Annotated in this window: 105 protein-coding genes, 7 pseudogenes and 1 other annotated feature (1 of these 113 running past the window's edge); of the genes and pseudogenes, 53 read left to right on the top strand and 59 right to left on the bottom strand. The window is 68.3% G+C overall.

Annotated elements, in window-relative coordinates:
• Positions 1-439: 439 nt before the first annotated feature.
• Both ACH34W_RS47475 and ACH34W_RS47480 read left to right on the top strand, forming a co-directional pair.
• Entirely contained in the window at positions 440-997 is a 558-nt protein-coding gene (locus tag ACH34W_RS47475) for a hypothetical protein (RefSeq protein WP_395967855.1), read from the top strand.
• A gap of 416 nt (positions 998-1,413) precedes the next feature.
• Entirely contained in the window at positions 1,414-1,776 is a 363-nt protein-coding gene (locus ACH34W_RS47480; protein ID WP_395967856.1) for a hypothetical protein, read from the top strand.
• A 520-nt stretch (positions 1,777-2,296) separates the two neighbouring features.
• On the opposite strand, the gene ACH34W_RS47485 is transcribed toward ACH34W_RS47480, so the two are convergent.
• The 6 genes from ACH34W_RS47485 to ACH34W_RS47510 form a co-directional block, all read right to left on the bottom strand.
• A complete protein-coding gene (locus tag ACH34W_RS47485) occupies positions 2,297-2,590 on the bottom strand; it encodes a hypothetical protein (RefSeq protein WP_395967857.1) in 294 nt (97 codons plus the stop codon).
• A 25-nt stretch (positions 2,591-2,615) separates the two neighbouring features.
• Positions 2,616-3,911 (bottom strand): tyrosine-type recombinase/integrase, encoded by a 1,296-nt coding sequence (locus tag ACH34W_RS47490; protein ID WP_395967858.1) that lies wholly within the window; start codon positions 3,909-3,911, stop codon positions 2,616-2,618.
• Between the two features lie 183 nt (positions 3,912-4,094).
• The gene (locus ACH34W_RS47495; RefSeq protein ID WP_395967859.1) at positions 4,095-4,355 is read right to left on the bottom strand and encodes a DNA-binding protein; all 261 of its coding nucleotides are present in this window, start codon (positions 4,353-4,355) and stop codon (positions 4,095-4,097) included.
• Between the two features lie 8 nt (positions 4,356-4,363).
• Positions 4,364-5,224: a DNA-methyltransferase gene (locus ACH34W_RS47500; RefSeq protein ID WP_395967860.1), complete on the bottom strand. Its 861-nt coding sequence runs from the start codon at positions 5,222-5,224 to the stop codon at positions 4,364-4,366.
• A gap of 274 nt (positions 5,225-5,498) precedes the next feature.
• Entirely contained in the window at positions 5,499-6,311 is an 813-nt protein-coding gene (locus tag ACH34W_RS47505; protein ID WP_395967861.1) for a trypco2 family protein, read from the bottom strand.
• 108 nt (positions 6,312-6,419) lie between these two features.
• Entirely contained in the window at positions 6,420-6,614 is a 195-nt protein-coding gene (locus ACH34W_RS47510; protein WP_395967862.1) for a transposase, read from the bottom strand.
• A 37-nt stretch (positions 6,615-6,651) separates the two neighbouring features.
• Between ACH34W_RS47510 and ACH34W_RS47515 the strand changes: the two genes are divergently transcribed.
• The 5 genes from ACH34W_RS47515 to ACH34W_RS47535 all read left to right on the top strand — a co-directional run bounded on the left by ACH34W_RS47515 (position 6,652) and on the right by ACH34W_RS47535 (position 11,853).
• Positions 6,652-8,586, top strand: a complete 1,935-nt coding sequence (locus ACH34W_RS47515; RefSeq protein WP_395967863.1) for a protein kinase — start codon at positions 6,652-6,654, stop codon at positions 8,584-8,586.
• 1,101 nt (positions 8,587-9,687) lie between these two features.
• Positions 9,688-9,978 (top strand): transposase, encoded by a 291-nt coding sequence (locus ACH34W_RS47520; protein WP_395967864.1) that lies wholly within the window; start codon positions 9,688-9,690, stop codon positions 9,976-9,978.
• A gap of 29 nt (positions 9,979-10,007) precedes the next feature.
• Positions 10,008-10,340 (top strand): transposase, encoded by a 333-nt coding sequence (locus ACH34W_RS47525; protein WP_395967951.1) that lies wholly within the window; start codon positions 10,008-10,010, stop codon positions 10,338-10,340.
• A protein-coding gene (locus ACH34W_RS47530) for an IS3 family transposase (RefSeq protein WP_395967865.1) occupies positions 10,312-11,552 on the top strand; the annotation gives its coding sequence in 2 pieces (ribosomal slippage) (positions 10,312-10,594 and positions 10,594-11,552; 1,242 coding nt in all). Before ACH34W_RS47525 ends, ACH34W_RS47530 begins: the two co-directional genes overlap by 29 nt.
• Positions 10,590-10,721 (top strand) — a sequence feature (AL1L pseudoknot). Its footprint overlaps the gene before it by 132 nt.
• On the top strand, positions 11,467-11,853 hold the full coding sequence (locus ACH34W_RS47535; RefSeq protein ID WP_395967866.1) for a transposase: 387 nt from the start codon (positions 11,467-11,469) through the stop codon (positions 11,851-11,853). Before ACH34W_RS47530 ends, ACH34W_RS47535 begins: the two co-directional genes overlap by 86 nt.
• Before the next feature lie 112 nt (positions 11,854-11,965).
• On the opposite strand, the gene ACH34W_RS47540 is transcribed toward ACH34W_RS47535, so the two are convergent.
• Positions 11,966-12,304 carry a VOC family protein gene (locus ACH34W_RS47540; protein WP_395967867.1) on the bottom strand — a complete coding sequence of 113 codons (339 nt, stop codon included), beginning with the start codon at positions 12,302-12,304 and terminating at the stop codon, positions 11,966-11,968.
• 193 nt (positions 12,305-12,497) lie between these two features.
• Between ACH34W_RS47540 and ACH34W_RS47545 the strand changes: the two genes are divergently transcribed.
• Positions 12,498-12,998, top strand: coding sequence for a hypothetical protein (locus ACH34W_RS47545; RefSeq protein WP_395967868.1), 501 nt, complete (start codon positions 12,498-12,500; stop codon positions 12,996-12,998).
• A gap of 170 nt (positions 12,999-13,168) precedes the next feature.
• The gene (locus ACH34W_RS47550) at positions 13,169-13,603 is read left to right on the top strand and encodes a hypothetical protein (protein WP_395967869.1); all 435 of its coding nucleotides are present in this window, start codon (positions 13,169-13,171) and stop codon (positions 13,601-13,603) included.
• A 40-nt stretch (positions 13,604-13,643) separates the two neighbouring features.
• On the opposite strand, the gene ACH34W_RS47555 is transcribed toward ACH34W_RS47550, so the two are convergent.
• Complete coding sequence (locus tag ACH34W_RS47555; protein WP_395967870.1) at positions 13,644-13,940, bottom strand: helix-turn-helix transcriptional regulator; 297 nt, start codon at positions 13,938-13,940, stop codon at positions 13,644-13,646.
• Positions 13,941-14,031: 91 nt separating this feature from the next.
• Here ACH34W_RS47555 and ACH34W_RS47560 point away from each other — a divergent pair, with 91 nt between their 5' ends.
• Positions 14,032-14,826 carry an SAM-dependent methyltransferase gene (locus ACH34W_RS47560; protein ID WP_395967871.1) on the top strand — a complete coding sequence of 265 codons (795 nt, stop codon included), beginning with the start codon at positions 14,032-14,034 and terminating at the stop codon, positions 14,824-14,826.
• 355 nt (positions 14,827-15,181) lie between these two features.
• Here ACH34W_RS47560 and ACH34W_RS47565 read toward each other — a convergent pair whose 3' ends face one another.
• The gene (locus tag ACH34W_RS47565; RefSeq protein ID WP_395967872.1) at positions 15,182-15,451 is read right to left on the bottom strand and encodes a hypothetical protein; all 270 of its coding nucleotides are present in this window, start codon (positions 15,449-15,451) and stop codon (positions 15,182-15,184) included.
• 302 nt (positions 15,452-15,753) lie between these two features.
• Between ACH34W_RS47565 and ACH34W_RS47570 the strand changes: the two are divergent.
• Positions 15,754-16,750 (top strand): annotated as a pseudogene (locus ACH34W_RS47570) (IS5 family transposase).
• Between the two features lie 47 nt (positions 16,751-16,797).
• On the opposite strand, the pseudogene ACH34W_RS47575 reads toward ACH34W_RS47570, so the two are convergent.
• Positions 16,798-17,043: pseudogene (locus ACH34W_RS47575) on the bottom strand (IS701 family transposase); the annotation flags it as partial.
• Between ACH34W_RS47575 and ACH34W_RS47580 the strand changes: the two are divergent.
• Both ACH34W_RS47580 and ACH34W_RS47585 read left to right on the top strand, forming a co-directional pair.
• On the top strand, positions 17,014-17,430 hold the full coding sequence (locus ACH34W_RS47580) for a trypsin-like serine protease (protein ID WP_395967873.1): 417 nt from the start codon (positions 17,014-17,016) through the stop codon (positions 17,428-17,430). The pseudogene ACH34W_RS47575 and the gene ACH34W_RS47580 overlap by 30 nt on opposite strands.
• Positions 17,431-17,469: 39 nt before the next feature.
• Positions 17,470-19,458: a hypothetical protein gene (locus tag ACH34W_RS47585; protein WP_395967874.1), complete on the top strand. Its 1,989-nt coding sequence runs from the start codon at positions 17,470-17,472 to the stop codon at positions 19,456-19,458.
• A 47-nt stretch (positions 19,459-19,505) separates the two neighbouring features.
• Here ACH34W_RS47585 and ACH34W_RS47590 read toward each other — a convergent pair whose 3' ends face one another.
• A complete protein-coding gene (locus ACH34W_RS47590) occupies positions 19,506-19,679 on the bottom strand; it encodes a hypothetical protein (protein WP_395967954.1) in 174 nt (57 codons plus the stop codon).
• 18 nt (positions 19,680-19,697) lie between these two features.
• On the opposite strand from ACH34W_RS47590, the pseudogene ACH34W_RS47595 reads away from it, so the two are divergent.
• Both ACH34W_RS47595 and ACH34W_RS47600 read left to right on the top strand, forming a co-directional pair.
• Positions 19,698-20,852: pseudogene (locus ACH34W_RS47595) on the top strand (IS701 family transposase); the annotation flags it as partial.
• A gap of 291 nt (positions 20,853-21,143) precedes the next feature.
• Positions 21,144-21,488, top strand: a complete 345-nt coding sequence (locus tag ACH34W_RS47600; RefSeq protein WP_395967875.1) for a hypothetical protein — start codon at positions 21,144-21,146, stop codon at positions 21,486-21,488.
• Between the two features lie 178 nt (positions 21,489-21,666).
• Here the strand turns inward: ACH34W_RS47600 and ACH34W_RS47605 are convergent, their stop codons facing one another.
• From ACH34W_RS47605 to ACH34W_RS47670, 14 genes are all read right to left on the bottom strand, one after another.
• Entirely contained in the window at positions 21,667-22,653 is a 987-nt protein-coding gene (locus tag ACH34W_RS47605; protein WP_395967876.1) for an NlpC/P60 family protein, read from the bottom strand.
• On the bottom strand, positions 22,650-23,234 hold the full coding sequence (locus ACH34W_RS47610) for a hypothetical protein (RefSeq protein WP_395967877.1): 585 nt from the start codon (positions 23,232-23,234) through the stop codon (positions 22,650-22,652). The genes ACH34W_RS47605 and ACH34W_RS47610 overlap by 4 nt, the downstream gene beginning before the upstream one ends.
• Positions 23,231-24,235: a replication-relaxation family protein gene (locus tag ACH34W_RS47615; protein ID WP_395967878.1), complete on the bottom strand. Its 1,005-nt coding sequence runs from the start codon at positions 24,233-24,235 to the stop codon at positions 23,231-23,233. Before ACH34W_RS47615 ends, ACH34W_RS47610 begins: the two co-directional genes overlap by 4 nt.
• The gene (locus ACH34W_RS47620; RefSeq protein ID WP_395967879.1) at positions 24,232-24,669 is read right to left on the bottom strand and encodes a hypothetical protein; all 438 of its coding nucleotides are present in this window, start codon (positions 24,667-24,669) and stop codon (positions 24,232-24,234) included. The genes ACH34W_RS47615 and ACH34W_RS47620 overlap by 4 nt, the downstream gene beginning before the upstream one ends.
• 53 nt (positions 24,670-24,722) lie before the next feature.
• Positions 24,723-25,343: a hypothetical protein gene (locus tag ACH34W_RS47625; RefSeq protein ID WP_395967880.1), complete on the bottom strand. Its 621-nt coding sequence runs from the start codon at positions 25,341-25,343 to the stop codon at positions 24,723-24,725.
• The gene (locus tag ACH34W_RS47630) at positions 25,340-27,175 is read right to left on the bottom strand and encodes a VirB4 family type IV secretion system protein (RefSeq protein ID WP_395967881.1); all 1,836 of its coding nucleotides are present in this window, start codon (positions 27,173-27,175) and stop codon (positions 25,340-25,342) included. Before ACH34W_RS47630 ends, ACH34W_RS47625 begins: the two co-directional genes overlap by 4 nt.
• Positions 27,172-28,164 carry a PrgI family protein gene (locus ACH34W_RS47635; RefSeq protein WP_395967882.1) on the bottom strand — a complete coding sequence of 331 codons (993 nt, stop codon included), beginning with the start codon at positions 28,162-28,164 and terminating at the stop codon, positions 27,172-27,174. The genes ACH34W_RS47630 and ACH34W_RS47635 overlap by 4 nt, the downstream gene beginning before the upstream one ends.
• A gap of 6 nt (positions 28,165-28,170) precedes the next feature.
• Positions 28,171-29,628, bottom strand: coding sequence for a hypothetical protein (locus tag ACH34W_RS47640; protein ID WP_395967883.1), 1,458 nt, complete (start codon positions 29,626-29,628; stop codon positions 28,171-28,173).
• 427 nt (positions 29,629-30,055) lie between these two features.
• Positions 30,056-30,397 carry a pilin gene (locus ACH34W_RS47645; protein ID WP_395967884.1) on the bottom strand — a complete coding sequence of 114 codons (342 nt, stop codon included), beginning with the start codon at positions 30,395-30,397 and terminating at the stop codon, positions 30,056-30,058.
• A gap of 151 nt (positions 30,398-30,548) precedes the next feature.
• On the bottom strand, positions 30,549-31,124 hold the full coding sequence (locus tag ACH34W_RS47650; RefSeq protein WP_395967885.1) for a hypothetical protein: 576 nt from the start codon (positions 31,122-31,124) through the stop codon (positions 30,549-30,551).
• A gap of 398 nt (positions 31,125-31,522) precedes the next feature.
• Complete coding sequence (locus ACH34W_RS47655) at positions 31,523-31,825, bottom strand: hypothetical protein (protein WP_395967886.1); 303 nt, start codon at positions 31,823-31,825, stop codon at positions 31,523-31,525.
• A 34-nt stretch (positions 31,826-31,859) separates the two neighbouring features.
• Positions 31,860-33,968, bottom strand: a complete 2,109-nt coding sequence (locus tag ACH34W_RS47660) for a hypothetical protein (protein WP_395967887.1) — start codon at positions 33,966-33,968, stop codon at positions 31,860-31,862.
• Between the two features lie 348 nt (positions 33,969-34,316).
• Complete coding sequence (locus ACH34W_RS47665) at positions 34,317-34,817, bottom strand: cupin domain-containing protein (protein WP_395967888.1); 501 nt, start codon at positions 34,815-34,817, stop codon at positions 34,317-34,319.
• A 701-nt stretch (positions 34,818-35,518) separates the two neighbouring features.
• Positions 35,519-36,022 (bottom strand): MarR family winged helix-turn-helix transcriptional regulator, encoded by a 504-nt coding sequence (locus tag ACH34W_RS47670; protein WP_395967889.1) that lies wholly within the window; start codon positions 36,020-36,022, stop codon positions 35,519-35,521.
• Between the two features lie 285 nt (positions 36,023-36,307).
• Here ACH34W_RS47670 and ACH34W_RS47675 point away from each other — a divergent pair, with 285 nt between their 5' ends.
• From ACH34W_RS47675 to ACH34W_RS47690, 4 genes are all read left to right on the top strand, one after another.
• Entirely contained in the window at positions 36,308-36,769 is a 462-nt protein-coding gene (locus tag ACH34W_RS47675) for a cupin domain-containing protein (protein ID WP_395967890.1), read from the top strand.
• Positions 36,770-36,818: 49 nt separating this feature from the next.
• The gene (locus ACH34W_RS47680; protein WP_395967891.1) at positions 36,819-37,394 is read left to right on the top strand and encodes an NAD(P)H-dependent oxidoreductase; all 576 of its coding nucleotides are present in this window, start codon (positions 36,819-36,821) and stop codon (positions 37,392-37,394) included.
• Between the two features lie 98 nt (positions 37,395-37,492).
• A complete protein-coding gene (locus tag ACH34W_RS47685; protein ID WP_395967892.1) occupies positions 37,493-38,437 on the top strand; it encodes an NADP-dependent oxidoreductase in 945 nt (314 codons plus the stop codon).
• Positions 38,438-38,469: 32 nt separating this feature from the next.
• The gene (locus ACH34W_RS47690) at positions 38,470-39,420 is read left to right on the top strand and encodes an alpha/beta hydrolase (protein ID WP_395967893.1); all 951 of its coding nucleotides are present in this window, start codon (positions 38,470-38,472) and stop codon (positions 39,418-39,420) included.
• A 142-nt stretch (positions 39,421-39,562) separates the two neighbouring features.
• On the opposite strand, the gene ACH34W_RS47695 is transcribed toward ACH34W_RS47690, so the two are convergent.
• Positions 39,563-39,799, bottom strand: a complete 237-nt coding sequence (locus ACH34W_RS47695) for a hypothetical protein (protein ID WP_395967894.1) — start codon at positions 39,797-39,799, stop codon at positions 39,563-39,565.
• Positions 39,800-39,888: 89 nt separating this feature from the next.
• Here ACH34W_RS47695 and ACH34W_RS47700 point away from each other — a divergent pair, with 89 nt between their 5' ends.
• From ACH34W_RS47700 to ACH34W_RS47710, 3 genes and pseudogenes are all read left to right on the top strand, one after another.
• A complete protein-coding gene (locus ACH34W_RS47700; RefSeq protein ID WP_395967895.1) occupies positions 39,889-40,464 on the top strand; it encodes an SRPBCC family protein in 576 nt (191 codons plus the stop codon).
• 82 nt (positions 40,465-40,546) lie between these two features.
• Positions 40,547-40,857 (top strand): annotated as a pseudogene (locus ACH34W_RS47705) (IS110 family transposase); the annotation flags it as partial.
• Positions 40,858-41,024: 167 nt separating this feature from the next.
• Entirely contained in the window at positions 41,025-41,900 is an 876-nt protein-coding gene (locus ACH34W_RS47710; RefSeq protein ID WP_395967896.1) for an aldo/keto reductase family oxidoreductase, read from the top strand.
• Here ACH34W_RS47710 and ACH34W_RS47715 read toward each other — a convergent pair.
• On the bottom strand, positions 41,808-42,233 hold the full coding sequence (locus tag ACH34W_RS47715; RefSeq protein WP_395967952.1) for a TetR family transcriptional regulator: 426 nt from the start codon (positions 42,231-42,233) through the stop codon (positions 41,808-41,810). The two genes, ACH34W_RS47710 and ACH34W_RS47715, sit on opposite strands and share 93 nt — an antisense overlap.
• Here ACH34W_RS47715 and ACH34W_RS47720 point away from each other — a divergent pair.
• Positions 42,142-42,708, top strand: coding sequence for a TetR/AcrR family transcriptional regulator (locus tag ACH34W_RS47720; protein ID WP_395967897.1), 567 nt, complete (start codon positions 42,142-42,144; stop codon positions 42,706-42,708). The two genes, ACH34W_RS47715 and ACH34W_RS47720, sit on opposite strands and share 92 nt — an antisense overlap.
• A gap of 458 nt (positions 42,709-43,166) precedes the next feature.
• On the opposite strand, the gene ACH34W_RS47725 is transcribed toward ACH34W_RS47720, so the two are convergent.
• From ACH34W_RS47725 to ACH34W_RS47735, 3 genes and pseudogenes are all read right to left on the bottom strand, one after another.
• Complete coding sequence (locus ACH34W_RS47725) at positions 43,167-44,153, bottom strand: helix-turn-helix domain-containing protein (RefSeq protein ID WP_395967898.1); 987 nt, start codon at positions 44,151-44,153, stop codon at positions 43,167-43,169.
• 271 nt (positions 44,154-44,424) lie between these two features.
• Complete coding sequence (locus ACH34W_RS47730; RefSeq protein ID WP_395967899.1) at positions 44,425-44,811, bottom strand: IS30 family transposase; 387 nt, start codon at positions 44,809-44,811, stop codon at positions 44,425-44,427.
• Between the two features lie 55 nt (positions 44,812-44,866).
• A pseudogene (locus ACH34W_RS47735) lies at positions 44,867-45,499 on the bottom strand (IS30 family transposase); the annotation flags it as partial.
• Positions 45,500-45,741: 242 nt separating this feature from the next.
• Between ACH34W_RS47735 and ACH34W_RS47740 the strand changes: the two are divergent.
• Positions 45,742-45,900, top strand: coding sequence for a hypothetical protein (locus ACH34W_RS47740; protein WP_395967900.1), 159 nt, complete (start codon positions 45,742-45,744; stop codon positions 45,898-45,900).
• A gap of 1,148 nt (positions 45,901-47,048) precedes the next feature.
• The gene (locus tag ACH34W_RS47745; RefSeq protein WP_395967901.1) at positions 47,049-47,315 is read left to right on the top strand and encodes a hypothetical protein; all 267 of its coding nucleotides are present in this window, start codon (positions 47,049-47,051) and stop codon (positions 47,313-47,315) included.
• Positions 47,316-47,616: 301 nt separating this feature from the next.
• Here ACH34W_RS47745 and ACH34W_RS47750 read toward each other — a convergent pair whose 3' ends face one another.
• The gene (locus ACH34W_RS47750; protein ID WP_395967902.1) at positions 47,617-47,955 is read right to left on the bottom strand and encodes a HEAT repeat domain-containing protein; all 339 of its coding nucleotides are present in this window, start codon (positions 47,953-47,955) and stop codon (positions 47,617-47,619) included.
• Positions 47,956-48,094: 139 nt separating this feature from the next.
• On the opposite strand from ACH34W_RS47750, the gene ACH34W_RS47755 reads away from it, so the two are divergent.
• Positions 48,095-48,247, top strand: coding sequence for a hypothetical protein (locus tag ACH34W_RS47755; protein WP_395967903.1), 153 nt, complete (start codon positions 48,095-48,097; stop codon positions 48,245-48,247).
• 245 nt (positions 48,248-48,492) lie between these two features.
• On the opposite strand, the gene ACH34W_RS47760 is transcribed toward ACH34W_RS47755, so the two are convergent.
• Positions 48,493-48,852, bottom strand: coding sequence for a hypothetical protein (locus ACH34W_RS47760; protein WP_395967904.1), 360 nt, complete (start codon positions 48,850-48,852; stop codon positions 48,493-48,495).
• Between the two features lie 156 nt (positions 48,853-49,008).
• Here ACH34W_RS47760 and ACH34W_RS47765 point away from each other — a divergent pair, with 156 nt between their 5' ends.
• Together ACH34W_RS47765 and ACH34W_RS47770 are read left to right on the top strand one after the other, a co-directional pair.
• Positions 49,009-49,707, top strand: coding sequence for a hypothetical protein (locus tag ACH34W_RS47765; RefSeq protein ID WP_395967905.1), 699 nt, complete (start codon positions 49,009-49,011; stop codon positions 49,705-49,707).
• 369 nt (positions 49,708-50,076) lie between these two features.
• A complete protein-coding gene (locus ACH34W_RS47770) occupies positions 50,077-50,208 on the top strand; it encodes a hypothetical protein (protein ID WP_395967906.1) in 132 nt (43 codons plus the stop codon).
• Positions 50,209-50,674: 466 nt separating this feature from the next.
• On the opposite strand, the gene ACH34W_RS47775 is transcribed toward ACH34W_RS47770, so the two are convergent.
• A complete protein-coding gene (locus ACH34W_RS47775) occupies positions 50,675-52,834 on the bottom strand; it encodes an iron-containing redox enzyme family protein (RefSeq protein WP_395967907.1) in 2,160 nt (719 codons plus the stop codon).
• A 394-nt stretch (positions 52,835-53,228) separates the two neighbouring features.
• Between ACH34W_RS47775 and ACH34W_RS47780 the strand changes: the two genes are divergently transcribed.
• The 8 genes from ACH34W_RS47780 (at position 53,229) to ACH34W_RS47815 (ending at position 69,033) form a co-directional block, all read left to right on the top strand.
• Positions 53,229-54,203, top strand: coding sequence for a fatty acid desaturase family protein (locus tag ACH34W_RS47780; protein WP_395967908.1), 975 nt, complete (start codon positions 53,229-53,231; stop codon positions 54,201-54,203).
• A 35-nt stretch (positions 54,204-54,238) separates the two neighbouring features.
• Positions 54,239-56,041 carry a SidA/IucD/PvdA family monooxygenase gene (locus ACH34W_RS47785; protein ID WP_395967909.1) on the top strand — a complete coding sequence of 601 codons (1,803 nt, stop codon included), beginning with the start codon at positions 54,239-54,241 and terminating at the stop codon, positions 56,039-56,041.
• Positions 56,038-56,265 carry an MbtH family protein gene (locus tag ACH34W_RS47790; protein ID WP_395967910.1) on the top strand — a complete coding sequence of 76 codons (228 nt, stop codon included), beginning with the start codon at positions 56,038-56,040 and terminating at the stop codon, positions 56,263-56,265. The genes ACH34W_RS47785 and ACH34W_RS47790 overlap by 4 nt, the downstream gene beginning before the upstream one ends.
• Before the next feature lie 119 nt (positions 56,266-56,384).
• Positions 56,385-58,187 (top strand): ABC transporter ATP-binding protein, encoded by a 1,803-nt coding sequence (locus tag ACH34W_RS47795; RefSeq protein WP_395967911.1) that lies wholly within the window; start codon positions 56,385-56,387, stop codon positions 58,185-58,187.
• On the top strand, positions 58,184-59,977 hold the full coding sequence (locus tag ACH34W_RS47800) for an ABC transporter ATP-binding protein (protein WP_395967912.1): 1,794 nt from the start codon (positions 58,184-58,186) through the stop codon (positions 59,975-59,977). The genes ACH34W_RS47795 and ACH34W_RS47800 overlap by 4 nt, the downstream gene beginning before the upstream one ends.
• Positions 59,978-60,023: 46 nt before the next feature.
• The gene (locus ACH34W_RS47805) at positions 60,024-65,018 is read left to right on the top strand and encodes an amino acid adenylation domain-containing protein (RefSeq protein ID WP_395967913.1); all 4,995 of its coding nucleotides are present in this window, start codon (positions 60,024-60,026) and stop codon (positions 65,016-65,018) included.
• Positions 65,015-68,803, top strand: coding sequence for a condensation domain-containing protein (locus ACH34W_RS47810; protein ID WP_395967914.1), 3,789 nt, complete (start codon positions 65,015-65,017; stop codon positions 68,801-68,803). The genes ACH34W_RS47805 and ACH34W_RS47810 overlap by 4 nt, the downstream gene beginning before the upstream one ends.
• Positions 68,804-68,826: 23 nt before the next feature.
• A complete protein-coding gene (locus tag ACH34W_RS47815; protein ID WP_395967915.1) occupies positions 68,827-69,033 on the top strand; it encodes a hypothetical protein in 207 nt (68 codons plus the stop codon).
• A 116-nt stretch (positions 69,034-69,149) separates the two neighbouring features.
• On the opposite strand, the gene ACH34W_RS47820 is transcribed toward ACH34W_RS47815, so the two are convergent.
• Positions 69,150-69,389: a hypothetical protein gene (locus ACH34W_RS47820; RefSeq protein ID WP_395967916.1), complete on the bottom strand. Its 240-nt coding sequence runs from the start codon at positions 69,387-69,389 to the stop codon at positions 69,150-69,152.
• 120 nt (positions 69,390-69,509) lie between these two features.
• Complete coding sequence (locus ACH34W_RS47825; protein WP_395967917.1) at positions 69,510-70,406, bottom strand: phytanoyl-CoA dioxygenase family protein; 897 nt, start codon at positions 70,404-70,406, stop codon at positions 69,510-69,512.
• Positions 70,407-70,595: 189 nt separating this feature from the next.
• Between ACH34W_RS47825 and ACH34W_RS47830 the strand changes: the two genes are divergently transcribed.
• A complete protein-coding gene (locus tag ACH34W_RS47830; protein WP_395967918.1) occupies positions 70,596-71,012 on the top strand; it encodes a hypothetical protein in 417 nt (138 codons plus the stop codon).
• 333 nt (positions 71,013-71,345) lie between these two features.
• On the opposite strand, the gene ACH34W_RS47835 is transcribed toward ACH34W_RS47830, so the two are convergent.
• The 13 genes from ACH34W_RS47835 to ACH34W_RS47895 form a co-directional block, all read right to left on the bottom strand.
• Positions 71,346-72,029, bottom strand: a complete 684-nt coding sequence (locus ACH34W_RS47835) for an FMN-binding negative transcriptional regulator (protein ID WP_151565992.1) — start codon at positions 72,027-72,029, stop codon at positions 71,346-71,348.
• 2 nt (positions 72,030-72,031) lie between these two features.
• Positions 72,032-73,837, bottom strand: coding sequence for a gamma-glutamyltransferase family protein (locus ACH34W_RS47840; RefSeq protein WP_151565993.1), 1,806 nt, complete (start codon positions 73,835-73,837; stop codon positions 72,032-72,034).
• On the bottom strand, positions 73,834-74,190 hold the full coding sequence (locus ACH34W_RS47845) for a cupin domain-containing protein (RefSeq protein ID WP_395967919.1): 357 nt from the start codon (positions 74,188-74,190) through the stop codon (positions 73,834-73,836). The genes ACH34W_RS47840 and ACH34W_RS47845 overlap by 4 nt, the downstream gene beginning before the upstream one ends.
• Before the next feature lie 100 nt (positions 74,191-74,290).
• Positions 74,291-75,304 carry a class I SAM-dependent methyltransferase gene (locus ACH34W_RS47850; RefSeq protein WP_151565995.1) on the bottom strand — a complete coding sequence of 338 codons (1,014 nt, stop codon included), beginning with the start codon at positions 75,302-75,304 and terminating at the stop codon, positions 74,291-74,293.
• A complete protein-coding gene (locus tag ACH34W_RS47855) occupies positions 75,305-76,297 on the bottom strand; it encodes a hypothetical protein (protein ID WP_395967920.1) in 993 nt (330 codons plus the stop codon).
• Positions 76,284-76,829 (bottom strand): VOC family protein, encoded by a 546-nt coding sequence (locus tag ACH34W_RS47860; protein ID WP_225993752.1) that lies wholly within the window; start codon positions 76,827-76,829, stop codon positions 76,284-76,286. Before ACH34W_RS47860 ends, ACH34W_RS47855 begins: the two co-directional genes overlap by 14 nt.
• Positions 76,830-76,888: 59 nt before the next feature.
• Entirely contained in the window at positions 76,889-77,620 is a 732-nt protein-coding gene (locus ACH34W_RS47865) for an aspartyl/asparaginyl beta-hydroxylase domain-containing protein (protein WP_395967921.1), read from the bottom strand.
• A 207-nt stretch (positions 77,621-77,827) separates the two neighbouring features.
• On the bottom strand, positions 77,828-78,718 hold the full coding sequence (locus ACH34W_RS47870; RefSeq protein WP_395967922.1) for an LLM class flavin-dependent oxidoreductase: 891 nt from the start codon (positions 78,716-78,718) through the stop codon (positions 77,828-77,830).
• Between the two features lie 94 nt (positions 78,719-78,812).
• Positions 78,813-81,224 (bottom strand): amino acid adenylation domain-containing protein, encoded by a 2,412-nt coding sequence (locus tag ACH34W_RS47875; protein ID WP_395967923.1) that lies wholly within the window; start codon positions 81,222-81,224, stop codon positions 78,813-78,815.
• Positions 81,221-82,150 (bottom strand): hypothetical protein, encoded by a 930-nt coding sequence (locus tag ACH34W_RS47880; protein WP_395967924.1) that lies wholly within the window; start codon positions 82,148-82,150, stop codon positions 81,221-81,223. The genes ACH34W_RS47875 and ACH34W_RS47880 overlap by 4 nt, the downstream gene beginning before the upstream one ends.
• Before the next feature lie 56 nt (positions 82,151-82,206).
• Positions 82,207-82,488 (bottom strand): hypothetical protein, encoded by a 282-nt coding sequence (locus ACH34W_RS47885; RefSeq protein WP_395967925.1) that lies wholly within the window; start codon positions 82,486-82,488, stop codon positions 82,207-82,209.
• Entirely contained in the window at positions 82,478-83,407 is a 930-nt protein-coding gene (locus tag ACH34W_RS47890; RefSeq protein ID WP_395967926.1) for a chlorinating enzyme, read from the bottom strand. Before ACH34W_RS47890 ends, ACH34W_RS47885 begins: the two co-directional genes overlap by 11 nt.
• A 165-nt stretch (positions 83,408-83,572) precedes the next feature.
• Complete coding sequence (locus tag ACH34W_RS47895) at positions 83,573-84,232, bottom strand: DNA-binding response regulator (protein WP_395967927.1); 660 nt, start codon at positions 84,230-84,232, stop codon at positions 83,573-83,575.
• A 347-nt stretch (positions 84,233-84,579) separates the two neighbouring features.
• On the opposite strand from ACH34W_RS47895, the gene ACH34W_RS47900 reads away from it, so the two are divergent.
• Entirely contained in the window at positions 84,580-85,665 is a 1,086-nt protein-coding gene (locus ACH34W_RS47900) for a branched-chain amino acid aminotransferase (protein WP_395967928.1), read from the top strand.
• Positions 85,666-85,685: 20 nt separating this feature from the next.
• Here the strand turns inward: ACH34W_RS47900 and ACH34W_RS47905 are convergent, their stop codons facing one another.
• From ACH34W_RS47905 to ACH34W_RS47920, 4 genes are all read right to left on the bottom strand, one after another.
• Positions 85,686-86,243 carry a hypothetical protein gene (locus ACH34W_RS47905; protein WP_395967929.1) on the bottom strand — a complete coding sequence of 186 codons (558 nt, stop codon included), beginning with the start codon at positions 86,241-86,243 and terminating at the stop codon, positions 85,686-85,688.
• Between the two features lie 533 nt (positions 86,244-86,776).
• Entirely contained in the window at positions 86,777-87,013 is a 237-nt protein-coding gene (locus ACH34W_RS47910; RefSeq protein ID WP_395967930.1) for a hypothetical protein, read from the bottom strand.
• Positions 87,010-88,020 carry a fatty acid desaturase gene (locus tag ACH34W_RS47915; RefSeq protein ID WP_395967931.1) on the bottom strand — a complete coding sequence of 337 codons (1,011 nt, stop codon included), beginning with the start codon at positions 88,018-88,020 and terminating at the stop codon, positions 87,010-87,012. Before ACH34W_RS47915 ends, ACH34W_RS47910 begins: the two co-directional genes overlap by 4 nt.
• Positions 88,021-88,037: 17 nt before the next feature.
• Positions 88,038-88,829 carry a thioesterase II family protein gene (locus tag ACH34W_RS47920; protein WP_395967932.1) on the bottom strand — a complete coding sequence of 264 codons (792 nt, stop codon included), beginning with the start codon at positions 88,827-88,829 and terminating at the stop codon, positions 88,038-88,040.
• An 81-nt stretch (positions 88,830-88,910) separates the two neighbouring features.
• On the opposite strand from ACH34W_RS47920, the gene ACH34W_RS47925 reads away from it, so the two are divergent.
• Both ACH34W_RS47925 and ACH34W_RS47930 read left to right on the top strand, forming a co-directional pair.
• On the top strand, positions 88,911-89,666 hold the full coding sequence (locus tag ACH34W_RS47925; protein WP_395967933.1) for a leucyl/phenylalanyl-tRNA--protein transferase: 756 nt from the start codon (positions 88,911-88,913) through the stop codon (positions 89,664-89,666).
• A gap of 119 nt (positions 89,667-89,785) precedes the next feature.
• A complete protein-coding gene (locus ACH34W_RS47930) occupies positions 89,786-90,814 on the top strand; it encodes a ParB N-terminal domain-containing protein (RefSeq protein WP_395967934.1) in 1,029 nt (342 codons plus the stop codon).
• A 44-nt stretch (positions 90,815-90,858) separates the two neighbouring features.
• Here the strand turns inward: ACH34W_RS47930 and ACH34W_RS47935 are convergent, their stop codons facing one another.
• Genes ACH34W_RS47935 through ACH34W_RS47950 form a run of 4 tightly spaced genes read right to left on the bottom strand, consistent with a single transcriptional unit; the run spans position 90,859 to position 95,968 of the window.
• Positions 90,859-91,083 (bottom strand): hypothetical protein, encoded by a 225-nt coding sequence (locus ACH34W_RS47935; protein WP_395967935.1) that lies wholly within the window; start codon positions 91,081-91,083, stop codon positions 90,859-90,861.
• A 47-nt stretch (positions 91,084-91,130) separates the two neighbouring features.
• Entirely contained in the window at positions 91,131-94,457 is a 3,327-nt protein-coding gene (locus ACH34W_RS47940; protein WP_395967936.1) for an amino acid adenylation domain-containing protein, read from the bottom strand.
• A 36-nt stretch (positions 94,458-94,493) separates the two neighbouring features.
• On the bottom strand, positions 94,494-94,685 hold the full coding sequence (locus ACH34W_RS47945; RefSeq protein WP_395967937.1) for an MbtH family protein: 192 nt from the start codon (positions 94,683-94,685) through the stop codon (positions 94,494-94,496).
• On the bottom strand, positions 94,682-95,968 hold the full coding sequence (locus tag ACH34W_RS47950; RefSeq protein ID WP_395967938.1) for a cation:proton antiporter: 1,287 nt from the start codon (positions 95,966-95,968) through the stop codon (positions 94,682-94,684). The genes ACH34W_RS47945 and ACH34W_RS47950 overlap by 4 nt, the downstream gene beginning before the upstream one ends.
• A 177-nt stretch (positions 95,969-96,145) precedes the next feature.
• Here ACH34W_RS47950 and ACH34W_RS47955 point away from each other — a divergent pair, with 177 nt between their 5' ends.
• The 7 genes from ACH34W_RS47955 (at position 96,146) to ACH34W_RS47985 (ending at position 106,016) form a co-directional block, all read left to right on the top strand.
• Positions 96,146-97,963 (top strand): hypothetical protein, encoded by a 1,818-nt coding sequence (locus tag ACH34W_RS47955; protein WP_395967939.1) that lies wholly within the window; start codon positions 96,146-96,148, stop codon positions 97,961-97,963.
• A gap of 41 nt (positions 97,964-98,004) precedes the next feature.
• Positions 98,005-99,546 (top strand): NAD(P)/FAD-dependent oxidoreductase, encoded by a 1,542-nt coding sequence (locus ACH34W_RS47960; protein ID WP_395967940.1) that lies wholly within the window; start codon positions 98,005-98,007, stop codon positions 99,544-99,546.
• A 2-nt stretch (positions 99,547-99,548) separates the two neighbouring features.
• Positions 99,549-99,806, top strand: coding sequence for a phosphopantetheine-binding protein (locus ACH34W_RS47965; RefSeq protein ID WP_395967941.1), 258 nt, complete (start codon positions 99,549-99,551; stop codon positions 99,804-99,806).
• A gap of 92 nt (positions 99,807-99,898) precedes the next feature.
• Positions 99,899-103,684 (top strand): amino acid adenylation domain-containing protein, encoded by a 3,786-nt coding sequence (locus ACH34W_RS47970; protein WP_395967942.1) that lies wholly within the window; start codon positions 99,899-99,901, stop codon positions 103,682-103,684.
• Positions 103,685-103,691: 7 nt separating this feature from the next.
• Complete coding sequence (locus ACH34W_RS47975; RefSeq protein WP_395967943.1) at positions 103,692-105,305, top strand: amino acid adenylation domain-containing protein; 1,614 nt, start codon at positions 103,692-103,694, stop codon at positions 105,303-105,305.
• Positions 105,295-105,711 carry a hypothetical protein gene (locus ACH34W_RS47980; protein WP_395967944.1) on the top strand — a complete coding sequence of 139 codons (417 nt, stop codon included), beginning with the start codon at positions 105,295-105,297 and terminating at the stop codon, positions 105,709-105,711. The genes ACH34W_RS47975 and ACH34W_RS47980 overlap by 11 nt, the downstream gene beginning before the upstream one ends.
• Before the next feature lie 56 nt (positions 105,712-105,767).
• Entirely contained in the window at positions 105,768-106,016 is a 249-nt protein-coding gene (locus ACH34W_RS47985; RefSeq protein WP_395967945.1) for a hypothetical protein, read from the top strand.
• A gap of 129 nt (positions 106,017-106,145) precedes the next feature.
• Here the strand turns inward: ACH34W_RS47985 and ACH34W_RS47990 are convergent, their stop codons facing one another.
• Positions 106,146-106,544 (bottom strand): MmcQ/YjbR family DNA-binding protein, encoded by a 399-nt coding sequence (locus ACH34W_RS47990; RefSeq protein WP_151568182.1) that lies wholly within the window; start codon positions 106,542-106,544, stop codon positions 106,146-106,148.
• A 1,007-nt stretch (positions 106,545-107,551) separates the two neighbouring features.
• Between ACH34W_RS47990 and ACH34W_RS47995 the strand changes: the two are divergent.
• A pseudogene (locus tag ACH34W_RS47995) lies at positions 107,552-108,806 on the top strand (acyl-CoA carboxylase subunit beta); the annotation flags it as partial.
• A gap of 206 nt (positions 108,807-109,012) precedes the next feature.
• Here the strand turns inward: ACH34W_RS47995 and ACH34W_RS48000 are convergent.
• Entirely contained in the window at positions 109,013-109,645 is a 633-nt protein-coding gene (locus tag ACH34W_RS48000; protein ID WP_395967946.1) for a 4'-phosphopantetheinyl transferase, read from the bottom strand.
• A gap of 150 nt (positions 109,646-109,795) precedes the next feature.
• On the opposite strand from ACH34W_RS48000, the gene ACH34W_RS48005 reads away from it, so the two are divergent.
• The 5 genes and pseudogenes from ACH34W_RS48005 to ACH34W_RS48025 all read left to right on the top strand — a co-directional run.
• Positions 109,796-110,719 carry an AAA family ATPase gene (locus tag ACH34W_RS48005; RefSeq protein WP_395967953.1) on the top strand — a complete coding sequence of 308 codons (924 nt, stop codon included), beginning with the start codon at positions 109,796-109,798 and terminating at the stop codon, positions 110,717-110,719.
• A gap of 63 nt (positions 110,720-110,782) precedes the next feature.
• Positions 110,783-111,199 (top strand): hypothetical protein, encoded by a 417-nt coding sequence (locus ACH34W_RS48010; RefSeq protein ID WP_395967947.1) that lies wholly within the window; start codon positions 110,783-110,785, stop codon positions 111,197-111,199.
• Positions 111,200-111,201: 2 nt separating this feature from the next.
• The gene (locus ACH34W_RS48015) at positions 111,202-111,540 is read left to right on the top strand and encodes a helix-turn-helix domain-containing protein (RefSeq protein WP_395967948.1); all 339 of its coding nucleotides are present in this window, start codon (positions 111,202-111,204) and stop codon (positions 111,538-111,540) included.
• 11 nt (positions 111,541-111,551) lie between these two features.
• Positions 111,552-112,934, top strand: a complete 1,383-nt coding sequence (locus ACH34W_RS48020; protein ID WP_395967949.1) for a hypothetical protein — start codon at positions 111,552-111,554, stop codon at positions 112,932-112,934.
• Between the two features lie 686 nt (positions 112,935-113,620).
• A pseudogene (locus ACH34W_RS48025) lies at positions 113,621-114,112 on the top strand (IS3 family transposase); the annotation flags it as partial.
• A gap of 170 nt (positions 114,113-114,282) precedes the next feature.
• Here the strand turns inward: ACH34W_RS48025 and ACH34W_RS48030 are convergent.
• Positions 114,283-114,332: part of a MarR family winged helix-turn-helix transcriptional regulator coding region (locus tag ACH34W_RS48030; RefSeq protein WP_395967950.1), annotated on the bottom strand (this coding region is incomplete at its 5' end). Its footprint extends 330 nt past the window's final position; the window shows 50 of its 380 annotated nt.

The following is a 114,332-nucleotide window of genomic DNA, read 5'->3' on the forward strand; positions in this document are numbered from 1 at the left end:
CACCAGCGCCAATCCCAGCCCTCCCGCCACGCGATGCCCGCAAACACCACGAAACGACAGAACCGAACACGGCACCTGTCAACCATCAACTGGGACTCGACTGTCAAGCATGACCCGGGACACGACACCAAGGCCCACAGCCTGCCGGATGAGAACTTTCATTACGTCTTCAAGGGCGCCGCTACGCGTCGCCGGCGGCCGCCCGCCCCGGCGCGCCGGGCGTGCGGCCTGTTCCGTCCGGTCCCGCCGCGCCGGACCGCCCAGCCGCCCATGAGTCTCGCCCATCCGCCGAAGGCGACTGCCGCTTGACGCGCGTCCAGGACCACAGCCTGTTGTCAGCTCGCGCCTCTATGGTTGCACCCCGGAAGATAAGGCAGGCGCCTGGAGGATGGCAATGCAGTCAGCACACCAAGAACACAGATCCGACCACACAAAACTAGTGCGTAGCTTCTATCTCCTGGAAGAGTCCATGTGCGTCATCGGCGAAGTCGGGTACTTCCGACCGTACGCCACCACGGAGGAGTTGCACGCCCGCCTGGAATCCAAGCTTAGCCACTTCGAAAGTATGGGCAGGCTCCTGAACAACTTCCTGCTCGGTGAAAGTGTCAACGTGTGGACGGTGCAATGCGGGCGACTCGCCGCAGGGCTGGATGTCACCGAATTCGTCAGCGTTCACCTACTGGATGGGGCTACCAGGACCGTATCTACGCACAATCAGCATCGGTATGACTTTTCCAGTCGTAAGCGAACCGACCCGCCCCCTGCGGACGAGGGTGCACGCCTCTCCCTCAACTGGGACGGCACCATTGCCCAATTGCCGCCCCTGGTGGCTCCCCTCGCGTCACCAGGTGACGAGGACTTGGTCGTACAGCTTGAGGGCTCGCACCCAGCCCCTGACATCGATTCCTACATCAACGAACTCATGGAGTCTCAAGCTGATACCGACTTTCCGTGGTTCGGCGTCCTCAACTATGGGTCGCCCACCAGCGTCCCGTGAGCTACTAGACCATGCCAGCAACCGAAACATTGGTTTCGGGCTTACAGAGGCTTGGTGGTTGAGCGAGCTCGAACCAGGGGGCTGCGCCGCCCCCTGGACCCCCACGCGCCGGAGGGCACTCCCGCGCGAAACTGTCTGTCTCTGGCTGGGCGCCGTTCGCGCGGCAGCACCCTCCGGGTCGGTACAGCGTGCTAACGCGAGTGCTAACAACAGCGCTGGATCGCCCTGGACAGCGATGGACGTGCAGGAGAGGCGCGGCCAGGTCAGGGGAGGTCCGTGGACGGGGTTGGACATTGCTGATCTTTCTACGGATCAGATGGTCCAGCCAGAGCACGGCCCCGGCCGCCGCTGAGGTGCACAGGCGTGTACCGCCCAGGGTGCATAGCGGTACGGATCTTCAGCACTCCTGACCTGGCGTGATCGACACGATCCAGACCATCCCCGATGATGGGGGCGTGGGCATCGGCGTTCGGGTTCAGGAGTACAGCGGCGAGGTCGTCGCCACGCTCGACGGCGCGGTTGACGTCCGCCGGCTCTGCGCGCGGGCGGCCACCGATCCCGCCCGGTATCCGCTGCTCACAGGAGTCGACGAGTACGACGACACCTACTTCAACGCCCGCCAAGCCGACAGGCTCGCCTCGGAACTGACGACGCTGGCAGCAGATCACCCCGAACAGGACATGATCACAGCCACAGCGCGCCTCATCGCCCTGACGAAACTGCTCCAGGCGGCGCCTGGACGACCGCATCACCGCCAACTGATCTTCATCGGCGACTGACCGCCTGACCAACCGTCAAATCAATGCCGCGCCATAGTCCACGTTCGACCGTCCCGCCTGTGCGAGCCAGCCGGTATGCCGACAACGACTTTGCCGGGGCCCTGCCACGGGGATAGGGCTGGGTCCAATACGGGTCGAGGTCCGATGCTTGCAGGTCAAACCCGCTGGTCAGACGAGTTAGACGGCGGGACTGTAAATCCGCTGCCAGAGCGTTCCGAAGGTTGGAGGACTTGGCCGTTGGGTCGTTCGTCGGCTGAGCGGAGCGTGAAGCGGGGGCTTCGCAGCCCCCAGCCCCCCGCGGGCCGGAGGGCACGCCCGCGCGAATCTGTCTGTCACACCGTCTCGCCGTTCGCGCGGACGAGCCCTCCGGGGCGGTGTGCGTGCTAACGCGGATGCTAACAACGGGTCTGGATGACCTTGGACTGGCGCGGACGCGCAGGAGGCTGCGCCGCTGGTCAGGGGACGGATGTGGACGGGCCTGGATGGCTCTGATCTTGCTTGTAAACAGAAGGTTAGGGGTTCAAGTCCCCTCGCCGGCTCCAATGATCAAGCTGTGACCTGGGCGTTCTCCCCTTCGGGGAGGGCGCCCGGCTTGTTTTCCGGGTTGCGTGTGCCCGAGGTGTGCCCGAGCGTCCAGGTGTGGTTCTGTCCCTGTGGGTGTTCGGCGGTGCTGGTTGATGACGTCGGCGGCCGCTGTGATGGCTTCGGCCGCTAGCTCGGGCAGGACGCTGGTGTAGGTGTCGGAGGTGATGGCTCGGTCGGAGTGTCCGAGGATCTCTTGGACGATTTTGATGTCGATGCCGGCGGCGAGCATGACGGTGGCGGCGCCGTGGCGTAGGTCATGGAGTCGGATCGGGGGAGCGCGGCCTGGTTGGTGAGGTCTTTGAAGTGTTCGGAGACCGACTGGGGATGTATTGGCTCACCGGTGGGCTTGGTGAACACCAGTCCGTGGTCGGACCAGGCACCCGGTCCGGCCAGATCCTCCAGGGCCTGATGTTCGGCTTGTTGGCGGCGGCGATGGGCCCTGAAGGCGGCGATGGTGGCCGGATCGAGGGCGATCTGGCGGGCGCCCGCCTCGGTCTTGGGGTGGACAGCAGCGGCGTCCATTGCCCGGGTGCGGTCAGCTGGAGGCGGACGGTGAGGACGCCGGTGTCCAGGTCGAGGTCGCTCCAGTGCAGGCCGCATGCTTCGCCGCGGCGCAGGCCGCAGAAGGCGAGCAGGTGGTAGAGGGCGTACAGGCGGTCGTGCAGGGTGTGGTCGAGGAAGGTGCCGGTGTGCTGGGGTGTCCAGACCATGACCGGGCCGGGGATGTCACCGGTGTCGTGCCAGCGGCGGACGCGTTCGGTGGTCCACACCAGCGGTTTGGGCCGGTGGGCGGGTGGCAGTTCCACGTGTGCGGCGGGGTTGAAGGTGATCAGTCCCTGTAGGTGCACGATGGCGGCGTTGAGGGCGGCGCGCAGGGTGGAGCGGATGCGTTGTTTGGTGGCGGGTCCGGCGACCTTCTGCCATTTGAACGCCGCGCGCAGTTCGGGGTCATCGCTGGTGCGGGCGGCGCGGATCTGGTCGTTGCGTTCCTCGATCCAGTCGAACATGTCAGCGATGTGGGCAATGGTGAGCCGGTCCAGGCGGATGTGGCCGAGGTAGGGGATGAAGAACCGGCGGATGTGGCCTTCGTAGAGGGTGTAGGTGGAGGGGCCGATGTTCTTCTTGCCGGCCAGCCATTGGGGGAGCCATTCGGCCAGGGTGGGGATGGCGCCGGGGCGGTGGCCGGTGCGCAGCAGCCAGCCCAGATGCTCGGCGGTAGGAAGGGCGCTGCCGGTGGAGATGGCGTGCTTCACCGCGGCCGCGAGGGTGTCGACGGCCTCGTCGTCATCGGCGTCGACGCCATCGATCAGGGCGGACAGGTGGGTGAGCTGGGCCGTTGCGGTGTCGCGGTCGGCCAGGCTGCCGCGGCGGATGGGGGTGCGCCGGGTTCCGTCGGTGCGAGGCGGCAGTTCCAGGCGGTAATGCCAGCTGCCGTGGCGGGGGTTCCAGGCGCCGTCGCGACGGCGCAGGGACGGGCAGCAGGCCCCGACGGGTTTGCCGGTGTCGGGGTGGCGGCAGCCGCAGCGTTTGTAGATCGATCCTTTCGCCAAGGGTGGTGTCACCTCCTGGGTCGGTGAGTATCTCCAGGTCATCGGGATACTCGGGCGCCCGAGCGTAACGCCGGCGCCCCTCAACAGGCAGACGGCCCGTTGGGAAGGTGAGGATCGCGCTGAACGGGTGGAGATCTCGCGGCGTGCTGTGAGCAATGGCGTCTGACCCGGGCTGTTGGGTTGTCAGCGGTGGCCGGGTCGCCTGGTGGGGCGCACTGTGGTGGCGCTGTCTTCCGGAGTGGGGCCGTTCGGTAGGTCCAGGCCGAGGACACGCAGGAGTTCGGCGGTCGGGACCACATAGGAGCGGCCTAGCCGCAGCACGCGGCAGGGGAACTCACCTCGGCGAGCGAGTTGGTAGGAGGTGTTGCGGCCCAGCCCGAACGCGCGTCCCGCGGTGGGCAGGTCGACCGTGGCCGGCAGGTCGAGTAGCTCGCCCATGGTCATCCGTCGTGTCATAGCCGGCTCGCGCTGTCGGGCCGGTCGGGGAGCAGGCCCAGGCGGCGCAGGGCCAGGAGATGGTAGTCGGCGCGCAGATCGACGCCGACGTAGGAGCGCTGTAGTTGCTGGGCGGCTCGGGCGGTGGTGCCCGCGCCGCTGAAGGGGTCCAGGACGACGCCGCCGGGTGGGCAGCCGGCCGCGATGGCGCGCAGCGGGATGTCGATCGGGAACACCGCGAAGTGTGCCCCGGGGAACGGCCGGGTCGGCACACTCCACACATCACCTGGGTTGCGGCCTTTGGCGGTGTAGGGGTCGTAGCCGGTGCTGATGCTGTTGGGCTTGCTGGCGCATCCGTCCCGGCGGCGTCGCCGCGACAGCGCGCGGGGGTTGGGCCGCATCTCCGGGCTCGGCCCGTATCCGGGGTCATCGCGACGGCGGGCTCCCTGTGCGGACGAGTCCCCGTTCATCCGCTGTCCCGCCTTGTCCGCATCGCCGGTCCCGCGGTCGGCGTCCATCGAGCCTGGGCCGGTCAGCGGGGCGCGGATGGCGTCCAGATCGAAGTAGTAGCGGGGCTGCTGGGACAGCAGAAAGATGAGCTCGTAGCGTGAGGAGAGCCGGTCGGTGACCGACTCGGGCATCGCATTGGGCTTGTTCCACACCACCGCGTTACGCAGATACCAGCCGTCGGCCTGCAGCGCGAACGCCACCCGCCACGGCACCCCGAGCAGATTCTTGCCGCGCAACCCAGCCCGATCTCCAGCCTGCGGTGGCCGGAACGTGCCGTACCGGGCCTTGCGGGCCGGGCTCTGTCGGCGGTTCGCCGGGCCCGACAGGACGCGAAGCCGGTGCGGTGTTAGCCAACACCCTGTCAACACGACCACTCCAACAGCCCGGGGTTTTGCAGAGGAAGACGTCGCGCCCGCATGGTGGGAGGGATGCCGATCTGCAACGGCGTGCGTGGGCGATGGTGAACCGCACGCCGGAGGGAGATCTGTCGCCGGGCAAGATGATCAGCAATGAGATCGGCCGTAGCGCGTTGGGGCGGCTGGTCAAGCAGGCTGGTGCTGCGGGACGGCTCCATGCGATTGCCTCTTGAGGCCGTCAAAGAGGCAGAAGTTTTTGCGTCGACCCCGCACTGACAGCCATCCATCAAGTTTCGGACTGACGCGGTATGGGGGTTTGTGTCCGAGGGGCGATCACACCCGACCGCACATGGCCCGCATGGTGCCCGATCGGCGATCCGTACCAGATCACGATCGGCAGGTAGATCGTCGTGGCTAGCGCCGAACGTGCGTCACCTCTGGCCGGTGTGCGTAAACCTCCGGATTGGTGCGGTTCAGGCTTCTCCGTCTTCGCTTCATCGGAGACGAACGCCGAGCCCGCCGAGCCATCCAGTTTCGGCTGGAGAGTCAGCTTGATGCGCTGAGTTGCGACAGAGCCCTCTTTGCCCTGAGCACCTGCGTCCAGGACCCAAAACCGCACCTTGGCGTTACCGCCCGCCTCCTGGCTGAGTGCAAGGGTCACCTCGAGCTCGATCGGCCCGAGTTCGAACCGCAGCCCCTCATTGGTCCCGGTAGCAATGGCGGTGGACAGCTCCCCGCGAAGCTGATTGATGACCGTGGACAGCTCGATCAAGAGAACCTCCGGTACGAGGAGGATCGCCGGCCCCATCCGGCCTTGCAATCCGGCCGCCCGCATCAGCCGGGCGACCCGGCGGCGGCCGCATTCGGCACCTTCCTGCTTGAGCACGGCGTGGACGCGCGGAGCTCCGCAGGTCCCGCGTGAACGCTCGTGAACTGCGGTGATCTGCTGGGTCAGCTCGGCATCGCGGACCGCGCGCGGACCGGGCTTGGCGCTGCGGCTGGCGTAGAAGGCGGTGCGGGAGACCTTGAGCAGTTCACACGCGCGCTTGACGTTGTGACCGTTCTGCTTCTCCGCCTCGATGAACGGGTGCACCTTCATCGGGTCTTTTCACGAAGAAAGCCGTGGCCCGCTTGAGGATCTCTACGTCCTCCCGGAGTCGGCGGTTCTCCCGCCGCAGCGCGGCCAGCTCCTCGCGCTCGCTGCTGGTCAGGCCGTCCTTTCGCCCGCGTCGACCTCTGCATGGCCGAGCCACAGTCGCACCGCGGTCTCGGTCAGGTCGAAGTCCTTGGCCACCTGACCGACCGAACGGTCACCCCGCCGACACAACTCGACGATCTCGGCCTTGAACTCCAGCGTGAACGAGCGGCGAGGACGTGGCTTCTTCTTCCCCATGCTCGCCATGATGGACATCCTTTCGGGGCAAAACCCCTGATCTCAGATGTCCATCAAAACGGATCACGGCCACCTCCAGAAAGTTCTAGGTAGCGGAGGTATGGGCGTTGTGTGGCGTGCTCACGATCAAGAGCTTGGTCGAGATGTGGCCATCAAGCTTCTGAAGCTAGAGGCGGACGCATCCGAAAAGATCGTCAAACGGTTCATTCAGGAAGCGAGGATTCCCGCCCGCCTGAAGCATCCCGGCATCGTCGAGGTTCACGACCTAGGCCAGGACGGTGATCTCGTCTTCATCGTGATGGAGCTTGTACGCGGCCGGGAGCTGAAGCACTACCTCGGCTTGGTGGACCCGCTGCCCGTGGAGTGGGCACTCTGGATCACCCGGCAGATCACTCAGGCCCTGGAGTACGCCCACAGCTACCTCGTCCACCGCGATCTAAAGCCAGCCAACGTCATGGTTACTCAGGATGGTTACATCAAGATCTGCGATTTCGGCATTGCCAAACCGATTCACGATCTGTCCGGAAGCCCGCTGACGAGGACCGGACAGCAACTCGGCACACCGGCATACATGTCGCCGGAGCAGGCCAAGAGTCAGGCTGTTGATCACCGCTCGGATCTATACTCGCTTGGCTGCGTCGTCTATGAGTTGCTGACAGGGAGCAGGCCGTTTAAGAGCGACAATCATTGGGGGATGCTCCACGCACACATCAACGTGCGCCCTGTGCCGCCGCGCAGGCATAGAGACGATATTCCCGAAGACTTCAACAATCTAGTTCTTAGGCTCCTGGCCAAGAATCCCGAAGACCGGCCTGCCGATGCCTCGGCTGTTCTCGATCTGGTAGACCGGATTGAGCAAGCCGCCCCGGGCCCGGTAGTCACGCCGCAGCCGTGGCCAGGTCCTCCCGGGCGACCCGCCTGCCTGCTCTGGACAAGCAGAAACACCTTTCCCGAGGCGGATAACCACATCAGCTGGAACCACCGCCAGAGGGAGATCTCTCAGGCTCCGAACGCGGTCGTCGTCGCGAACGGCGAAAAGATTACGGCACTGCATCCGACCCTCGGCTGGGAGCTGTGGCAGGTGGACGACGATCGAGGTTACAGCTGGCATACAACAGTCACAGAAGAAATGCTCTATTTGGCAGGAGGGCTCACGGGCTGGAGGCCCGGAGACTCCTTTCTCGTGTCCAGGGATTCGGTAAGCGGAGACGAGAAATGGGCGCGCTCGCTCGACGTAACTCCTCGATCAGCTCCGCTCGTGGTGGACGAGGTGGTGGTCTGCTCGCTCCCCGGCAACCGGCCCGACGGCCCGAGCGTGCACGTATTTGACGCGTCGACCGGGGAGCGCCTTTGGGCGATTGCCGGCCAGGCCCACACCATCCTGTCCAGGGACGAGGCACCATCGCTCTTGTACATCACCGATTCCAAGAATCGGCTTCACGCGTACGAGGCAGACTCCGCTCAGCGAGAGTGGAGCTGCGAGCGCGTAGACGGCGTCGCGCTCGGAGGGGACAAAATTCTTGTTACGAACTGGTTGAGGGACAAACTGACCGTCTACTCGGCGACGTCGGGCACTCGGTTGTGGGAGATCGGGTGGTTGGCACCTAGCCATTCGGCGCTTGCGTTCGGTGCAGACGCGTTCTACGTCGCCGACAGCGAGGGCAAGGTGGTCAGCGCCTTCGCCGTGCACTCCGAGGTGCCGCTCTGGACCCGAGAAGCCGGTGAACCTGGAATCGCGGAGCTGGCCTTTCACAACGGCCTCCTCTTCGTACGCCACATGGCATCCCAGGGAACGCGAAAGCGAAGCGTGCTTCGCGCGCTGGACCCGACAAACGGCGACCCAGTTTGGGAACTGCAAGTCCAGGTGCGCGTGGGAGACCATCCGCATGCCAGCGTGACCCAGTTCTCTGGGGACACGCTGTACTACTTCGAAGACGACCATGTCGTCGCGCATCGGCTTCCTAGCGCTCCCCACAGCTGAAGTAGGCACAACAATCTGAGAGCAGCGCTGGCTGACGACCCTGTCTACAAACCAGTGAGCTCCATCACCGAGCTGATGACTGGCGGGCTAGCGATGACAGCCCAGGGCGACATGGATGAGCTGCGCGCTGCACAGCAGTCACCGTCCACAGACCGCAACCCGGAGCGGCCACCCCTAAGTTAGTTGGCAAGGTCTTCCAATGCGTACGTAAAAAGCCAGGACGATCAAGCGTGGGTCAGTGGTGCGTGTCGCCCAGCGACGGGACCCGACCGCACATGGCCCCCTGTGCAGCAGCGGTAACGGCAGCACGCCAGTCAGCAGGATGGCACGTGGGGTTACGGTCTCAAGCCCCCAGCTACGCGCCCTCACCGCACATGGCTCCAGGGCCTCGCTCAACGCGGTACTCCGGTCTCGCCTAGCAGCGGCTCCCATTCAGAACTCGGTCGTGAGCAGTAGTCATCTCAGATCGTTTCCGAACTGACCTTCACGTGCTCGATTTCCCACATGCCCTGAAGGTCCCGAGGTAGAATCGCTCGCGAAGATCCGTGGGCTCCTCCTCATCAACGGATGGGCCGCCTGTTGGCACAGGTAGGATATTCCGGTTGTCCGGTGCTCGGTCGAACAACCAGTCTCCCACCACTCGGCCCCTGACCACCGTGTAGAACAAGTGAGAGAAGTACCTGAGTCTGACCCTCCGGCTCATACACAGTCAGCCGAACCGAGCGGGCGGAGCTCAGTTCAACCAGGTAAACACCTGGTCGAGCTGAGGGCTGCCCGAACTACCTGGGCCTCGCTCGATCAGAACGAGTGAGAGGCTGAGGGCAGTGCAGACCCAGACTTTGATCGCCGTGGTCATGGCGGTCCTTCTTTTCTGCTCAACGAGTGGCGGAGTCGCCGGCTGGATCAACGCCGCCAACGGCGGAAAGATCCTTCATCAAATCGGCTGGGCAGCCGGGACCTTCGCGGGTGTCCTCTCCCTGACAGTGGCCGTCGCCAGCCTCGTCTCATTGCTGTCATAGCGAGGCGACTTCGCGCAGCGAGGTACCCCTGGCTCGTGCGATTGATGCGGCAGCAAGCACACTCATCGGTCAGTGCGGACTCATGTCGTCCAGCGCGTACGTGGTAACCGGGGCGGCCAGATGCGGCGGCGCGGTCCGCGCCACCCGCGAGGCGATGTTGGCCAGAGCGGGCCTGGCCACCCCGACGCAAATCCCGTGGCGGGACATGCCCGCCGAGTATGGGCCGTGGGGCCGGGTGTACGACCTGTTCCGCCGCTGGCAGCGCAACGGGACCTGGCAGCGTATCTTCACAGAACTCCGGGCCCGGGCTGATGCGAAGGACCTGATCACCTGGGACCTCAACGTCGACTCCAACGTCTGCCGGGCCCACTAGCACGCCGCTGGAGCGCGGAAAAGGGGGACCTGCAGAAGGAGCCGCCCGGCGGTGTCGCAGTCGAGCCCGACGATCACGGCCTCGGGCGCTCGCGCGGCGGCCTGACCACCAAGCTGCACCTGGCCGTCGAGCAGGGGCAAAAGCCCATGTCTATCGTGATCACCGCCGGACAGCGCGGGGACTCCCCGCAGTTCGAGGCCGTCCTGGGCCGCATCAGGGTGCCCCGGCTGGGGCCGGGCAGACCGCGGACCCGGCCGAGGCGGGTGCGCGCCGACAAGACGTATGAAGCGCCCCGGGTCGGATGGAGGCTCGATTCCCTGAGAGGATTGAGTCATGGCACGTTCGTCCCCCTATCCCGCTGAGCTGCGCAATCGCGCTGTCCGTATGGTTGCCGAGGTCGGTCCGGACTACCCGAGCGAGTGGTCGGCGATGAAAGCGGTAGCGACCAAGCTGGGCGTCAAGCACGCCGAGACGGTGCGGTCCTGGGTGCGTCAGTCCGAGATCGATACCGGCGACCGGCCCGGGGCCACCACCGAGGAATCGGTGGAGCTCAAGCGGCTCAAGCGGGAGAACGCCGAGTTGCGCCGGGCGAATGAGATCTTGAAGGCGGCGGCGGGTTTCTTCGCGGCCGAGCTCGACCGGCCACACAGGTACTGATCGCGTTCATCGACGCGTTCAAGAAGGTGTTCGGGGTCGAGCCGATCTGCCGCGTGCTGTCTGCCCACGGCACCAAGATCGCTCCGTCCACCTACTACGCCGCAAAGTCACGTTCGGCCTCGGCCCGCGCGGTGCGCGACGAGTGGCTCAAGACCGAGATCACCCGCATCTTCACCGACAACTACCAGGTCTATGGCGCCCGCAAGATCTGGCGGCAACTCCAGCGCGAGGGCCACCAGGTAGCTCGTTGCACGATCGAGCGGCTGATGCGCGAGCTCGGCCTGCACGGCGCCCGCCGCGGCCGCAAGATCCGCACCACCGTGCGCGACGACAACCATGAACGGGCCACCGATCGGCTGCAGCGTGACTTCACCGCAGCCGGCCCGAACCGCCGCTGGGTGGCCGACTTCACCCATGTGACCACCTGGGCCGGCGTCGTCTATGTCGCGTTCGTGGTCGACATCTTCTCCCGCGCAATCGTCGGCTGGGCAGCCGCCACCAACAAGCGCACCCGGCTGGTGCTCGACGCGCTCGACATGGCGCTGTGGCGGCGCGACCGGGCCGGGCACCCACCCGGACCAGGCCTGATACATCACTCGGATGCGGGCTCGCAATACACCAGTTTCCGCTTCACCACGCACCTGGTGCAGGCCGGGATCGACGCCTCCATCGGCACCGTCGGCGACGCGCTCGACAACGCGCTGATGGAGTCAGCGATCGGCCTGTACAAGACCGAGCTGATCAAATCGCGCGGGCCGTGGAAGACCCTGACCGGCGTCGAACTGGCCACCGCCGAATGGATCGACTGGTACAACACCACCCGGCTCCACGGTGAACTCGGCCACATCCCACCCGACGAATACGAGGCCACCTACTACAAGGAACACACAGAACCGCAGGTCACAGTCACAACCTAGAGCCTCTATCGAAACCGGGGCGCTTCAGTATGCCTCCCGCAAGAACCGCGCCTACCTGCGCAGGCATGGCATTCACTGCACCATCCCGGACAAGGCCGACCAGGCCCGCAATCGAAGGAAACGCGGCTCCCGCGGCGGCCGTCCGCCGAAGTTCGACCCGGAGGACTACAAGGCCCGGCACGCGGTCGAGTGCGGCATCAATCGCCTCAAAAGGCACCGCTCCGTGGCCACGAGGTACGACAAACTCGCGGTCTGCTACGAGGTGACCGTCCTCGTAGCGGCAATCAACGAGTGGCTGTGACCAGCACATCCGACGCCATGGCCTCTCCGAGGCGGCCAGCAGCTGATGAACCGCTCGCCCACGCCTGAGCGCTACGGCGTCTGATGGGGGATGCCTGTCAACGCCGGTGATGTCAGGAAGGTGTCAGGCAGAAGGGGTGGCCAGCCGGATCCAGGAGTACCCGCCAGCGTCCGTCGCCGGGCTGATGGTCCGGTTTGGCCGCGCCGAGTTCCAGCGCCAGCTCTTCCATCGCATCGAGGTCGTCAGCGCGGAGATCCAGATGGAACTGTTGTGGCACGTCCTGACCCGGCCACTGCGGAGCCCGGTATCGGTCAACCCGCTGGAATCCCAGATCACAGCCGGAGCCGTCCGTCAGAGCGACGAACCCGTCCGTATTGAAGAGCTCGCGCATCCCGGTCAGTGCACCGTAGAAGCCCGCCAGCGTCTGCGGGTCGGCACAGTCCAGAGTCACCCCTCGCAGTTCAGCGCCTGGCACCATTCGCTCCTTCGTGTCCGCGCGTCTGTCTCCGTAAGCCGCCGCCGCACGCGACCACCGGCCACAGCCACACCGTACGCGCCACATCCACCGCTGACGTAGCGGTTTACCCCTGCCTCAGGGCAACGGGTGGCTGTGACCGGCGCTTTCGATACACGCCCTAGCCCTCGTGTTCCCCACGATCATCCTCCTGGTCATCCCGCAGGGATACGGCCTCGATCACCACTCCGGGACCAAGCCGCGCAAATTCACACCCGCGGACAACCCCCACTGCGCCCGACCGCCGGACTGCTCGTTCGCGTTCGTCTGGGAACTGCCGCCCGGCGCTGTCGCCACCACCACGTTCAAGGTCTCCAAGGGGTTCACCGAGCAACCCGTCAACGGCTTCCACGGCACCGTCGCGGTCGAGAAATGCAAAGGAGCGAGGATCGGGCTCGCCCTCGCGGGTGCCGGATCCGCCTCGGTCACCGGCTCCCGCTTCACCGACGCCCCGCTCAAAGACCTCGCCAGGGGGATCCCCGCCAAGCCGACCCGGCTGACGTTTACCCTCCGCAGGCTCGACGACCGCCACTGCACGGCCCAACTCATCTGGAACGGCGAAGGACTCTCCTTCGACCACATCTTCAAACTGAGACAGACATTCCGCGACGACCGGCCCGCGACCGGCTGAGAGGCCACCCGGACCCTCCGAGCGCGTACGGGGCGGGCCGGATGGCCCTTGGGCACTATCGCAGGTCAACCACGATGGGCCCGTGAGACCTTGCCCGGACGCGCCCCGCCCAGCACAGTTGATCTTTGAAGCGAGATCGGTACGCAACGTCGACTTTCAAGGAGATCGCAGTGCGCCACGTCCTTCGCAAGACCGCGCTGGTCACCACGGCGGCCGCCGCAGGGTTGGCCACCCTGAGCACGGGCGCGTCCGCCAACGCCGATGCCGCCGTCGCCGGGGTCACGAAGCATACGATCTCCTGCAAGAGCAAGCAGGGCGACAAGGCGACCCTCACGGTCTACAAGACCAGCATCGGCTTCGACGATCTCAAGTACAAGATCACGGTCAAGGGCCACGGGAGGCGCAAGGCCAACGACATCGAGGTCAAGGACGCGGGCGCCATCGGCGGCACCGAGAAGTACGTCAAGAGGAACGCCTGGTCCGGCAAGACCTACAGGTGGAAGAGGGACCTCTACGGCCGGTCCGCCGGTTATGTCCACGTGAAGTTCATCTTCGATATTCCCAAGAAGGACGACCACTGGTGCAAGACGAAGAAGTTCCTCTGACCCACACGCCCGCCACGTGACGCGGGGGGCCGCCGGACCGTCAGGCGACGCCTTCGGCCAAGGCCGAGTCGCTCGTGATGAGGCCGACCAGCTCGGTCCGGGAGGAGATGCCGAGCTTCGGGAAGATCTTGTAGAGGTGGTACTCCACGGTCCGGGGGCTCAGGAACAGCTGGGCGGCGATGTCCCGTGTGGAGTGGCCGTCGGCGACCGCCTGCGAGATGCGCAGTTCTTGAGGGGTGAGGCGGGTCAGGGTGTCCACGTCACGGCGGCGGGTCCGGGCGCCCGTGGCGCGTAGCTCGCCTCGGGCACGCTGTGCCCACGGTTCGGCCCCCTTCATCGGTCTGTCGGACCGTATTGCCCGTATGGGTTCGCGGCGCCTGGCCTGACCGTCGCCGGGTGGGCCGGTGCCCGGTTGATAGCGTCGGCTGGTGGATGCTGTCGAGTTGAACGTTGATGTGCCGCACTCGGCACGGATCTACGACTACCTGTTGGGCGGCAAGGACAACTACACGGCCGACCGGGCGGCCGCGGCCTCGATCGTGGAGGCGTCGCCGAGTCTGCCGGTGTCGATGCGGGCGAACCGGCGGTACATGGTCCGAGCGGCCCGCCACCTGGCCCAGGAGCGCGGCATCCGCCAGTTCCTGGATATCGGCACGGGTATCCCGACGTCGCCGAATCTGCACGAGGTGGTGCAGCAGGTGGCGCCGCAGTCGCGGGTGGTGTACGTGGATAACGACCCGATCGTGCTGGTGCACGCCAGGGCCCTGCTCAACACCGTCCCTGAGGGTGCCACCGCCTATATCGACGCCGACCTGCGCAACGTGCGGGCGATCCTGTCCGCTGAGGAGTTGACCGGCACGCTGGACCTGACGCGGCCGGTCGCGGTGAGCCTGATCGCCATTGTCCAGTTCGTCGTGGACGAGGACGAGGTGTACCGCATCATCGATGCGCTGATGGCGCCGTTGCCGGCCGGTAGCGCGCTGGCCATCTCGACGGTTACCGCGCACAATCCACAGGCCGTCAGCGCGGCCCAGGAGTACACCGCCCGCGGGATCCCGGCGAAGGCGCGCACCGACGACGAGGTGCGGGCGTTGTTCCGCGGCCTGGGCTTGGTCGAGCCGGGCGTGACGCTGGTGCACCGGTGGCGACCCGATGATGAGGACGCGGCCGTCGACGACACGCACGTGCAGATGAGCGGCGGCGTGGCCATCAAGACCGGCTAGAGGCCACGGGGTCGTTGCGGCAGCTAGAAGAGGGGTGTTCATATCATTTGCCCTGGCTATGGACAGGTTGCCGTGGAGAGCAGACGCTTCACGCGGACGGAGTCCAACATCTGAAAGCCTTTGGCCAGCAACTCCTCGTAACTGTAGGAGTGCGTGATGTCGAGATTGTCGAGCTCCCTGGCAAAGGACTCGGGGGCGCTGGCGATGAAGATTCGGTAGTCGAAGGTATCTGGGCCCTTCTCCCCGACCGTTAGAGGCCGCGGTTTCCAGGTCTGCGCGGTACCTGGCCTGATCGGCCGTGTCAGGTAGTAGGTGCGTTGTGGGTCGGAGCGGCGCTTCCGCTTGCTGACTCGCCCTACTGCATGCACACCCGCGACGAGGGTGTGGCCAGGCTGGGCTTGCCGGTGCCGACCACGGCGACGCACCTCGTGACGGGGATCGGCGCTTCCCGGTCCGCCGTCTCGGTGGAGGGGTAGATCAGCCGTGGCTCCACCAGGGCGGCAGGTGACGGCGTGGCCGCTGGGAGGCCGGGTTCGGCAGGAGAGCCATCGCTTCCTCTCATCGCCTTCCACAGGCCGAATCCGTCATTGGTCGCGCTCACATACGCAGGCGGCACCATGATCACGGCAAGAACCGTCGCTGTCACTGCAATGCGAGTCGGGGTGCCGAAGCACCGATCGATGATGGCCTTGAAGGCATACAAAGCGGACACCCAATCCCTGAGGGCCATAGTCAGATATTGGACTATAGAGTTTCTTTGATAGAGGTGTTGTGCTCTATGCAAGAAAGGCTTGGATTGTGCGCCTGATGTTCGGCGGCAGGCTCGGCTCGGGCCATGGGTGAGAGCGGATGTACTAGTGCCTGTTCGTAGTCCGGATCACAGCGTTCGCCCTCCGTGCGAACGCTGTGGCCTGGTAGCACGGCGCCATGAGGCGTGGTGACCTGACCGGTGACGAGTGGGAGTTGATCGAGCCGCACCTGCCGTTGGGTGTGTCCGGGCCGATCGGTGACCTGCGTAATCAGTTCAACGCGGTGATGTGGAGGTTCCGGACCGGTAGCCCGTGGCGGGATGTGCCCGATGCCTGCGGCAACTGGTCGACGATCTACGACCGGTTCCGGGGCTGGGCACGCCAGGGGGTCTTCGAGAACCTGATGAACATGGTGATCAGTGAGGCCGCGGCCCGGGGCGATGTCGATCTGGACCTGGTCAGCGTGGACTCCACCGCGGTCCGCGCGCATCACCACGCCGCCGGGATGGTGGTCGCGCCGCAACGGCTCAAAGAACTGGAGCGGGCCATGGCCGAGGAAAAGGGGCTACGCCAAAGGGACAAACCAGGCCCATGAACGGGCAGTCCGAAAACCGGCCCTACCCAGATCGGGAGCACGCCGCCGGCTGCGCCGTCGCCGCAAAGCCCGCCTGAAGGCCGCCGACCTGGGCAGGTCCCGGGGCGGCCTGACCAGCAAATTCCATCTGGCCGCCGACCGGCGCTGCCGCCCGCTGTCGCTGGTGCTCACCCCCGGACACGCCACCGACAGCCCCCGTTTCATCCCGGTCCTGGACAAGATCAAGGTGCGCGGCCCGGTAGGCCGTCCACGCACCCGGCCTCGGGCAGTCGCCGGCGACAAGGCCTACTCCTCCCGCGCCAACCGCGCCTACCTGCGCAGACGCCACATCAAGGCGGTGATCCCGGAGAAGGCCGACCAGGCGGCCAACCGCAAAAAGAAGGGACGCTCGGGTGGTCGCCCGGTCGGTCACGACGCCGAGCTGTACACCGACCGCAACACCGTCGAACGCCGCATCAACAAGTTCAAGGAATGGAGAGGGCTGGCCACCCGCTACGACAAGACACCCAACAGCTACCTCGCCGGGCTCCACCTACGCGGATGCATCATCTGGCTGCGCAGCCTGCCAGCCCTCCCGTGATCTGAACTAAGAACCGGCCCTAGTACTCCAGTCGTAGATCGTGATCTTCATGTCTGAGTGGCTTGTCGCCGGTAGTGGCTGGCCTGGGATCGGGCCTGGTGGCGGCGCCGCCAGTCGGACCAACCGAACCGGTGGGCGGCATCGTGGACGGGGCGGACAACGAGAGTGATGAACAGGCGCTGGATCTCGTTGCAGGTGAGCGGAATGAGGGCATCGGGTGTGGGGCGGGTGTGCTCGTCTGCGCGTATGACCGCGAGGAAGGCGTGCGCGAGCATGGCGAGGGTGACCTTCCGCTCGTCTCCAAGGACGACGGAGGACTCTACGACGAAGGCGCCGAGTCCGGAATCGCGGGCTGGGGCAACACGACACCCGACGGCGGAACGACGGGTGTGCTGCACGCGGCAAAGGTGCCCACCGTCAGTGACGCACGCTGCACGGAGGCGTACGGAAGCGACTTCCCTGGCATCGTGTGCGCCAGTGACCGGGCCGACGGCGGCGTGGATTCCTGCACCTACGACAGCGGCGGCCCACTCGTCATCAAGGGACGGCTCGCCGGTGTCGTCTCCGGCGGCGGCAGCGACGCCGACGGCGAGAAGTGCGCCCAGCCGCATTTCCCCGGCATCTACACGCGCCTCAGCAACTACCGGGACGCTCTCCACAAGGAGATAGCGACTCCGTAGTTTCTGTTATCGGCCCCCCGCGTGCCTAGTCTCCCATGCATGTGGCTCACGAAGACCTGCCGCGCGGCGGCGGCGCTCACCCTCCTTTCGGCGCTCCCCGTGCCGCCCGCCCGTGCCGCTGCCGCCGCGGACATCACCGCGGCGATCCGCGCGAACCGCGACGTCACCCTGACCGGCGACGCGGTGGTGCGGCTGCCCGGCGGTACGACGACGTACTCCGGCGCCATCCGCGGCACGGGCACGCTGACGGTCGGCGGAAGCGGCACGCTCGTCCTCACCAAGGACAGCGACTTCACGCTCCCGCCCTCCCGGCGGCGGCAGAAGGTGCTCACCACCACCGGCCCGCACCCCGTCACCAGGATCACCAATCCGGATCCGCCCGCCGTCGTCGTCGAGCGCGGAGCCACACTGCAGTACGGGTCGGGCAAGGGCGCGGCCGGAGTGATCGGGCACTTCGACGACCGGCCCGGATTCCAGCTCAACCACCTCAACATCAGGGTCGACGGCCGTCTGGACGTCGCCGTGCACCGCAAGCTGCACCTCGGAATCATGAGCGGCTCCGGGTTCATCTCCGCCCGCCGCTTCACCTGGCCCGGCCTGGTGCTCGCCGGCGACCACCCGTTCTCCGGCGTCCTCTACAACGGCACCGCGATGGACGTCGGCGCCACCACCTACATGACCCGACTGCCGAACGTCCGGAAGATCGTCAACCAGGGCTCGGCCATCCATGACATGCCCCTGGGCCAGCGACTGGTGATCGGCGCCGACTTCTACTCCCGCGAGTGGGGCAACGACATCAACTTCCACTCCCGGCCGGGCGGAAAGGTGGTGATGACCGGCGTCTACAGCTGGGCCGACGCGGGCCCCGACACCGATCCCCGGCTGAGCGACCCGTCGCTGAACTACAAGGTCGTCGCGCACCGGCACAACAAGCGCGGCATCAACATCGAAGGCGCGAACGTGCAGTGGGGCGACGGCACGCACCACCGGTTCTTCCTGCCGGGCAACAAGAACACGGTCTACATCAACATGCACCAGCGCCGGTGGCGCTCCCGGCTGACCTTCGACTACAACGGCCCCGTCACGCTCGGCGCCCCCATTTCCGGCGGCATCTACCACGACACCCTTTCCGCCCCAGGCCTCGGCGACGTCGTCATCGCGGGCACGCGCGGCAACGACGTGACGTTCGCCGCCCCGCAGAACTACGACGGCAGCACGACCATCGGCAAAGGCGCCACCCTGCGCCTCGGCACAGGGAAGGCAGGCGGAGACGGCTCCCTGCGCGCACGCTCTTCTCTCTACCGAATCGTGAACAACGGCTCGCTGGTAGTGCAGAACACCAAGACGTCGCTTTCTTTGTCTCGCATCAACGGCACAGGCTCGTTCACCCAGGCGGGCCCGTCCACCACCACATTGACGAGCAGAATCACCTACACCGGCGCGACCGTGGTTACGCGCGGCATCCTTGCCCTGCGCAGCAACGCCACACTCGCACGCAGCAGCGGCGTCGCCCTCACCAAGCTCGGCGCTCGCCTCGATCTCACCCGCGCCGGAAAGCAGACCGTCAAAAACCTCAGCCAGGCGCCGGGCACCACGCTCAAGCTCGGCCGCCACCCCCTGACCGTCACCGGCACGACCACCCTGCACGGCAGGCTCGCGATCACCGCTCCACAGCCCACCCTGATCAACAACACCGGCACCCGCCCGGTCTCCGGGACCTTCCAGGGCCTTCCCGAGGCAGCCGCCCTCAACGTCTCCGGCAGACGCCTCTACATCAGCTACAAGGGCGGCAACGGCAACGACGTCGTGCTCAGCGCCACCCGCCCCGTCGCCGCGGCGCACGGCGCGGCCGGTAACACCGGGCCCAAGCGGCTCAACTCCAGAAACAGCGGCAACAACACCATTTCCGGGAACGCCTTCGGCCTGGTCGTCGTCTTGCTCCTGATGTTCGTCGTCCTCTTCGTTCTGCGACGGAAGTCAAAAGGAACGACGAACGCCGCCCCCGTCCGGCGGCATCGTCACGGGTGAAAAGCGTGTGGCCGCCGACGGACAGCGTCGGCGGCCACACGCTTCGGTCAGGGACGTTCGCCGGGCTTGTCGACGATCCCGGCGGCGAGGCGGACCGTGATTCCCACCAGGGTCCCCTTCTTCACCACGCGCGGGGGTTCGCCGTCCGACCTGATCGTTTCGTCCTTGCTCGTGACCAAACGTTGCCCCAGGTAGGCGTAGGTCTTCGGATCGAGCAGCACCCCGAAGGCGCGGGACCGCCTCGACGCGCAAGCAGCTGCTGGACCATCGCCGAGTGGGCCGGCGACACCACCCCGGACGGCATGCAGCACCTGCTGGGCAGGGCCAAGTGGGATGCCGATCAGGTCCGCGACGACGTACGCACCTACGTGGTGGAGCACCTGCACGACGATCAGGCGGTGCTGGTCGTCGACGAGACGGGCGATGTGAAGAAGGGCACTGGCACGGTCGGCGTCCAGCGCCAGTACACCGGCACCGCCGGCCGGATCGAAAACTCCCAAGTCGCCGTCTACCTGGTCTACGCAGGTCAGCGCGGCCACGCCGCCGTGGACCGGGAACTCTACGTTCCGCGCTCCTGGACCTCCGACCCCGACCGCTGCCACGCTGCGGGCCTTGCCGAGAAAAGCACCTTCGCCACCAAGCCGGAACTGGCAGCTCGCATGGTCGCCCGGTTCCTGGACGCCGGCCACCAGGCCGCCTGGGTTGCTGGTGACGAGGTCTACGGCGGCAACCCGAAGCTACGAACCGCACTGGAGGAACGCGGCACCGGCTATGTCCTCGCGGTGGCCTGCTCGCACGAAGTCACCACCGGTGCAGGGAAGTGCCGTGCGGACATCTTGGCCAAGAAGGTGCCCAAGCGGGCCTGGCAGAAGCTCTCGGCAGGGCCCGGGGCCAAGGGTCACCGTTTCTACGACTGGGCAGTTGTCGACCTTGCCGACCCCCGACCTGGTAGTCGTCAGCTGCTGATCCGCCGCAACCGTAGCACCGGCGAACTCGCCTACTACCGCTGCTACTCGCCCGCACCTGTGCCGCTGACCATGCTGGTCCGAGTCGCTGGATCAAGATGGAGGGTGGAGGAGTTCTTCCAGTCCGGCAAGGGCCTGGCCGCACTCGACGAGCACCAGGTCCGCCGCTATGCCTCCTGGTCCCGCTGGGTCACCCTCGCCATGCTCGCGCACGCCTTCCTCGCGGTCATACGCGCAGACGAGCACACCCGTCCCACACCCGATGCCCTCATTCCGCTCACCTGCAACGAGATCCAGCGCCTGTTCATCACTCTCGTTGTCCGCCCCGTCCACGATGCCGCCCACCGGTTCGGTTGGTCCGACTGGCGGCGCCGCCACCAGGCCCGATCCCAGGCCAGCCACTACCGGCGACAAGCCACTCAGACATGAAGATCACGATCTACGACTGGAGTATTAGGAGGTGGTGATGGCGGTCATGAGGTGGGAGGAAGCTGGCCGGAGCAGCGTGGAGCCGTGGGGGCTGGTCGCCCAGATCGCCGAGGTGTGGGGTCCGGGTTGGAGGGTCGCCGATGATCGGCACGGCAACGCGGGCCGGCGGGAATTGCATGGCCCGGACGGTATCGAGTTGTGTGTGCAGGTGGGGCCGGTCCAGGTGGTGGTGCGGGGCATCCATGACGGTGTCGGGCGAATCTGCCGTACGTCTATGGCTGCAAGGAGCCGGTGATTGGTTTCTCGGTGGCCAAGACGCCGAAGCGGCAGGCGGCCGAGATCACGCGGCGGCTGCTGCCCGCGGCCAGAGCGGACGCGGCGATCCTGGCCGCCGAGCGCGCGGATCGCGACGCACGGCTGGCGGGCCGGCTCGCCACGCTGGAGCGGGCACGGGAGCTGCTGGAGGGCGACTTGACCTGGGATGAGCACGGCAGCTCCGGGCAGGAAGCTGAGTTCGAACACGCCCGCACTCACCGGCGGCACGGCGAAGCGCCGCATGTGGTGATCGAGCTCCGGGACTCCAAACGCAACGATCACATGGACGAAGTGCGGGTTTCCCGCCTCGACCATGAGTAGGTTTTGGCGATCGTGGAGGCCGCCGCCCGAGTGATCGCCGCCAGCCACACGGCCTGACGAGCCGACGAGCGGGGGTCCGATCATGGTCGGGATCTGGACAGAGATGGAACGATTCCATCCGGCATCCGTTGATGGGTTTTCCTCGGCTCTGTTGGTGCGAACGAGAGCCAGATGTTGGTCAGTTGTTGGGCTGGCTAGGCGCGCGTGTGAAGCCGACGAGGTCTTGGCGTTGGCGGTATCGCTGGATTTGCACGACGGTGCCGGGGCGGGGTGCGGCGATCATGCGGGCGTTGCCGATGACGATGCCGACGTGGCCGGGGTTGTCGGCTGAGCTGCCTGGGCCGGAGTTGAAGAAGACCAGGTCGCCGGGCTGTTCCTGGCTCTTGCTGACGCGTTTTCCCGTGCGCCATTGATCGAAGGTGGTGCGGGGCAGGGTGATTCCGGCGGCGCGGTAGGCGCGTTGGGTGAGGCCGGAGCAGTCGTAGGCGTCGGGGCCTTCGGCGCCCCACACGTACGGTTTGCCGAGTTGAGCCCGCGCGAACGTGATGATCTTCGCAGCTGTCCTGGAAGTGGTCGCTGCTGGGCTCGGGTCGGTGTTCGAGGTGGCTGGCGGGCAGCGGCGATCCGGGGGTTGCGCGATGGTGCCGTATCGGGCGGCTTGTTGCAGGACGAGGGCGACGTAGCTGGTGGAGTGGTTGTAGGCGAACAGTGCGGTCTTCATGTTCGTGGGTGCGCCGTGGTGGCGGAGGTAGTTGGCGGCGCTGGGGATGGCGTCGGCGGGGTCGTAGACGATGCGGCGCCGGTCGTGGTTGCCGTCGACGCCGAAGGTGCGCCATGAGTCGGCGAGGAACTGCATTGGGCCCATCGCGCCGGCGTGGTTGCGGCCGGAGCGGATGCCGGGGTCGGTGCCGCGGCCGTGGCGGGACTCGACGTAGCCGACCGCGGCCAGGATCTGCCAGCTGATCCCGTAGGCCCTGCCGGCGGCGCGGTAGAGGGCGAAGTAGGTGCTGGGGATGTCGGTGGTGGCCGAAGCCTGGTGAACTGAGCTACTCGGCTTGGGCTCGGTGCAGCCAGCGGTCGTGGGGCCGGCCAGGCTGGAGAGCGCGAGGAAGGGGACGGCGACCACCAGGGCGGCGGCTGCGCAGGCGAGGGTGGCCGCGCTCATGGCTGGTCATCTCCCTCCTGGCCGGTGTCGGCGGTCGCGAGGTTGGCGACTTTCCAGCCGGCTTGTCGTCCGGGCGGGCGGCTGAGGGTGACGGCGAAGGTTTCGGTGTCTTGGCTCTGCTGCCCGGCGCGTTGGATGCGCTGGTGGCCGGTGACGATGAAGATGATCGAGTGGGCTTGGAGATCGCGGATGCCGTTGACCTGGGCGTGGGCGGTGACTGCGATGTGGTCGCGGATCCGGGCCGTACGGACGGTCGGGTCTTCGGCGCTGCGTCCCAGGCGGGCGTACAGCTCGTCTGTGGCCATCGGGTGCAACGCCGACAGGTAGTCGTCGGGGGTCTGGTCGTAGCGGTAGCTGCCGTAGGCGGCGATGAACCGGCGGGCCAGGTCGGCTCCGGCGGCCAGATCCGCCTCGGTGACCGGCAGCAGCGACCGGACGTCGACGAATTGTGCGGGGCTGGGCCGGGGATCGGGCGGTCCGGGGCTGTTGAGGGAGGTGCAGGCGGCGTAGCTGACCAGGACGCCGGATCCGGTGAGGGCGGCTCCGGCGAGGAGGTGGCGCCGGCCGATGACCACGGTCATGGCTGAGGCCATTCCTGGGCGCATGGTGTGGTGAGGATGCTGGCGGCGGTGGGCAGCTGCGCCAGCGGCAGCCGGGTGCCGTCGCTGCCGACCGGTAGCCAGATCGGCCCGGCCAGATCGGTGCCGGACCGGTGGATGGCGGTGGCGACCAGCACACGTGCACCACCGCCTCCGTTGACCTGCCGCGCGTTGTCGTTGAGGACCTGGTGCAGGCCGTATTCGCGGCGAGGGCCGGGCAAGTAGAACAGCACGGGAGTGTTGATGCCGGTGGTGTGGGCGAGGCGGCTGTAGGCGGCGACTTTGCGGACGAGGGCGTCCAGGGGTTCGGTGCCCAGGTCGATTTCGGCGAAGAAGCCGACCTGGGTGCTGTAGTGCCGCCAGACGCCATAGCCGTCGGGTTTGACCAGGCTGCCCCAGGCGCGGGCGCAGCGGCGTTCGGGCCACCACAGCTCCAGCTCGGCACCGGGGAGGTGGCGTGCGGCGGCGGCGAGGGTGGTGAAGAAGTCGTTGACCGCCACGGTGTGCGCGAGTTGCCGCGAGAACGCCAGGTGAATCGCGTCGTCGGCCCGGTAGGGCACCTCACTCAGAGCGATGCCATGGCGCTCGGCAAGCAGGATGGCGCCGGCCTTGTCCAGCACGTAGTGCCAGGGAGCCGAGCCGACCGGTGTCTGGGGCCGGAAGCGGTCGACGGCGCGCAGCCCGTGCAGGGTGTGCATGCGGTGCCGGGCGGCCGAGTCGGTGTCGAAGGCGAGCCGGGCGATCTGCACGGTGGTGAGCACGCGATGCTCGGCCAGCGCACCCAGCACCCACCAGTCCCGCGCCGTCAAAGCATGCCGCAGCTCCTGGATTAGGGGCCGGGAGACGCGGGGCCGGGGGGTGAGTGTGCCCAGGCCACGGCCGACATGGGTGACCAGTTCCCGAGGGCTGTGCGGGGCGGCCGTCTCGTCGGCGGGTGGGGGCGGCTGTGGGGTGATGGGCGTGGCGGAGGAGGTGTCGGTCATGGCGATTGCTCCTTTCGGAAGGTCGGGGGGACGCCCTGGTTGGCGTCGGTTGAGCGAGTACGCGGGTCGCCGAACAACGACACGCCCGGACCTACCTCGGAAGGGTTGGCCGCACTGGCTGCTGGAGTCGTTGCGGCAGCGCGTGAGGCGAGACGTTCACGGATGGCTTGAGCGCGGCCGGGGATCGGCGGGGGGAGCGGGCGGGTCCGCAGCGTAAAAGCCGGGGTGATGGCGTTGTCGACGACCAGTTGCGCGGCGGCTTGGAAGGCGTCGAGATGGGCCAGGTCGTGCGCGGTCAGGTTCGGCTGGACATGTCGTTGGTGGACGCGGGCGTCTTCGGGTGAGACGGCGAAGATGATTTTGTTGCGGGCGTTGGTCGACAGCGCTTCGCGCAGGTCGCGGGGGATCTGGGCCAGGTCCTGGTGGGCCAGCACCAGGCCGAGGTGGAAGGCGCGGGCCTCGGCGAGCAGGTCTTCCAGGCTGCGGATCAGCCCGAGGTAGTTGAAGGCCTCGTCGAGGTAGATGGTGGCGTCGCGGCGTAGTTGCTCGCCCAGGCGGACGCGGTGGCCGGGCGGGCCAGGATCTGGACCACCGCGCGTTCACCGTCACACTGGGCGGCGGCGGCGGCGAACAACGCGCGCAGCGGGTCGGCCGGATGGTCGAACTCCAACGGCAACACCTCAGGCCCGGCCAGCCGCAGCACCCCACCTGTGACCTCGGCTGCGCCGGGCAAAAGCTCGCCTGGTGGGCCGATGATCGTTGCGGCGCCGGGCCAGGCGGCCTGTGCGGCTTGGGCGACTGACTCCAGCGGGAGTGACGGCGGTACCCACACGCTGATCTGCGCGCCGGCGGCGGTCCACAGATATTCAAAGCTCACGTGTGACTTGGTCGGTGCCGCGATTCCGGTCAGGTGCGTCCACCAGGTCACCGCTCCGGACAACGGCGTCTCCGGCGGCGGCACGATCATGATCTGCCGGGCCTGATCCCCAGGCTGGGCGGAGGCGGAGGCTCGGCTTCGGTTCAGGAGTTGCCGCGATCTGGCTGCCAGCCATCCTGCGATGGCGATGAGCCCGACCGTCGCCAGGGTCCCGCCGATGATCCAGGTCATGAGTCACCTCGCACGACTCGCAGTCCAGGGGCCGTCTCGTCGTGGCGACCCGCAGGGAACCCCGCCCGAGGAGTCGAGCTGTGCTGGGACACCAGGCGCTCGGCAGGGTCGGTGGTGATCAGCTGATGGTCGTGGTCGCTGGCCAGCGCCTTGAACGGAACCCGTTGCCGCCCTGCGGCCAGCAGCCCTTCGCCGGTCGCGGCGCAGGTGAGGAAGGCGGCCTCACCGGCCGACAGGTGGAAGACCTCGGTGATCTGGTCGATCGCTTGCGGGGCTTGCCGCAGCAGGATCTGGGTGGCGGCGTTGTTGATGATCGCGCGGCCGAGTTCGCTGCCGAGCAGGTCTTGGTCGTCTTGGGTGATGCAGGTGAGCCCGACCCAGTGTTTGCGGGCGGACTTGGCGAGCCGGTGCAGCCACCGGGCGCCCTCTGGGGTTTGCATCAGCAGCCACGCCTCGTCCGCGACCACCAGCCGCGGCCGCCGGTCGGCGGGGTTGGTGACGCGCCGCCAGATCCAGTCCAGCGCCAGCAGATGCCCGGCGGGCCGCAGCTCGTCGGGCAGATCGCGCAGTGAGAACACGATCAGGTGGGAGTCGGGGTGGGTGGTGGTGGCGCCCTCGAACATGCCGCGGTGCGTACCGGTGACATACGGGGCGACCTGGGCGGCCAGTTCGGCTCCGGCCGGGTCACCGTCATCGGTCAGGGCGGCGGCGAGGTCGGTGAGCATGGGGGCGGGTCGCCGCCAGGTCCGCGGGTCACCGCAGATGCCGGCGTTCTGGTAGGCGTCGACGATGCCGCGGTCCAGTGCCGCCCGCGCTCGCGGCGGCAAGGGCTGACCGGCGAGCACCCCGACCAGCGTGTGCAGGAACAACGCCCGCCGCGTCAGCGCATCGGGCTGATCGGTCGCGCCGGCGGGCAGGTCGAACGGATTGAGCCGGACGGCAGGGCCACCCAGCTGCACATACGCGCCGCCCACAGCCTCGGCGAGGCGTGCGTACTCATCCTCGGGGTCCACCACGGCGACTTCGACGCCGTTGATCAGGCTCCGCAGGATCTCCAGCTTGGCCAGATAGGACTTGCCCGCGCCCGAGCGGCCCAGGATCACGCTGTTGTAGTTCTCCTGGGCGAACCGGTCCCAGATCACCGGACTGGCAGAGGCCAGGTTCAGCCCGTACAGCACGCTGGTCCCGCTCAACGGCTCGCTCAAGTCAGGTGACCCGAACGGAAAGCACGCCGCGACCGCGTCGGTGTCGAAACTGCGCCGCAGCCGCAGCAGGTCAGTGCCCAACGGCAGACAGCTCACCCAGCCTGGCAGCTGCCGGAAGGTGGCCGGCTGCGCCTCCAGCAACAGCGAGCCGGCCACTGCCCGGACCCGTGCGGCTTCGGCCTGTAGTTCGGCGTCGTTGGGGGCGTGCACGGTCAGATACAGCCCGACGCGAAACAGCCGGCCCTCAGCGCGGGCCAACCGGGTTGCCAACTCGGCCGCATCCTCAACCGCCGCTTCGACATGCGGGTCCTGCAGGCGGCCATGCTCGAAGGTGATCCGCCGATCTGATTCCAGGCGGCTCTGCTGCCTGCGCAGCCGTTGTGCCGCGAGTGCGGCGGGCATCGGCTCGATATGCAAGGCGACCTCAAGCTGCCCCGGATAGGACAGCAGGGGCTCCAGCCAGCCCGGCGTGACCTGCGCCGGGTAGCCGGTGACGGCGAACGTGGCACACACCCCGTCGGGCAGCCGCAGCCCCCGTGGGGTGATCTCCAAACCGGCCGGTCCCACCAGACTGCCGCGCCGCGCGGGCTCATCGGGACCCCACTGGAACTTGATCCACGGCTTCATCTCGGCTGCCCGTCAAGGTCGTCACCAGCTGCGGTCGTCTGATCTGCCGCGTCGGGTGCGGTCACGGTTTGCCCCGGCGCCGACCAGCCCTCCAGCAACCGGAGGGATGCAAAGGGATTGGAGGCCGCAGCCAGGACCGCGCCGGCCCGGCCGCCATCCAGCGCGGTGACCGTGATCTCGGCAGCGGCCAGGGTCTGTGCCGCTGCCTCCACCCGGCGCCACAGCTGCTCGCTCGCACTACGCCAGGCTTCGCCGCCCTGACTGCGCCGCGGCTCGACAAAGACCAACAGGACTTGGCGGCGCAGCAGCTCGGTTTCCTCGTTGAGCTCAGCCAGGAAGGCGGCGTGCTCGCGGGCTGCCTGTTCCAACGCTGGATGCGGCAGGGCAGGCGCGTCTTCGACCAGCGTGGCGGCGAACGGACCCAGATCCACCCACTGCGAGCACACCAGAATCTGCACCGGCGCGGTCAGGGAGTTCAGCCACCGCGCGAACGCCCCCACCAGCGCCCGCTGCTCACCCGGGGACCGGAACGCAAAGCCGACGGTCGACGCCTCGGCGATCACCGCCACCCGGTGATCGCCCAGCTCGATCAGCCCGTCGTCGTGCACCGCAATAATCGGAAGCACCAACGGTGCGGGTGCCTTGCCGCCGCCTGCCTGCGCAGCGATCCAAGCCGGAGGCGAAGGAAGTCCTTCGGGTGCCAGCACCCGCAGGCGCGGATTGACGGCATACCGCAAGGCGGCAAGCAGGTACCGGTCGGCGGTCAAGCCATCGCGTCCACTCAGCGCCAGCGCACCACCCGCCGTGCACACCACCAACGCCACCACCGCGAACACCGGCAGCGGAACCCACCGGCCGATCGTGGTGTAGCACAGCCACACCACCACCCCCGTCACCGCCAGGATCACCACCTGCCGAGCGGTCAGGCCAGCAAGGATCTTGTCCTCACGCTCGATATCGACGGGAATGCGAACAACAGACTGGGACATCAGCTCTCACCTCGGCGGTAGCCAGGGACGGACCGGATCTGGCGGAGAGGGTGCAGGCCACACCCCAGCTGTGACCTGGGACCGGCGCGGCTGCGGCCGGTCCCACGGCCCGGCGTACGGCGGCGTCCACGGGTTGGGGCGGCCCCACTGATTGCGCGTGGCGTCACTGTCGGGCGCCAGGCGGCCTCGGTGCACGTGGCGATGCCAAGCCGGATCCGGAGGCGTCCACCGCTGTCCAGGAGCTGCCCAGCGCGGCAGTCCTCCACGACCTGCGGCCAGGTGCGCTTCGCTCGCGCTGCCCGGCTCACCGCTGCCGGCAGACCAGCGCGGACGGCCTCCGGTACGCGGCGTCCTGAGCAGCCGACCGTGCGAAAGCGCGCGCCGCAACCCCTGGGCGCGAGCCGCACTCGATCCCGCTGCCGCTCCTGACCTTGCTGCCGCACCCGCGCCGGCGACACCGCCGGTGGCGGCCGCTCCGACACCGCCGGTCGCGGCTGCTCCCGCGGCGGCCACTCCAGCCTTTGCGAGCTGGCCGAGGCGACTGGTGCCTCCGCCTCCTGCTGGTCCTGGCTGCGGCCTAGACGGTGACGCTGCTGGACCAGCTCCGGGACCGCGCCCGCCGCCCGTTCCAGAGGTGAGGGCTCGCAACCCGCGGCTGGCCGCGGCGTACATGGCCAGCCGGACCAGCATCGGCGTGTGATGGCCGCGGCTTTGGAAGGCCATCCGGAACGCCCACACCGGAATCTTGATCATCACATACAGCAGGCAGAGCACCACCAGGATGTTCACCAACCGGCCACCGAACCCCAGACCGGCCGCTTCCCGGCCGTCGGAGTTGGACAGCACCCGCAGCGCCACAATCAAGGACAGGCCCTCACCCGCCTCGATCGCCAAGACCGCACCCAACACACGCCACCACAGCTGAGCCGCACCCTCGGTGAGAGGGGAGGCGTGGCAGGCCAACGCGAGCGGCGCCGACACGATCAACAACAAGGTGACGATCAGCCGGATGATGAACGTGGCCACCACCACGACCACCATCACCAACGCGGCCAGCTGCAGGAACAGCACAATCCAGCCGCCTCCCGCCGCGGCTGGCGTGCCCACCATCGTCACCAGCGCCCGCAGCGCCCGTCCGGGTTCGATGCCCTGCCCGAACAACGCCCACGTGACCGCGTTGCACAACCGGATCGCCCCACCCAGCACCGGCAAACTCACGACCGCGGCGATGATCCCGACTACCAGCCGCGGCGCGATCTCCCGTGCCGCGTACCGTGTCTGCACCGACTCATGCGTCATCACCAGCAGCCCGCCGAACAGGATGAACAGCACGTAGCAGCCCACCGCGATCCCCAGCGACGCCGTCCACAGATCACGCACCCGCGGCTGCTCGGTCAACTCCGGCGTGGCCAGCGGCAACCGCCCCAGAGCGCCATTGATCTCACCGGTTCCAGAGCCGAGCACACCCTTCAGAAACGCCCCTACCAGCGACCCGACCCACCCCCGCCGGGGTCACCAGACCCTCCGCTCCCAGGAAGCTGCGGCACTATCGGCACCGACGGAACCGGCGGCAACGGAATCGGTGGAACCTCAGGCCACGATCGCGACACTCCGGTCGGCGTCGTGCTCGAGGGGCTAGGCGTTGGACTGCGACTTGGGCCAGGCGACGGGGCCACCGCAAGCGTCATCCCACTGCCCGCGCTTGACATCGGCGTCGCGACCGTTCTCGCGGCCTGCGGGTCCGGTGTGGCGTCCGCGTTGGGCGTCCACGTAAGGAACGCGAGCCCTAGTGCTACGACAATGACCAAGGCGTTCGGAGAACGGCGCGTCCGGAGCATGCCCGTCTGCTGAGCCTCAGTGTGGCGAACTGCGCTGCGGCGCAAGGCGGTGGTCATTGCCCCACGACCTTTTTCAGCAGCGCCAACAGGACAGGAGCGAGGACGGCGATGCCGTAACCGATCGCGGCGTTCTTCAGCGCGTTCTTGGCCTTGGTGAGCTGCTCGGGATTGCCGCCGGCCGTCAGCCACATCACACCGCCGATCGTCAAGAACAACGTCGCCAGCGCGCTCAACAACCCGACGATCACATTGGTGAGATTGGCCAACACCGTGTTCACATCAGGCGGTGGCGCCGCATTACCTCGGGCATGCGCTGCAGTCGGTGTGGACGCCGTCATGGCCCATTCAGCGACGATCACCGCGATCGCGACCAGCCGCTCGACCATGCGCTGCATGCCCGTACCTCCTCCAAATAGGCGCCGGTGAGAGGTCTTTGCTCTTTGAGGGAGTCCGCAGGGCCAGGGCCCTCCCCGAGGGAGTGAGAAGGAAGGACCCCGCAGGCGGCGGAGCGGGATAACCGACCCTGCGGACCCGGCCCGCATGTCGCTAGCCGAAGATTCGTGCCAGCGTCACCTGATCAGGCAGGACCGCCCGGAAACGAGCCCCAATCCGGCCACCAGGCCCTGCTCGCCCCGACGATGCCGCCCCGCACAGCCGCCAGGCACCGGCTCGATGCGCCGTCCACAGCAGCCCTTGCTCAATGTGTCGCTGCTCCAGGCTCATATGTCGCAGTGCTCCCACGAAGCCAGACAGCACCGCCGCCTCCACCTCTACTCGGTCGCCCGTGCAGCCGTTCACTAGCCGCGCGGCGATCTGGCGCAGGCTGGGCAGCGCGACTCCCGCCGCACCTACCACCCACGCCGGACCCATCGAACGAGCTCGCCCGGCCAACGCCCGCCACACCGCGTCCCGACTGGCACACGAAACCTGCGGACCCGCGAGCCATACCTGCAGCTCATCCAGCCGCAAGTGCTCCCCGGGCAGTTCCAGATCCGCACCCGCAAGCGCAAGCGGAGCAGGCTCACTGGTCAGGAGGGAGAAGACGCTCGCAACGACCTCGAACGAAGAGAACCCCGCGGCCTGGGACGAGTCGGCCCGGTGCTTGGCGCTGTGCTCGGACATGACACCTTCGCCTTCGACATGAACCAAAGTCATGTCTTAAGGAAGCCCGAGCCGCCTCACACCCAGCCCACAGCCCAACGCCGCGCACAGGGTGTTGGGAGCCCGTGAGGTCCCACAGAACGCTGACACGCATTGGCCAGAAGGTTGTCTACTGCCGTGTCGTAGCGGCCGGAGGACGGATAGGGGGATCGCAGGCTGATCTCGTCGCCGGAGGCCGGCAGGGGCTCTCGGGGCGGGCAGAGCCGATTCGGGCTCGCTGTGCAGCGAGACGAGCCCGGGAGGTAGCACTCGACCCGGTTACGGCAGGAGATACACGTGGCGCTCCGTCGAGGACGTCCGGTCAATCTGGTCGCCATGCTGTCGGGCGCACAGAGACGGCGATGGGGAATCGGTCGGGTTCACCTGTTAGAACGGAGTCCCGGCGTCGTCGGGGGGTAGAACCGGTCTGGCCAGGCCCGGTCGAATCCGCGGTGAACGACCAGCCGCCTGGCCTGTTGGTCGACCACGCCGACGTATCCCACTCGGGTCCCGGCGTCCGTGATCTCGGCGACGGTCCAGTCGCTGATGCTGGCGCGTACGTCCTCGAGCATGTGCTCCGCCGCGGTCGCACCTGGCCCGGCCGCCGTGTACGAGGCGTGTAGCCGCCGCTCGGAGTCCTTCTGCCATTCCGTGTTGTCACCCAGGAGGTTGAATTCTGTCATCTGATCACACTGGCCACGTTGGAGAATGCAAAGTTCACTGGACAGACCCCACACAGGCTGGTGTGGCGGAGCTTTCGCGAGTGTGGCGGGGTCGGGGTGATTGTCGTGGTTGGTTTCGCAGCAGTTGTTCGATGAGGCGTTCCTTGGCCAGGGCGAGGTGGCGACGGTAGGTGCCGTAGGGAACCCCGAGTCGCCGGGCGGCGGCCTTGTGGGTGCGGGAGACCGTGATGTAGGTGGCGGTGAGAGCCTCGTGCGCCTTGACGCCCGCGGGGTCGATCTGCAGCGCGTCGAGGGCGGTGATGATGGCGCCGCGCAGGTCCGCGGCCGGGTCGGGTGAGCCCGGCGGCACGAGATGGGAGTGCAGCAGGACGCTGGTGGCGAATTCGCGGGGGGTGTGCCAGGTGCGCAGCGCCTCGAGCACGCCTTCCGCGAACGCGGCGCGCGGCAACTGGTCGCCCGGGTCACTCGCGGCGGCAGTCGCGGACCATGTTGCTACGGGCGTGACCGCGGTGCGAGCCCGGTGTTGCACCCACTGTTCCACTGTTTGCCGTCGCCAGTCCCGGCCGAAGACGTGCTGTCGCAGGCCGCCGACGTCCACGGCCGCGACCTCCGGCATCCCGGCCTCGGCGAGGTAGTGCCCCCACCGGTCGGCGTCTTCGAAGACGGTGAAGGTCACCGCTCGTTTGTGGGTCCTCATCTCCTCGCCGATGGTGCGCCGGCTGGTCAGCTCCATCAGGGGTGAGGGCCTCTGGTGCCCGCCGGGTTGTACCGCGAAGCGGCGGATGCCCAGGTGCTCGCCCGGTCCCAGGGGAGCGGCCGCCTCCACAAGGTCCCAGACTGCCGCGATTACCGGGTCCTCAGCGCGGTCCTCGGGCAGTGGTGCGTCCAGCCGCAGAATGGCCATGAATGACGCGGGTGCGGAGGAGCCCGCATAGCGATGGACGCGGAAGGCCTCCGGTTGGCGGCGCACCCAGTGCGCGACCGCTGCCGCTGATGCCGGGCCCTCCGCTTCCTCGGCCATGCGCAGCACGCCGGGCACGTCTTCGGCCCGGAGCGGAGTGTCTTCGATGTGCGGGTGCGTTCGGTAGTTGTACAGATCATCCGGTCTGCCCTGGTTGCGGAAGAGGAACATCCACTCCGCGACCCGCAGCAGCACGTCCTCCTCGGCGGCGCCGCGCACGGCCTGCAGGCCCGCGAGCGATATGCGGGCGCGGACGTCGTCGTAGCGCTCGGGGTCCCGCCAGCGCAGGTCAGCCTCAAGGGTCGCCCGCACCGCGTCGTGCGGGTGCAGCCCTTCGGGTGTGGCCTCGATGTAGGGCAGCTGGCGCAGCCAGGAGAACACCTTGTCTGTTTCCTCGTCACCCAGCACTGCGCGCAGCAGGGGCTCGCGGGTGACGTAGGCCTGCGCGACCACCTCGAGGGCGCGCCGGTGGACGGCGCTGGGCAGGTCGCCCACCTGCCGCTCGACGAGGGTCCTCAGGACGTCGCCGGTCGGCTCCCACGGTGCGCCGGGTGCGGCCGGGACGGAGGCGGCCAGCGAGAGAGCGAGCGGGCTGCCTCCGGCGAAGGCGACGAAGGCGCCGCGCTGCTCTGCGGGGACACCCCGGGCAGCGAGCAGGGCGTGGGACTGAGCGGCGTCGAGCGGCCGCACGGCCAGTGCGGTGAACAACTGCGCCCATCCAGGGTCCAGCGACCATTCGGCGTCGGGGGCGACCCTGCTGGCTACCACCACGATCGCGTGGTCGGCGAGCCGCAGCAGAAAGGTCTCGCGCAGCCATGCCTCGAGTGGCTGACACTGCTCGAAGGTGTCGATGAGCAGCACCGCACCGGGTTCGGCACACGCCGGGGCCGCAGTCTCCTCGAGCCGGCGCGGATCAGCGTCGAGGAACCGTCCGTCCACGTGCACCACGCGGCGGCCGGTGAGTTCGGCCTGCCGGGCGGCGTAGCGCACCAGCGAGGACTTGCCAATGCCGCCGGGACCGTGCATGTACGCCACGAGCGGAGCGTCCGCCGCGCCCGACAGCATCCGGTCGAGCACCGCCCGCTCCGGCTCCCTGCCCACCAGCGCACCGGCTCGAGCCTGCGCCAGCCGGCCCGCCAGGCCCACCGCTCCCAATCCAAGCCCCTCTCTGGTTTCCGTCATGCCTCCACGGTCGGACAGGAGACGGATGGTCAAGGAGAACCATTTTCGTGGAGATAGCCAGTCCAGTACCAGGAGAGGCAATCGCCTCTCTTGGCACGCTCAGGGGCATGGCGACCCCAGAACTCGGCGCGGCCCGGCGTCACTGGCGCGATCACACCTCGCCAGGGCTGTCGGCGTGTCCGCAGTTGCGCCGCCGGGCTGCTCATCATGGTCACACCGCTCAGCCCGGTTACATCCGTGACCGGAGCGGGACCGGGCCTGGCCGAGTCCTGGATGAGGTCGAGCTGTCGAAGGTGGCCCAGGCTCGGTGAGCTTCGGCCGACGGCCGGGCTTGTCGGCCCCTGCGGGCTACAGGAACTCGCTTCGATAGGTCAAGGCCAGCTCGGCCGCGCGACGGCGGCGTTCCGCGAGCTCGTCCTCCGACAGCTGCGGCGGCGGTGCGTCCTTACCCGCAACGACATCGCCGATGCGCAGGAAGTACTCGTCCTGGCCGGCGGGGGTGCACATGCACAGCATGCGGGCCGGCGCACCCGAGGCGTTGCGGAAGTTGTGCGGCGCGTTGGCCGGGATGTTGATCGTGGACCCGGCCCCTACGGTGTGCATCTCGCCGCGGAAGGTGAACTCGATCTCGCCTTCGAGGATCGTGAACATCTCCTCGAAGTCGTGCCGATGCGGCGGTGGGCCGCCGCCGTCGGGGATGCGCATGTCGATCAGGCAGTATTGGCCGTTAGTCTGCTCGCCGGTGACCAGCATGGCGTACGTGTTGCCCACCAGAGAGATGTACGTCGTGCCGGGGTCGTCGGGGTTCGCGACGGTCAGCGAGCGGGACAGATCGTCGTCGGGGATCATCGCGGTCGTCTCCTCAGATGTCGGTCAAGTGGGAGTCGGTCGCCTGGCGCGACGACGACCTTGCCGCTGGGCAGAGCGCCCGCGGTGTCGGCGTGCAAGGCCCATGGTTCAGTTGGGTGCACCCGCGGGCGGTTGGTTGTTGACGGTTGGAGTGCAGCCAAGAGTAGGAACGGCTATGCGTAGTAAGCGTGTACGTGTGCGACACCGGATGGGATTGCGGCGACATCTTCGTCGGCGCGGAGGACACATGAGCAGCAGGGCCCGTTTCCTCGGCCCGGGCGACAGGATGGGCACGTTCACCGTCGACGCCGACTCCACCGGCACCGGCCGGGGGACGGGGGAGCCGTTCATCGACACATGGAACACCGCTTGGGGGACCTGTACCCCCTGCCGGAATTCAGCGCTTCCACGATCGACGGCTTCCAGGAAACGATGCGCTGGGTGACCCCGCAGCACACCGCTGCCAACGAGCTCTGGGCTCTTCGCCCTTGGCTGTCTCCGAAGCCGCCGCGCGCTGGCACTTCACCGACAGCAGCCACTTCATCCGCGCATTCAAGAAACACCCGCCCAGTTCGCCCGCCGACCAACCTGACGCCTCGGCTTCCCCCGTCCCGGTTGACCGGCGACTGCCGCGGCCAGCCCGGCGTCTCGCCGCGTCCTGTTCCGCTGCGGCCTGCGGGGCTCCGACGCCTGTCGAGTCCTTATGCTCCGCCTTTGCGGCGGCGAGGCGTGGCCGAGCGGGGCGGTGTCGAGCGCATATGGTCGCGTACCGGCGCCAGCAGGCTCGCGAGAGCCTTGACGTCGTCGCGCGAAAGCGGCTCGAACAACAGGCCGCTGACCACCTCGACATGCCCCGGCAGCACCTTCGCAAGCAGCTCACGCCCGGCATCGGTGATGGTGACGGTGATGCTCCGCTCGTCGTCCAGCGAGGGAGCGCGGACGACCAGGCCCTCCTTTTCGAGTAGACCTACCTGGTACGTGAGGCCGCTGCGGCTGTAGACGACGCCGTCGGCGAGGTCGGTCATGCGGTGGCTGCCCGTCGGCGAGTCTCCGAGGCGGGCCAGCAGCTGGAACTGCACATAGCTGAGATCACCGGTCTCGCGCAGCTGCTGCTCGACCGCATGCCGGAGCAGGCTGGTCACCTCGACGAGGTCGAAGTAGGCGCCGAGTTGCACACGGTCGAGCGACGGCAGTGAATCAGGCATGTCCGGAGTCTACTGCTTCGAATTCGAAGAGTGTGGAGTGCCGCCGTTTCAGCCACCTCGGCGGAGTGGGAACTGCACTTTCCGTGAGTTCCGGTGACATCCTGGGCGGGGGGACGGGGCGGAGGCGAGGGTCTCACCGGTCCGATGTGGTGGCCTCGTGAGCGCCCGGTGTGGGCAGTGTTGGGCCCGAGTGAGCACCGCAGAAGGTGGAGATCGGGCAGCGGTGCGGTGCAGGGTTGCGGAAGAGAGGACGGCGCCGCCGCCCACGGATCCCGAGGACCGGCCATGAGTATCCCCTTTCTCGCGCAACGTGAGGACCAGCAGCAGCTCGAGTGGATCGGCGGGAGTGTCTTCAGCGTCCTGCTCGACGCCGAGGCGACCGGTGGGCAGCTGACCGTCGGCGGCTTCGACGTCAGCGAGGGCGAGGCGCCGCCGTTCCACGTGCACAACAACGAGGATGTGGTCTTCCTGCTGCTGTCCGGTTCGGTGCTGGTGTGGGCCGGCGAGGAGGAGCACGAGTTGCGGGAGGGCGGCATCCTGCCCCGGCGCATTCCGCACGGCTACCGCATCACTTCAGAGAAGGCGGACCTGCTATTCATCTCGACCCCCGGAGGGCTGGAGAAGATGTTCCGCCACGCGGGCCGTGACCTTCGTGAGCCGCGCCCGGAGGGCTTCGAGATCCCCGCTCAGCTGCTTGCCGAAGCCGCGGAACTGTCCGGCAACGTCGTCCTCGGCCCTCCCCGGTGACGGCACCACAGCCCGGCCGCGGGGAAGAAGCCGAGAACACGATGCCGAGATGAGCACCGCCGCGTGGAGTCCGGTGTCCTTGGCTGTGGTGAGCGCCGGTGCCGGCTATCCGCGTCCGACTCGCCGGCTCGCGGACTGGGTGGCGGAGGCTGTGTGCCGGTCACTGGCGGCCGGAGGTGCGCGCGCCGAGGTGGAGGTGCTGGAGCTGCACCGGCTGGCGCCCGACCTCGCTCAGCACTTTGCCCGGCGCCGCGCCAGCCTCGACCTGCGGGAGGCGATCGCGGCGGTCGTGGCGGCCGACGGGCTCGTGGTGGCGACCCCGGTGCTCGCCGCATCCCCGAGCGAGGTATTCGACGCGTTCTTCGCCGTCCTCGGGGACGGAATCCTCTCCGGCATGCCGGTGCTGCTGGCGCTCAACAGCGGCTCCCGCTGGCAGCCGCCCGACCTCACGCAGGTGATGCGCGGACGCCTGACCGACGTGCACGCCGAACCCGTGCCCACGATCGTCGTCGCCGACCCCGCCGACTGGCAGGCCACGGCGCGCAGCGACGCGGCGCGGCTGCGCGCGTGCATCGACCAGGCCGCCGCCGAACTCGCCGTGGCGATGAGCTCGCACCGGCAGTGACCGACAAACGCTTGCTTCGAATTCGAAGCAGAGGTACCGTCATCGACAGTTGCTTCGAATTCGAAGCAGCATCGATCGCAGTGAAGGCGAGAACCGAAATGAAGGCAGTACGTTTCCACGAGTACGGCGACCCCGACGTCCTGAGCTACGAGGACGTGGAGCAGCCCGTCCCCGGGGCCGGTGAGGTCCGGATCCGCGTCGCCGCGACGTCGTTCAACTCCGTCGACGGCAACATCCGCGGCGGCTTCATGCAAGGCCCCATCCCGGTGGTGCTGCCGCACACTCCCGGCCTCGACGTCGCCGGCACGGTCGACGCGCTGGGTGAGGGCGTCGACGGCATCGCGGTCGGCGACCAGGTTGTCGGCTTCCTGCCGATGGACAAGCCCGGCGCCGCGGCGCAGTACGTCATCGCCCCGGCCGAGATCCTCGCGGCGGCGCCGAAGAGCGTCCCGCTGGCCGACGCCGCAGCGCTGCCGCTGGTGGGCCTGACCGCGTACCAGGCGCTGTTCGACCACGCCAAGCTGACGGCGGGTCAGCGCGTGCTGATCAACGGCGCGGGCGGAGCGGTCGGCGGCTACGCCGTGCAGCTGGCCAAGAACGCCGGCGCGTACGTGATAGCCACCGCCGGCCCGCGCAGCAGCCAGCAGGTCAAGACGGCGGGCGCCGACGAGATCATCGATCACACCGCCACCGAGGTGACCGAGGCCGTGACCGAGCCGGTCGACGTCGTGCTCAACCTCGCGCCGATCGACCCGTCGCAGCTGGCCGCGCTGCCCGCCCTGATCCGTCCCGGTGGAGCGCTGGTGAACACCACGGTGTGGATGCCCGCACCCAGCGACGAACAGCGCAGCGTGCGCGGCATCGACCTGTTCGTCCGCAGCGACGCCGACCAGCTGTCGCGGCTGGTGGCGCTGATCGACTCCGGCGAGCTGCGCGTCGACGTCGCGCAGCGAGTGCCGCTGGCGGAGCTGCCGGCAGTCCACGCCCAGGCCGCCACGGGCGAGCTGCACGGCAAGGTCGTCATCGTCGCGCCCGCCGCCTGACACCGACCGACCAGCCTCGAAAGGAAACGACCATGACACTGTCCCTGGATCCCGAGATCGCCGAGGCGCTGGCCCCGATGGCCGGCGCGATGGCCGAGGCCAAGCCGCCGGCTGTGGGCGACATCGCGGGCCGCCGTGCCATGTGGGAACCGATCATCGGCGCCGCGGGAGCCGCGCAGCCGATCCCGGCCGACGTGACGACCCACGAGCACTACGCGACCGCAGACGACGGCACACAGATTAAAATGCGCTGGTACGTCAAGGACCGCGCCAAGCCCGGCCCGGCCGTGCTGTTCTTCCACGGCGGCGGATACATCTTCGGCCACATCGACCTGTTCGACGGCCCGGTCTCCCGCTACGTGTCCTCCAGCGGCGTGCCGATGCTGTCGGTCGAGTACCGCCGCGCCCCCGAGCACCCCTTCCCGACACCGCTCGAAGACGCCTACGCCGCACTGCGCTGGTTGCACGAACACGCCGCCGAGCTGGACGTCGACGCCAACCGCATCGGCGTGATGGGCGACAGCGCCGGAGGCGGCATGGCAGCGGCCCTGACGATCCTCGCCCGCGAGCGCGGCGGCCCGCAGATAGCCCGGCAGATCCTGCTCATGCCGATGCTCGACGACCGCACCACCACGCCCGACCCGCACATCGAGCCTTACCTTCTGTGGTCCTACGACGACAGCCTCACCGCATGGCCGGCACTGCTCGGTGGGGCCGCCGGCGGCCCCGATGTCCCGCCCACGGCAGCTCCCGCCCGTCTCGAGGATGCGACCGGCCTGCCGCCGGCCTACATCGAGGTCGGCCAACTCGACGTGTTCCGCGACGAGGACACCGCCTACGCGACCAAGCTCAGTCGCGCCGGCGTGCCGGTGGAGTTCCACCTTCACCCCGGCGCCCCGCACGAGTTCGACTCCATCGCCTTCGGCGCCGACGTCGCGCGACGTGCCATCGCCGATCGGGTCCGGGTGCTCAAGTCGATCTGAGCCGTGACCAGCGGCTTGCTGTCACTTACCCACCCACGTCGCCAGCCACATATCGCAGCACTTCCTCAACGACTCTCAGTAAAAACGATCGCTGCTGCACCACCGCACGCCTACATAGGGGTGATGAGGAGACGCCTCCGTTTCAGGTGGCGGCGACAAGGCGCGCAATACGGAACTTGAACCGTTCGTCGAACGGTCCCTGGTTCAGCGAGGAAAGGGCCCGCCGGAATGCCGGGCGGTCCCTACCTCGACGTCGCCCCTGAAGCGCCTCGGCGCTGGCACGCAGGTGCTCGTCCACCCCGTACTGCGCCAGGCTGCTGATCGCCGTCAGGAGGTGAAGCAGGCACTCGATGTTCAGGCCGGTGGTCGGGTCACTCACATCACGAATCTGCTTGCTTCCCATTCGAAGCATTTCATGTTCGTTAATGCTTCACAGTGGATTCACATCACCAAGACAGGAGAACATCGATGTCCGACAAGAAACCGATCGCGGGGAAGAAATCGACCGAGCCTCAGGGGGCCGCAGTGGTCCAGGCGATACCCCTCCTTATCGGCTCAACCGACAACACTGTTCCGATCACAGTCCAGCGGCGAACTTCGGTGGCGCCCGCCAACGCGTTCCGATTGATCGTTCCCATCGACCTGTCGAGCGTTTTCCACCGGGTGGCACCCTTTCCCGGTGTCAAAGGTGTGGCAAACCAGACCGAAGCATGGGATCACGTCGGTCCCACCAGGAATCCGCAGTTCGACGACGGGTCACAGGCCGACGAACAGTTGATCGAGTACACGGAAGGCTCTAGTTTTGCGTATCAGCTGACGGAATTCACGAACATCCTCTCCCGACTCGCGGCAGGCGTTCGAGGTGAATGGAACTTCAATCCCGACGGCGATGGCACCCTCATTCGGTGGACCTACGAATTCAAGCCTCTTCCGGGTCGTCGCTGGATTCTCGCCGGTCCATTCACTCCCCTCTGGCGCCGATATATGGTGGCCGCCCTCGCGAGGTGCCTGCAAGTGATCGAATCGGAAGAAAACCGCTCGTAGGCGTAGTTATCGAGCCCTTCACAATCCAGGGTGTAGTCGTGGCCTGAAGCCGCCGCTTTCCATACTTGACGAGCGCAAACTCTTCGCCACGAGGATCGAGGAACTACTGGAGAGCCACCCTCTTTCGAAGGTCCTGATCTCGATGCCCGGAATCGGGGTCAGGACCGTAGCCCGCATCCTCATCGACGCCGGCGACGGCGGCACCTTCCCGACCGCCGCCCACCTGGCCTCCTACGCAGGTCTGGCCCTGCGACCAGGAGTTCGGGCTCTTCGATCCGCGGTGAACAGCCCTCCCGCCGCGGCGACAAACAGCTGAAGCGGGCCTTCTTCCTCTCCGCGTTCGCCTCCCTGGCCGACCCGGCATCACGGGCCTACTACGACAAGAAACGCGCACGTCCGGCAGCGTCCCCATCTCATCCAGGTCGAAGAAGTACTGGACGTCGTCCCACGGCAGATCAGACACACCGCCATGCTGCCTGGGCTCACGTCTCTGATGCAGCCCGATTTCCTTGACGAACCACATAGGGGCACCCCCCACGTGCATGACGAAAGGCAACAGCATGAGCGCACCCTCCCTCTCTCTTCCCGGCGGCACCTGGACTCTGGGTGACCTGACCGTCACCCGGTTCGGCTACGGCGCCATGCAACTGGCCGGCCCGTGGGTCATGGGGCCGCCCACCGATCGCGAGGGCGCCCTGGCCGTTCTGCGCGAAGCGGCGGTCGACCTCGGTATCACCCACATCGACACCAGCGACGCCTACGGGCCGCGCGTCACCAACGAGTTGATCCGCGAGGCACTGCACCCCTATCCCGAGTCGCTGCACATCGTGACCAAGGTGGGCGCGACCCGCGACGAACAGGGTGGCTGGCCCACGGCCCGGCGACCCGAAGATCTGCGCCGCCAGGTCCACGACAACCTCAAGTCCCTCCGGCTCGACGTACTCGACCTGGTCAACCTCCGACTCGGCAACGCCGAAGGTCCCCAGCCCGGCACGCTCGCCGAGGCATTCGAGACGCTCGTGGAACTCCAGCAGCAGGGCTTGATCCGCCACCTCGGGGTCAGCAACGCCACCGAGGAGCAGGTCACCGAGGCACAGAGCATCGCGCCGATCGTGTGCGTGCAGAACATGTACAACCTCGCCCACCGCCACGACGACAAGCTCATCGACCGGCTCGCCACCGAAGGCGTCGCGTACGTGCCCTTCTTCCCCCTCGGGGGTTTTACCCCGCTCCAGTCCTCGGCGCTCTCGGCGGTCGCCGCTCGATTGAAGGCGACACCGATGTCCGTCGCACTGGCCTGGCTGCTGCAGCGATCACCGAACATCCTGCTCATCCCCGGCACGTCATCGACAGCGCACCTGCGCGAGAACATCGCTGGCGCGGGACTCTCCCTCTCGCATGAGGACTTGACCGAGCTGGACGACATCGGCCGCTGAATGCCCCGTAGCTGAACGGCCCACAAGCCACAAGGAGTCGTTGCCGCCGCTGAAGGTCATGCGTCGGACGTATGACCGGGCGCTGCGCGTCGGCAACGACTTGGGATCGCCGGCCACCTGTGCCATTAGCGTGCGGGGACTGGGCACCGCGGCAAGGAACAACTGCTCCTTGGACCCGAAATGCCGTATCACCAGGCCGTGCGTCACCCCCGCCCGGCGTGCGACCTCTCGGATGGTCGTCTTGCCGAAGCCCAGCTCGGAGAAGGCGGCCCGTGCGGCTGCGACGATCGCGGCGCTGGACGATGTCGAACGCGCCGCAGGGGTCGGCCGCAGCCAGCTCTACCACTACTTCGACGACCGGGACGATCTCATCCGCTCCGTGGTTCATTCCACGGTGGACACGGTGCTGGCCGCACAGGAACCGCTGCTCCTGGCAGTCGACTCACTGGCTGGCATCGACCGCTGGTTCGACGCGATCGTGGCCAACGGGACGCGGCAGGACGCGGTGGGCGGCTGCGCGATCGGCTCGTTGGCCAGCCAGCTCAGCGGCCGGGACGACCTCACCCGACAAGCGTTCGTGGACGCCTTCGCACGCTGGGAAGCACCCCTCATCGCGGGCCTGCGCCGGATGCAGGAGTCGGGCGAGCTACGCCCGGACGCGGACGTGACGGAGCTGGCCGACCTCACCATGGCCGCAATCCAGGGCGGCCTCCTGCTGGCCCAGATCCGCCGTACACCGGACCAGCTCCGTCTCGCCCTGCGCGGCGCGCGGGCGGCGCTGGAGGACGCACTCACCCCGCTGCCCTGAACGCGGTCCACCTCCCGCTCAACGCGGGCGACCCACCACGCCGTCCAGGGTCTCAGCGGTCGGCGCCGACCCCGCCCAAGCCTCCTCGACGATTCGGGTCACGGCCCCGAGGTCGACGGGACGCAGATTCGCCTACGGCGCGGCACACACCTCCGCTACGCCCTGAACGAGAACCCCATAAGTTTCTGATCAATACCTGGGCGGCAGGTTTTCACGGAATGTCTGGATTCACGGCCTCCAGATAGTGCAGCGAGCCGGTCTGGGAGTGGGACGCCATCATCCTGGTTGAACAGTCCAGGCCGACGCCGCCGAGCTTGTCCTGACGCTGCGGCGGTTGAGGTTGCTGGGCAAGTCTTAACTCATGGTGTTCTGCGGGGTGGTGACATTGGTAAATACAGTACGGTCAACTTCCCGGCGTCATCGGTCAGTTCATGCGTCAGGCCCTGCTTCAGGTCCGTTCAGCGTGCGGCCGATCCGGTCGAGCGGGCATATTCGGTGGGCGTTTGGCCGTAGTGTTTCTTGAAGGCGCGGATGAAGTGGCTGCTGTCGACGAAGTGCCAGTGGGCGGCGAGTCCCGAGATGCTCCACCGGCCGGATGGCGATGTGAGGGCGAGCCGGGCTTCTTCCAGCCGCCGGTGGCGGATGTAGGCGGTCACCGACTCTCCTACCGTGGCGAATGCCCGCTGCAGGGTGCGTACGGAGACGTTGAGCTCGCGTGCCAGCATCGTCGGGGACAGCTCGGGATGGGCGAGATGGCTGTTGGCGAGGTCCTTCGCGGCCCGGGTGAGTGCGGGAGCCAGCTGTGGTTCCACGTCGTCGAAGCGGCGCACCGCCACGGCCTTGGCCAGTTCGATCAGGGTGCTGTGGGCGGCGTGCACACCGGCCGGGCCGAGGTCGGTGGCCGTCTGCTGGATCATGTTCGTGTGGGCCGTCAGCAGGCGCATCTCGGCCGAGTCCGCCGGCCCGATGACAGTCCGGTTCCCGAGCAGGGATCTGAGCGTCGCGGAGGGCAGGAAAAGGAACTGCGCCGTGGTGTGCGGCGCCGTCTCGAAGGGCATCTGTCGCCCGAAGTGCCGGAAAAGGAACTGCCCGGTCGATACGGTGTGCTCGTCGCGATCGGGCAGGCCGCCCAACGTCCATGCGCCGCGCCGCAATACGTGGATCTCCACCAGGTCCCGATCGCCGCCCGCGGGGTCCGCGATCCGGGTGGCCGACGCCATGTGGAGATCAGCGATCACCACATCGCGCACCCGGGCGACGGATCCCCTGAGCCGGAAGTCGGCGATCGTGGCCGGGCTGAAGGCCGGCAGGGGGAAGACATCGCCGATCTGCGTCTGCCATTCACGACGGAAGGCATCGAATCCTCGCGGTGCCGCACCCGGGACCTTGGAATCCACGGCGAACGCCCCGGGCGCCAGGTCGGTCACCGATCCAGTGCTGTTCATCTCCGGTGATCCACCTCGTGTCCGATGTTCCGACGCCTTCTTGTGACGTACATGTTCTGTCCCGACGCCGCTGCGGTTCAAGTGCCTGCCGTGCCGAGTTCCTAATGCCGTGACCGCGAACGTTCACGGTGTCGGCGGCCATGCCGTCGGCCTGCCGGTGTGGCGGTGGGAGTTCAGCCTCGTTGCGGACGGCGGAGTCGAGGTCGGTGGCGGTCAGGCGGAAGGTGTCAGCTGTCTCCGTCGCGTCCATGTGGAACGGCGCGTGGCGGTCTCAAACGATCAATGCATCGACTTGTCCGCAAAGGTCAGCGTAAACCTCGGTCGATGATCTGAAGTCGTGGACTCTGCGGGGCCGATTGTTGAGCTCGGTGGCGATGGCGTCTAGGTCGCTCTGGGACAGTTCGCGCAGGTCACGGTTCTTGGCCAGATACTGGCGCAGCAGCCCGTTGGTGTTTTCGTTGGTTCCTCGCTGCCATGGGCTGCGGCGGTTGCAGAAATAGACGGGCATGGCGGTGTCGGTGGTGAACAGGGCGTGCTCGGCCATCTCGCGGCCGCGATCCCAGGTCAGGGAGCGGCGCAGGTGCGCGGGAACGCTCAGTGCTGCATGAGTCAGGTGGGGGCGGACCTGGTGGGACTTGATCCCGTCGGGCAGGGCCACGAGTTTGGACGTAGCGGCTGGTGCGTTCCACCAGCGTTGCTATGGCGGAGGGTCGAGTGCCCATGACCAGGTCTCCTTCCCAATGTCCAGCGGTCAGACGGTCTTCGACCTCGGTCGGGCGTTGGCTGATCGGCACCATGTCTTTGATGCGGCCCCGGCCGGAGGGCTGGCGAGCCTTGCGGGGGTGTCGCATCAACCGGCCAGTTCGCAGTTTCCTGGACAGCTGCCGGTTGATCGCGCGGCGGCGCGGGTCAAACAGCGACAGATAGATGGTCTCGTGCGAGATCCACATGGCGGGGTCGCCAGGGAAGATCAGGCGCAATCTGCCGCTGATCTGCTGTGGTGACCAGCGTTGCTCAAGCATGTCCTCCACCAGCAAGCGCAGGTCGGGTCGCTGTGCCAGCTTGGCCGGTTTGGGGCGTCGGGCACGCCGCTCGGCCGAGGCGTCGGCCAGGCCGGCCCGGTAGGCCTCTCTGCCACCATTGCGGGCTATCTCGCGAGAGACCGTCGAGGACGACCGGCCAAGGCTCTTGGCGATTGCTCGCGACGACAACCCTGAAGCGATGCCCCGCGATATCTCCTCCCGCTCTGATGGCGTCAGATGACGGATCGACCGAGACCGCGGGACCGCCTTGAGACCGCCGGTCTGCAGCAGGAACCGCCGTACGTGCTGCAGTTGGGCACCCATCCCGCGAGCAACGCAGCCTAGAGACTCACCACTCCGCCATCGTCTCCACAGCTCCTCCTGCCGAGCAGCGGAAAATCCATAGTCCCGCACCCACACCTCCACAAATGATCAAGATCATTAATGGTGATGCATTGATCCCTTGAGCCCAAGCTTCGGAACGATCCCCAAGGCAGGCCACCAACATCGGGCCCCCTTGCTGAATGCTGGGGGAGAATGTCGGGCCGGGCCGCCAAGATCGCCCTATGACGGAACTTGACCCCCCAGGCTGGGTGCCGGTGCCCACCGACCAATGGGCGCATGCGATGCGTGAACGGCTCGCCCAGCCGTCGATCAGCTCACCCCCCGAACGACCACGAGCCGCGGCGGGTCACAATCTGGCGCCGCCAGTGGCGTCGCCCTGACCCGGACCGTATGGCCGAAACACCGGCCAGACCCCTAACCTGACGCCCGACCTCAAACAGCCAAGAACCAGCAGCCTGCTCACGCGGCCACCCGCCAAGCGGGATGCCATCGCCGACACGCTGTGGCGCACAGGCACGCTCAACTCGGAGGCCGATGAGCATGTGCCGGTCACTTCGCGTACGCAGGTGACCGACACCGGTCCAGGATGTCGCTGATCTCGGCACCGACGCCCCGGCCTCCGACCGGGTCGGACCACCTCTGTTCGCGCGTAGACAACGTGACCCGGTACTGCACATCGATCACGTTCGACGGACCACCTCCGCTTGCGCGGAGAGAACGACTCCTGGACCGGCAAGAGCGTCCAGAACCTCGGACCACCTCCGCTCGCGCGGAGAGAACCCGCTCACGAATTCCTCGGCGAGCTCCTCGACCAGATCACCTCCGCTCGCGCGGAGAGAACAACGCCGACTCCCGCAAGTTCACCCAGAACCTCGGACCACTGTCAACGACGCCGCATTCGTGGATCAGGCACACTTTCCGGATGCTGTTGGTGATCTTTGATGTGTGTCGGTACGGTGCGGCGTTGCTGGCTGGTCGGTAGTGCCTGTAGCCAGCAGGGTGGCCGGTGGCCACCCGGCCACAGGGGATGCGCGCCCGGTTCGGTACAACCGCCCGTCGGCGACCACGATGTGGTCGGAGCCGTGGTCTGGCCGATCGCGCTCAACTGGTGTGAGGCCGCGTCGACGAGGGCTCTATTGTCCGGGCTCGTGACTCTGTATGCCGAGCTCTTGGAGCAGTGCCGGTCGTTGTTCGGGGCGGCTCCGTGGACTTTTGAGCGCCGAGAGCGCAGGAAGTACCTGCGGCTGGTTGCGCCGCGGTGGGTGTGGCAAGACACTCATGCTCCGTTGCAGGCTGTCCTGGCTGATCAGGACCGGCTGCTGGACGAGGGGCGCGTGGTATGGGGCGGCTTGGTTCAGGCCAACACCCTGTTGTTCGGCAAGGGACGCTACGACTCTCCGGCAAGGTCCTCTACAGCCCGGACCCGGTCTTGGATGGCCAGCCTGATCTTGTTGTCGGGCTGGCGCGGCGTGTGTTCGCGCTCAAGGGCACCCGGCAGGCCGACGCTGAGCTACAGAAGGTCGCCCACATGCTGGCCAACGAGATGGAGACCGGGCCTCATACGCGGGTGCCGCGCAGCCTGGCGGGCAGCCTGCCGATGATCACCACGACAATCCTGGTGTCGCGCCGCCATCTGCCAGACGGAGTGCTGCGCGACGGGATGTTCCCGCTCATCGTCCATCCCGAGCTGGACAGCACGATGATTCTGCCCAGCCGGTACTGGGCGCCGGCGTTGGCACAGGCATGGAGTGATCCAAAACTCCATCGGCTGAACAGCCCGGCATCCAACGCGTGACCACCCAGCACGGGCCCAGGCCACTGGTTTAGGTATGTGCGCAAGGTAGGCCTGGTACCGCCCGGCAACGGCCTGACGATCACCGTGTCCTGGCCCTGACCACCTCGCTATCGAGCAGCCCTTCGCGACGCAGGTCCGCTGCACCGGCGGAACCGGACGTGCGTTGACCGTGGAGGCACCAGGTCGGGCCGCGCGCTTGTCGAGGTCAGCGGCATCGAGGGGGCGGCGCAGTCGTCGCAGGTGTCGGCGGGCGCGCCCGGCCGGTGTTCGCCCGGCGGCTCCGGCGTCATGTCCTGCGGCCTCAGCTGAAGTTCCGCTTCGTACGGGCCTCATACAGGGCGCGACGAGCCTCTCGCGAATCAAGCTGTTCTAGGCCCTTTTCAGCCCAGTGCCGCAACGCCTCGTCCTCGGAATGCAGTTGTTCGATCAATACCGGAAGAGCGTGTGGAGATCTCGCTTCCCCAATGAGCTCCAGCAGCCAGCAGCGAAGCCCGTGCTCATTATCATTGCGTTGAAACTCGGCCAGCAGCTCATCCAGATGTGCTGCGGCATGTGCCGGTACAATACCGAACCCCTCTTCCTGAAGCTGTGAGTCATGGCGTCGCATCAGCCGCATCGCATCATCAAAGCGCTTAGACATGGCGCTCCTGTATTCAGGAAGCCGCCTGGTCACCGGCTGCCCGTCCCGCGCTCGGGCATCTGAACCACTGTGGCCCTGGGGGCTGCTTCGGGAGAAGACGCCATTTGTCCCAACGGCCGATACGCCCGAAGTCACCGGGTTGGACCATCTTGATGTGCAGCGCGTGCTGCGCGGCAAGGAGTTAGGGGCGATGGGCCTGCGCTGGGCGGTTGACCCGCTGCGCCAGCCGCTGCACGACATCGACCAGGCACTCGCCGGCTTCACCAACGGCCGGGTCCGCATCCACCCCTGACGCCGCATGCGCACGTGCCGATCAGGTCCGTAACGCTCGCCTTGAAAGTGTCCGATCGTCCCGCCATCGACCTAGACACCCCTGCGCGGCCGTCTCGAGGGGAAGGGGATGGAGGTCGTAGCAGTCAGCGGGTGCGTTCAACGTCGTCGCGGCTGGTTTAACCGGTCGGTACGCGGTACCAACGGTGGCGGGTTCGGTGTGTTGAGGTACTCGTCGCAAGGCTCGCGTACGGGACAGGGCGGTGATCAGGGCACCGGCGCTTGATCGCCATCGGGGTCCAGGTGACCTTGGTGGGCGCTCTCCCAGCGCCACAGGCCACCGTCGCCGTCACTGTCGCGGTCGTCGTCGCTGTCGTCATAGCGTGCCCAGATCCGCACCACGTGCACGGTGTCGTCGTGGGCGTAGGCGGCGAGCGCGACTGGCAGCGCGGCGGCGAAATCGATCGCGCTCCGGTGCGGATGGTCTTCGGCCACCAGCGCGATCGGCTTGTTGGGCCAGGGCCGGGCGGTGACCATCACCTGCTCGCCCTCCCCGCCGGCGATGTCCACGATCTCGGAGCCGCGCAGCCAACTGCCCCGCGCGGTGCGCACCCATGCCTCGGCCATGCCCGGCACGATAGAGCGCTCCCGTCGGCTGCGGCGGTGAAACAGCCCAGCACGAGGCAGGCGCTGGGCAGCGTGATCACGAGGGCTTAGCATGTCAGGTTCCTCCGTTCAGATCCGCTGTGTGAAGTGAGTCCCTCCTTGTTCAACAGAGTCTGCTTGCCGCTCATCGTCGTCGTGGGCGTCTCCGGTTGTGCGGGGGAGGGCCAGGAGCGGACCGCGGCTACAGCCAAGCCGGCGCTGTTGGTCGCGAGTTCGGCGGCGGCACGCTCGTGTGTTCCCGACAACAGCCACCAGGACATTCCCCAGACGGCGCCCAGGCAGGTGCACTGGGAGCGCTTCGAGGGTGTTGCGGTGCCGTTCTCACCGGCGGTCGGTCCGCTGGAGGTCCGGGGTGACATCGCGCGCTGCTATGCGCGCACGCCGCGCGGGGCGCTGATGGCGGCGGTGCAGATCAGCGTGCGGCTCGACCGGGCGCCTCGGTGGCGACAGATCCTGAATCAGCAGGTCGTGGCCGACGAGGGCAAGGTGGCCTATGCACGGGCGCGGGCCGCTCAGCAGGTGGTAGCCGAAGGGGAGGCCGCGCAGATCGCGGGCTTTCGGATCGTTTCCTACACGCCCCAGACCGCGGTGATCGCGACGGTGTCGCGCGATCCCGCGCGCGGCGCCCGCACAGTCCGGACCACGACTGTGAAGTGGGACGGCGACTGGAAACTCGCACCGACCCCGCAGGGCTCCACCAGTTCAGCACCCCAGACTGTGAACTCGCTGTCGGGATATGTTCTGTGGGGGCGGCTTCTAGCCAGCCCGGGGTTGCGAGCCGGGGATTGCGCCCTGGAGTTCACCGATCGCCGATGACTGGCCCGTCGTAGTATCCCGGGCCTGGGATCAGCACGCTTGCAAATTCTGAGGCCCACCGTCCGCTGACGTCCGCCACCGTCCCTGACGTGGGGAAATGCGATCGGCCGAACGTCCGCGAACGCCCCCGAACGACCATGAATGAGACGGAAACTGAGACGGAGAAATCTGGGCACTCTTCGGCGGTCGGAGCCATGACGCATGATATCGACGGCTGCGCCCAGGGTCCGTACACCATCCAGCGATCGTCACGGTGAGTAGTAGTCGCTCTGTCGGCTGGGCTCCTTCGGGCAGGGATTGAAACGCCCGAGGTCGTCGGCCGGAGCGTGGCAGGATCATCCTGTCTCGAACACAGGGGCGTTCAATTCGGTGCTCATGGTGCTGCGCGGCAATTCCGGCAGTGGTAAGACCTTTATCGCCAGATCGGTGCAGCGCCAGCTTCCGCGCGGCACCGTCGCGGTCGTCTCCCAGGCCGCGCTGCGCCGAGCGCGGCTATCGTGAGCGGAACGCTGAACGCCGGACGGGGATCCATGCACATCGGTCCATGACAACCAGGCCGCTGACCTACGGTCTTTCCATATCGCTATCGAACGAATCCTTGTTTGAGAGCGCTCTCTGTTCAGCCTCGGCAACCGGGAGCGAGCGGTCGGTAGACCGCTGAGAAACGAGTAGGCCAGGGTGTGAGACTAGAGTTCCAGAGTGGCCATCGCCGCAGTGATCATTTCTTTAGTATCCGGCCGCAGCCAAGATCTTGATCCGTCGGTAACGACCAGGTCTTGATAGCCGAATGCGTGACAGAACTGTGCGATGCGTTGGGTTGCGGCAAGTAAGCGGTCCCGGTCTCCGGTGTAGAGTTCGTCGGCCAACTCGTGGTCGAGGTGCTCGGCGGCCGAGGAGTCGCGCAGTTTCGTCAGCAGAGTCTTGGCGTCGTCGGTCGTGATAATAGGCGGAGATGCCCAGGAGCAGCTCAGACATGCGACCGTCCCTCAGGTTTTGGCTCGGCGGGCCCTTTGTCTGCCAGGAGTCCGGATGGTGCGTTCAGCGATCGGTATCCGGCCCGGATCCGGTCCCATGCGTCCGTGCTAGCCGTCGGCGCCTGCTGGGCCAGGTATCCGTCGATGGCGTCGGCCGCCCAGGCGGAGTGGCCGGTCGCGACGTTGTCGATGGTGTTGTGGATGTCGACGAACGCGGTACTGAAGCCGTGCTTCTTGAGCGCCTGCCGGCCGCGGCGATAGTTGCCGCCGACCCCTGACAGCTCCATCGCCAGGTTCAGGCCGAGAATCTCCGGTTCGAACGTGCGCGGAAACCGGCCGATCGCCAGCCAGAAGACCGGCGTATCGAACGACTGGTCCCGGAACCCGGACCAGGTCGCGAACTCCGGCGAGCGAGTCGGTGGGAGGTTGATGCCCATCTCCCGCAACACGGCACGGTAGATCAGCGGATGGTTCAGGCTCAGGTCGCCGTTGCCGAGCTCGTCCCAGTAGGTGTCGAACAGGAAGTGCCCGCGCTCGGAGGAGGCGAGCTGATAGTCGGTGTAGCCGGTCAGCCAGGCACCGTCGATCAGGGTGAGCGGCGCCAGTTGCACGCTCGAGTCGATCAAGTCGGCGCGGTCCGGCAAGGGATCGCCCAGGCCGTTGTGGAACTCCATGTTGTGGAGGTCGTGCTGGTCGAGCAGCCAAGACCGCAGACCGTCCACCGGGTGCTCGTCCGGCAGTGACTGGGCGGACGACTCCATGCCCTGGCGGGACCTGGCGAGCCGCTTTTCCACGTATCGCAGCGCATACCGGCGGGTCGCCGGTGTGATCGTGCGCCGCAACAGACGGATGTATGCCTGCCGGATGTCCGCGGGAGGGTCGCCGTCATCGCGGGCGCTTTCCGAGGCCGGCCGGAGCATGATTCGCCGGGGCTGATGGGCGGGCGGTCGCCACCCTGCCCGCTGTGCGGGATCCGCCGGCAGCGCGTCGATCCATCGCTTGATCGTGTCCAGTTCGCTGTCCGGGAATATCCGGAACATACGGCCCTTGTCCGACACGAGCGCGCCGGTCAGGCGGCTGGCCTCGGACCTGCCCGGCCAGATGAGGCGACTGTTCGCCAGCGCGGTCAGGAACGGGATCGGGTCGGTGCGCGCCTCGGAGAGCCACTCCTGCAGAGGCCGGCCCTGCACGCTGAACCGGTCGTGATATACGGACGCCTCCCTAGCCCGGGACCGCACCAGCTCCGCCATCTCGAAACCCGGGTCGCGAGCGGCGTCCAGCTCCCGGGCCACCTCGTCGCACCAACGTCGCAGCGCGCCGAACGCCCAGGCGAAGCCGCGCTCGACCGCGGTCGCGCCGGCCGTACCGGCTGATTCGACGAACGCGGCCGCCACGGCCCGAGCATCCTCGACCGTCGGCGGCCCGTCCGGCGTGCGCGCGCGGCTCGGATCCAGCGCGTCCCATCCAATCGCGTGCGGAAGCCGGGTCTGAACAGCGTCGAGCGGCGGGAGCAGGCCGACCTCACGCAGGCAAAGGTCAAGACCGATGATCTCGCCCCGGTATGCGTCCGGGCGCCGGCTCATCGTCAACGCGACGGCCGGTAGGTAGAAGGACTGGTCGGCGATTCGGCGGTCCTGCGCCAGTTGACTCGCCGGATGCGCATGCACGGCCACCCGGAGGTGTTGCATGAGAGAGAGGTAGACGCTGCCTCGGGACGCCCGCGGATGCCCGGCGCCGACGTCGCCCGCGAACAGGGAGAGCACCCGCATGGTGACCGCTTCCTCGGCGTTGCCCGGCTCGCTCATCCACTGCAGCCAGGCACCGGACAGCGAGGCCAAGGGGGCACACGCGAGGACCGCCCGGCGGACGAGCACGTCGGCGCGGCCCTCGCGTTCCGCCGCGGCGAAGAGTGCCTCGAAGCGCGAGCGTTGCGTGGCGGCCCAGGCGGCGACCGACGGCCCGAGGTCGGCCAGCGGGACCCGCGAACCGCGATCGTCGGCGCAGCCGCGGTCCAACTCCGCAACGATCGCGGCCCGCAGGGCGTCGGGCAGTGGCGTGCTCTCGGGGTCACACGCGCGGGCGAACACCGTCTGGATCGGCAGCGCCGTCGGGTCGTCTACCGCCTGATCAGAACATCGGGTAGATGGATGCATCGTGCTTCTTCCTCTTCCTACGTCGAAAACCTGGCAATCGCACGCAGAAGGGCCACCGCGAGCCACCTCCCTCGTACAACGGGGAATGGTGCACGGCATTGCGCAAGAAGCCGGCCGAACCTCCTGCAAGAAACCTAACGCCGGGCCAGTGGGGGACCGTGTCCCGTAAAACAGCCCCCGCCCCGCGCCCATGATCCGCGAAGCGGGCCGGGCGCCGCGTCGCCGGTTCACGTGACTGCGCTGGGAAGCCGGAGCTGCGTATGGTCGGTCAGTGTTTACCAGCGACGAGCGGCATTCACCTGGGTCGAACCGCCTCACGGATCGGGCCCGCCGAGGTCAGCCGGCAGGCGTGCCCGGGCTTCGTCGAAGAGGACTCGGGAAAGGTGACGGTGAGATGATCGACCGCGAGCCCGGACGGATATGGCGCAACAGCCCGGCCGACGCCATCCTGCTCGGGATTTGCATCGTGCAGTTCGCAGGGACGATCGCGCTGGCCGTGCTGACGCCGGACGGGCTGTGGCCGCGGCTCGGCTCGGCGATCCTGGTCACCGCCATGATGACCTACTCGGTGCTCATCATTAACCACATGTTCGTGCACCAGCCCTGGTTCACCGACGACCGGCTGAACGCGCTCGTGTCGTTGATGAACTCGGCGAACATCGCGCAGTCGGTACAGGCGTACCAGTTGGGTCACGTCCGCAACCACCACCGGTACAACAACGACCGTAAGCGCGACGGGGTCACCGCCGACCTCAGCTCCACTTACCGATACAGCCGGGACGACGACCACGCCCCGCTCTGGCGGTACCTGGTCTTCAGCCTCGCCGCCTCGGCCCGGGAGTTCGTGGGCACCTGGGCGTCCTTGCGCCGGTTGTGCGGCGTCGGCCCGGCGGAGACCACGCTGCGAGGGTGGGCCACCCGGCACCCGGCCCGGCGCGCGGCCGAGCTCGCCCAGATCCGCCGCGACCGCTTGGCACACCTGAGTTTCATCGTGCTGCTCGCCGTCCTCTCGTGGCAGTGGCTGCTGCTGTGCTATCTGCCGGCGATAGCGGCCGCGTTTACCTGGGTCAACGTCCAGAACTACTACCGGCACTTCGGGGCGGAGCCGGAGAGCCGGTACGCGAACTCCGTGAGCTACTACAGCCGGCTGTACAACCGGCTGACCTTCAACGACGGATACCACCAGGAGCACCATCTGCGCCCCACGACGCACTGGACCCGGCTTCCCGAGGTCGCGGCGCAGTATCAGGAGCGGCTCGACGAGGCCGGTCGTGTCGTGTCCACGGTGCCGCCCGTGGTCGGCTTCCTGGACACCGGTCGCATTGGTCGCATCGCCCAACGCTCCTCAGCGACCCGAGCCACCCAATGAACCAGCCGGGCAGACGTCGAGGAGGGGAGCGGTACGTGCGGAATCTCGGCACGCCGGATGACCCGTACGACGTGATCGGGCTGGGCTTCGGACCGTCGAACATCGCACTCGCGATCGCTGCCCAGGAGATCGCGCCGGATCGCCGCTGCCTGTTCCTGGAGCGCTCCGGCGACACGCGCTGGCACGAGGGCATGCTCATCGACGGCGCCCGGATGCAGATCTCCTTCCTCAAGGACCTGGTGTCCCTGCGGAACCTGGCCAGCCCATTCACCTTCCTCCAGTACGAGAAGGCCAAGGGGCGGCTGGAGAGGTTCGTGAACCTCGCCGAGTTCCGGCCGACCCGGCTGGAGTTCCAGGACTACCTGAGGTGGGTCGCCGCACAGTTCGCCGACATGGTGCGCTACCACTCCGCGGTCCGCGCGGTGACCGCGGTCCGCGACGACGACGGCACGCTGCCGCTGTTCCGGGTGACCGCGACCGACACCACGACCGGCGGCGTCGTCGAGTACCACGCCCGCAACATTGTGCACGCGCTCGGCGGCGTACCCCGCGTGCCGGAGGCGGTGACGCTCGGCCCGACCGTGGTGCACTCCAGCGCGTTCCTGCCAACGGTCCCCGAGACGTTCACCGACCGCGACCGCGAGTGGGAGTTCGCGGTCGCCGGCGACGGGCAAAGCGCCGGCGAGATCACCCACTACCTGCTGGATCGGTACCGCAACGCCCGCGTGCACCTGATCCTGCCGGGGTACTCGCTGCGAGCCACCGACAACAACCCGTTCGCGAACGAGCAGTTCTTCGAGGCCAAAGCCGCCGACTTCTACTCCCGCAACGAGGCGAACCGGCGCGACTACTGCGCCGGCCTGCGAACCACCAACTACGGCGTGGTGGAGGCGAGTTTTCTCGACGAGCTGTACCGGCTGGTCTACGCCGACGAGGTCCGCGGCCGCACCCGCCTCGTGGTGCACGACGGCTCCCGGCTGACCGGGGCGGAGGCCGGGGCCGACGGCACGGGCATCCGGATCGGGGTCGACGGCCGCTTCGGCGGCGGGGCCCGCGTGCTCCGAGTTGACGGCCTGGTGCTGGCCACCGGGTACCGGCGCGAACTGGACTCGGAGATGTACCGCGACGTCCTTCCCTACCTGGACACCGACGCCGATGGCGGGCTGGCGGTTTCCCGTGAACACCGCGTGCGCACGACCGACGAGCTGACCTGCGGCCTGTACGTGCAGGGCTTCGCCGAGGCGACGCACGGGCTCGGCGACACGCTGTTGTCGCTGCTGCCCTTCCGGTCCAAGCAGATCATCACAGCCATCGCCAAGGACGGTGGTTCGCTGGCCCGCGCGTTCCCGCCGGCGGGGCACGACGCCGGGCCGGCCGCCGCGACGCTGGTGACGCTGATCGAGCGATGCGGCTCCGGAACGCTGGTGAGCGCCGGTGCGGGGGAGTTCCCGGTCGCGACCCGGCTGCCGCTGGTGCTGGATCGCGACCGCGGTCGCAACGGCGTCCTGCTCGGCGTGCTCGACCGGACCGATCCGCAGCTGCCGCTGCTGGACGGCGGCAAGGTGCTGGCGATATTCCAGCCGGACGGGGCGCCGCCCGGCGAGCCGCAAGCCGGGGACTCGATGTTGATCGACGTTCGCGGATGCGCCCGGGTGGTGACCGACCGGGACCGACTTGCGCACCCGGCTCGCGTCGACCCGGCGGATTCCGGGCCGGCCGCACGCGCCGGCGGTTCGGTCCGGATCGAGATCGAGATCGAGGCCCTTTCCAGCCGGTTCCCCCTGTCATCGGAGCCGCGTGCGGCCCCGGCCGAGAGCGAGAGCGAGAGGCAGTCATGACCGACACCGACGAGATGTACGTGATTGTTCGCAACGACGAGGAGCAGTACTCGATCTGGCGGTCGGGTCGGCCGGTACCGGCCGGGTGGGAGCCGGTCGGCGAGCCGGCGTCCCGGGATGACTGTCTGGCGCGCATCGGCGGGTTGTGGACGGACATGCGCCCGGCCAGCCTGCGGGCCGCCATGAGCGCCTCCGCTGAGGAGCAAAGGACGCACAGTGGCTGAGCCAGAGTACGCGACCGGGTCTCCAGTCAGCTCCTACGTCCCCGTGTCCCTTCCGGACCTTCAACAGCTTTGGCGGCTGAGCAGCAATGACGGCAGCGAATGATGAGGAAGTGGCGATAGTGGATCAGAGGCCAGCCGCACGGCCCAACGTCCTGCGCCGGTCGCGCACGTTGCTGCTCGCCGCCTTTCGCGCCCATCCGGGTCCGATGAGCTGGGGGCTGGCCGCCGCGATGCTGTACGGAGCGGGACTGACCGTCTGGTCCGTCGCGCTCGGCGAGCTGGTCAGCCACGTGGTGATACCGAGGTTCGAGGGCGGCCAGGTGTCCACCGGCACCGCCCTCGCCGTGGTCCTGGTCGTGCTCGCGATCGGCGTGGTCAAGGGCACGGCAGGGCTGATCCTGCGATGGACCGCCACCGCGACCCGGGCCCGGTTCGATGCCACTCTGCGGGAGGCCGTGGTCGAGCGGTACGACGCGCTGCCGATGGCCTACCATCGGGCCCACCCGACCGGCGAGAAGCTGGCGCACGTCACCACCGACCCGGAGGCGGCCGCGGACCTGCCGGCCCGAATGCCGCAGGTACTCGGCATGTTCCTGATGTTCCTGGTCACCGCCGGCTGGATGCTGGCGGTGGACCCGATCCTGGCAGTGGTCGGCGGTGCCTCGATCCCGGCGCTGTTGCTGGTCAACTCCGCGTACCAGAAACGGGTCGAGGGGCTCGCCGCGGAGGCCCAGCAGCGGCTGGGGCGGGTGACCGCAATCGCCCACGAGAGTTTCGACGGCGCGTTCCTGGTGAAGACGCTCGGCCGGGACCGCGCCGAGCGGGACAGGTTCGGCGCCGAATCGGCCCGGCTCCGCGATGCGAATATCAAGCTGGCCGGTCGGGAATGGCTGATGAACGAGCTGTTCGATCTGATCCCGGCCGCCACGTCGCTGGTCATCCTGGTGGTCGGGGCGTGGCGGGTGAACAGCGGCGCGGTCACGGTCGGCCAACTGGTCAGCTTCGTCAACCTGTTCGCCATGCTGGCGGTGCCTCTAAGCGTGATCGGCAACGTGCTGGCCCACCTGCCGCACGTGCTGGCGGGGTACGGTCGGGTTCAGGAGGTGCTCGGCGAGACGCCACCGCCGGCTGTGGTGGATCCGCAGCCGCTGCCGAACGGTCCGCTCGGCCTGCGCGTCCGCGGTCTCGGCTTCGCCTACGCGGACGGCCCGGTGGTCTTTTCCGATGTGAGCTTTGACGTCCCGGTCGGCGCGACCGTCGCGATCACCGGGAGCACCGGGTCGGGTAAGAGCACGCTGCTGCTGGCGCTGGCCGGCCTGCTGCCCCCGACCGGCGGCACGGTGCTGCTTAACGGGGTCGACCTGTACCGGGTCGCCGCAGCCGACCGGGCGGCGGCCTGTGCGGCGGTTTTCCAGGAGCCGTTCCTGTTCGCCGGCACGCTGGCCCAGAACGTCCGACTCGACTTCGACCGCACCCCATCGGAAGCACCCGCGGACGCCGACCGGGAGCGGCTGGACGAGGCGCTCCGCCTCGCCCGGGCCACCGCCATCGTCGAGCGCCAGCCGGACGGGCTGGCGACTCGGGTCGGCGAGCGTGGGGTGACGCTGTCCGGCGGCGAACGACAACGCATCGCGCTGGCCCGGGCCCTGGTCCGTCGGCCCCGGGTGCTGTTGCTGGACGAGGCCACGTCCGCGGTCGACGCGACCACCCGGCAGGAGATCATGAGCGGGCTGGCTACCGGCTTGCCGTCCACCACCACGATCGTCGTCACCACCAGCGCCGCGACGCTGGCCCGGGCCGACGCGGTCGTTTACCTCGACAGCGGCCGCGTGGCCGGTGTCGGCGCCCATGAGGACCTGCTCCGGATCGACGGCTACGACCGGCTGATCCGGGGATTCCAGCGAGAGCGGGAAGCGGTATGAGTGCGGTCGCGGTCGACCCCGACGGTGTTGCCGGGTCGACGACCGCGGTGCTTCGGCGCGGCTTCGCCGGCATCCCGGAGATCCGCGACGGCCTGGCCCTGACGCTCGTCCTCGCACTGGTCGGCGGCTTCGGCCGGCTGGCGGTACCGGTCCTCATCCAGCAGCTCCTCGACAGGGGACTCAGCACCGGACACATCGACGTTGGCCACCTGGTTCGCCTGGGCGCGCTGGCGGGGGTGGCGGTGGTGGGCACCGCCCTGGTCAACTGGGTGAGCCTGCTGCGCCTTGCGGTCGCCAGCGAGCGCGCACTGTGCGGGCTGCGGGTCCGCGCCTTCGGCCACGTACACCGGCTCAGCGTGGCGTACCACTCGGCCGAGACGCGCGGGAAGCTGGTGTCCCGGGTGACCTCCGACGTCGGGACCCTCAGCCAGTTCCTGCAGTGGGGCGGCATCGCCTGGGTGGTGAACGGCGCCGCTATGCTGGCTGCCCTCGCCGGCATGCTGTACTACGACGTCTGGCTGACGCTGGTCACGGTTGCGCTGACCGTGCCGATGGTCGTCCTCATCCACGTGCTGACCGGGCGTCTCGGGCCCGCGCACTCCGCGGTCCGGGGCCGCGTCGCCGATCTGCTCACGGTGACCTCGGAGACGATCCAGGGCGCGGCCGTCATCCGCGCCTACGGCATCACGAAGCCGAGCCTGCGGCGGACCACGGCGACCATCCACCGCTGGCGGGACACGAAGGCCCGCGCCGGCTATCTGGGCAGCGTGCTGTTCTCCCTCGCCGATCTGTTCGCCGCGATCGTGGTGGTCGGCGTCGTCGCGGTGGGCCTGGCGATCGGCCCGTCGACCGGGCACACCGCCGGCGAGCTGGTCGCGTTCCTCCTGCTGGTGACCCTGTTGCTGGGGCCGGTGGGGCAGTTCACTCAGGTCATCGACTTCACGCAGAATGCCGTGGCCGGCTGGCGACGGGTGCTGGCACTGCTGGACATCGTCGAGGACGTCACCGAGCCGGTCAACGGCCGGCAGCTGCCGGCCAGCCCGCCGGCGGTGGTCGTACGGAATGTCACCTTCGGCTACCCGAACGCCGGCACGGCCCTGACCGACGTGTCGTTCGAGGTGCCGGCCGGTCGCCAGGTCGTGCTGGTCGGCGCCACCGGATCGGGCAAGACGACGCTGACGAAGCTGATCGCCCGGCTGGCCGACCCCGACCGCGGCCACATCCTGATCGGCGGCGTGGACGCACGGGAAATCGCGACCGAGTCGCTGCGCTCGCGCGTGGTGGTCGTGCCGCAGGAACCGTTCCTTTTCGACACCACGGTCGAGGAGAACGTCCGGTACGGGCGACCGTCCGCCACCCGTACCGACGTCGAGCGGGCCTTCCACGATCTGGGTGCGGCAGCGTTCCTCGCCGGCCTGCCGCGCGGCCTGGACACCCCGGCCGGGCAGCGCGGCGAGAGCCTGTCCGCGGGCGAGCGGCAGCTGGTCGCGCTGGCCCGCGCGCACCTGGCCAACCCGGCCTGCCTGATCCTCGACGAGGCGACCTCGGCCGTGGACCCGCGGATCGAGCTGACGCTCGTCGAGGCGTTGCGCCGGCTCACCGCGGGCCGCACGTCGTTGACCGTCGCGCACCGGTTGGCCACCGCCGAACGGGCCGACGAGGTGATCGTGCTCGACGGCGGTCGGCTGGTGGAACGCGGCCGGCACGACGAGCTGCTCGTGGCGGGCGGTGTCTACGCCGGCTTGTACGACAGCTGGCGGCGAGCCTCGGCCGCTGGCACGGTCACCTGACCCGAACGCATTTCATCTCTACGGCACGGATGGAGGTAGGCGATCGATGTCCGATCTCTGCGTACATCAGTTGATCGAGGCCCAGGCGGCGCGCACCCCGGACGCGCCTGCGATCATGTCCGGTGACGGTGTCCTGAGCTTCCGCCAGCTCGACGAGCGGGCCGGCGAGCTGGCCGACCGGCTCGCTGTGCGCGGTGTGCGGCCGGAGGTCCGGGTCGGGGTCGCCGTCGAACAGTCCGCCCGCTGGCTGGTGACGGTGCTCGCGGTGTGGAAGGCCGGTGGCGTCTACGTTCCGCTGGACGCCGCGCTGCCCGCCGGGCTGGTGGCGGGGATGCTGGCCGACGCCGAGGTGGAGCTGGTGCTCCGCGGTGGACCGGAGCGGACGTTCGACGGTGCCGGGTTCTCGGTGGTCGACCTGGCCGACCTCATGGCTGAACCGGTCGGCTCGGCCGAACCGGACCCGACTGGTGCCCGGCCGGCGCTGTGGCCCGGCAATCTCGCGTACTGCGCCTTCACCTCCGGCTCGACCGGCCGGCCGAAGGCCGTCGGGGTCTCGCATGCCAGCCTGGCCCAACACGCCGCTGCGATCCAGGCGGAGCTGGGCCTGCGGTCGTCCGACCGGTTCCTGCAGTTCACCTCGATGCACATCGACGCCTCGCTGGAGGAGATGCTGCCGGCGTGGCTGGCCGGCGCCGCGGTCGTGCTGCCGGACACGCCCCGTCCGACCAGCGTCGAGCTGACCGACGTGATGAAGGCCCGCGGGGCGACCATGGTGAGCCTCCCGAGCAACTACTGGCACCAGTGGGTGGACGATCTCGTCGCCGGGATCGTGTCGCTGCCCGACAGCCTGCGCACCGTGTTCGTCGGCGGGGACAAGCTGCGGATGGACCGGCTCGCCGTCTGGGTGGAGGCTGTCGGCTCGCGACCCGTGGACTTCATCGCCGACTACGGGCCCACCGAGACCACGATCAGCTGCACCACCTACCGGCCGGACCCGGCGAACCTGCCCGACGTCGGACTCGTGCCGATCGGGCGACCACTGCCCGGGGTGACCGTATACCTGCTCGACGACGAGCTGGCGCCGGTGGCCGACGGGGAACCGGGGGACGTGTGGATCGCGGGCTTCGGGCTGGCGCGCGGCTATCTGGGTGCGCCGTCAACCACCGCCGACCGGTTCTGGCCGGACCCGTTCGGGCCGCCCGGCGCCCGGATGTACCGGACCGGTGACCGGGCCAACCGGCTGCCGGACGGGAACCTGCAGTTCCTCGGCCGGTCCGACCGCCAGGTCAAGATTCGCGGGTTCCGGGTCGAGCCCGGCCAGGTGGAGAACGCGGTGCGGGCCTGTGCCGGCGTACGCGACGCCGTCGTGGTCGCGGCCGACGACCCGGTTTCCGGCGCCCGGCTGATCGCATACGTCGAGGGGGAGCACACGCCGGCCGCGGACGCAGCGCTCCGCGCCGAACTGGCCGACCGGCTGCCCGCCGTCATGCTCCCGCGGACCATCGTCTGGCTGGACCGGATCCCGCGGTCCCCGCTGAACAGAAAGGTGCTGCCGTCCGAGCTGCCGCCACCACCACCCGCCGCCCCCGCCCTGGCCGGCGCGGGCGAGCCCGACGCGGCCACGTCCTCCGGTGTGGAAGGCGTCGTCGCGCGACTCGTCGCCGACGTGCTGGGCCGGCCGGTCGGCGCCGACGGGGACTTCTTCGCGGCCGGCGGCGACTCCCTGCGCGGTCTGCAACTGCTCAGCGGCATCGCCCGGGCCACCGGTGCGGCTCTATCGTTCAACGAGCTGCGCTCCGCCCCGACCGTGACCGCCCTCGCCGCGCTGGTCAAGGGGACCGGCCGGCGAGACACCGGCGGCGGAGTCGTCGCGGCGTCCGGCGAGCACGACGAATGGCGGCCGGCCTCGCGCGGCCAGGCAGCGCTGTGGTACCTGGACCGGCTGCAGCATGGTGTCGCGACCTACGCCGTACCCCTCGGATACTGGATTTCCGGCCCGCTCGACATCGAGCGGATGGATGCCGCGCTCACCGCGCTGGTGGAGCGGCACGAGGCGTTGCGGACCACCCTCGCGGAACGGGACGGCCGCGTCTGGTCCCGGCTCCAGCCGCCAGAGCCGGTCCGTACCGAGGTGAGATCCGTCGCCGACCGGGCGGTCGCGGTGCGCCTGGCAGAGGCCGAGGCGGCCCGGCCGTTCGACCTGTCCGCCGGACCGCTGGTGCGGTCCTGCTGCTACCGGGTCGACGACGAGCAGCACCTGTGGTTGCTCGATGTGCACCACAGCGTCTTTGACGCATGGTCGCTGGGAGTGTTCTGGCGAGAGTTCGCCGCGCTGTACCAGGACCGCCCGCTGCCGGCGCCGTCCGTGCGGTTCGCCGACTACGTGGCCTGGCAGGAGCGCTGGCTGGGCTCGGAGGAGGCGGCCGGGCAGCGGCGGTACTGGGCGGAGCAGGTCGACGGCGACGCGCCGGTGCTGGAACCCGGTCGGCCGACCGGGGCGGAGGGGCAGGCCGGGTTCTCGATACCGCTCGAGCTCGCCGGCGTCGGCCTGGCCGCGGTGGAGCGGGTGGCCCGCGCTTATGGATCTACTCCGTTCGGCGTGTTGCTGGCCGGCTTCCTCGGCACGCTGCACCGGATGACCGGCGGCGCGGACGACGTGGTGGTCGGGGTCCCGATGGCCGGCCGGGTCCGGCCCGGTACCGAGGACCTGATCGGCTACCTGGTCAACACCGTGCCGCTGCGGATGCGATTCACCCCCGGCATGCGCTTCCGGGACCTGGTGGAGCGCACCGACGCGGCGCTGGCCGAGGCGCTGTCCCGGCAGGAGCTGCCGTTCGCGGAGATGGTCGGCGGTCTTTCCTCCGGCGGGGCCGACAACCCCGTCTTCCAGACCATGTTCGTCTTCGAGTCCACCCCGATGGACGGCGGCGGCGAGATCCACGGCCTTCAGATCACCGAGCAGCTGATCCACTCCGGTACCGCCAAGGTCGCGCTGACCTGCACGCTGCGGCTGGACGACGGGACGCTGGTCGGCGAGGTGGAGTACGCCACCCGCCGGTTTGACCGCCCGTCCGCTGTCCGCTGGCAGGAAGCCTTGCTGACGCTCCTCGAATCGGCACTGGCGGACCCGTCGGCCCAGCTGGCCGAGCTGCCGCTACTGCCCGCCGCCTCGGTCACCGCCCAGCTGGCCGCGATCAACGCCGGCCACGAGGACCGCGTCGCCGCCGGGACGCTGCTGCACGATGGTTTCCATGCCGCGCTGGCCCGGGACCCGGACGCGGTGGCCGTGCAGGCGTGGACGAGCTCGGTCAGCTACGCGGACCTGGACGCCCGCGCCGAGGCGGTGGCGACCGCGCTGGCGGCCGCTGGCATCGGGCCGGAGTCCCTGGTCGGGGTGTGCGTCCCGCGCTCGGTGGAGTCGATCGCGGCGCTTCTCGGGGTACTCCGCGCGGGTGCCGGCTTCGTACCGCTGGATGCCGGCTACCCGGCCGAGCGCCTGCGCTGGATAGCCGCCGACTGCGAGATGGCGGCGGTGATCAGCGCGGGGCCGCCGCCGGCCGGGCTGGAGGGCCTGCCGATCGTCGACGCGGCCGCGCCGATCGCCGACGCGGCCGCGCCGGACCGGAGTCACCGTCGGATCCGCCCGCGGAACACGGCCTTCGTCTACTACACGTCGGGGTCCACGGGCCGGCCCAAGGGCGTCGTCATCGACCACGGCTGCGCGGCGTCCCGGGTGGAGTGGATCGCCCGGCGGTACGAGCTCGAGCCCGGCCGACGAGTCGTGCACAAGACGCCGTTGATCTTCGACGTCGCGATCTGGGAGATCTTCGCGACGCTCGCCGCCGGCGCCACAGTCGAGCTGGCCGAGGCGGGCTCGGAGACGGACGTGCCGTACCTGGCCGAGCTGCTCGCCGCGCCGGGCACGGTGCTGGCCCACTTCGTACCGTCGATGCTGGACATGTACCTGGCCACCGTTCCGGCCACCAAGTACCCGGACCTCGGCTGCGTGCAGACCTCCGGCGAGGCGGTGCCGGCGGCGCTTCTGGAGCGGTTCGCCGCCCACTTCGATCTCGACCTGCACAACGCGTACGGCCAGACGGAGACCTCGGAGGTCGCGCTCTGGACCGGGCGCGCCTGGCCGGCCGGCGGCGGCGTCCCGATGGGCCGGGCGGTCAACGGCTACCGGCTGTACGTGCTGGACGAAGCGCTCCGGCCGATCCCGCCTGGCGTGGTCGGCGAGCTGTACGTCGCCGGTGTGAACGGCTTGGCCCGCGGCTACCTCGGACAGCCGGAGCTGACGGCGCAACGGTTCCTGCCGCATCCCTGCCCGGTGGTGCCGGGGGAGCGGCTGTACCGTACCGGCGACCTCGCCAGCCTGGACGACGACGGCCTGCTGCACTACGCCGGCCGGGCGGACAATCAGGCCAAGGTCAGGGGCGTGCGGGTGGAGCCCGGCGAGATCGAGGCGGTGCTGGACACCCACCCGGCGGTCGAGCGGGCGGTGGTGGCGATCCGGGAGGACGAGCCCGGCGTCAAGGAGATCGTGGCCTATGTGGTCGGGCCGGACGCCTTCATCCCCGAGGTTGCCGAGTACCTGGCCGGGTACTTGTCCCAGTATCTGCTGCCGGCGGTGTACGTGAAGCTGGATGCCCTGCCGCTGACCCCGTCTGGCAAGGTGGACCGGCAGGCGCTGCCCGTTCCCACTATCCGGGACCGGGAGGCCCGGACCGGTGTCTCGGAGGTCACCTCGCTGATCGAGGCGGAAGTCGCCGAGGTGTGGTGCGACCTGCTGCAGGTCAACCAGGTCGGTCGCAACCAGAACTTCTTCTCCGTCGGCGGCACCTCACTGTCGGCCCTGCAGATGCTGCACCGAATCAAGACCCGGTTCGGGGTATCGATCACCGTCCGGCAGTTCTTCGACGCACCGACGATCGCGGGCGTGGCCGGGTACCTGGAGACGGCGCTGGCCGCCGAGGTGGCCACGATGCCCGACGACGACGTCGCCGAGCGGCTCGGCGACCCGGGAGGGGTAAGCCGATGACCACATTGGACGCGAACAAGCAGCGGCTGCTCATGAAGTTGCTGCGCGAGCGGGCCACCGCGGTCGAAGTGCCGCGCATCAGCCCGGTGCCGCCGGGGACCGCCGTTCCGCTCAACCCGCCGCAGGCGGGGATCTGGTTCTCCTGCCGGCAGTACCCGGACAGCAGCGAGTACAGCATTCCGGACCTGCAGGTCATGGAGGGGGCACTGGACCATTCGACACTGCGCGCCGCAGTGGCGGAGCTGATGGCCCGGCACGACATCCTGCGAGTGCGGATGTTCGAGCGCGACGGTGTCCCGATGCAGCAGGACTGCGGCCCGATCGAGCCGCCGGTGACCTGGCACGACCTGCGGCACCTGCCGGCGGACGAGGCGGCGGCGCGCGCCACCGAGATCAGCAACCGGGCCGCCCAGCGTCCGATCCCGCTCGACGAGCCGTGCTTCTTCACGATCATCGGATTCGCGTTGCCCGGCGAGCGCACCATGCTGGCGACCAACTTCCACCACCTGGTCGCCGACGGACTCTCCCGGGAGCAGGTCGTCCGGGAGCTGGACGCGTTGCTGGCCGGCCGGACACTCGACCCGCCCCCGCCGGTTGGCTTCCTCGACTACGTGGCCTGGGAACGCGAGAACACCGACGAGGCGAAGGTCCAGCGCGACCTGGCCTACTGGACCCACAATTTGTCCGGTCACCTGCCGGTGCTGGACCTGCCGAGGGACCATCCCCGGCCGGCCCGAGCCAGCCGGGCCGCATCCACCGTGCCGGTCACGATTCCCGGTTCGTTGCTGACTCGGCTGCAGCGGCTGGCGACAGACGACGGGGTCACCGTGTTCGTTGTCGTCCTGGCCGCGTACAAGCTGTTCCTGGCCCGGATGGCGGGGCAGCGGGACATCCTCGTCGGCGTCCCGCTGGCCGGCCGGGACCAGGAGGTCGCCGAGTCGATGGTGGGCTGCTTCGTGAGGTCGGTGCCACTGCGCACCGACTTGTCCGGCGACCCGACGTTCCGCGAGGTCGTCCGCCGGGTGCACGAGGCCTTCCTGGAGGCACACGACCATCAGGCCGTACCGTACGCCCGGGTGGTGGCCGAACTAGGGTTGCCCCGGCTGTCCGGGGTGAACCAGGTGTTCCAGACCATGATCACTCTGCAGCACCCGGTCGGCGGCTCGGGCCGGGCGGCCGAGAAGAGTGTAGCGCTGAATACGAACTCCATGCCGGTAGACCTGGCCCTGATCCTGCACCCGGACGGCGACGCGCTCGGCGGCATCATGGTGTACTCGGCCGACCTGTTCGACCGGGGGACCGCGCTCCGATCCGCAGGTGTCCTCGAGCGTCTGCTGGCCGCGGCCGCCGAGCGGCCGGACGCGCGAGCGTTCGAGCTGCCGCTGCTGTCGCAGGCAGAGCGAGAGCGCGTTCTGCACGGGCTCAACCGGGACGTCCGGCCGGACGTCGCGTACTGCACGCTGGCGCAGCCGTTCGAGGAGCAGGTCCGGCGCGCCCCGGACGCGATCGCGGTGCGCGGTGCCGAGGGCCAGTTCAGCTACGCCGAGTTGAACGCCCGGGCCAACCGGCTGGCGTGGTTCCTGCGCGACACCGGGGTCGGTCCGGGAAACGTCGTGGCGCTGTGCCTTTCCCCTGGGGTCGACCAGACGGTCGCGCTGCTTGCCGCGGCTAAGGTCGGCGCCCCGTACGTAACGCTCGATCCGGAGGAGGGCCGGCTCGGGGCGATGCTGGACGGTGCCGCCCCGGCTGCGGTGATCATTGACGGGTCGACGGCGGGCCGCGTGCCGGCAGGACCGTGGCAGGTGCGCTCGTTTGCGGAGCCCGGCCAGTGGGCCGGGGCGCCCGCCGACGACCTGCCGGTCGAGGCAACTGGGTACGACCTGTTGTGCCTGCGCTACACGGCGCACGCCACCGACCGGCCGGCCGCGATCGCCTACCCGGTCGAGGGGGCGCTGGCCGAGCTGGCGCAACTTCAGCACGACCATCCCCTCGGTGCCGGCGACGTGGCGCTCCTGGCGACGCCCGAGGACTGCTTCTGGCCGCTGTCGCAGGGCGCGACGGTCGCGTTGGCGCCGCCAGCGGTGCACCGGGACCCGCGGCGGCTGGCGGACTATGTGGAGGCGTACGGCGTCACGACGCTGTCGGTCGTGCCGTCGATGGTGCCGGACGTGGCCGGGTTCCCGGGCGACCTCGTCGCCGGCTACGGGCCGGCCGAGACCGGACGGGTCACCGACCAGGGCCGGCCAGCCGGCCACCGTGCCCTCTACGTACTGGACGAGGCGCTGGCGCCGGTGCCGATCGGCGTGGTCGGTGAGCTCTACGTCGGCGGCGAGATCGGCCTCGCTCGCGGATACCACCGGCGGCCGGCGCTGACCGCGCACCGGTTCGTGGCCGACCCGTTCGCTGCCCCCGGCGCCCGCATGTTCCGCACCGGCGAGCTCTGCCGGCACCGGGAGGACGGGGTGCTGGAGCACCTTGGCCCGATCGACCGGCAGGTCCGGATCCACGGCCTGCGCGTCGAGCCGGCCGAGATCGAGGCGGCCTTCACCGACCAGGACGGCGTGTGGCGCGCCGTCGTGACCGCGGCGCCGGACGGCGGCCTCGCCGCCTTCGTGGTGCCGGACGGGGAATGTGAGCTGTCCGGGAGAAGACTCGTCGACGGCGCCGCTGCGCGGCTGCCGGAGTACCTGATGCCGGCAACCGTCACGGTAGTGGAGCAGATCCCCCGGAGGGGCAGCGGCGAGATCGACGTGGCCGCGCTGCTCGACCTCCGGGACCGCGACACGGAAGCTGACCGCACCGACGCACCCGAGACCGAGCTGGAGGCGCGGCTGGTCGGGATTTTCTGCCGGGTCCTGCGCCGGGACTCGGTCTCGGTCACCGAGAGCTTCTTCAACATGGGTGGCCACTCGCTGCTGGTCTTCAAGCTGATCGAGGATTGCGCGAGCGAGTTCGGGCTGAAGCCGAGCGTCCTGGACGTGTTCACCGGCCCGACGGTCCGCGCGCTGGCGGCGACGCTGGGCGCGATGCGACCTGCAGTGGGCGTGGACTCGCTGGTGAGCCTGGTCGAGCACCCGGGCGCGCCGCTGGTGGTCTTCGTGCACGCCGCGAGCGGTTCGGTGCTGCCGTTCTACCAGGTGGCCAAGCGGCTCGGGCGGGAGTTCGCGGTGTACGCGCTTCAGTCGCCGCCGGACGTTCCGCCGGCGTCGATCGAGGAGATCGCGGCCCGCTACGTTGACGAGGTCGACGCGGTACGCGGCGTCGCCCCGGTCGTGGTCGCCGGCTGGTCGATGGGCGGCGCCGTGGCGCTGGAGATGGCCCGCCGCTGGCTGCATCGCAACGAGCGGGTCGCCGCGACCCTGCTGCTGGACACTTGGGCGCCGCCCGCGTTCATGTCCGCGGCGGCGGACGCGGCCCGGGTCCGGGCTTCGGTCCTGGCGCTGGACGTGCTGCGCCTGGAGGGGGCCGACGCCACCCCGGCGACGCAGGCCGAGCTGGCCGAGACCGTCGAACGCAACCGCGCGGCGTTCCTCGACTACCGGCCGGAGTACTACCCGGCCGAGGTGGACCTCCTGCGCGCGAGCGACCCGCTGCCCGCCGACGCGCCGCCGTTCCCGGCCGGCTACATGGACGGCGACCGCGGCTGGTCCGCCGTCGCCGCCGAGGTGACGACCGTCGAGATCAAGGGAAACCACCTGAGCCTCTTCGACCAGGAGCACGCCGACCAACTGGCGGCGGCGATCAGCTCCGCGATCGCCCGGCGGATGGGCTACGAGGAAATCTGAGCGCGCCCGGCCGTGTGGCCGCGTTGGCCGCTCCACGCGAGGACCTGGCCACCCTGGAGGCTGAGCGACGCGGCGTCCCGCTGACCTTCGTCCTGGCCGAGGCAGTCATCAAGTCTGCCGCCGACTTGCGCCGGGGACGTAAGCCCCGCACCGGGTACGCCCGGACCACGGACGGTCTATCCGCGGCCGAGCTGACCGCCGAGCTGGTGGCGCACGACTTCCGCGGATGAGCCTCATCTGCGATACCGGCGTGCTGTTCGTTCCCGAATTGGTCATGGCCGAACTCGACTGCTGGTGCCACATGCGGCTGACCGCTGCCGAGACCTGCAGCGCTCCTATGCCGACCTCAGCCTCGGGGTGGTTGACGCAAGCGTGATCGCGCTGGTCGAGCGGATCCGCGAGCCGGAAGGTTGCGACGCTCGATCACCGCCACTTCCGGACCGTTCGGCCAACGCACGTGCTTGTCGATCTCGCGGAGGACGTCGGCGATGCCGTCGATGTCGTTGAGCCGGGGGACCCATTCCGGACGGACTGTGATGGTGCCGTCCGTGTACTTCTTGATGTAGTTCATCAGCACGATGATCATGTTGAGCGAGCTGATGCCCAGTTCCTGCCGGGACTTCGCCTGGACGATCTGCTCGTCGGCGAGGTCGGCGCCCGTGGGTTGGGTCGCGCGAGGATCTCGGCGAACCTCTGCCGGTAGTCGTCAGTGGCCGTCGGACTCGAGCTTCGGGAAGGGGAAGCCGTTGAGGTTCTCCCGGTGCATCCGGTTGTGCCCGTACTTGTCCTCGCCGGACACCATGACGCATCCGTGGTAGTCGAGGTCGATCGCGTCGCCGAACCCGCTGAGACGGTTGATGTGCTCGTAGACCCGCACGGACGGCGAGATGTAGCGGGACGCCAACCCGAGGCGCTTGTCGGCACTGATGTTCGGGTTCGAGCCGTGGACGCACTTGGCCAGGAAGATGACGAACTGGCCGGGCTTCAACTCCATGTCGACGATCTCGTGACTGTTCGGATCCCAGTCCTTGTCAAGCTTGAGCTCTGAGTAGTCGTAGCCGTTGTGGGACTTGTTCTCCACGTTGTAGGACTGCTTGTGGCTGCCGGGCAGGAAGCGTAGGCAGCCGTGCGCCTTGTCCGTCGAGGAGAAGGCCGTCCAGACGAACAGCTCCTGCGTGGCGGCCGTGGACTCCTCGGTGTAGCGCAGCGAGGGATACGAGACGGTTTCCGACTCGTTGTACACAGTGAATGCCTCGACCTGGTGCCAGCCCGTTCCCGAGCCGCCGGGCTCCTTCTCGAAGATGTGCGTCTTCCAGCACATGATGTCGTCATCCATGAGGCTGCGAAGCTTGTGGACGATCGCCGGCTGGGCAATGTGCCGTGACAACGTGTCGCAGTCCAGGTGCCGGTCGCAGTTGATGGTGGTCGAGTTGTGCGGCTTGTTCGCCGACGTGACCATCTCGATCATGGCCTGGCTCCAGACCAGCGGAGCCTCGTCCTCGGCATAGAGGTCGAACGGCCCAAGGAACCCGTTCTCCTTGAAGGACTCCACCTGTTCGGCCGTCAGCCCTCGGATCGCCGGGTCGCTCGTGCTTTCCGCCACCTTGACCCCCTTCTTTCGATGAGGTACCTGCCAGCCGGACATGCCTGGAACGAGGAATGCGGGCGGGCCAGTGCCGATGGAGGCTACTGACACGCCAGCTGAGCCAACCATAGGCGGCGCGGACGGACGGGTCTTGTCACTGAAACGGGGGTCTGCATCGGTACGGCACGGATACGGGACGCTGTACAGATGCCTGCTGAGTACACCCAAGGTGACCAGTTCCGTGGTGCCCGCATCCATCTGTGCGACCTCTCCGGCCTCGAGATTCGTGATTGCGACGTCACCGGCCTGAAGATCGTGGACTGCTATGGGGGTAACGTCTCCCTCGGTGGCGGCTTCGAGCGTGTCGTTGTCAATGACGTCGACGTGACCGCCTACGTCGAGGCCGAGCTCGATCGGCTGCATCCCAACCGGGTGCTGGGTCGTGAGCCCACGTCCGAGGCCGAGCTCGACCGGGTATGTGGTCGCAAGCCGGCCGACCTCTATCCGGACAAGGACTACGTCGTACGCCGCTGCCTCAGCGTCGTGCTCAAGGAAGAGGCCGAGCATCACCGGTACGCGGTGCGCGACCTCACCGTGCTCGAGGCCGATACCCGAACCGAGTGAAAGCGCCCACCGAGCAGGAGCGCTGACCGCTCGGGCGACTTCCAGCCGCAGTGCTGCTGCTACTCCCGGCCGCAAGATTCTGGTCGTCTGCCACACCTGCCACGAACACGGCCAACTACTCGGTGAGTGCCACGCCGCGCAAACAGCGAACCACATCCCATCGAACGCTGCCTGGAGTGGGTCAGCCGGTTCCGTCGGCTGGCCCGCCGCTTACCACTACACCGGATTCCTGCGCCTGGCATCCGCTCTGATCTGTTGTCGGCAAGCCGACCGGCTCAACCCCAAATCAACTGAGATGCGGTCCTGTTAGGGCCCAACGGCTCGCAGGGCAGGTCAGAAGGGGCAGGAGGACACGGTGTCGTCCGGCGATCCGGCGGAGCCGCCCATCCCGGCCTCCCGCATCAGCCGGGCGATCGGCCAGCCGGCGCCGCTGGGATCCGCCTCGTAGCGGCGGATCACCGACTCCTGCACGTCCGCCGGCTTCTCCTGGCTGAGTTTGAACAGCGCCTCCACCGACTCGATCGTCAGCCGGAAGGCACCGACGCCGTGCACGATCCGGCGGAAGTAGTCGACCGAGGAGGTCTGGTCCCAGCCCGCGCCGAAGCGATCCTCCAGGCGAGCGGCCGTCCACCGGACGACCTCGAGTGTCTCCTCCCGCCCGCGGATCAACCGTAGGCGGCCGCAGACGTGCACGGCCGCGAAGTTCCACGTCGGCGCGGACGGGTCGCCGGGGTAGACGGCCGGCGTGACGAAGCCGCCCGGCCCGTCGAACATCAGCCGGGCGTACGTGCCGTCCGTGAGCGCCTTCCAGTGCGGGTTGGCGCGGTTGAGGTGGCCGAGGATCTCGGTGCCGGCCAGCGGGCCGGACTCGGGTTCACCCGGCGCGACCAGGGCCGGCAGGCGGGTGGCCAGGGGAGCGGTCGTCCCGTTCGTGGTGAGCGTCGCGAGGGGGTGGCCGTCGATGATCCGGTGGTGCCAGTCCTCGTCCTTGATCCGGTAGTGGCTCGGTACGAACATGGCTACCGACACACTCCGTAGGCCTGGCGGCCGCGCGGGCCGGTCGCGGCCCGAAGGAAGCCGGTATCCGGGTCGACACCGGCGGCGCAGACCTTGCCGAGGGTGGACGCCGGCACCACGTCGAGCCGGTGGCCCTTCCGCTCCAGGCCGACGAGCACCTCGGGCCCGAGCGAGCGTTCCGCGACCAGCACGCCCGGCCGGGAGGCGCGCGGCGCGAACGACTGCGCGAAGTGGTCGATGTTGACGGCGGGGAGCTCGGTCGCGGCCTGCGGTTCCAGCCCGAACTCCGCGATCGCGAGGAACACCTGGAGCGTCCACTGGTCCTGCTGGTCACCGCCCGGCGTGCCGAACGCCAGGAACGGCTCGCCGTCGCGCAGCACGATACTGGGGCTCAGCGTCGTGCGCGGACGCCGGCCGGGTGCCAGCGAGTTCGGGTGGCCGTCGACGAGCCAGGCGGTCTGGCCGCGGGTGCCGAGCGGGAAGCCGAGATCGGGGATCACCGGTGAGCTCTTGAGCCAGCCGCCGCTGGGCACGGCCACGGCCAGGTTTCCCCACCGGTCCGCGACCGCGACGGTGCAGGTGTTCCCGGCGCCGGCCTGCGGCGCCCCGGCGGTCACGGTGGGTATGCCGCTGCGCAGCTGGGTCATCCAGTCCGGCTCGTCGGCGCCCGGCTGCTCCGGTTTGGCCTGCGGGATCCAGGGCCGGCCGGGGCCCACCCGGCCGGGTTGGGGGTCGAGGGCCGCACGGTCGCCGATCAGCGAGCGCCGCCGCGCGGTGTACTCCGGCGCCAGGAGCTCGGCCATCGGCACCGGTGTGTGCGCCGGGTCCCCGTACCAGGCCTCGCGGTCGGCGAACGCGAGCTTAGCCGCCTCCGCGAGGGTGTGGACGTAGTCGACGGTGCCGAGCCCCATGCTGCGCAGGTCGCAGCCGGACAGGATCGCCAGCTGCTGGAGGAAGACCGGGCCCTGCGACCACGGCCCCGGCTTGTAGACGGTGAAGTCGCCGTACGGCAGCGCGCACGGTTCCTCGACGGCAGGCTGCCAGGCAGCCAGGTCGTCGCCGGTGAGCAGGCCGCGGTGCCGGCCGCCGGTGGAGTCGAGCACCTCGGTGGTACGCGCGAAGCCGTCGATCGCGTCGGCGACGAAGCCCTCGTAGAAGGCCGCCCGGGCCGCCTCGAGCTGGGCCTCCCGGTCGGTCGACGCGGCCCGCGCCTCGCGCAGCAGCCGCTCGTAGGTGCCGGCCAGCGCGGCGTTGCGCATCCGGGCGCCGGCCGCCGGTACCGCGTCGTCGGGCAGGTAGGTGCGCGCGGACGCGGTCCACTCCGTCCGGAACAGCGGAGCCATCGCCGCGACCGTCGCCGCGGCGCCGGGCAGCAGCGGGTAGCCGCCGGAGGCGTACCCGATCGCCGGTTCCAGGACGGTGGCCAGTGGCATCGTGCCGAACTCGGCGAGCAGGCGCATCCAGGCGCCGAACGCGCCCGGCACGGTCGCGGGGAGCAGGCCCGCCGCGGGCATCTGCTCGATGCCGAGCGCGCCGAACCGCTCGATGGTCGCCGCCTGCGGCATCGGGCCCTGTCCGCAGATGACGCGTACCGTGCCGGCCGAGCGCGGGTAGACCGAGATCACGACGTCGCCGCCGGGCCCGTTCGAGTGCGGCTCGATCACCTGGAGGGCGAAGCCGGCGGCCGCCGCCGCGTCGAAGGCGTTGCCACCCCGGTCGAGGATGCCCATGCCGACGGCGGACGCCAACCAGTGCGTCGAGGCCACGGCGCCGGAGGTACCGGTGAGCTGGGGTCGCAGGACGGTCATCGTTGGGTTGACCCGGTGAGCAGCAGGCCCAGACAATACGTGCCCGGTTCGGCCTTGCGGGTGACGAAGTGGTGCACCGTACCGGCCGGGATGAAGAATGTCGCCGGCGAGGTCAGCGTGTGGTGGCGTCCGTCGGCGACCACCTCGATCACGCCACCGCCCGGATTCGGTGACAGCAGCAGATAGATCTCGGGACACTCGTGGGTATGCGGATCGGCCACCGGCTTTCCCACCTTGTCGCTGAGCTCGCCGCCGGCCAGCTCCAAGCACAGCCCGCCGTACATGTCGTCGGTCAGGTAGAACGGTGTGGGTGCGTAATGTCCGGGAATCTCGCGGAACAGCGGAAGATCCATTCGGGCGGCCGGGGCGGCGGCCGCGACTGCGGAGCTTGCGGAAGGGGCGTCCATGGGGTGTTCCTCCGGGTACGGCCGCGCCGGCCGCGTCGATGACGGATCAGGCTGGGGTCAGGTGGAAGATGAAGCTAAACGCGGGAAGTTCGATGAGCCGCTGATCAGCGAGACGCCAGCCGCTCTCATCGATCACCGAGTACCACTCGTCGAGCGTGGGCAGGTACTGGTCCATGATCGCGTGCACGGTCTCGAAGCCGAGCGTGAACATGGGCAGGTCCGGGCCTTCGACGCCGACGGACCGACAGGTGTCGCCGAGGAGGAGGTTTCGTCCGTTGGGGAAGGTCTCTCGGAGCTTCTGCAGTGTCTTCACGCAGTTGTCCCGTGGCCAGAAGTCGTGCCCCATGAGGAAGCAGGTGACCAGTTCGGCGTCGGCGTACTCCGGCCTCGGCGACATGTTCAGCACATCATCCCGAAGCAGCGTGATCCGGTCCGTTAGGTTCGCATCCCGGACCGCCTCTCCCGCGACCGTCAACGCCCCCGGGGCGATATCGACCCCGATGGCCCGGATCGCGGGTTGCCGCTCGGCCAACATGATGATCCGATCGCCGCTGCCACAGCCGAGATCGGCGACGGTCGTGTAGTCGATACCGTCGAGGAGATCCCGCAGCGGCGGGTCGAAGAAATTGCGGGCGATGCTCCGGCAGGCCACGCTGATCGCCCGCGAATCGCGGCGCATCTGGCGGTCGGCGCGTTCATCGGTGCGAACCAGGGTGGTGAGATCGGTGAAGAGCTCGCCACAGCCCCTGGTCAGCCAGTAGAAGAAGCCCCTGGTACGGAACGCCTCGTCGAATCCCGGTCCGCGCCGGGCCAGGTTCGGCCCGGCGTCGACGACCACGATCCTGCGGCTGGACAGCGCGACAAGGATCCGGCGAACCGCCTCCGGGTGGGTGCGGGTGCGGGCGGTGAACTCGGGTACGTCGACAGCGTCCCGGTCGGCTAGCTCGTCCAACAAGCCGATGTCCCAGGCCGCGCTGAGAGCGGCTGCGGCCACGGCACCGTTGAAGGTATCCGCACAGTATCGCGCTTCCTTGGGCAGATGGGTTGTCGCGGCGGTCATTTAGTCCTCAACCTTTCGCATCGTGGAGCTGGTCCGGACCGTTCTCGATGGGTGGGCCTGGGTGGCCGGCGCGCTCACGAAGCTCAGGATCTCCAGGACGCAGTCCGTCAGTCCCGCCTTGCGTCGCATCACGTCCGGGGTCCGCAGGCGGGGCGGTTCCTCATGCGCGCTCGGCGCGAAGGAGGGGTACAGTCCGTTCGCGGTGATGTCGAGAAAGATGGCGTGCAGTCGGCGGACCAGCTGGCTGCCGACAGCGAGCGGGGAGACGGCTGCACGGCTGGTCAGGAAGATGCCGTCGTACAGCCACATCAAGGTGTCCCGGGGGATCTGCTGCCGGCCCTTCGGCTTGGGACTCTGCAGCAAGGACACCTCGCCCGAGGACAGGACCTTGTCCGCGATCCCCTCGTGAACCTGCTCGTTGAGTTCGCACTCGTGGCGCAGGGCTTCCGCCACGGTGCCGGAGCCGATCGTCACCTTGCCCCGGATCAGCGGCCGGACCGGTGGATAGTCGCGGGCCCAGGCGCCGGTGAGATTGACGTGCTGGCGGGCCATCGGCATCCGGATGACCGGTCCGTAGATGTGCCGGGGGGCGGAGCTTCCGTACATCAGCATCAGCGAATAGCCGCACACCAGCAATCGCGCCTGCGTGGCGAGCTCCTCGTGTTCGACCCGCGCGGCCTCGCTCTCCCGCAGGATGGCCCCGAGCATCTGCCACAGCAGGAAGGTGGTCTGGTGGGCGGTGATCCACCGGAACCAGAACAGACGGTCGATGTCCTCGGCACTGTCCGGACGCAGGTCGTGGACCGAGGCGGGTGACGCGTGCGCCAGCCGTTCCCGCAGTTCCTCGATCTGCATCGGATCCACGGGCACTGTTCGGGGTACCCATCGGGAGGGCAGGGCCAGCGGCTCGAGCCCGTAGGGATGACCGCCGAACTCCCATTCCGCGCCGGACGGGAGGGGGGTGACGACGGCCGGTGCCTCAAGCGGATGCATCGGCGGCATCCGTTCCCTCGGAGATATCCGGAAGGTGGGTGAATTCGAGCTCCAGGCCGTTCACATCGTACGCGTAGAAGCTCTGCATGCCCTGACCGTCGATGTCGATCTCGGTGGCCGGCTCGGCGCGAGCGAAGGTGAAGCGGCCCGATTCGTACAGCTCCCGATACCGGCCGCGCCACAGTCGCAGCTGTTCCGGCGTGTCGACCCGGATGCACAGGTGCTGGAACTGGTTCACCTCGCCGGCCGGTGGCCCGTGCGTACCGCGGTCGCGGGTGAACAGGTGCAGGCGGATGTCGCCCACGGCCACCTCGACCACGCGGGTCAGGCCGGGGAGCCGCCGCCGGCTCAGGTCGGAGAAGCCGCCGCTCATCTCCCAGGAGACCGTGCAGCCGAGAAACTCCCGGTACCAGAGGACGGCGTTCCCCAGGTCCATCGTCTGGATGCCCACGTGGTCGATCGCCCCGGTCAGCGGAACCGGGCGGGCGGAGGGCTTGCCCGGCGCGGCCACGTCAGATGTGGTTGGAGCCAAGGTTCTCTCCTGTCTTCGGAGGAGTTCCGCATTTCTCGGGCAGCCGGCGGCTCGCGCGGCTACGTGTAGGGGGACCGTTCGATGGTGAAGTAGCGACGCAGCTCCTCGATGTGCCGGAGGGCTTCGGTGTCCTCGCAAGCGCGCGCGATGTCAATCATCGTGCTCCACACGAAGTCGTCGCCGCCGTCGTACCGGTAATGCTTTTTGATGACGATGCTGAATATCTCGTCGACCGTTTCCATTGTCATGACGTCGGCGAGCCGCAATAGGCTGGCGCGGTCGGCATCGGTGACCGGTGGTCGTTTGACCATTCGGTCCTCCGGAATGCCGGCGTCGGCGCTGTGGCCCGGGATCGTGATCAATGGCTTCTCGGACGGCGCGTTCACGAAGTCGAGCATGAGGTGGATCCGCGCCTCGGTGGAGAGCACCGCTAGCGAGTGGATCACTGAGGCGTCGAGGAACCAGATCTCGCCCCGGCGCATCCGGTACACGGTGTTGCCCTCGCTGAAGAAGCAGTTCTCGTTGGTGGCGAGGGGGATGTGCGCCCGGTGGGCGTTGCGGGTGTCGTCCGGGATGTCGCTGAGCTCGAGCAGGTCCCGGTGCGGCATGGCCACGCTGTTCTGTACCTTCGCCAGCCGCACGAAGTTCAGCCGGTCCAGATCGACAACCGTGCTGATCAGCTCGCGGAGATAGGGAAGCTGGTTGCCGTACTCCGTGAACGCGCCGGGCTGGCGGTGATCGTATTTGGTGACCACCCCGTCGCCATCGGCTCCGCCCGGGGTCCAGAGCATGCAGCTCCTATAGGCGCCGCGGGAAACGTAGTCGCTGTGCGCTTCGGACCACGGAAGTGAATCGCTGTGCTCGAGGTCTTTGGCGAGGCGGACGTCATCGAGTGGGGTGTCCGCTACATAGTGGGTTCGCATCGGATCACGCAATCCCTCTCAGCCGAATTCGGGGCTCTTCCGATACGCTAGGCGACTCCCACTTTGGTACGCAGGTCACGTGTTCCGGTGACGATCCAGATCCTCGGCCACTTTCTCCAAGATCTCCACCTTTCCCGAATAGGGTTCGCTGCGCCGAGGCCAATGCACGACGATATCCGTAATGCCGGCTCCGGCGAATCGGCCCGCTGCATCGAAGAACGCCGCCGGCGACTCGAGAACACCGCCCACGGACGGGCCGCAGACCAGCAACCGGGCCACCGTGGCCGGGTCACGGCCGACCTCCACGCAGGCCTTCTCGAGCGCCTCCACCTGCCGGCGGACGACGGGGAGCGCCTGTTCGTACGGCGCGCTCTCGACCCGGTTGGGCTCGCCCGTCGTCACCCAGTACGAGCCGTACTGGGCCGCCAAGCGCATGCCGCGGGCCCCGCCGGCGGCGACGGCGAACGGGACGCGGGGCCGCTGCTGGCACAGCGGGTACGAATGAACCTCGTCGGCGACGTAGTAGCGGCCGTCGAAGGTGGTGACCGGCTGCCGCAGGAGCGAGTCGGTGAGCCGCACGTATTCCGCGAACCGCTCGGTCCGCTCCCGCCGGCTCCACGCGGTCCGGCGGGTCATGGTGGCGTCGAAGCCCTCGGCACCGGCGCCGAGACCGAGGATGAAGCGGCCGCCGGAGATGTCCTCGATGGCGGCGACTTCCTTGGCCAGGTACACCGGATGTCGCAGGTTGGGCGAGGCGACCAGGACGCCCAGCCCGATCCGTTCGGTCTCCACGGCCGCCGCGGTCAGCGTCGGGACGAGGGTGAACCAGTCCTTCGCGCGGAACGCCCGCCAGTTCAGGTGGTCATAGGTCCACGCGTGATCGAATCCCATTTGCTCGGCCCGGCGCCACTTCACGCGCGCCGTCTGCCAACGGTCCTCCGGGACGATCTGGATGCCGAATCTCATGTGTTTTCCTTCATCCGGCCAACCTGGATCGATGTTGAAGTTTTACCGGAAAGGTTCTCCGGATCGAGGTGCCGTTTGAGCGAGCTTCTCCGCGTCACCGGTCGTCAGCGTGTCCAGAACCGTCCTCCAGTTCTCGTCCAGCGGTTCCAGCGGTTCCAGCGGTGACGGAAACCTTCGTCTCGGGTGGGCACCCTCCGTCGCGGATCGTCGCGGCCACGTCGCGCAATGTCCCGTCAAGGAGTTTCGTCAGGTCGGGCGCGGTTCGCAGGATCGCCTGGCACTCGTCGCGTAGCCGGAACGTGAGGATCGAGTGGCCGCCGAGCTCGACGAACGTGTCCAGGACGCTGATCGGCGACCGCCCCAGGACCCGCCGGTAGATCTCGACGAGGGTGGCTTCCAGCTCGTCGGCGGGGGGCACGACCGTACGCTCGGGCTCGGTCGACGCCTGCCAGATCCTGATCAGCTCGTTGTGGTCCAGCTTTCCGTTCACCGTCGCCGGAAGACGGTCCACGGGCACGACCTGCGCGGGCCGCATCTGGCGGGGCAGTCCGGCCGCGAGTTCGAGGAGCGCCGCGGGGTCCAGGTCGGCGGTGGTGCGCCCGCCGGCGGGGACGACGAAGGCGAGCAGGCGGGGCGGCGACCCGTGGGCGATCACCGCGCAGTCGCCGACCGCGGGGTGAGCGGCCAGCACCGCCTCGACCTCACCGGGTTCGATCCGCAGGCCACGGATCTTGACCTGCCGGTCGATCCGGCCGAGGTGCTCCAGCGCGCCGTCCTCGCGAAGCCGACAGAGGTCACCGGTGCGGTACATCCGCGACCCCGGCGGCCCGTGGGGATCCGCGACGAACCGCTCCGCGGTCCTGCCCGGCTGCCGCCAGTAGCCGTCCGCCAGGCCGACAACACCGCTGATGTACACCTCCCCGGGCGTGCCGACCGGGACAAGATCGAGATTGGTGTCCAGGACGGTTGCCCGGAAGTTGTCCGCGGGACGGCCGACCGGAACGACGACGCCGTCCCAGCCGGGCTCGATGACGTTGTCGGTGACCGAACCGGCCTCGGTGGGACCGAAGGCGTTGACGAGGGTGCTGCCGGGCAGCGCGGCGTGGAAGGCCGCCGGGATCCGCGGGCTCATCGACTCGCCGCCGCACACCACCCACCGCAGCGCCTGGGCCCCGACCCGAGACATCTCGTCCAGGAAAGCCGGCACCAGCGTCGTCACCAGGAAGATCATCGACACGTCGTGGTCCCGGATGAGTCCGGCGAGGTGCCGCGGATCGCGCTCGCCGCCGGGCCGGCAGATCACCAACCGCGCCCCATGGTAGAGCGGCCAGAAGATCTCCCAGATGTGGACGTCGAACCCGGCGTAGGTCTTGTACAGGGCCGTATCGCCGAGATGGAACGGGTACTGGCGCTGCATCCAGAAGACGTTGGCCAGGGTGCCGGCCGTGCGGGAGGCCACGCCCTTGGGGCGGCCGGTCGTCCCTGACGTGTAGAGGATGTGGACCGGCTCGGAGACCACGCCACCCGGGCCGCCGTCGAGATCCGGATTCGTCGCGGGCCGGCCGGACCATGTGCGCTCCGCGTGGACGTCGTGGATCTCCCACGCGCCGCCGGGCAGGCGAGCGCGGCAGGCCGGATCGGTCAGCACGTGGCTTGGCGCCGAGTCCGCCAGCATCAGGGCGATGCGCTGGTCCGGCAGGTCGGCGTCCAGGGGAACGTAAGTGGCGCCGGTCTTGGCCGCGGCGTAGAACGCGACAACCTGGTGGATGCCGCGCTGGAGGAAGACGCCTATCCGAGCACCCGGGCGGGCACCGCGCTCGCGCAGGTGGTGGGCCAGCCGGTTCGCGCGCTCGTTCAGCTCCCGGTAGCTGACCGTGTCCCCGTTCTCGTCCTGCAACGCGACCGAATCCGGGGTTCGCTCCGCCTGCGCCTGGAACGGTTCGGCCATCGTGCGGTATCGGATATCCGGGTTGCGCTGTGGGTTGAGGCCGTGCAGGATCCGCTCGCGTTCCTCGGCGCCGACCAGCGGATGGTCGAGCATCGGCCGATCGGGTTCGTTCGCCATGTTGGTCAGCAGTTGCAGGAAGGAGCGCGCCCAGGCCTGCGCGGTGGGGAGGTCGGACGAGCCCGTCATGGTCTCGACGTACAGCTGCCGGCCGGCCCGGACGAACAGGATCGTCACGGCGACCGGTTCGTCGTCGCCACCCGGTCCGGGCACGATGGTGCACCGCGGCCGGCGGGCCTGCCGGAGCGCCTCGCGGAAGTTCAGGGACAGGTCCGGGGCGCCGGTCGCCCCAACGATCGCCTCGACCGGCCCCCGGGTGACCCGGATGCGGCAATGGGTACCCGGGCGTGGCAGCCGCTCGGCCAGTACACCGGCGCAGAGGGACAGCGGGTCGAAGTCGTCCACGCCGGCCGCCCGAGCGAGGGAGTGCAGGGTTTCCAGCACGCCGTCCGGTAGGGCGATCGGTCCGATGCAATCCGTTGTGGACAGATACCCGCTCACTGCGCGCTTCCTTCGAAGAGTCCGCAGGCGTAGAACCCCGGCGCCAGGGACTGCGCCATATACGTCTGTCCGGGCTGAATGCCGAACCGCTCGTGGTAATCGGCCAGGTTGATCATCCAATCGGCGTTTCCACAGTGTCCGTAGGCGGCGAGCGTGTCGGCGAAGTGCAGGGTGTCCGGGCGCAGACCGACGGATGTCGCGTTGAATAGCGTCAGCGGCTTGTGCAGGTTGGCCGCGAACACCTTGGATATCTGTGCCTGCTGCCGGCCACCGGCCCGGAGCACCGCGGACAGCGTCCGTTCGGCGACATCCTTGCGCGAGACGAACGTGTCGCGGCCGCGCAATCCCTCCGGGTCGATCTTTATCGCGGACGAGACCAGCCGCACGAGTCCCGGCCGGCGGGCCAGCAGGCAGCTCGCGGCCGCGTCACCGAATATCGCGTAGGAGAGCACCCGGTCGCGGTCGTGCGGCACGAAGTCCACGGCGACGACCACCACGTGGGTCGCCTCCGGATCGGCCAACAGCCGCTGACCGTGCCGAAGCGCGGTCAGCGAGCTGCAGCACCGCTGATAGGACATGACATGAGGGACGCAGTCGTCCATTCCCAAGGCGAGTAGCACTCGGCCCGCGAAGTCGGACGGCAACAGAGCCAAGGTCGGGTCGCTGGTCGCGAACACAAGGTGGTCGATGTCCGCGGCGGCGACGCCGGCGTCCCCGAGGGTTCGGCGCACGGCGTCCACGACATAGTCTTCGACCGGCCCGGACATTTTCCGGTACGTCGTACATCCCATCTCACGGAAGTCGGTGCCGAACGACACGGTCTCCCAGAGGGCGCCGAAATCAGGGATGTTCTCCGGCTTGCATTCCACATTGCCGAAGGCGCACGCGAACGAGCCGATGCCGATGTCTTCGTGATCCGAGATCATGGTTCCCTTCGATCGGCCGAGGGTCGGGAATCGCCGGGCCCGGCGAGGTGGCGACGTCAGGACCGAGCCGGTTCGACGCCGATCGCATCGATCTCGCGGAGTACGGAGACAATGCCGTCGATGTCGTTGAGCAGGGGGACCCATTCCGGGCGGACTGTGATGGTGCCGTCCGTGTACTTCTTGATGTAGTTCATCAGCACGATGATCATGTTGAGCGAGCTGATGCCCAGTTCCTGCCGCGACCGCGCCCGGACGACCTGCTCGTAGGTGAGACCGTCGCCGAAAGGTTGAGTCGCGAGGATCTCGGCGAACCTCTGCCGGTAGTCGTCAGTGGCCATCGGACTCGACCTTCGGGAAGGGGAAGCCGTTGAGGTTCTCCCGGTACATCCGGTTGTGCCCGTACTTGTCCTCGCCGGACACCATGACGCATCCGTGGTAGTCGAGGTCGATCGCGTCGCCGAACCCGCTGAGACGGTTGATGTGCTCGTAGACCCGCACGGACGGCGATACGTAACGCGACGCCAACCCCACGCGCCTGGTGGCACTCGTGTTGGGGTGCGAGCCGTGGACGCACTTGGCCAGGAAGATGACGAACTGGCCGGGCTTCAACTCCATGTCGACGATCTCGTGACTGTTCGGATCCCAGTCCTTGTCAAGCTTGAGCTCCGCGTAGTCGTAGCCGAAGAAGTCGTGGGCCTTGTTCTCGACGTTGTACGTCATCGGCTTCGTCTCGTCGTAGTACCACTGTTTGTGGCTGCCGGGCAGGAAGCGTAGGCAGCCGTGCTCCTTGTCCGCCTCGGAGAAGGCCGTCCAGACGGTTAGCTCCTGCGTGGCGGCCGTGGACTCCTCGGTGTAGCGCAGCGAGGGATACGAGCCGGTTTCCGACTCGTTGTACACAGTGAATGCCTCGACCTGGTGCCAGCCCGTTCCCGAGTCGCCGGGCTCCTTCTCGAAGATGTGCGTCTTCCAGCACATGATGTCGTCATCCATGAGGCTGCGAAGCTTGTGGACGATCGTCGGGTGGGCGATATGCCGGGACAGCGCTTCACAGTCGAGATGGCGGTCGTAGTTGATGATGGTCGAGTCGTGCGGCTTGTTCTCGGACGTGACCATATCGATCATGGCCTGGCTCCAGATCAGCGGAGCCTCTTCCTCGGAGTAGAGGTCGAAGGGGCCGATGAATCCGTTCTCCGTGAAGAACTGGACTTGTTCGGCCGTCAGACCCTGGGTCACCTTTTGGACAACGCTTTCAGCCACCGTGATTCCCTCCTCGTAATGACCGTGATCGCTGGTCGGACGTGTCTGACGTCAGCCGCCACGTTGAGCACACCGTAGGGTTCCGCCGGCTGGGGCGTCTTGTCACCGGAACCAGGGTCGGGCCGCCGCCCCCGGGATGGATGCCGTGCGCGTCACCGGGCGGCGTCATGCAATCTCCCTGATGAGCGACACGGTCTCCGATTGTTTGGGCAACCGGGTGTTTCGGCTCTCGGCGGCAGGTCGGCCGAGCAGCGCAGCCCGGGTGAGTTCCGCCTTGTTGCCACCGCCGAGCTTGACCCGGATGCGCTTGACATAGGTGTCGACCGTATGCGAGCTGATGCCCAACCGGGTGGCGATCTGACCGTGGGTCAGGCCACGGGAGATGTGCCGCAGCACCTGCTCCTCGCGCTTGGACAGGTGGTAGCCCGATGTGTCGGCGTGCAGCGCGGTGGGCTCGCCACCGGACTCGGCCGGCCAGACGCGGCTTCCGGACGTCACCGCCCGGATCGCGCCGATGATGACCTCGCAGGACTCCAGTTTGCTCACGACCCCCAACGCTCCGGCCCGCATGTACATCTCGGCCTCGATGCAGTCCGAGTTGCTGAGGACCAGGACCGGCGCGCTCTTGGCCACCTCGGTGATATGCTTCAGGTCGTCGGGTATCCGAAGCGCGTCAACGTCGATCAAAGCTGCATTCGCGAGGCAGGACGCGTCCACTGCGGGCGAGGTTCGCATGGCGACGACCTTGATGCCGGCCTTAGTCAGCGTGTGGACCAGGCCGATGAGGAAGATGGGTGAATTGACGAGAATGTCGGTTCGGACCATTTTTCGCCCCCGTCTTGGATTCTGTTCCTAACCGGCGACTGGATCTCTGCGCCGGTCGCTGCCGTCGCAACCGCCGCCAGCCGTCGTCTTGGTCGGTCAGCAACTTAACTCCTTCTTACGTCGTCCATGGCGGCCGAACACAGCCACCCCCGCACCGACGAATGCAGGGAGTTGATCAAAGATACGGGCCGACGCTAGCATTGGGAATCAGTCGAACGCTTGTCGCTGCTTTCGGGGACCAGTCAAAGCGAAAGCGCATGGTGCCACGGCGTTGGCGGCGGCCTGAACGAACGGTAGGCTCCCGGCCAGGCGTGATCGCACCTTGACACATCCCGGGGGCGAAACTCATGAGCAGCCTTGAGTTCGAAACTCGACAGAACGCCACCCCCGTCGCCGTGGCCGAACGGGAGGCGCTGCTGGCGAACCTGGGCTTCGGGCGGACCTTCACCGACCACATGGTGTCGATCAGCTATTCCGACGGCAAGGGCTGGTACAACGCCCGACTCGAGCCCTATGCCCCGCTGCGGATGGACCCGGCCACCGCGGTGCTGCACTACGCCCAGTCAGTCTTCGAGGGGCTGAAGGCCTACCGCGCGCCCGACGGCGGGGTCGTGATGTTCCGGCCCGACGCCAACGCCGCGCGGTTCGTCAGGTCCGCCGAGCGCATGGCGATGCCGCCGCTGCCGCCGGAGCTGTTCCTTCATTCCCTGCGAGTTCTCATCGAGCAGGACCGGGATTGGGTTCCGGGCAGCGGGGAGTCCAGCCTCTACCTGCGGCCGATCCAGTACGCCTCCGAGGTGTACCTGGGGGTGCGGCCGGCGTTGGAGTACCAGTTCCTGGTGCTGGCCTCGCCGGTCGGGGCGATCTTCGCCGGTGAGGCCAAGCCGTGCTCGATCTGGCTGGAGCGGGAGTACAACCGGTCGGGCCCCGGCGGCACTGGTGCAGCCAAATGCGGGGGCAACTACGCCTCCAGTCTGCTGGCCCAGGCCGAGGCCATGCGGCACGGCTGCGAGCAGGTGGTCTTCCTCGACGCCACGGAGCACCGGCACTTCGAGGAGCTCGGCGGCATGAATGTCTTCTTCGTGCTCGGGGACACGCTGGTCACCCCGCCTCTGACCGACACGATCCTGCCGGGTATCACCCGGGACTCGGTCATCACCCTGGCCCGGCACCGCGGGCTCACCGTCGAGGAGCGGTCGTACTCGATCGACGAGTTCCGGTCCGACGCCGCGAGCGGTGCGCTGACGGAGATGTTCGCCTGCGGTACGGCGGCGGTGATCACGCCGATCGCCCGGCTGCTGTCCGCTGATGGCGAGATCGTCGTGGGTGACGGTGGGTCGGGGCGGGTGACGACGTCGCTGCGCTCCGCCCTGCTGGATATCCAGTACGGCCGTGCCGAGGACGAGTTCGGCTGGGTCCAACGCATCGTCTGACCCCACGCCGCCGGCGACGGTCAGGTGGGGAGTTTCCGGGCGGCGGGGATACCGTGGCCGGGGGTGGTACGCAGCAGCCAGGTGGGGTTGCCGACGCCGACGCCGACGCCGACGATGGCGCCGGCTCCGTCGCGCACCACTGGCCGGAAGTACTTTCCCTCACTCGGCCAGAGGTCGAGGTTCCATTTCCCGCCGGTCATGTTGCTGACCTTGATGGAGCGCACGGAGGTGGCCGGCTTGGTGTCGCTGGCGTAGTCAACGGCGCCGATGACCAGCTCGACCAGTCCGGCGGCGGGCAGGCCGGAGCCGACGACCATGACCGGGACGGTCTGCGCGGATGTCAGCAGCACGCCGCCCATCGCGCTGACGCCGTTGACCGTGACGTCCAGTGTTCCCTGGAAGCCCTTGGGGTTGACGAACCACGCCCGTCCGGCGCGCAGGGCGGTCAGCAGGGAGGCCAGCGGCTGCCCGCAGCCGGTCTCGACGATGTCGCAGCCCAGTCCCTTCTCGGTGACCAGCAGCTTGGCCAGGGCCTCCGGGGTGTTGACGTCCCCCTCCAGCGGGTGGTTGTAGCACACCTGCCGTACGAGGGAGATCTCCAGCGAGGACTTCTGCCGTATGCCGGGAAAGCGGAGGCGTTGGCGTCCATGATCTCCTGGCGGAGGGCCAGAGCGTCCTGGCCGGCCCGCCGGGCGCGGTGGATGCGCAGGCGGTCCACGACCACCGTGGCCCGGGCCCCGTTCCGGCTGCGGGCGCCGATACGGAGGTTGTACAGCGCGTTGTCGCGAGCGTTGAGGTCCGGCCAGAGCGCGGCGATGTCGTCCACGGGCTTGAGGGTGAGCCGCTTCCACGCGCCGGTGGCCAGCGGTAGCTTGACGGTCCCGACCAGGCCATTGGCCGAGCGCGACGGCTGGCTCACGCCGCCCACGCGGTAGAGCAGCGTGTACTGGCCGGCCGCGCGCCCGTGGCCGGGTGGTGCGAGAGGTGATCTCGACGGCGAGCTCGGCGTCCACGCTGACCTCCTGTGCGAGAACGTCCAGGTCGAGCGAGGTGTTGCCGAGATTGGTACCGCAGGCCGAGCCGAGACGCCAGCCGCGCGGCAAGCGGCAGGTCACGATCGGAGAACGCCAAGGTGCCGGCCGGGGTGCCGGGCCGCGAGCGCGGCGGTGCCGACCGCCTCGTCGGTGACGTCAATGAGCTCGCCAACCGCTGCCAGCAGCTCGGCCAGGCCGTCCGGCAGGTCTCCGCCGGGTGCGGCAAACAGCAGTTCGTAGTCCCCGGCATCGGCGGCAAGCTCGATCGGCGTGGCGCCCCCGGCCGTGTAGACCACGACCACTGGGCTGGTCATGTGCGGGCGAGCGGGGGACCGGTGTGGTCCCGCCGCGGGGGCAGCGATCGGTAGATCTGCTCCAGGCCACCCAGGGCGCCGCCGAGCCGGGGCAGGGCCGCGTACACCGGGTCGCGGCGCAGGATCGCGTCGACCTCGCGCAGCCGCCACATCGGCGTCCGGGGGAACAGGTGGTGGACCAGGTGGAAGCCCTCGCCGTCCTTCTCACCCAGCAGGAACCGGGTGCCCAGTCCGTAGACCCGGTTCCAGGACATGTAGATGTCGATCCGGGGGGACGTCTCGATGAGCGGAAAGTGCTCCATCAGCTCCGCCAACGCGCCGATCCACACCTGCGTGGTGACGAGCGGCACGAACCAGAGCAGCAGCAACCAGGGCCACCAGCCGCCCAGGACGGCCCAGGCGAGCACCGCCGCCAGCAGGGTCACCCGGAGCACCCGCTCGGCCGGGCGCTCGCCGGCTGTCATGATGCGGTGCCGCAGCAGGTAGAGCACGTACGAGGCGGTCGCCCGAGGCGTTATGACGCGCCACAGGTACCGGCGCAGCGCCCGGCGGCTCAGGTCGTCCCCGCACAGCCCGTTGTCCCGGTACTGACGGTAGTCCGGGTCCCGCTCCGGGTCACCCAGTCGGCCGTGGTGCTCGCCGAGATGTGAGGCCCGGTAGCCGGTGTAGCTCTGCAGCACGGGGTATCCGCCGAGGACCGCCCCGATCACGCTGCCGACCCGATGGTTGGCCATGAACGCCCGGTGCGTGGCCATGTGCAGCATGCCGGCGATGCCCCGCTGCCGGCCGCCGATGAAGAATATCGCCACGATGTACACCGGCACCCCCAGCCACCAGGGGGTGTGCCGCCACGCCAGCACCGACGCTGCGCACCAGACGGCGATCCAGGTCCAATGCTCGACGGCCTCCAGCGGGCCGTGCCAGCTGTCCGGTCGGGACACCGCCCGGACCGCGGCGAGGATGTCCGGCGCGAAGCGGTACCGCTCGGCGAGATCCGAATCGGCCACGGTCCTTCCTCCTTCGCTCATAGGTGTCCAACTGAGGCGTTTCCCCAGTTAGACATCCGGGTCAGGATGTCGGCAACCAGCTCGGCCTCCCGGGGCTGGAGGTAGAAGTGATCGCCGTCGAAGCGCCGCCAGGCGGCCGGGCCGGAGGTCAGCTCGCCCCAGGAGGCCAGCTGGGCCGGCACGTCGGCGGGACCGTCGCTGCCCGCGTAGGCGACGATCGGGCAACGCAGCCGCGCCGGATCGCGGCGGCGGTAGGACAGCACCGCCCGGACGTCGGCCAGCAGCGCCGGCAGCACGAGCTCGCGCAGCTCCGGGTGCTCGAACACCATCGGATCGGTCCAGCCGGACGCCCGGGCCTCCGCCTCGATGATCGCGTTGTCGAGCACCTCCCGGGGTGGCAGGAACCGGTGCGGGGCGAGCGTGCCGGAGACGAACAGGCCCGCCGGACCCGGCCCGGCGCCGGCCTCCAGTCGGGCCGCGACCTCGTAGGCGACCAGACCGCCCATGCTGTGCCCGAACAGGTACAGCGGCCGGTCGGCGTAGGCGGCCAGCGCCGCAACGAGCGCGTCGGCGATCTCCTGGACGGACCGCGCGCAGGGCTCGGCCAGCCGGTCCTGCCGGCCGGGGTACTGCACGGCGATCAGCTCGATCCGGGCCGGCAGCCGGGCGGCCCAGGAAGCGTACGCGCTGGCGGTGCCGCCGGCGTGCGGCAGACAGACCAGACGGGTCGCCGGGCCGTGGCAGGGACGCGGCCGGCGCAGCCACCGCGCCGATGCCTCGAAGGTGCTCTCTGTCGAGGGTGCGGTCATAAGGGGTCCCGTCGGTCGGTGGTCGGAGGCCAGAATCGACATGTGTTTCGCTGCGAGGGATGCGTGTGGGACGGTCTTGCGATGGATAGTGCCCCGGGCGACGCGCCGGCCGCGATCGGTGGCCGCCTCGACCCGGCGACCGTCCTTGCCGGCTACCGGCACGGCGCCTTCCCGATGCCGGCGGTATCCGCGGCCGAGGCCGAGGTGAACCACTTCCTGTACGAGGATTCGGTGGCGGCCGGGACGACCGCGGTGCTCGACTCGCCGCTCCCCGATCCGTTCGCGTTGACCTGGTGGTCACCGGACCCGCGCCCGGTCATCCCGTACGGGCGGCTCACCAAGCCACGCAGCCTGATGAAGCTGTTGCGCAACCGGCTGCGCTGGACCACCACCGCGAACCAGCGCTTCGACCGGGTGCTCGACGAGTGCCGCGCGAACCGCACCCCCGAGTGGCTCACCGACGAGCTGTGTGAGTGCATGGGGGAGCTGCACAAGCAGGGTTGGGCCCACAGCGTCGAGGTCTGGGACGGCGACGAGCTGGTAGGGGGCGCCGTCGGTATCGGCGTCGGCACGGTATTCACCCTGGACACCTGCTTCCACCGGCAGACCAACGCCTCGAAGGTGGCGCTGCTCGACATGGAGTGCCGGCTGGCCGGCACCGGCGTGATGCTGCTGGACGTCGAGTGGGACAGCGAGCAGAGCCGGCGGCTCAATGCCGGGCCAGTGCCGCGCCGGGAGTTCCTCGCCGCCCTGTCTCGCGGCGGTGATCCGGTCCCGCTGGCCGGCGGCGTGGAGGAGGTACGCCGCCTGGGCTTCCTGCGCACGCCCGCCGAGTGAGTCGTTGACCCCAAAATAGGTGAATCCCGTATGTCCGGCCGCAGGGTCAGGATGAATGAAGGCCGTGTCTTCGCTCGACGGCCGTGGCCGTGGCCGTGACAAAGAACGGGAGCTCTCCAGTGTCGGTCGACACCTCTCGATCCCCAGTCGAACCCCGATCGTCCACCGATGGCCAGCGGTCCGCCGAGCCGGTCCCGGCCCGGGACAACGCCGTCGTACGGCTGCTGATCTCCGCGGTCCGCGACGCCGACTCGCCGCGCTCCGCGGGCGTGGACATGGCTCACGCGAGATCGCTGGCGCAGACGGAAGCGAACCTGCCACCGATCGTGGTGCACCGCAGGACGATGCGGGTGATCGACGGGGCGCACCGGCTCACCGCCGCCCGGCTGCGCGGCGAGCGGGAGATCTCCGCGAAGCTGTTCGACGGCGACGACAACGAGGCGTTCCTGCTCGCCGTCCGGCTCAACGTGTCACACGGCATGCCCCTCTCGACGGCCGATCGGCGTGCAGCGGCCGTCCGGATCATCCGCGCCCAGCCGCGGATGTCGGACCGGGCCATCGCCCTCACCGCCGGTCTGGCGGCGAAGACCATCGGATCGCTGCGCCGCGAGATCGACGGCCCGCCGGTACAGGCGCGGATCGGCCGGGACGGCCGGGTCCGGCCGATCAACGGCGCGGCCGGGCGCAGGGTCGCGGCCGAGCTGATCGCCAGCCACCCGGACGCGACCCTGCGCCAGATCGCGAAGGAGGCCGGCATCTCCGTGGAGACCGCGCGGAGCGTCCGAGCGCGCCTGCGGGCCGGCGAGGACCCGGTACTGGACCGGCGGACCCGGCCGGACCGCGCCGACCGGGCGGAGGACCGGCAGATGACCGTGAAGCTTCCGGAGGCGGACCCCTCCGACGCGCTGCGGTCGCTGCTCAAGACCATGCAGCGCGATCCGTCGCTGCGCTACACCGAGTCCGGCCGGATGCTGCTGTGCTGGCTCGGTCCGCGGGTGCTGCTGACCGACGAGATTCCGCTCCCGCTGCGCCACATCCCGCCGCACTCCCGGATCAACCTCGGCGCGCTGGCGAGAGCCTGTGCGGCGGCCTGGATCCAGCTCGCCATGGGGCTCGAGGACGACCAGGCGAGCGGTCAGCACGGCTGATCACGTCCATCGCCAGTGCCCGGTGTCCGGTGGGACCCAGCCGGTCAGCGGGACCGCGTGCCGCTCGAGACGGCCAGCCGGATCCTCAGCCAGAGCCGCCGCAGATATGGCAGCGGCGTGCCGGCGCTCGCGTATGCCCCGAGAGGCAACCCGATCCTGTCCGGATGCACGCAGACCGGGATGCCCAACTCCGGAATGGTGCGAGACCCCGTCTTCGGGTCGAAGCGGGTCGACGACTTCGGCCGGTTCTCGACGTCGAACGAGTCCACGCGGAACCGCCGAACCGGGCAAGCCCGGCATGGCCGGCGCGAGCCGCTCATCGCTCTTCGGCGTCGCTCAGGCGGCTGGCGAGGGCGGCCACCGTCGGCGCCTCGAAGAGGGCGCGCAGGGCGACCGTGCGCCCGACAACCTCGCTGAGCCGGGTGACGACGGTGACCGCCAGCAGCGAATGCCCGCCCAGTTCGAAGAAGTTGTCGCGCCGGCCGACCCGGGGCACGGCTAGCACCTCGGCCCAGATCGCGGCGATGTGCTCCTCCATCGGCGTGCTCGGCGACTCGTACTGGGCCGCCCCGGCCCACTCCGGCCCGTCGTACAGCTGCGGCAGCGACCGCCGGCTCAGCTTCCCGCTGGGCGTACGCGGCAGCTCGGTCACCGGCTGGTAGGCAGCCGGCACCATGTAGTCGGGCAGGCGGTCGGCGAGGAAGGCGCGGAGCTCGTCGGCGGTCGGCGGGGCGTCCGAGTCCGGCACGACATAGGCGACCAGGCGTACGTCGCCGGCGCCGTGGCGGTGGGCGGAGACGGCGCACTCCCGCACGCCCGGGCAGCCGGTGAGGACCGCCTCGATCTCGGCGACCTCCACCCGGAACCCGCGGATCTTTACCTGGTCGTCGAAGCGGCCGATGAACTCCAGTTGGCCGACGGCGTTCCAGCGGACTCGGTCGCCGGTGCGGTACATCCGGGCCCCAGTGCCGAACGGGTCGGGCAGGAACCGCTCCGCCGTCATCTCCGGGCGACCGAGGTAGCCGCGGGCCAGCGCGAGGCCGCCGACGAACAGCTCGCCGGCCACGCCGGGCGGCACCGGCCGCAGCTCGGCGTCGAGCACGTACGCTCGCACGTTGTCGAAGGGCCGGCCGATGGGTGGCAGCTCCGCCCACGTCGTCGGATCGGGGTCGAGCTGGTGGGAGGTGGCCAGGTGCACCTCGATTGGTCCGTACTGGTTGTACAGGGTGCAGGCGGGCATCTGTTCGAAGAAGGCTCGAATCGCCGGGGTGGCCTGGAGCTGCTCGCCCGCCGTGAGCACCGCACGCAGCGACCGCGGGATCCGGCCCAGGCGCACGGCCAGCTCGGCCAGCCCGCGCAGGGCCACGAACGGCATGAATATCCGCTCGATCCGCTGCTCGGAGATCACGTCGAGCAGCCGTTCGAAGTCGTGCCGGACCTCCTCGCTGACCAGGACGAGCGTGTCGCCGACCGACAGCGTGGTCACCATCTCCTGGTAGAAGATGTCGAAGCTGAGCGCGGCCCACTGTAGCGTGCGTCCGCGTCCGCCGGGGCCCTGGCGCCGCTGCCACTGCGCCTGGTTGTGCAGGGCCCGGTGTGACATGGCCACGCCCTTGGGCCGGCCGGTGGACCCCGAGGTGTAGAGCACCCAGGCGATGTTGGCCGGGTCGGCCAGGTTGGGCGGTCCGGTCGCGTGGCATGGTGTTCCGAACACGTCGAGCGCCAGCACCGGCTCCGGCTCGGCGGCCCTGTCCGCTCCGTCCCGATCGCGGATCAGCAGTCGCAGGGCCGCGTCCTCGGCGATCAGCTGCTGGCGGGCCATCGGGTAGGTCGGGTCGATCGGCACACAGGCTCCGCCGGCCTTGAGCACCGCCAGGTTGGCGACCACCATGTCCAACGATCGGTGCAGCGCGATGCCGACCCGTTCGTCGGGGCCGACGCCCAGCTCGCGCAGGTGCCGGGCCAGGGCGTTCGCTCGCTGGTCCAACTCGCGGTAGGTCAGCGCCCGGCCCTCGAACACCACCGCGGTGGCGTCCGGCGCGGCGGCGACCTGCCGCTCGATCACCTGGTGCAGGCAGCTGCCGTCGTCGAACCGGTTGGCGGTGTCGGTCCAGACCTCGAGGACCTCGTGCCGCTGCGCGGCGGACATCAGAGGCAGGTCGTCGATCGACACGTCGGGTGCGGCGACGACCGCGGTGAGGAGGTTGATCAGGTAGCCGGCCAGGCGCTGCACGGTGGAGCGATCGAACAGCGCGGTCCGGTACGCCATGCCGACGTACATGTCCCCCGCCTCGGTCTCCGAGACCGAGAGCGTGAGGTCGAACATCGCCTTCGGCTCGCCCGGCTCGATCTGCGTGACGGTCAGCCCGTCGAGGAGGTCGAACGGCTCTGCCGCCAGGTAGGTGAACAGCACCTGGAAAAGCGGATGTACCGCCAGGTCCCGCTGCGGCCGGAGCTCGGCCACCAGCCGGTCGAACGGCACGTGCCGGTGCTCCAGGGCCTCGACCAGCCGAGGCCGAAGGTGGCCGAGCAGCCCGGCGAAGGTCGGCTGCCCGGCCAGGTCGGCCCGCAGCACCACCGGGTTGACGAAGTGGCCGATGTTGGCGGCGACGTCGGGGTGCGCCCGCCCGTCGGCGATCATCCCGATGCTGACGTCGGTCTGCCCGCTCCACCGATACAGCAGCGTGTGAAACGCCGCGAGCAGCACCATGAACAGCGTGGCGTCCTCGCGCCCGGCCAGCCGGCGCAGCCCGTCGGCCACCTCGGCGGGCACTGGCACCTCGACCATGCCACCGGCGAGGTCGGCGACCGCCGTCCGGGGCCGGTCCGTCGGCAGGTCGAAGACGTGCGGCGCGTCGGCCAGCCGCTCCTTCCAGTAGTCCAGGTGCCGCTTCGCCACGGCACCATCCCGGCCATGCTGCCACAGTGCGTAGTCGGCGTACTGCATGGTCAGCTCGGGCAGCGGGGACGGGATCCCGGTCCGGTACGCCGCGTAGAGCGTGCGCAGCTCGTGGAAGAGGTGGGCGTACGAAGACCCGTCGATCACCAGGTGATAGGAGCGGAAAACCAGCACGTGCTCGGCCGGGCCGAAGCGGATCAGCTCGGTGCAGAAGTTGCGTGCCACGGAGATGTCGAACCGGTACTCCGCGTACATCCGCTTTCGGTCGTCCAACCACCGGTCCTGCTCGGCGACGGACAGGCCGGACACGTCCAGGAAGGTGAAGCGGGGGTCGCCGGCTGGCTCCACCACCTGTACCCCGATCCCGTCGCGCGCGGGAAACGCGGTCCGCAGGATCTCGTGTCGCCGCATGATCTCCGTGATCGCCGAACGCAGGGCCGCCACGTCCAGATCACCAGCGATGCGGTGCAGGGACGTCTGGTTGTACGCCGGCCCCAGCAGGCCCATCTGATCGAGGAACCACATGCCCTGCTGGTGCTCGGACAGCGGAATGCTGTCCGGCCGAGCCGCCGGCGCCGGGTCGGCGCGTATCGCGGAGATCAGCTCGTCGCGCCGCTCACGGAGCACCGCCAACCACTCGCCGTCCAGTGCGCCGGCCGGCCGGTATCGCAGCCTGCCGTCCTGCAGCCACAGCTGGATGCCGGCCAAGCGCAGTTCCTCCAGGAGATCGGAAATCGCAAGCATGGGCTGTCCCTTCTCTGCGGGCGGCGCGGGGTCCGCTCAGCGCACGCTCAGCGGACGCAGGTCGGTCCAGTGCTGCTCGACGTAGTCCAGACACGCCTGCCGGCTGTCCTCGCCGTACACGATCCGCCAGCCGGCGGGTACCGCCCGGCAGCTCGGCCACAGCGATTCCTGGTGCTCGTCGTTGACGAGCACCAGGAATCGGCCCTCCGGGTCGTCGAACGGATTCATGGCATCGACTCCCTTTCCAGCAGTGGTGTGACTGGCCGGGACTCGCGCTCCCGTGTCGCCCGCTTCGGGTAGACGAAGGACAGCAGCAGGCCCGGCATCAACGTGGTGACCAACGCCATGACGACCATCAGCGAGTACAGCCGCTGGTCGAGCAGGCCGATTTGAAGGCCGACCGCCAGCACGATCAGCTCCGTGAGCCCGCGAGTGTTGATCAGCAGGGCGAGCCCGGCGCTGTGCCGGACGGACATCCGGTACAGCCGAGCGGTCCCGAAGACGCCGGCCATCTTGCCGCCGATGGCGACCAGCAGGATCAACAGCAGCAGGCCCGCCTCCCGCCAGTCCATCCCGGACAGGTTGACCGCGAAACCGGCGACCACGAAGAACAGGGGCAGCAACACCACTCGGTCGATGCGCTCGATCCACGGCAGCACGTACGCGCGCAAGGCGGCCGCGCCCGTCGGGGGCATGACCGCACCGAGCAGGAAGGCACCGAAGATCTCGTGCAGCCCCATCCACGAGGTCGCCGCGCACGACAGCACCAGGGCTGCGGCGACCGCGATCGCCAGTCCGGCATCGAGGCTCACCCTGGCCGCCCGGCTCCGTACCCGGGTCCGGGGGGTGCGCTCCGCCAGCTTGGCCAGCAGCGGTCGCACCACCCCGACGAGGATCGCCACGAAGGGCAGGACCAGCAGCACCTGCCACGGCAGCGTGCTTCCGTGAGAGAGGGCGACCAGGACCGTGAGCATCGACCAGGCGAGGACGTCACCGACCGCGGCCGTAGCGAGCGCCAACCCGCCGATGGGAGTGTCGATCAGGTCGCGGTCGGTCAGGATCCGGGCCAGGACGGGGAACGCGGTGACCGACATCGCCGTACCGACGAAGAGGCAGAAGAGAACCGCGGCCCGGCCGGACCGGTCGCCGACGATGCCGATCGCGAACAGGGTGCCGAGCACGAACGGCACGATCATCGAGCCGAGCGACAGCGCGACGGCGATTCGGCCCTGCCCGCGCAGGCCGCCGTCGGGCAGGTGCAGCCCCACGAGGAACATGAAGACGCAGATCCCGACGGTGGACAGCATCGCGAGCGTCGGGCGGATGTCGGTCGGGAACAGCTCACGGGTGATCGCGCCGTGGAACAGGGTCGGACCGAGCAGGATGCCACCGACGATCTCGCCGATCACCTCCGGCTGCCCGAACCGCCGGCACAGGAGCCCGAGTAGCCGGGCCACCACAATGATCACGAGAATCGCGCGGACGAGCGTCGCGAGCGTACCGATGTCCACGCGTCCGGCTCCCATCCGCCCTCTGTTTGAGATGGATCGTAGGCCGCGCCACCCGGGGCATCGCAGTCACGTGAACCGGCGACGGGACAGCCCGGGGCCGCCGACGGCATCCTTCCGTTGGACGGCACGCGTGGTTGGACGGCACGCGTGGTCGGGAGGCACACATGGGAGGCACACATGACCGGCACGGATGTGGTCCAGGGCGAGGGCTTCGTCTGGCGCGCTCGGGAGCTTGACGGGCACCTGCCGTCCGTCTCGTACGGGGTGACGCTGGTGGGTAAGGCCACGGTCACCAACCCGTCGGGTGCGGGCCTCGCGCGTCACATCGCGGACGTGGCTGCCTACGGCGATTACGCGTTCCTCACGGTATACCGGCATCCGACGTGTGTGCGGACAGGCGCCTACGTCATGAACATCAGCGACCCGAAAGCGCCCTTCGAGGTCGAGAGCGCGTTCATCGAGACCACGAATGGCAACTACGTCGGCGAGGGTCCGTGCGTGATCGAGATCGCCAACGAGTACTTCAGTGGTGCGCTGTTCATCCACCCCCACGAACACTACATCCTGGCCGATGCACCCGATCCGACCGAGCCGCGCCAGCGGGGTGGCATCAACATCTGGGACGTTTCCGACCCAGAGAATGCCCAGCTCCTCGCCGCCCACGCCGGCGACTACACGGATTCGCACAATGAGCCGGCGGACCAGGCCCTGGCGGCGTACTACACCTGCGCCTGGACGGACAGCTCCACCAGCCGCACCTACGTCAGTTTCGTCACCGACAAGCCCACCACCGACATCGTCATCATGGAGATCACTGATCCCCGTAACCCGGTGATGGTCAACGCCCTTGACCTGAGGATTGCACCGTTCCATGTGACCGGAGACCCTTCGAAGGGCCTCATCTCGGTGTTCGGGCACGCCGTCGACGTACGCCGGGTCGGCGACCGGTACGTCATGACCGCGACTTACTGGGACGGCGGGTACGTGCTGCTCGACGTCACCGACCCGACGCCGGGCAACGTCTCGTTGATTGCCCGGACCGAGTACGCCGAAATCGACGAGGAGCGTGCCAAGCGCGGGCAACAGATCTGGCCGGAGGGCAACGCCAACCATCACGACCTCTCGCCCGACGCCGAGTATCTGGTGGGCGCCGATGAGAACATCGAAGCCTATCGCCTTTTCGGCACGATCACATCGGGCCCGCACGCCGGCACCGAGTACATCGCGGCCTGGAGCTCGGGTTCGGCACCGGTCAATGCCGACCACCCCATCTCTGGTACGCCCACCTTTGTCGGCTCCGGCTGCCCCGGCACTGTGCCGCCCGGGCGCGGGATCGCGCTCATCGAGCGTGACGCCTCGATCCTGACCGGCGGGTCGGCCCCGGGATGCGCGTTCCAGGAGAAGCTGGATGCCATCACCGCGGCCGGCTACAGCGCTGGCATCATCTTCAACCACCAGGGGCCGGACGCTATGCAGCAGTTCCCCACGGCGGCCAGGGGAACGATCCCGCTGATGTTCGTCAACCGCCTGACGGGTCTGCGGCTTCTCGGTGTGCCTGGCGTAACCGAGGAGACCGCCGGCACCACCCCGACACCGGCCAATCCAGTGGCCTGCGCGACCGATGTCAAGTCGGAGTTCGTCGGCTGGGGCTACCTCCGGCTGTTCAAGACGGACATCCCGCGCAGCGGCACCGGCTCGGTCACCCAGATCGACACGTACGCCATCCCCGAGTCACAGGACCCGAGGTACGGCACCGGCTTCGGCGACTTCTCGGCGTCGCACGTGGCAATCGACCCCGATCGCCGGCTGGTGTACGCGACCTTCTTCGCGGGTGGCCTCCGGGTGCTGAGCTACGGCAGCGATGGCCTGCGGGAGGTCGGCGCCTTCCGCGAGCCCGGCATCGACTTCTGGGGCGTCAAAATCCACAAGATCGGTGAAAAGAACTACGTCCTGGTCTCCGACCGGAACTTCGGCCTCTACATCTTCGACTTCTGATCACGCGCTGAGTGGCATCATTCAAATCTGAGGAGCCCGGGGTGTCCAATCCGACCATGAGGTCGTCTGATCTCGTATTCGCCGCTGGTGCCAAGAGGCCGACCAAGGCTGATGTGGTGATCATCGGCAACGGCGCGCTCGGCCTGTTTCTTGCTGACGAGTTGATCGAGCGCCAGGTCGGATCAGTGGTGGTAGTGGGTCCGAGCCATCGCGACACGGGCGCCAGCCAGGCGGCCGGTGCGATGCTCGGCTGTTTCGGTGAGACCACGACCGAAACGCTGCGGACCGACGCCGCGCGGACGAGGTTCGAGCTCGGCCTATCCGCCCATGACAAATGGCCCGAGACGCTGCGGCGGCTCGATGAGTTCGCGCCATCCGACCGGCCGCTGCAGACAACGACGGAATCGCACATCATCTTGAACTCCGTCGGAGCCGAATTGGATACGGTGAACTTTGCCGCGATAATCGACGCCCTCGACCAGTACGACAAGCCGTGGAAGGAGGTCGACCCGACCGACATCCCCGGTTACAACCCCCGGACGGAGTCGCGCGCATTGCGTGCCATTCATCTGCCGACGGAGGGAGCCGTGGATGCTCGCGGGGTGCTGGCGTCGCTGGAACGCCGACTGCGGCATGGCGGAGCGATCCTTCTCGATCAGACGGTACGGAGGCTGGTCGGCAGCGACGAGGAGGTGACCGCGGTCGAGCTGGACGACGGCCATCTCATCGAAGCCGGCACTGTCGTCGTGGCCGCCGGCATCCACAGTGAGTCGCTGGTGCGAACCGTGTTCGACGTGCCCGATCTGATGCCGACCTTTCCGGGGCTCGGCTTCGCGATGATCGCCAAGCGGACGGGGGGTGAACCGTTCACCAGCGTGGTTCGGACGCCGAATCGCGGTTTCGCCTGCGGACTGCACGTGGTGCCGCAAGGCGGCGGGCTGGAGTACTACGGCGCGACCAACCGCTTGGTGCACACCATCTCCAGTGTCACCTGGATGGCCGACGTCCGCTTCTTGGCCCAGTACTCAATGCAACAGCTCGACGAGCGGGCAGCCACCCACGAGGTCACGCAATGGTGCACCGGCAACCGCCCCGTCACGCTCGACGGATTCCCGTTGGTCGGCTGGATGCCACTCTCGGGCCTGTATCTGATGACGGGCACCTACCGTGACGGCTTCCACTGTGCGCCCCTGCTGGCCGAGCACGTCGCCAATGAACTGCAAGGAAAGTCCGGAATCATCGACTCGATTTTCCAGCCGATACGCAAGCCAGTGGCGACCAGGACTGTCGAATCTTCGATCGATGAATATGTCACACACAGCCTTGCCGCCTGGTTCGAGACCGGCGCGCAGGCCGCACCACAGATGACGACCTCGCAGCTCACCGACTACTACCGGAACATGGCCGTGCAGACCTATGAGCAACTCGGCGTCGATTACGCCCTGGGCCCCGACATTCTCTGGTACGCACAGGGGAACCTGCATGGTGCACGTCGTGTCGCGCGCTATCTGCGTACCTTCAAGGGCGATGGCGACGTGGCCCAACCGACTGGAGCCACAACCGGCACCGGGGGAACGCGGTAGCAATGCCCGCATATCAACCATCTGTCGCGGACACCGTTCGCAGCCTCGTGACGCAGCGGCTCAACCTGAATGGGTACAGCCAGGATCTTCGCCCTGACGATAACCTCTGGAGCTTGGGCATGACATCCTTGACCTGCCTGGGTCTGATGTTGTCCATCGAGGACACGTTCGAGATCGAGCTGCCGGAGGAGGCGCTCAAGGAGTCGACCTTCCGCAGCATCAACACGATATCCGCGGCGGTTGAGAGTTCTCGCAAATAGGCACGAGTTTGGGGGTAGCAATGCCGACACCCGAGTCGCGCCCGAGGAACCCGATCCCACTGTTTCGCGACAGCACGGCGAGCGAATTCCCGTTGTCGGCGGGACAGGAGCGACTGTGGTGGCTGCGCCAACTGGACTCGTCGCACGACCAGTACCACATCAGCTGTGGCTGGCGGTTTCCGGCGGAGGTGAACCGCGAGGCATTGCTCGCCGCCCTCGCCGCCCTGGTGCGGCGCCACGAGATCCTGCGGACGAAGTTCCTCATGTCGCCGGACGGGGCGGTCACCCAGGAGATCGTCGACCATGTCGAGATCCCGCTCGTCTGGGCCGGCCCCGACTGGCAGGAAGCCGTCGAACAGGCTGCCGTGCGGCCCTTCGACCTGGCGCGGCCCCCGCTGTTTCGAGCGGTGGCCGCGGAGTTGGTCGACGGGCCCGGCCTGTTGGTGACGATGCACCACATCATCACCGACAGGTGGTCGATGGACGTCTTCGCCAGGGATCTGTTCGAGCTGTACGAGGCGGCCTTGACGGCCAGGACACCGCGCCTTCCGAGGCTGCCCGTCCAGTACGGCGACTACGCCAGGTGGCAGCGCGACTTCCTGACCGACGACCTGCTCCGATCCCAGCTGAACTACTGGACCGAGGTGCTGGCCGGCTACGAACCGTTGGAACTGCCCCTGGATCTGCCTCGGCCCACGGCGATCGACGCGGTCGGCGAGATGGTTGTCCTCGAGCTGCCGAGGGAGGCCACGGCGGCCATGACCGCCCTGGCCTGGCGTACGCGCGCGAGCCCGGCGATGGTGGTCAGTGCCGCGTTCGTCGCGACGCTCCGGGCCTTCTGCCGCCAGTCCGACGTCGTCATCGGCGCCATCGTGTCCGACCGGACACACCCGGACCTGCGAGATCTGATCGGGTTCTTCATCAACACCATGATCCTGCGGGTCGATCTGACCACGACGGAGCTGACCTTTCGCGAGGCGATCACCCGAACCCGGGACGCCTGGATGGCCGCGGACGCGCACCAGGACGCGCGGCTCGAGCAGATCGTGGGTGCGCTCAACGCCGGGTCGGAGGCGCACCGGAATCCGATCTTCGACGTCGTGGTGAACCACGCCGGCGACCGGGAGGACCTGGCCGAGGATCCAGACGCGCCGATGTGGTGGGAACCCGACCTGCCGGTGACCGCCAGGTTCGACCTCTCGCTCACCACCCGGATCGTTGAGGGGCGGCTGCGGGCGACCTTCGTGTACCCGACCGCGCTGTTCAACCGGGCCACGATCGCCACGCTCGCGGACCGCTACATCCGCACGCTCGAACAGGGCGTGGCGACGCCGGACGCGCCGATGCGCGACTTCGACCTGCTCACCCGGGCCGACCGCACGCTGCTGCGGCGCGGCAACGATCGGACTCCGGCGTCCGGGACCACCGTCGTCGAACGTCTGCAGACCCGGGTCGCCCGCACGCCGGACGCGCCGGCGGTCGTCGGCGACGGCGGCCCGCTGTCCTACGGGCAGCTGAACGAACGCGCGAACCGGCTGGCCCGACACCTGCTAACCCTGGGCGTCGGACCGGAGAAGGTGGTCGGCGTCTGCCTGGAACGCACCGTCGAACGATTCGTGGTGCTGCTCGCGCTGGCCAAATGTGGCGCACCGTACCTGCCGGTCGACCCCGACTTCCCAGCCGATCGGATCCGCCTCCTGATGTCGGATGCCGCCGCCGTCTTGATGATCGTCGGCTCACCGCTTCTGGCCCGCCTGCCCTCGATGGAGACGCCGGTTGTCACCATCGGTGACGGCAGCCCGGACCTGACCGGATACGCCACCGACAATCTTCCGACTCTCCCGGCTCCGGACAGTCTGGCCTACCTGATATCGACATCCGGATCGACCGGAAACCCCAAGTCGGTGGCGATCTCACATCGAGCCCTGAGCCGACTGGTGGAAGGCGCACCGCACTATCTCGAGGTAGGCCCGGGATCGGTGTTTCTCCAGACCGGTCCGCTGACATTCGATGTCGCCGTGCTCGAATGGGCACCGCTGGCCCACGGCGGCCGGGTGGTGATCGCCGATACCGGGTCCCTCCTCGACGGTCTGCGGGATGTCCTGTGCGAACACCAGGTCACCACGCTCAAGCTGGTCTCTCCGCAGCTCGACATCCTCGTCGAGCAGGATCCGCATATCCTGTCCGGGCTGCGCCAGCTCGTCGTCGGCGGCGACGTTGTCAACCCGAGGAGCTTCGCCCTGGTGGACGGACTCCTACCCGGCTGCCGGGTCGTGGCGTCGTACGGTCCGACCGAGTGCACGGTGCTGGCCACCGTGTTCGAAGGCGAGCCGTGGTCGGGCAGAGTTCCGATCGGCCGCCCCATCCCACACACGAGTGCCTACATCCTCGACGAGGACCTCCAGCCGGTCTCGGTCGGCATGCGCGGCGAGCTCTTCCTGGCTGGCGACGGATTGGCCAGGGGGTACCATTCCCGCCCCGGCCTGACCGCGGCGTCGTTTGTTCCCGATCCGTTCGGGCCGCCCGGGTCGCGCATGTACCGCACCGGAGACCTGGGCCGCTACCTGCCGAACGGAGCCATCGACTTCCTCGGCCGCACCGACCACCAGGTCAAGATCCGTGGCTTCCGGATCGAGACCAGCGAGGTCGAACACGCCCTGCTGCGCCATCCCGACATCACCGCGGCGGCGGTCGTCCGGGCCACCCTGGCGACCGGCCCCGCGCTGGTCGCCTACATCGTGGCGGCCAGGTCGGTGGACGTGGGGGCGCTGGGCGACATGCTCCGCGAAACACTGCCCGCGTACATGCGCCCGGACCACTTCGTCACGATCCCCCGATTCACCCTGACCGCGAACAACAAGCTCGACCGCGCCGCGCTGCCACCGGTCACCACCGCCACCACGCGCGCCGGAGTGGACCTGCCGCCCGCGACCGGGCTCGAAGCACGGGTCGTCGCGGCGTGGTCCGCCGTGCTCGGCAGACCGCTGTCGGCCTCCGACGACTTCTTCGACCAGGGCGGGCACTCCCTGCTGGTGCCGCGCGCGACCGCGACGGTCCGCCGCGAACTCGGCCGCGAGGTGCCGTTGCAGCTGATGCTGGAATATCGGACGCCTGCGAGCTACGCGGCCGCGATCCTGCGCGGGAGCCTGCCCGACCTCAGCGCGGCCTCGCGTGAGGACCGGCTCGTCCAGCGAACCTGGCGCGGCGAGAAGCTCGCCGGCTGCCGACGCGTGGATCTGTTCATCTCCACCGAGAACCCGCTCCGGAAGAATGCCGACCTCCCGTTGCTGATCGTCCTCGACGGCTCCGAGTTCGTGGAGATCATGCGCCTGCCGGCGATTCTGGACCGGCTCTCCCGCCAGGATCGGATCCCCACCACCGCGGCGATATTCCTGAGTCCGAGCGAGTGGTCGACCCGCCGCAGCGAGCTCCTCGACGACGGGATCGTCGACGCGCTCGCCGACGAGCTGCTCCCCTACCTGCGCACCTGGCTCGGGAACCGGCCGGTCGGCCGCGCCGTCGCGGTGGGCGCGAGTCTGGGGGCGGTCACGGCGATCCGCTCCGCGCTGCGCCGGCCGGATCGCTTCCACGGCGCCGTGGCCATCTCCGGCCCGGTGAGCGAACATCGGCTCGGCCCGGCGAGGCCCGACCGGTCGAGAGGCGGGTCGCGGTTCTTCCTGTCCGCGAGCCGGGAGGAGAAGGACATCATCCTCGACGACGGACTCAGCTTGGTGGAAGCGACCGAACGCACAGCCGACGAGCTCGCGGCCGACGGACACGTCGTACGAAGCGCGATCGGGGAAGGCGGCCATACCTACGCGGCGTGGGAGTCGATGCTCCCCGATGCGATCCGCTGGTCGCTGGGCGACCAGCCATAGTCGATAGGTGGTGCTTGCGGTGCAGGATTCTCGACGGTCGGCCCGGACCGCGGGTGCACGGACCCTGGTCGATCTCCTGGAGCGCCGGTTTCGCGACCGGCCGGCGGCCACGGCCATCCGGACCTCGGCACGCTCGTGGACCTATGCCGAGCTCGATCGGCTGTCGGCGCGACTCGCGCGGCGGCTGGTGGCCGACGACGCCGGACCGATCGTCGGTCTCATCGCGGGGCACTGCCCGGCCGCGTTGATCGGCATCGTCGCCATCCTGCGAAGCGGCGCGGCGTGTCTGCCGATGAGCCCCGACGATCCGCCGCTGCGCAATCGCGGGGTGCTCGACGACGTCGGCTGTACGCGTGTCCTTGCTACCGCGCCGGTCGACTGGCTGCCCGACGCCCAGCTCATTGACGTAACCAGCCCGCAGACGGGCCCCGACAGCCCGGCCGCCACGGGGCTCCCCTCGCCGAGGCCGCTCGACCTGGCATACGCGCTCACCACGTCGGGCTCGACCGGGCGGCCCAAGATCGTCGGCGTGCCGCACGAAGGCCTCCTGAACCTGATCATCGCCTCGTTCGAGGACATCGACCTGATCAGGACCGACGACGTGATGCTGTGGACGACCGCGCTCACCGTGGACAGCACCATGCACGACTGCCTGATGCCGCTCTGCTTCGGCGCCTGCGTCGCCATCGCCGACGGCGGCGACCTGCCCGCCAACCGCATCCTGCGCACCGTCCGCGCGCTCGGCGTGACCGCGCTGGAAGTCCCGGCCGCGGTGCTCGGGCCGTACGGGACGTCCCTGCTTCCCCGGCTGGCCGCGGCCGGCGTGCGCCTGGTCATCACCGGCGGGTCCCAACTCGACGGGCCGGACCTGGGCAGCAACGACTCGCTGGTCGTCCACAACGGCTACGGCCCGACCGAGGCCTCGGTGGCCGCGACGTGGTATCCCTGCGACGCCTCGACGCCGCAGTGGGTCCCAATCGGGCGCCCGATCCGCAACGTGCGAACCTATGTCCTCGACGAGGAGCTGAACCCCGTCCCGGCCGGCGACACCGGCCAGATGTACCTGGCCGGCGCTGGTCTTGCCAGAGGCTATCTCGGCCATCCCGGCCGCACGGCGGCCTCGTTCCTGCCGGACCCGTTCGCCGAGAGGCCCGGCGAGCGCATGTACGCCACCGGGGACAACGTTCGGCTTCAGCCGGACGGGAACTACGTGTACGCCGGCCGAATCGACGACCAGATCAAGATCAGTGGGTACCGGGTCGAGATCGGCGAGGTGGAGCACAACCTGCGCGCATGCCGAGGCGTGGTCGACGCGGCGGCACTGTTGCGCGAGGACACCCCGGGCGGCGCGGCCATCGTCGCCTATCTGGTCGGCGAACGGCGACCCGACGAGCTGCTCACGAGCCAACTGGGTAGTTGGCTACCCGCGCCGATGATTCCACGCGTCTACGTCTGGCTGGACGAGATGCCTCTCAACCGCGCGGGCAAGATCGATCGTCGAGCGCTCGCCATGATGCTCGATCCCGCACTCCCTCACCCGGACGCAACACGCAACCCTCACGTTGTGCCATTCACTTGCGGGGGCGGGACGGATACGGGAATCTGCCCAGATGCCTGCTGAGTACACCCAAGGTGACCAGTTCCGTGGTGCCCGCATCCATCTGTGCGACCTCTCCGGCCTCGAGATTCGTGATTGCGACGTCACCGGCCTGAAGATCGTGGACTGCTATGGGGGTAACGTCTCCCTCGGTGGCGGCTTCGAGCGTGTCGTTGTCAATGACGTCGACGTGACCGCCTACGTCGAGGCCGAGCTCGATCGGCTGCATCCCAACCGGGTGCTGGCCCGTGAGGCCACGTCCGAGGCCGAGCTCGACCGGGTATGTGGTCGCAAGCCGGCCGACCTCTATCCGGACAAGGACTACGTCGTACGCCGCTGCCTCAGCGTCGTGCTCAAGGAAGAGGCCGAGCATCACCGGTACGCGGTGCGCGACCTCACCGTGCTCGAGGCCGATACCCGAACCGAGTGAAAGCGCGTCCCGGCAATGGACGGCGATCTCGCGATCCTGCGCTTGACCAGCCCATCTTGCTGTCGGAGCCCCTCATCGCACCCGCACTGCCCAGCCAGGGCGCGGTGCCGACCGGCGAGGTAGTCACGACCGGCTACGGAAAGACCGGCAATGCGGGCTTCCCCAACGAACGACGCGAGGTCTTCCTCGATGTCACGCCGCGGTGGACCTGCGAAGGCATCTACCAGTTCGTGAAGCCGATCACGCCCGGAATGAACTGCACCCGCAAATCCGGCCAGACGGCCGGAGCATGCGGCACTGGGTGATGTCGTCATCGGAATCGTCTCCTGAAATATCTCTGGCCAGTGCGGCAACCCGACCTATCCCACCGTGAATAGGAATGTTTCTCAGCACCGAACCTGGATAAGCGGCAACGTGGGGAGCTAGCCGGCGGTTCATCCACCTGCCTTCAGCCGGAACGCGAGGCGGCGGGGCGCCTGCACGCGATAGCTGTCCGTCACCAGCTCGGCAACCTCGACCCAGTCCGTCTCGTCGTCCAGAACCATTCCCACGACATTCACACCCCAGTCGGCCCGGAAGAACGGAGGGCCGGCATGCGCCAGCGCGGCCAACTCCCCGGGCGGCGCCCGGAAGGTCATCAGGATGGCCGGATCGTCCATATCGATGTACGCCGACCCCCTCTCGTCGGTGGTGTAGACGTGCAGGAACGTCCGCCGGCGAATCCGCCACCGCAGGCCGATCCACGACGGCTCCTCGTACGCCTCGGGCAGTTCCCCGCAGATCACCCGGAACCGGCCCACAACGGCGGGTGGAACGTCCGCGATGTCGCTCATCTGTACCTCCCGCGCCCATCCTGCCCGCCGGGTAGGACATCAGCACATCAGAGTCTCCGGGGGGCCCTGTCAGATTTTTCGTGCTGTCTGATCAGTGTCGGCCGTCTGGGGTGTTCGAATCCAACTTCGGGACGCGCGTGCCGGTGACCGGATGAGGCTAGGCGGGTAAGAACCACTCCCGCGCAGGCGCGCCCGGCCACCAGTACTACACCCAGGTCAAGGACCGCATCGACGGCAAACGTGCAGCGCTCTCCCAAGCCCGCCGCATCGTCCGCGAAGCGGTCCACATCCTGAACGAACTCGGCGACGACGCCCTCATCTGGACCTGACCACCCGGCCAGGCCGATCGGACCAGGGCGACCGCGTCGCCACCGGAACGGGAACGGGCCTGACCGGGGCCGCCTCCCTCAACCGATGCCGATGTGACCGGCTCCTGCCAAGCTGCTGTCTGGACCACTCACCCTGCCGAGCAGGAACGACGTGGGCGGCCTCCAAAGACTGAGCGGTCACATCCCCCGGCAGGCCGGGGGACACCCCATCCATCATCATGTCGCCGGACCTCCGGCACGCCCCCCGGGGTCCGTGGGCCCAGGTAAGTCTGGCTGCCCCAGGCCTGCACCTCTCCGAACCGGCGCGATCACCCCAACCCCCGACCACAGGAGGCTCACTCCCCACCCGACCCCGGCTGCAGCGGAAGCATCGACGGATTGCTCTCTGCAGAGTGGATCAGGACAGGTCGATGCTTCCTCCCGCACCACCACGACGCACGCACCCCCTCAACCCCGGAGTGTCGTCAACCCGCGATCATCCGGCACTTTCCGCCGACGGCCGGAAGGTGCGAAAGTCGAGTGGTTCAACACCAGCACAAAACGGGTGGGTCATCGAGATACTCAGACATCTGTGACTCTTGAGTCATCGAGGTCAATCTGCGAGCCGAAATCGGGCCCAGTTTGTCCAGCCTTTGCGAGCCGACGCATGCCAACTATCACTCCAGCTTGAAATCTGCTTTTGGCATCAAGGTTGGCGACAATCTCGGCAATATATCGCCGGAGATTCAGGACATGGCGCTGGCGGCGGGCGCCCCGATCGTGTCGATCAACGACGGGGCGGGGGCGCGGATCCAGGAGGGTGTGACCGCGCTGGCCGGCTATGGCGGCATCTTCTCCCGCTGCGTGGCGTCCTCGGGTGTCATCCCGCAGATTTCGGTGATGGTCGGCCCGTGCGCGGGCGGCGCCGCCTATGCACCCGCGTTGACCGATTTTCGTGTTCATGGTCCGCGAGACCTCGCAGATGTTCATCACCGGACCCGACGTTGTCCAGGCGGTGACCGGGGAGAAGGTCACCCAGAACGAGTTGGGCGGCACCGACGTTCACGCCGCGATCTCGGGTGTGGCGCATTTCGTCCACGACGACGAACAGTCCTGCCTCGAAGAAGTCCGTTACCTGATATCGATGCTGCCGGCCAACAACCACGAGCAGCCCCCGGTCGCCGCCACCGACGACACCATCGACCGACCCAACAACGCGCTGCTGGACTTGGTGCCCGCCGATCCGCAACGCCCCTACGACATGCGGGCGCTGATCGCCGAGGTCGTGGATGACGCCGAGTTCCTCGAAGTCCACGAGCGCTTCGCCGGATCGGTGATCACCGCGCTGGCGCGCATCGACGGCCATGTCGTGGGCATCATCGCCAACCAGCCCAACAACATGGCAGGCGTGCTGGACATCTCCTCTTCGGAGAAGGCCGCGAAGTTCGTCTCCACCTGCGATTCGTTCAACATCCCGCTGATCACCCTGGTCGATGTGCCCGGTTTCCTGCCCGGCGTGGACCAGGAACACGGCGGCATCATCCGCCACGGCGCGAAACTCTTGTACGCGTACTGCAACGCGACCGTGCCGCGCATCCAGCTCATCGTGCGCAAGGCCTACGGCGGCGCCTACATCGTGATGGACTCCCGCTCCATCGGCGCGGACCTGTCCTACGCGTGGCCGACCAACGAGATCGCGGTGATGGGCGCCGAGGGCGCGGCCAACGTCATCTTCCGCAAGGAAATCGCCGCGTCCAAGAACCCGGAATTGGCCAGGGCCCGACGCATCGACGAATACCGCGACGAACTGATGCACCCCTACTATGCGGCCGAGCGCGGGCTGGTCGACGACATCATCGACCCCCGCGAAACCCGCCACATCCTGGCCCGCTCACTGAAAATGCTACGCGCCAAATCCGCGCCGCTGCCGCAGCGCAAACACGGAAACCCCCCACATGAGAAGCTTCGACAAGCTGCCGTCGATCTTTCCGGTACAGACCTCATACGACGCCTGGATCAGATGTCTTGAGAACCAAGGTGCCGACCGTGCTGGATCCGCTCACGCAAAACCGCATCTCCGCAGCTCACAGCAGAGTATCCGACGTTCCGGTTCAACGTTTGAGGTCCCCGCGGGCTGAGTTCTGCTCCAATGGGTGTCGGTCAGCCCACGACGACTGCCGCGAGAATCAGCCTGTCTCGGGCGATCCACCGGCCGGTGAAGCCGGTCACTTCGACGCCGTCGAGGATCGGCCCGGGAACTTTCAGCTTGGCGGTGAAGCGCAATTCCTCGATCCTGACGCGCACGTCCTCGAAGCCCAGCCAACGCCCGGTAAGCGGATACCAGGCCTTGTAGACCGCCTCCTTGCAGCAGAACAGCAAACGATCGGCGTGCACACCGTAGCCGGCAGGCACGGTGTAGTCGTCGTCGAAGACCACGAGCCTTGCGACGCCCTCGGGCAAAGGCTGGTTGGGTTCGGCGTCGATACCGACGCTGCCGATGTCCTGTGCGTGCGCGACGGCCGCGGCCCGGTAGCCCTCGCAGTGGGTTATGCTGCCGACGATTCCGGGCGGCCACATCGGCGCACGACTGGGACCTGGCAACAGTGGCGTGCGCGGCAGTCCCAACCGTGACAACGCCAGATGCGCGCAGTGGCGTCCGGTGGTGAACTCTCGGCGGCGGCCCTCGATCGCCACGGCGATCACCGCCTGCTCTTCCGGGAACAACTCGACATCGGCCACGTCGCCGAACACTTCCGCTATCGTCACGGTGGGCGGCATGAGTTCCTCGAGCACCGTTGGAGCATAACCATAGCGATCTTCCACGCTCGTCGTGCGCCTGGGAACTGCCCGCCAACTGCGTCTACAACGCGCTCTATCTCGTCCTGGCCGAAGACCTCGACTGCACCCCAGCCGAGGTAGTATTCGGTCGGCGAGCGTGATCGCCTGCGTGGGCGGGCCAGTACGTCAGCCGCAACGGGGGGCGTAACCGTCCTTGCCGGGCCCCCGAAGGTCGGCAAGCCATGGCTTGCCCTGGGCCTTGCCGTCACCGTGGCCTCAGGGGGCAAGGCTCTGGGCAAGGTCGACGTCGACGCCGGCCCCGCGCTCTATCTGGCGTTGGAGGACACAGGCCGACGACTCCAGTCCCTTCTGCGGACGGTCCTTGCCGGGGCCATGCCCCCGAAGGACCTGACGTGCGTGATCGAATGCCCCGCCCTCAGCCAAGGCGGCGTCGACCGCATCACCGCATGGCTGGACGCCCACCCGAACGCCCGCCTGGTCGTGATCGACGTCTTCGCCAAGGTGCGTGGTCCCCGACAGGTCGGAATGTCGGCCTACGACACCGACTATCGGTCCGTCGGCGAGATCAAAGCCATCGCCGACCGGTACGGCGTCACCTTCCTCGTCGTCCACCACACCCGCAAGATCGAATCGGACGACTTCCTCGCGGACGTCTCCGGGACGAACGGCATCGCCGGAGCCGCGGACGCGATCCTCGTCCTCCGGCGGACGAGAGGCAAAGCGGACGACGTCCTCCTGGTCACCGGACGGGATGTGGACGAGTCCGAGTATGCCATGGCCTTCAACGCCGAGGCCGGTACCTGGCGAATGCTCGACCAGCCCGCCGACGAACTGGCCATGACCGACACCCGCCTCGCGATCATCGCCCACCTGAGACACCACCCCGGCCAAGGCCCCAAACAGATCAGCGAGGCCACCGGCATCTCTTATGACCTGACCAAGAAGACGGTCAAGCGGATGGGCGACGACAACCAGCTCCACAGCGACGGCAGGCCACTACTACGTGCCCGAAGAACCTGTGTCTCCTCTGTCTCCGCTGTCTCCGCCCCAGCTCACAACCGCTCTTGACGGGGACAGCCCTCACCTCGCGCTGTCCCTGAACCCGCTCAACACCCTCGAAGGGACCCCACTGTGAACGTTGCCAAGTCCGCCTACGACGACCAGTTCCAAGCAGCAGTCTCCGACGTTCGCCGCTACATGAACCTCCACGCCCAGAAGACCGGCTCCAGCGTCGGCCCGTCCGACGCCGCATGGATCAAGGCGAAGTTCGACGAGTTCGCGCTCAACCTGCTGTCGGGCAAGGGCAGCCGCTGCCCGTACATCGGATCTTTCCCCATGGTCGCTCACACCGCCGCATGGGCCACGCACCAACTGGTCTGCCCCGCCTGCATCGACCTCATCGAGCCGTCCGAGGAGGAAGACCGCCGCTGCGACCGCTGCGGTGCCACCACAGCCACGCTCCACGCCGGCTGCGCCGCACATGGACCGGTTCTCATGACCTACGGCGTCTGCACTCCCTGCACGACTGACGGCGCGAAGGTCGTTTGAGAATGGCACGTCGAAAGAAGCCCACGCCGTTGAGCAGTGTGCGACCAGGCCAGCAGTTCACCTTGGAAGAGGTCCTGGAGATCCTTCGTACCTTCAACGTCGTCGTAGAACCCGAACAGCCGACGCAGGAGGTTGAAAGTCAGGCTGAGTCTGTGCCAGAGCCGAAGCGGCTCTACACAGTTGTGGAAGCCGGGCAGCGTCTGCGGATCGGACGGACGACCGTCTACGACCTCATCAAGCGAGGGGAACTCGATTCGGTTCACATCGGGCGACGCCGGCTCAGCCCCGCAGAGGCTGTCGACTCCTATCTTTCGTCCGTCGGTCATCACCGAGCGGCCTGAGGGGGCGAATCATGGCAAGAGCTAAACGCGCCGCCAACGGTCGCTCCACGATCTATCAGAGCAAGGACGGCAAATGGCACGGCCGCGTCTCGATGGGCCTTAAGGACGACGGGACGCCCTACCGGCCGCACATCGAACGGTGGGACAAGAACGAGGTCGTCAGGGAGGTCCAACGCCTCGAAAAGCTTCGCGATGAGGGCAACGCGCCCAAGGCCGGGAAGCGCATGAAGGTCGAAGCATGGCTTACCTACTGGATCAACGAGGTGGCCATCGTCCCTACGGTCCGTCGGACGACCCACGATGGCTACAGGGTGGACGTGGTCCATCACCTAATACCTGGAATCGGCAACCACTGGCTCGACAAACTCACGTTCACGCACCTAGAGCGGCTCTACACGAAGATGCAGCAGAGCGGTCTCAAGCCCGCCACCGCTCATCATGTCCACCGGACGATTCGCGTCGCACTCGGCGAAGCCCACCGCCGCGAGATCATCACCAAGAACGTGGCTAAGGATGCCAAGGCGCCGGTGATCGACGAGGAAGAGGTCGAGCCGTACGACGTCGATGAGATCAAGGATCTCTTGGAGGTTGCGGCTCTCAGGCGCAACAGCGCCCGCTGGATCTTCGCACTCGCCTTCGGCCTTCGTCAGGGTGAAGCCCTGGGGCTGAAATGGGAGGACTTCGATCTGGACAAAGGTATTCTCCGCATCAGGCGCCAGGCGATCAGGGCCAAATATGCCCACGGCTGCGGGAATGTCTGCGGACGCAAGCCCGGATACTGTCGGCAGAAGATCCGAACCAATCCCCTCACGGCAGACGTTAAGTCGCGTGCGGGGCGTCGGCGAATCGGCCTCCCTCCGTTTGTGATCGCATTGCTTCGGCGGCATAAAGAGGCCCAAGACGCAGAGGGCGAGGACGTCAACGAGGCCGCCCTCATCGCCCCCTGCGAGGATCGCAACGCCCTGTACCGCCGTGACGACGTCACCGGGCAGCACCGGCCCTCCGCGGCTGGTGAGGATCGCAACGACGCCATGGTCCGGTGGGCCGCAGGCCAGCGCCACAGCAGCACCGGCCCTCCGGGGCCAACGAGCTCAGGCTGGTTCGGGGCAGGTCGCCGGTCGGCCAGGCAGCACCGGCCGCTCGAAGCCGTTCCCACCGGTCAATCACGATTCTGCGCGCGTCGTTGGCAGTTTCATCGGTGCACTCTGGTGGACAGTTGCGCACACCTAGATACCTGCGGACATGTAGATACTGATCCGCCACGAAGGCTGTGGCGGCCAGCGTCGCCGACAGATGGCCGGTGGCGCGTGTGCCCGAGGTGTGCCCGAGCGTCCCGGTACTCCGAGGGATTGGGCGGGAGGAGCCGGGACGCTGGCTCACGGATACCAGTATGAACCGGGATGAAGGGGGAGAGTAGGTGACCTGCTGGCACGGGTTTGTCGCGGCTTGTAAACAGAAGGTTAGGGGTTCAAGTCCCCTCGCCGGCTCCATCCCCAGAGGCCCCTCCCGACCCGGGCGGGGCCTCCGCCGTTCCACCGCAAGCCAAGCCCACTGACCCCAAAGGCAAGGCCCTCGCTCCGCTCGGACAGTCCTCCCTGGGGCTCCGCCCCAGACCCCAAAGGCGGGGCTCCGCCCCGCACCTCGCCCCCTCCATTCCAGGCAAGCCCTGTCCAGGCCTAACCTCAGGAGTGCCCCTCCTAGCCCGCCCTTTATTGACGCTGGTTATCACGGTCGTTTGGCTAGGCCGTATCAGCGCGGCCACGGCCAGGTCTTCGCGTTAGCGATCGCTTCACGCAATTCCCGTGGATTGAGCGCCTCCACGAGCCGACCACCGTCCCCTTCCGGGACGAAGGCCCACCAGGCCACCGTCCCTTGCAGGACGAAGGCCCACCATGACGCAGTGGCGCCGTCTCGCCAGACCCGTACTCCGAGAAACTGTTCCTCTAGTTCCTGCATGGTCGAGACCAACAGAGCCGCGCCCGCCATCATCCTGGCGAAGGGTGTCCACCCTCCGGCCATCACGTCGGTCCGCGCTGGGCGAGCCGGGCGGCAGCTGCCCGGACGGGGGCCAAAAGCCTGGCATCCCACCCGGGAGGGCAAGCTCTACTGCTGTGTGGTCCTGGACACCTACTCCCGCAGGGTGGTCGGCTGGGCGTTCGATTCGCGGCAGCGAGCCGACCTGGCCACCTCCGCGCTCGGCATGGCGATCGATTCGCGCGGCACCGCCGGCCTGGTCTCTGACGGGATCATCCACGCCGATCACGGCACCCAGTTCACCTCGTGGGCCTTCACCGAACGCGCGCGGCGGGCCGGGCTGCCGCCCTCCCTGGGCACCGTCGGTGATCCCTACGACAACGCCGTGGCCGAGTCGTTCTGGGCACGCATGCAGACCGAGCTCCTGGACCGGCAGCGTTGGCGAACCCGCGTCGAACTCGCCAACGCGATCTTCGAATACATCGAAGGGTTCTACAACCGCCAACGACGCCACTCAGCCCTGGACTACATGACCCCACTAGAGTTCGAAACCACCACCCACCCGCCGAACCCGATCTCCTCACCCACGAGTCCGTGAAACCGGGGCAACATCACCTACCTCGGCGGTTCGGTCGCGGTCGTTGTGTTCGGCAGCGACAAACGCGCCGAACGAGTCTTTCGGCTGCTGCGGTGGATCAGGGACCGCCCCGAGCCTCCTGGGCCGAACGCCCCTGGCGGTTCCCTGTGACCGATGGGGCCGGTGCGCGATCAGGCTCCTCCGCCGGTGGGGCTGTGGCGTGCGGTGCTCTTGCGGCGCG

The sequence above is a fragment of the Actinomadura sp. 6N118 genome, from assembly GCF_044326415.1.
GTDB lineage: Bacteria > Actinomycetota > Actinomycetes > Streptosporangiales > Streptosporangiaceae > Spirillospora.

What these genes read in the sequence shown, in the direction of transcription:
- ACH34W_RS48015 (WP_395967948.1), top strand. Translation starts at nt 111,202, where the DNA reads ATGGCACGTCGAAAGAAGCCCACGCCGTTGAGCAGTGTGCGACCAGGC.
- ACH34W_RS48020 (WP_395967949.1), top strand. Translation starts at nt 111,552, where the DNA reads ATGGCAAGAGCTAAACGCGCCGCCAACGGTCGCTCCACGATCTATCAG.
- ACH34W_RS47515 (WP_395967863.1), top strand. Translation starts at nt 6,652, where the DNA reads ATGTCCATCAAAACGGATCACGGCCACCTCCAGAAAGTTCTAGGTAGC.
- ACH34W_RS47495 (WP_395967859.1), bottom strand. Translation starts at nt 4,355, where the DNA reads ATGACCATGGGCGAGCTACTCGACCTGCCGGCCACGGTCGACCTGCCC.
- ACH34W_RS47895 (WP_395967927.1), bottom strand. Translation starts at nt 84,232, where the DNA reads ATGGTCCGAACCGACATTCTCGTCAATTCACCCATCTTCCTCATCGGC.
- ACH34W_RS47880 (WP_395967924.1), bottom strand. Translation starts at nt 82,150, where the DNA reads ATGATCTCGGATCACGAAGACATCGGCATCGGCTCGTTCGCGTGCGCC.
- ACH34W_RS47485 (WP_395967857.1), bottom strand. Translation starts at nt 2,590, where the DNA reads ATGCTCGCCGCCGGCATCGACATCAAAATCGTCCAAGAGATCCTCGGA.
- ACH34W_RS47910 (WP_395967930.1), bottom strand. Translation starts at nt 87,013, where the DNA reads ATGACCAGCCCAGTGGTCGTGGTCTACACGGCCGGGGGCGCCACGCCG.
- ACH34W_RS47510 (WP_395967862.1), bottom strand. Translation starts at nt 6,614, where the DNA reads ATGGCGAGCATGGGGAAGAAGAAGCCACGTCCTCGCCGCTCGTTCACG.
- ACH34W_RS47740 (WP_395967900.1), top strand. Translation starts at nt 45,742, where the DNA reads ATGACGGAACTTGACCCCCCAGGCTGGGTGCCGGTGCCCACCGACCAA.
- ACH34W_RS47965 (WP_395967941.1), top strand. Translation starts at nt 99,549, where the DNA reads ATGCCCGCATATCAACCATCTGTCGCGGACACCGTTCGCAGCCTCGTG.
- ACH34W_RS47800 (WP_395967912.1), top strand. Translation starts at nt 58,184, where the DNA reads ATGAGTGCGGTCGCGGTCGACCCCGACGGTGTTGCCGGGTCGACGACC.
- ACH34W_RS47625 (WP_395967880.1), bottom strand. Translation starts at nt 25,343, where the DNA reads ATGACCTGGATCATCGGCGGGACCCTGGCGACGGTCGGGCTCATCGCC.
- ACH34W_RS47610 (WP_395967877.1), bottom strand. Translation starts at nt 23,234, where the DNA reads ATGACCGTGGTCATCGGCCGGCGCCACCTCCTCGCCGGAGCCGCCCTC.
- ACH34W_RS47555 (WP_395967870.1), bottom strand. Translation starts at nt 13,940, where the DNA reads ATGAAGGGGGCCGAACCGTGGGCACAGCGTGCCCGAGGCGAGCTACGC.
- ACH34W_RS47615 (WP_395967878.1), bottom strand. Translation starts at nt 24,235, where the DNA reads ATGACCGACACCTCCTCCGCCACGCCCATCACCCCACAGCCGCCCCCA.
- ACH34W_RS47700 (WP_395967895.1), top strand. Translation starts at nt 39,889, where the DNA reads ATGTCCGACAAGAAACCGATCGCGGGGAAGAAATCGACCGAGCCTCAG.
- ACH34W_RS47505 (WP_395967861.1), bottom strand. Translation starts at nt 6,311, where the DNA reads ATGAAGGTGCACCCGTTCATCGAGGCGGAGAAGCAGAACGGTCACAAC.
- ACH34W_RS47745 (WP_395967901.1), top strand. Translation starts at nt 47,049, where the DNA reads ATGCTGGCCAACGAGATGGAGACCGGGCCTCATACGCGGGTGCCGCGC.
- ACH34W_RS47925 (WP_395967933.1), top strand. Translation starts at nt 88,911, where the DNA reads ATGGATAGTGCCCCGGGCGACGCGCCGGCCGCGATCGGTGGCCGCCTC.
- ACH34W_RS47680 (WP_395967891.1), top strand. Translation starts at nt 36,819, where the DNA reads ATGAGCACCGCCGCGTGGAGTCCGGTGTCCTTGGCTGTGGTGAGCGCC.
- ACH34W_RS47990 (WP_151568182.1), bottom strand. Translation starts at nt 106,544, where the DNA reads ATGAGCGACATCGCGGACGTTCCACCCGCCGTTGTGGGCCGGTTCCGG.
- ACH34W_RS47865 (WP_395967921.1), bottom strand. Translation starts at nt 77,620, where the DNA reads ATGCTCTGGACCCCGGGCGGAGCCGATGGCGACGGGGTGGTCACCAAA.
- ACH34W_RS47685 (WP_395967892.1), top strand. Translation starts at nt 37,493, where the DNA reads ATGAAGGCAGTACGTTTCCACGAGTACGGCGACCCCGACGTCCTGAGC.
- ACH34W_RS47660 (WP_395967887.1), bottom strand. Translation starts at nt 33,968, where the DNA reads ATGACGGAAACCAGAGAGGGGCTTGGATTGGGAGCGGTGGGCCTGGCG.
- ACH34W_RS47750 (WP_395967902.1), bottom strand. Translation starts at nt 47,955, where the DNA reads ATGTCTAAGCGCTTTGATGATGCGATGCGGCTGATGCGACGCCATGAC.
- ACH34W_RS47900 (WP_395967928.1), top strand. Translation starts at nt 84,580, where the DNA reads ATGAGCAGCCTTGAGTTCGAAACTCGACAGAACGCCACCCCCGTCGCC.
- ACH34W_RS47760 (WP_395967904.1), bottom strand. Translation starts at nt 48,852, where the DNA reads ATGGCCGAGGCATGGGTGCGCACCGCGCGGGGCAGTTGGCTGCGCGGC.
- ACH34W_RS47855 (WP_395967920.1), bottom strand. Translation starts at nt 76,297, where the DNA reads ATGCATCCGCTTGAGGCACCGGCCGTCGTCACCCCCCTCCCGTCCGGC.
- ACH34W_RS47840 (WP_151565993.1), bottom strand. Translation starts at nt 73,837, where the DNA reads ATGACCGTCCTGCGACCCCAGCTCACCGGTACCTCCGGCGCCGTGGCC.
- ACH34W_RS47805 (WP_395967913.1), top strand. Translation starts at nt 60,024, where the DNA reads ATGTCCGATCTCTGCGTACATCAGTTGATCGAGGCCCAGGCGGCGCGC.
- ACH34W_RS47645 (WP_395967884.1), bottom strand. Translation starts at nt 30,397, where the DNA reads ATGCAGCGCATGGTCGAGCGGCTGGTCGCGATCGCGGTGATCGTCGCT.
- ACH34W_RS47775 (WP_395967907.1), bottom strand. Translation starts at nt 52,834, where the DNA reads ATGCATCCATCTACCCGATGTTCTGATCAGGCGGTAGACGACCCGACG.
- ACH34W_RS47605 (WP_395967876.1), bottom strand. Translation starts at nt 22,653, where the DNA reads ATGAGCGCGGCCACCCTCGCCTGCGCAGCCGCCGCCCTGGTGGTCGCC.
- ACH34W_RS47635 (WP_395967882.1), bottom strand. Translation starts at nt 28,164, where the DNA reads ATGTCCCAGTCTGTTGTTCGCATTCCCGTCGATATCGAGCGTGAGGAC.
- ACH34W_RS47835 (WP_151565992.1), bottom strand. Translation starts at nt 72,029, where the DNA reads ATGTTCGTACCGAGCCACTACCGGATCAAGGACGAGGACTGGCACCAC.
- ACH34W_RS47980 (WP_395967944.1), top strand. Translation starts at nt 105,295, where the DNA reads ATGCCTGCTGAGTACACCCAAGGTGACCAGTTCCGTGGTGCCCGCATC.
- ACH34W_RS47920 (WP_395967932.1), bottom strand. Translation starts at nt 88,829, where the DNA reads ATGACCGCACCCTCGACAGAGAGCACCTTCGAGGCATCGGCGCGGTGG.
- ACH34W_RS47845 (WP_395967919.1), bottom strand. Translation starts at nt 74,190, where the DNA reads ATGGATCTTCCGCTGTTCCGCGAGATTCCCGGACATTACGCACCCACA.
- ACH34W_RS47780 (WP_395967908.1), top strand. Translation starts at nt 53,229, where the DNA reads ATGATCGACCGCGAGCCCGGACGGATATGGCGCAACAGCCCGGCCGAC.
- ACH34W_RS47820 (WP_395967916.1), bottom strand. Translation starts at nt 69,389, where the DNA reads ATGATCATCGTGCTGATGAACTACATCAAGAAGTACACGGACGGCACC.
- ACH34W_RS47940 (WP_395967936.1), bottom strand. Translation starts at nt 94,457, where the DNA reads ATGCTTGCGATTTCCGATCTCCTGGAGGAACTGCGCTTGGCCGGCATC.
- ACH34W_RS47850 (WP_151565995.1), bottom strand. Translation starts at nt 75,304, where the DNA reads ATGACCGCCGCGACAACCCATCTGCCCAAGGAAGCGCGATACTGTGCG.
- ACH34W_RS47665 (WP_395967888.1), bottom strand. Translation starts at nt 34,817, where the DNA reads ATGATCCCCGACGACGATCTGTCCCGCTCGCTGACCGTCGCGAACCCC.
- ACH34W_RS47870 (WP_395967922.1), bottom strand. Translation starts at nt 78,718, where the DNA reads ATGAGATTCGGCATCCAGATCGTCCCGGAGGACCGTTGGCAGACGGCG.
- ACH34W_RS47520 (WP_395967864.1), top strand. Translation starts at nt 9,688, where the DNA reads ATGTCGTCCAGCGCGTACGTGGTAACCGGGGCGGCCAGATGCGGCGGC.
- ACH34W_RS47650 (WP_395967885.1), bottom strand. Translation starts at nt 31,124, where the DNA reads ATGTCCGAGCACAGCGCCAAGCACCGGGCCGACTCGTCCCAGGCCGCG.
- ACH34W_RS47585 (WP_395967874.1), top strand. Translation starts at nt 17,470, where the DNA reads ATGTGGCTCACGAAGACCTGCCGCGCGGCGGCGGCGCTCACCCTCCTT.
- ACH34W_RS47830 (WP_395967918.1), top strand. Translation starts at nt 70,596, where the DNA reads ATGCCTGCTGAGTACACCCAAGGTGACCAGTTCCGTGGTGCCCGCATC.
- ACH34W_RS47810 (WP_395967914.1), top strand. Translation starts at nt 65,015, where the DNA reads ATGACCACATTGGACGCGAACAAGCAGCGGCTGCTCATGAAGTTGCTG.
- ACH34W_RS47675 (WP_395967890.1), top strand. Translation starts at nt 36,308, where the DNA reads ATGAGTATCCCCTTTCTCGCGCAACGTGAGGACCAGCAGCAGCTCGAG.
- ACH34W_RS47955 (WP_395967939.1), top strand. Translation starts at nt 96,146, where the DNA reads ATGACCGGCACGGATGTGGTCCAGGGCGAGGGCTTCGTCTGGCGCGCT.
- ACH34W_RS47655 (WP_395967886.1), bottom strand. Translation starts at nt 31,825, where the DNA reads ATGACAGAATTCAACCTCCTGGGTGACAACACGGAATGGCAGAAGGAC.
- ACH34W_RS47710 (WP_395967896.1), top strand. Translation starts at nt 41,025, where the DNA reads ATGAGCGCACCCTCCCTCTCTCTTCCCGGCGGCACCTGGACTCTGGGT.
- ACH34W_RS47630 (WP_395967881.1), bottom strand. Translation starts at nt 27,175, where the DNA reads ATGAAGCCGTGGATCAAGTTCCAGTGGGGTCCCGATGAGCCCGCGCGG.
- ACH34W_RS47670 (WP_395967889.1), bottom strand. Translation starts at nt 36,022, where the DNA reads ATGCCTGATTCACTGCCGTCGCTCGACCGTGTGCAACTCGGCGCCTAC.
- ACH34W_RS47945 (WP_395967937.1), bottom strand. Translation starts at nt 94,685, where the DNA reads ATGAATCCGTTCGACGACCCGGAGGGCCGATTCCTGGTGCTCGTCAAC.
- ACH34W_RS47885 (WP_395967925.1), bottom strand. Translation starts at nt 82,488, where the DNA reads ATGGCCACTGACGACTACCGGCAGAGGTTCGCCGAGATCCTCGCGACT.
- ACH34W_RS47690 (WP_395967893.1), top strand. Translation starts at nt 38,470, where the DNA reads ATGACACTGTCCCTGGATCCCGAGATCGCCGAGGCGCTGGCCCCGATG.
- ACH34W_RS47790 (WP_395967910.1), top strand. Translation starts at nt 56,038, where the DNA reads ATGACCGACACCGACGAGATGTACGTGATTGTTCGCAACGACGAGGAG.
- ACH34W_RS47725 (WP_395967898.1), bottom strand. Translation starts at nt 44,153, where the DNA reads ATGAACAGCACTGGATCGGTGACCGACCTGGCGCCCGGGGCGTTCGCC.